Raw genomic sequence first — 115,343 nt, 5'->3', positions numbered from 1 at the left:
CGGCCATCGTCGCGCCGGCATCGGCGATCGGCGATGCCGCGCTGGAAGATGCGGCGCAAACGCTCGACGTGCCGCTTCGTTTTGTCGATGCAGACGGCGACGTCGACGGCGAGACACCGACCGATGCGGCCGCGCTGCTCGGCCGCGCGTTGCGTGTCGTGCACACGCTGCGGGCCACGACGAACGGCGTCGCATGCGCGGTCGCGTCGCATCCGGTCGATCCCGCCACGCTCGGCCGTGCACGCGGCCGCCTGACGGTGCTCGGGCTCGGCCCGGGCGGCGCCGCGTGGCTCACGCCGGCCGCGCGCGCCGCGCTCGCGGAAGCGACCGACATCCTCGGCTACACCACCTACGTGAACATGGCCGGCCCGTTCCGCGACGACCAGCGCGTGCACGGCACCGACAATCGCGAGGAAATGCAGCGCGCGCGCCATGCGTTCGAACTGGCGGCCGAGGGCCGGCGCGTCGCGGTCGTGTCTTCCGGCGACCCGGGCGTGTTCGCGATGGCCGCGGCCGTGCTCGAGGCGCTCGACGAAGCGCGCGACCCGCACTGGGCCGCGGTCGACCTGCGCGTGGAGCCCGGCATCTCGGCGTCGCTCGCCACGGCCGCGCAGGCCGGCGCGCCGCTCGGTCACGATTTCTGCGCGATCTCGCTGTCGGACAACCTGAAGCCGTGGGACGTGATCGAGACGCGCCTGCGGCATGCGGCGCAAGCCGATCTGGTGATGGCGTTCTACAACCCGATCTCGCGTGCGCGGCCGTGGCAGCTCGATCGTGCGCTCGATGTCGTGCGCGCGCATCGCACGGCCGATACGGTGGTCGTGCTGGGCCGCGACATCGGCCGGCCAGGCGCGACGCTCGCGACGACGACGCTCGGCGCACTACGCAGCGAGCAGGTCGACATGCGCACGATGGTGATCGTCGGCTCGTCGACGACGCGGCGCTTCGCGATCGGCACGGGTCGCGAGTGGGTCTATACGCCGCGCTGGTATCGCTGACCCCGGTTAGCGTGTCGGCCTGACGCCGTGTGCGCCGGCGAGCGCCGTGCCGGCTGCGCCGCCGGTTCGCCAGAACCGGTACACGAGCACGCCGACGATGGCCTGCGCGACGACCACGAACGCGACGCAGCCGGCCCATCCCCACCGATGCCAGCCGGGCACCGGCAGGATCGAGCCGAGGCTGCCGCCGAAGTAATAACAGGACAGGTAGATGCCGATCGCCGTCGAGCGCGCGCTCGCCGCCGCCTGCGAAATGAACGTGTTGGCCGACGCCTGTTCGACGAACACGGCGGTCGAGCTGAGCGCGAGGCCGGCCAGGATCACCGGCACGTGGTCGGACAGCGTGAGCAGCGCCCCGCCGATCGCGAGCGCGGCCGCGGCCAGCCCCGGTGCGCGCGGGCCGCGATGCCGCGCGAGGCGTCCTGCCAGCGGCGTCACGACCACCGCCACCAGGAACACCGCATAGATCGCACCGATCCCGACCGTGCCGAAGCCGAACGGCGCGCGGGCCAGGCGCAGGCCGACGAACGTGAACGTCGCGACCTGCGACGCGAGCACGCACGCGCCGATCGCGAACGACGCGAGCAGCGGGCCGCGCGTGACGATGCGCCAGGACGGGCCCGCATCGGCCGGCGCATCGTGTTGGACGCGCCGCGCGATCGTGCCGGACGCCGGCAGGCTCGCGTAGATCGCGACGCCCGTGACGAGACACAGCGCCGCGACGACGTCGAGCGCATGCCGCCAGCCCCACATCGACGTCATCAGGTTGGTCGCGAAGCGGCCGGCGAACCCGCCGAGCGTCGTGCCGGCGACGAATAGCGCGCTGATCTCGGCTGACGTGCCGCGATCGAAGCGCTCGGCGATATAGGCGATCGACAGCGCGAAGACGAACGGCATGACGAGTCCGGCTGCAAAGCGCGCGCCGAGAAACGACGCGAAACTTGACGCGTGCGCGGACCACACGACCGGCAGCGCGACGGCCACCGCCGCGAGCGAGATCGCGACGCGCCGCTCGATGCGCGCGGCCAGCACGCCGACGAACGGCGCGATAATGGCGACGGCCGTCGTGGTGGCGCTCACGCCCTGCCCCGCGCGCTCCGCGCTGACGCCGAAGGCGGCCGCGAGTTCGTGCAGGATGCCCTGCGTCGAATACAGGTTGAGAAACGCGGCGAAGCCGCAGAGAAAGAACGCGATGCGCGTGGTCCTGTCGTTCATCGGAGCTGCCTGGTCGTCGATGCCGACAGTCTGACGAGCGCGCCGCGTGCACGCCAATACCGTTTTCATCGCCATTGATACCGGAACGACAACAATGCTCGACCTGCGCCGCCTCCGCTATTTCGTGGTCGTCGCCGACGAACTGCACTTCGGCCGCGCGGCGTTGCGCCTGCGGGTCGCGCAGCCGCCGCTCACGCGCCATATCGCCGCGCTGGAAAGCGAGCTGGGCGTCCGGCTGTTCGAGCGTTCGACGCGCGCGGTGCGGCTGACGCCGGAAGGTGCCGCGTTCCTCGAACAGGCGCGCAACGTCGTCAGCGCGGCCGCCGAGGCCGAGGCGAGCGCGCGCAAGATCGCGCAAGGCATCGCCGGGCGAATCGTGATCGGCTATGCGAGTGCCATTCCGATGTCCGATACGTTCCCGGACGTCATCCGCGCTGCGGGCCGGACGATGCCCGACGTCGAGCTCGCGTTCCGCGAGGCTGCAACCGCGAGCCAGCGCCGGCAGATCGCGGAAGGCACGATGGACATCGGCTTCGGCTGGGCATGGGACCGCGCGCCCGATACGCCGGTTGCGTCGCTCGTCGTGTCGCGTGAACCGCTCGTGGCTGCCGTGCCGGCCGGGAATCCGCTCGCGGGCCGCGCGAGCGTCGACGTCGCGGCGCTTGCAGACGAAACCTTCGTGATCTTTCCGCAGGATTACGGCTCGGCATTGGCCGCGGCGCTGGACGACCTGTGTGCACGGGCCGGATTCGCGCCACGCATCGGCGCGACCGCGGCACAGATCACGACGCTCGTGTCACTCGTGGCCGCCGAACGCGGCATCGCGATCGTGCCGGGTTTCACCGCGACGCTGCAGCGTCCGGGCGTCGTGTACGTGCCGCTCGCCGGCACGCGCGCGGTCGAGCAGATCGTGTCGTGGAACGAGCCGTTTGCGTCGGCGTGCGTCGAACGCTTCGTCGCACTCGCGCGCTCGCTTGTGCAACCCGCATCCGCATGATGCGAGTCAAGCGACCCGGATCGCGCTTCCCCGTGGTTTCGGTGTTCTGGCCGCGGGACACCCTCTTCCACACCGATCACGTTCGCCAGAACGGTTGATCGCCCTCACCGAATACCGCTCAGGTATCGCCGAAATGACGCGCGCCATACAACCGTCGTGACGCGCGTCCCGAATGCCGGCGCGGTCGCCGGCGAATTCGATGAGGGCTGCTCGATACTTCAGTGCACCTCGATGGTGTAAAGCGCTCGCGCGTCGGCCAGTCCCCCGTCATTCGTGGCCGTGACGCCGAACGTGTACTTCCCGGTTTTCTTCGGCATACCGACAATCCCGCCCGTATCCTGATTGAACTGCAGACCCGGGGGCAATCCCCCGCTGGTCACCGTGAAACGGACGGTCGCAGGCGTATTCGTCGTGATTTTCGCTGCGTAGAGCGTGCCTTGCGCGGCGACCGGCAAGACTGCGGGGCCCAGTTGCGGTGTCGGTGCCGATACGGCCTGCGGAGCGCCGATCGGGTCGCCTCCGGCAGTCACCTGCCGCAACGACCAACGTTGACCGGGGGTGATGGCCTCCAGGCTCCAGAAGGTCGTCTGATCGCGAAGCGTGGCCCGCTGCTTTTCGGTGAACGCGCCGAGATTCCTGGCGGTTTCCCACTGCTTGATCTTGTCGAGAATCGTCGACGTCAGCATTGCCACCGTGCCCCGGAAGCCCAGGCCGGCGTTGAGCGCCGCGCCGCGTGCGAGCATGGTTTCGATCCCGGTCAAGGAGAAGTCCGTGATATCGAACCATCCAAGCATGCCCGGCAGGTAGTTGGCCTGGTAGAAGACGTTGTTTCGGTACAGCTGATCCATGTCCGGGTTGCTCCAGCTCGCCCGGGTCAGCATATCCCACGCATTCGAGGTCATCCGGCTCGTCTCGCTGATGTATCCATCGTGCCCGGTCTGGGCAGCGTAGGTGCCGTTTATCAACCGGGCAATGCCAAAGCTGCCCCAGCCGGAATCGCTGGCGGATTCCACCCCGTCGAAGGAGTGGGACCGGATGCCGACGTCGTTCCTGATGGTACCCAGCCGGGTGGCGATCTCGTCGATGATGCCGAGGCCGCCGGTGGCCCCGCCATACGAATTCACGATCACCCTCGCAACGGACGTGCCGCGCGCGGCTTCGGCGGGGAAGGAGCCCCACTGGCCTCGGGTCAGTCCACTGACTGTCCATTCACCGACGCCCCGTTGGGCATCGTTGTACGAGATGAACTCGTTGCCGATACGCAGCATCTTCTCGTTGATCCCGTCCCGCACCGGCACGAATCCGCCCAGGTAGAGCATCGTGCTCGTCATGTTCAACTGCCGGGACAAAGGCGCTTGACCGCCCAAGGCCAAACGCGGGTCCGCGGGCGGTGAAACGTAGGAATCGATGGAGGTGGGCCCGCTGACGCTGATGAAGTCCGACATGGTATGAACGCCGACGCGGACACCGTGCTCCTTTGCCGTTTCCACAAGCTTTTCAGCCCCGTTGTCGCTGCCGCCGAAGGTGGAGTCGAACTGATAATGCCCGGTGGATTTCCAGGGGCCGCGATCGTGCAGGGGCGCGTAGAGGTAGTTGATTCCCGCGCTGCTGGCCAATCGGGCTGCCTTGCCGACACTGCCGGTGTCGAGATCGTCCAGCACGAAAGACGACTGGCTGCTGGCCTGCGCCACTTTCTGCCACTGGCCATTCTGGGTCGGATACGGGAGGTTTTCACCCGAAGCGATGAACGACAATACGGTCGTCACGAGCTCCGGTGCGCTGCCGTATAGCGCAATCTTCGATCCGATGACCGAGCCTGCGCGGTCGAGCGGGCCGAGCGGAATCGGATAGCTATTGGGGTTGAGCCGATCGCGCCGGCGCGTATAGTCGAACGTAAAGGCTCGCAGCACGGCCCCCCATGACGTCTTTGCCGCCACGCTCCACGGTTCCATCGACGCCACGTACAGATTGTACGGATTGGAGATGACGTCGTTTTCCCAGCCGTATTGCGGATACTCCTTGGGCCACGCGCCTTCGGTGCGGTCGTTGAGCGGCTTCAGGCCAATGGCGAATTCGTTGTCTCGTACCACGCCCACGGCTTCGCCGACGGTCTGGTTGATCGCGACAGGCAACGGTCCCCACAGCAGCGTCTGAACGTCGCTGTCGGGTTCGATCGACACACGGGTGACTTCAAAGGTGGCGTAGCCGTTCTTCTGCAGGACGCGGACATCGACCTCGAATCGGAGACCCGTTTCATTCACGAAGGATAGCGTGTTGTCAGCGGCGGACCATCGGACGCCAGCAGGTATCACCAGTATGCCGTTGATCACGAGCCTGATGAGCGGGACGGATTTCCCGGGCGAGATGTAGTCACGGCCGCTGCGCGAATCGATGAGTTCGACGATGGCGCCGGTGGAGTCCATGCCGAGCGTCAAATAGCCGGCCGGAATGCGTAGAGTGCTTGTCATTTTTCGACTTTCCTGACGAGAATGGCGGGCGCGAGCGGCGCAGATGCATCAGCTCACCCTTCCTTCGCGTGCCGCGAGCCAATATTTAGAATATCGAATCGATTAACCTGGCGTACATGTATCCATGGCCGGTAGATACCCCGGACATTGGACGCAAGTGATCTGGCCGGCTGATTCGAGCGCTCCCGCCTGCCGTCGACGGCGGCCATCTTTCATCGCATCGTGAGCGAACTTCGCGCGAAAGCACGCTGCTCGAAGACAAAGTTATGCCGCGCATGCGTCGAAAGCGATTACACGTGATTACATGATCGAAGCGGCTATCAGGGGGGGCGTCGAGCGTGACATTTTCATTTCGAAAGCGACGGCAATTTTGTCCTGATCCACGCCCGATGCATGACGGAACGATGTCGAATCGGCAAGATCGTTACGTATCGAGAATCAAATAACAAAAAGAACAACTAACCATTCACTATTCGACGCGAATCCTCCAAGATGGGCACGCCGCCGGCCGGGCATGCCCGGTTGCCCGACCGGCGGCGATACGCGGGCCAGCGTATCCCTCTTCCACTTGGAGAACACAATGAACAACAATGTGTTGCCGCGTTTCATCCCGCGCGCGCTCGCCGCGGGTTGCCTTCTTGCAGTGGCGAGTGTGTCCCAGGGTGCAGGCGTCTATGCGCCTTATGTCGACGTGACGCTCTATCCGACGCCGCTCGTCGACCAGATCGGCGTCCGGCAAGGCATTCAGCAGTTCACGCTCGCGTTCGTGGTCGCGGGCAACGGCTGCGTGCCATCGTGGGGTGGCGTGCAGCCGATCGGCAACGGCGCGAGCGGCGGCCTGCTGACCGCGCTGTCGACGTCGATCGCGAGCTACCGCGCGAAAGGCGGCGAAGTCGCCGTGTCGTTCGGCGGCGCGAACGGCACGCCGCTGATGCAGGCGTGCTCGACGGTCCCCGCACTGGCGAGCGCGTACCAGACCGTGATCGACACGTACGGCCTCACGCACCTCGACTTCGATATCGAGGGCGTGTCGCAGCTGGACACGGCCGCGGTCGCGCGCAACTTCCAGGCGGTCACGCAGCTGCAGGCGAGCTATGCGGCGAAAGGCAAGCCGCTGCACGTCACGCTGACGCTGCCGACGATGCCGACCGGGCTCACGCAGGACGGCCTGAACATCGTCAACGCGGCGATCTCGAACCAGACCGTGTTCGATGCGGTGAACGTGATGGCGATGGACTACGGCCCCGCGAACCTCGACATGGGGGCGGCCGCGATCAGTGCCGCGCAGGCGCTGTACTCGCAGCTCGATACGGCCTTCAAGTCGGCCGGCCAGCCGAAAACCAATGCCCAGCTCTGGCAGATGGTCGGCGTCACGCCGATGATCGGCGTGAACGACGTGCAGGGCGAGACCTTCACGCTCGCGAATGCGCAGAGCGTGCTGAACGCGGCGGTCGCCAACGGCTACGGCTTCTTCGGCAACTGGTCGGTCGGCCGCGACCAGGCATGCCCGTCCGGCGGCACGTCTGCGTCGCCGACCTGTTCGGGCGTCGCGCAGCAGCCGTACGCGTTCGCGACGATCTTCAAGCAGCTCGACGGCAAGTGGGGCGCGGGCGTCACGCAGGATCCGAACTACGGTGGCGGCTCGGACGGCGGCACGCCGCAGCCGGGCGCGCCCTGGGCGGCCGGCCAGGTCTATACGGCCGGCGCGACGGTCACCTACCAGGGCACGACGTACCAGGCGCAATGGTGGACGCAGGGCGACGTGCCCGGCCAGGCCGCGGTGTGGAAGCCGGTCGGCGGCGGCACGGCCACGTGGTCGGCAACCACCGCGTATTCAGGGGGCACCTGCGTGATGTACCAGGGCGCGAAATACTGCGCGAAATGGTGGACGCAAGGCGACAACCCGAGTGCGGGCGGTGTGTGGGTGAAGTCGTGATGCCGCGTATCGGCCGTCGCTAGGCCCGCGCATCCGGGGCCGTTCACGGCGATCGCTGCCCGAGCGCCGGCGGACGGCCCGCTTGTTGACCTGCGTGTTGCCTGCTTAGCGGCCCGCTTTCCGGCCCGCCCTGCCCGCCGTCAGCCGCGCGCGTGCTCGGCCATCAGCTTGGCCTTCGTGTCGACCAGCAGCGCCGCATGCATCTCGCGATGCTGGCGGATCCGCTCGGTCGGCCCGACCACCGACAGCCCGTACCAGTCGCCGTCGAGCGTCAGCGCGACCGCGATCGCCGACAGCTCGGGCGCGCTCTCGCCGAGGTTCTCGGCCCAGCCGAGTTCGCGAAACCGCGCGGTTTGCGCGACGAGCGCGGGCAGGTCCGCCACCGTTGTGTCGGTGAAGCGCTCGAACGGCAGTTGCGCGCCGAGCGCCTGCTGCGCGTCGCCGTCGAGTTCCGCGAAGATTGCCTTGCCGATCGAATTCGCATGCAGCGGGCGCAGTTCACCCGGCGCGCGCGTATAGCGGATCGCCTGCTCCGATTCGACGACGTCGAGGTAGGTGACCGACCCGCCCTGGATCTTGCCGAGCACGGCCGTCTCGCGGCTCGCGTCGCGCAGCGCGACGAGATGCGGATGGACGATGTCGACGACCGGATCGGTCGCGTCGATCGCGGCGGCGATCGTCTGCAGGCGGCGCGTCGGGTAGTAGCCGCCGCGCTTGCGCACTTCATACAGGTAGCCGCGGCTCACGAGCGTGCGCGCCATCGCGAGGCAGCTCGACGGCGGCACATCGAGCAGGCGCGCGAGTTCGGTGAGCGGCAGCGGCCGCCGTTCGGCGGCGAACAGCTCGAACAGGTCGAGCGTGCGGGCAACGAGTTTGACGTCCATGACGAGCGCTTGAATCGGAACGGGAAACCGCGCGCCGGGCCGGCCGCCGGGTCGATACGGTCAGTACGACTTCGGCAGCCCGAGCACCTTCTCCGCGATGTAGCACAGGATCAGTTGCGGGCTCACGGGCGCGAGCCTCGGAATCATACACTCGCGCAGGTAGCGCTCGACATGGTATTCCTTCGCGTAGCCCATCCCGCCGTGTGTCGCGACCGCCGTCTGGCACGCCTGGAACGCGGCTTCCGCGCCGAGGTATTTCGCGGCGTTCGCCTCCGCGCCGCACGGCTGCCCCGCGTCGTAGCGCGTCGCGGCCTTCATCACCATCAGCCACGCGGCTTCTAGCTGCATCCACGCCTGCGCGAGCGGATGCTGGATCGACTGGTTCTGCCCGATCGGCCGGCCGAACACGACACGCTCGCACGCGTACTGCGTCGCGCGGCGCAGCGCGGCCTGGCCGAGCCCGATCGCCTCCGCGGCGATCAGGATCCGTTCCGGATTCAGCCCGTGCAGCAGGTAGCGGAAGCCGTCGCCTTCGTTGCCGATCAGGTCGCCCTCCGGCACGCGCAGGTTGTCGATGAACAGCATGTTCGAATCGACCGCCTTGCGGCCCATCTTCTCGATCTCGCGCACCTCGACGCGCGACCGGTCGAGATCGGTATAGAACAGGCTCAGCCCGTCGGTCGGCTTCGCGACCTGGTCGAGCGGTGTCGTGCGCGCGATGATCAGCATCTTGTTCGCCACCTGCGCGGTCGAGATCCAGATCTTGCGCCCGCTCAGCACGTAGTGGTCGCCGTCGCGGCGGGCCTGCGTGCTCAGGTGCGTGGTGTCGAGGCCCGCATCGGGTTCCGTCACCGCGAAGCACGCCTTGTCGCGCCCGGCGATCAGCGGCGGCAGGAAGCGCGCCTTCTGCGCGTCGTTGCCGAACACCTGCACCGGGTTCAGCCCGAAGATGTTCATGTGGACGGCCGACGCACCGGACAGGCCGGCGCCCGATGCGCTGATCGTGCGCATCATCAGCGCGGCCTCGGTCATCCCGAGCCCGGCGCCGCCATGGGCCGGGTCCATCGCGATGCCGAGCCAGCCGGCCTCGGCGAGCGCCGCGTGGAAATCGGTCGGAAACCCGCCCGCGCGATCGCGTTCGAGCCAGTAGTCGTCGCCGAAGCGTGCGCAGATTTTCTCGATCGCGCTTTCGATCGCGCGCTGGTCGTCGGTCAGGTCGAACTGCATGGATTGCTCTCCGGGAAAAGGCCGAGCGGCCGCGCCGCTCTGAAGAAAACGCCGGGCGGCGCCAGGGTTTCCGCTTGGCAGAACCTCCCCGTGCCGGATTGCCCCTCGGGGTGCCGGCACGAAGCGGCAGGACTGGCGCGCTCACAACGGAAACACGCCAACGATCACCGCGGCGAACACCATCAGCACCGTGGCGGCGAACAGGAACGGAATCGTGAATTTCTGGTGCTCGGCGAGCTCGACGCCGGTCAGGCCGACGATCAGGAACGTCGCGGGCGTGAGCGGGCTCACCGGGAAACCCGTCGTCATCTGGCCGAGCAGCGCGGCCTGCGCCATCTGGATCGGCGGCACGCCGAGCAGCTTCGCGCTTTCCGCGAGCACCGGCAGCACGCCGAAGTAGAACGAATCGGGGTCGAACAGCAGGCTGAGCGGCATCGACAGCAGCCCGAGCACGAACGGCATGTGGCGCGCATGCTCGACCGGCACGTGCGCGACCACCACTTCCGCCATCGCCTTCAGCATCCCGGTGCCGGACATGATCCCGGTGAACGCGCCGGCCGCGAGCAGCACGCTCGCCATCATCAGCGCGGCCTTTGCATGCGCGTCGATCCGCTCGCGCTGGGCCTGCACGTCCGGGTAGTTGATCACGAGCGCGGCGACCGTGCCGAGCATGAACATCACCATCGGGTCGACGATCCCCGACACGAGCGTGACGAGCACGACGAGCGTCAGCACGAGATTGACCCGGAAGCGGTCCGGCCGGCGCAACGCGCGCTCGGCATCGGTCAGCGCACGCGGCGCGATCGCGAGCGCCGCCGCGCCGGCACGATCGAGCCCGAGCCGTTTCGCCTCGCGCACGCCGAGCACGTACGCGGTGCCGAACACGAACACGAGCCCGACGATTTGCACCGGAATCATCGGCATGAAGATCGCGGAGCCGGGAATGTGCAGCGCCGCCGACGCCCGCAGCATCGGCCCGACCCACGGCAGGAAATTGACGCCGGCCGCCATCGACGCGACGCACGCGAGGATGCGGCGATCCATCCCGAGCCGCGTATAGAGCGGCATCATCGCGGGCAGCGTGACGAGAAACGTGACGGCGCCGGAGCCGTCGAGATGGATCAGCAGCGCGAGCAGCGCCGAACCCATCACGATGCGCGGCGGATGGCAGCCGATCACGCGCAGCACACCCGCGATGATCGGGTCGAGCATCCCGGCATCGGTGAGGATTCCGAAAAAAAGAATCGCAAAAACGAACATCCCGGCGATCGGGCCGATGTTCTGTACGCCGTGCACGATGAACTTGCCGGTCGCGAGCCCGAAACCGGCCGCGAGCGACGCGGCCACCGGCACGACGATCAGTGCGACGAGCGGCGACAGCCGCTTCGTGATGATCAGGCCGAACAGCGCGACGATGGCAATCGCGCCGATCCATGCAAGCATGATGCGTCTCCTCTTCAGCCGGTGCGCCCGTGCGTGGCCCGGCGTGGTGTTCGAATGGTCGTGCGGCTCGCATGGCCGTGCGGCGCCGTCGGGGGCGCGGCACGGCCGGCGGCCGCGATGCCGGTCAGTCCCGGCGTGGGTCGTAACCGCGGTCGTTGGTGTCGGCGTTGGCGTTGGCGTTGGCGTTGGTGTCGGCAAATACCTGCGCCGCGTGTTCGTTCAGCGCGGGCGGCGGCCGCCGGTAAGTGGCCGGCGTGCGGCCGAGCTTGATCGGCGACGCGATGCCGCGATGCCGGCCCAGCTCGACCTTCATCTCCCGATGCGCGACATGCGGATGGTCGAGCGCCGCATCGAGCCCGAGCACCGGCGCGCACGGCACGCCGCGGCGCATCAGCTGCTCGGCGAGCGCCGCGCCGTCGTGCGCGGCCAGCGCCGTTTCGAGCAGCGTGCGCAGCGCGGCGCGGTTCGCGCTGCGCGCGCGGTTGTCCGCGAAACGCGGATCGTCGAGCCAGTCGCGCGTGCCGAGCACGTCGCACAGCGCCGCGAACTGCCCGTTGTTGCCGACCGCGAGAAAGATGTCGACGCTCGCCGTCGGAAAGCTGTCGTACGGCGTGATGTTCGGATGCGCGTTGCCGGTGCGCACGGGCGCCTTGCCCGAATGGAAGAAGTTCGGCGTATGCGGATGCAGGATCGACAGCGCGCAGTCGAACAGCGTCGCTTCGACGAACTGGCCGCGGCCGCTCGCGTCGCGTTCGCGCAGTGCCATCAGCACGCCGAGCGCCGCGTTCAGCCCGGTGACGAGATCGACGATCGGCACGCCGACCCGCAGCGGTGCGCCGCCGGCTTCGCCATTGACGCTCATCAGCCCCGCGAGCGCCTGCACGGCCGCGTCGTAGCCGGGCAGCCCGCCGAGCGGGCCGTCCGCACCGAAGCCCGACACGCGGCAATGGACGAGGCGCGGAAACCGCGCATGCAGCGCGTCGAAACCGAGCCCCCAGCGCTCCATCGTGCCGATCCTGAAGTTCTCGACGATGGCATCCGCATGTTCGAGCAGGCCGAGCAGCCGCTCGCGGTCGGCCGGTTGCGTCAGGTCGAGCGCGATGCCGAGCTTGTTGCGGTTCACGCCGAGGAAGTACGACGCGGTATCGCCGTCGAATGGCGGCCCCCACGTGCGCGTTTCGTCGCCGGACGGCGGTTCGACCTTGATCACCTCCGCGCCGTGGTCGGCAAGGATCTGCGTGGCATACGGGCCGCCCAGCACCCGCGACAGATCGATGATGCGCAATCCCGCCAGCGCGCCCTGCTGCTCGTGTTCCGCCATGCGTCCCGCTCCTGGTTCCGGTTGATCGGACTGCCGGTTCCGGCAGGCCCGGCGCCTGCGGCGCGACCTTCCGGATTCGACGAATAATTCTTGTGCGTGAATTTATATTCACACTCAGGAATTATGTTGTCAACCCCGGCGGCACCCTGCGGCCGCGCGGAAGACGCCGCCGTGCGCAAGTGGGGGCGACACCGAGCACGGGCCGGTTGCGATGGCGCCCCGCCTTTCGCTAAGCTGGCGGGAAACCTTCATCTCAAAAAAATCAGGCGGATTATTCATGAAACGGATGCTGCTGGCGGCCTTCGTGCTGGCGTCGACGCTGGGTGTCGGACAGGCGCAAACCCAGACGTTCCATTTCGGCGAAGGGCAGACGCAGATGCCGGGGGGAGCGCAGCACCCCGCCGCGCCGAGCGCACGGCCCGCGCCCGCGCGCCGGCACGTGGCACCGCCGTCGCCTCACCATCGGCGTGCCGTTCACAAGCGCCGCCATTCGCGCCACGTGAAGCCGACGCGCAGCGGGATCTATACGCACACGTGACCCGGTGTCGGTCCCGTGACGCCGTCCACGGAACTGTCATGAACGGCCGGTAGGATCGTTGCGGCTGCCTGCAAGCCGTCGCGGCCTGCTGCCGGGCAATGCGCCGCCGGCGTGCACTTTCTCCACGATTCAGCACCTGTTTTGCCGAACATGAGTACCGGGCCGGACACTCTCGCCGTCATCAAGGAACGCGCCACGATCGTGTGTCGTCAGCGCAGCAGCGTGCTGCTGGTCGCCCGCACCGCGTCGCGCTGGTCGCTGCCGGGCGGCACGATCCGGCGCGGCGAGACGCCGCTCGACGCTGCACTGCGGGAGCTCGCCGAGGAAACGCGGCTGGAGGGGCTCGCACTCGACTACGCCGTGCAGTTCGGCGGGCTGACGAAGCTCCATCATGTGTTCGTGGCCGACGTGCCGGGGCACCTGACGCCGCGCGCGAGCAACGAGATCGCCCGCTGCAAGTGGTTCACCGTCGACCGGCTCGACACGCTTCGTGCGAGCGTGCCGACGCGCAAGATCATCGAGTTGCTGCGGCTCGATTGTTTTACTGCGATCGCGAACGGCCGGCTGCGCTGAAGTCGATCTTACCCGCGCCGGTCACGTGCGCAGGAACGGGCCGGCCTTGCGTTCGAGCAGCGTGACGAGCTCGGGCTGCATGTACGCGTAACGGTCGGGAATGTCGAGGCAGACGATCTTCTTGTGCCGCAGATGCGCACCGAATTGCGCTGCCAGCTTTGCCTTGTGCGCACGCTCCATCACGAACACGACGTCGGCCCAATCGAGCTGCTCGGCGCACAGGTGTGTGCCCGCATCGGGCGCGAGGCCCGCCGAATCGGTTTCGACACCCGGCCACGCGGCGAATACCGCTTCGGCCGTCAGGCTGCGCAGCCGGTTGCGGCTGCAGATGAAGCGTGCCCGCGTCATGTCGCTGCCGGGTTCACCCCTGCGGAATCGTGCCCGGCCGGACGTACGCGAGCATGTGCGACACGTAGTCGGCCTTGCCGAGTTCGACGCCATGGTGGCGCAGGATCGCGTAAGCGGTGATCGCGTGGAAATTGAACTGCGGCAGTGCCCAGTCGCGCGCGTATTGTTCGCCCGTCATGTCGAACGCGATCCCGTTCGGCATCTCGAGCGCGATCGGCAGCGCACCGCCGCCATCGAGCGCATCCGGCGCGAGTTCGCCGAGAAACGTGAGCGTGCCGGCGATGATCGCCTGCGCGTCGGCGAGCGAGCCGGGCTGCGCGTCCGCATTCCACCCCGCCTCGCGCAAGGCCAGCAGCGCAGCCGGCAACGGTTCGCCACGCAACCGGTGGACGGGCTCCATGGCCTGGAAGCACGAGAAGCGCACCTGGGCCGCGAGCGGATACATGTCGGGCGCCAGCTTCAACGTCATCGCCGCGTCGGGCGCGTCGCCCGCGGCCTGCCGGTGCGCAGCGGCCTTGTCGAGCCACGCGGTCTGTGCGCGCAGCATGTGGGTGAAGGTCGGGACAAGAAGTTGGGTCGGTGTCACGCGTGCGCTCCTGGGTTGGGTTGTCGTTTGCGCCACGATAGCAGCGTCGACGCAAACATGCATCCCGGCCCGGGTGACGAGCGCGATTCGATGCGGTTCCGGCGTTCCGGCGATCAGGCGATCAGGCGATCAGGCGATGTGACGTGTGGCGTGCGGGTGTTGTCCCAAGCACGACGATCACGACGCGCGGCCGTCGCGCCCCGGCCTCAAGGCTTGCCTTGCCGAGCCAGGAACCGGTCGAGCTGCGATGCAAACGTCTTGCCGTCGCGCGCGCTGAACGGCGCCGGCCCGCCCGTGTCGATGCCGGCGCTGCGCAACTGGTCCATCATCGCGCGTGTCGACAGGCGTTCCTCGATGTTCTCGCGGCTGAACCAGTTGCCGCGCGGGTCGAGCGCATGCGCGCCCTTGTCGAGGACGGCGGCGGCCAGCGGAATGTCGGCGGTGATCACGAGATCGCCGGCTTCCGCCAGCTCGACGATGCGCGCATCGGCCACGTCGAAACCGGCCGGCACCTGCACCGCCTTGATGAACGGCGACGGCGGCGTGCGCAGGAACTGGTTCGCGACCAGCGTCACGCAGATTTCGGCACGACGCGCGGCGCGAAACAGCATGTCCTTGATGACGGCGGGACACGCGTCGGCATCGACCAATACTTGCATGGCGGTTTTTTCCAGTAGGCAGAAGCGGCGATCATAGCGCACCGCCGGCCGGCGATCAGCCGGCGCGGCCCGTGCACAGCGCGTCGGCCGTCACCCACTGCGCGCCCCACGCGGCGGCCAGCCGCGCGCCCTGCCCGATCCGCACGGCCGCATCGTCGAAGTCGACGAACACGACGTGATCGGCCGCCGCGGGTTTCGCGGGCGTCTCGCGCGTGCGCCCGTCGGACAGCACCCACAGCCAGCGCTGCTTGCCGGGCTCGCGCCGCGCCGCGCGCGCGAGCAAGTGCGCGGCGGCCGCGATGCCGTCCGCGAGCGGCGTGCCACCGCCGCCGTCGACCGGTTCGAGCCAGCGCGCATTCCACCAGCGCGGCACGGCCGGGCCGAAACGCCGCACGGTGCCCTCGCCGCCGAAACAGATCAGCGCGGTTTCGACACGGTCGCGCGCGGCCTGGTCGAAATACGCGACGATCAGGCCCTTCGCCAATGCGAGCCGCTCGTGCGACAGCATCGACGACGAACAGTCGAGCACGAAGCAATGCAACGCATCCGGTGCGCCGGTTCGCTTCCGGAAGCGCAGATGGCCGTGATGCAGCGGATCGCCGCGCTTCGCGGCGAACGTCGCCGGCCACGCGACGGCCGTGCCGGTGCGCGCCGTGCCCGGCACGCGCCCGGCTGCGCCTTGCTGCCATCGAGGACCGCGAACGGCGTTCGCGGCGGCACCGGCTCGATGGCTCAGCGTTTTTTTAGCGGCAGCGGTACCACGCCTTTCACGTCGCGCAGCCCGGCCGGCTCGGGCCGCAGGTAACCCCAGTCGCCCTGCGCGACGGCGGTGTCGTTTCCGGTTGTGCCCGGTTGATCTTCCGGCTGCGGGCGCGTATCCGGCGGCGAACGATCGTCGCGTGCGCGGTCCGGCTGCGATGCGCCGGAAGACGGCGGCGCACCGACATGGCGCCGGTGCCGCAGCACGGCTTCGGCCACACGCGCCACGTGCGACACCGTCACCGCATCGGCCTCCTCCAGTGCGGCGAGTGCGCGCGCGGCGCGCAGCATCACGAGATCGGCACGCAACCCGTCGACGGCCGCGTCGATGCACAGCGCGCTGACATGCGCATGCACCGCATCGCCGAAATCGAGCGTCGCCAGCCGTGCGCGTGCCGCGTGAATCCGGTCGCCGAGTTCACGCTGCGCGGGGGCATGGCGTGCGCGGAACGCGTCCGGATCGAGATCGAATGCCAGCCGCGCCTTCACGATCCGCTCGCGCTGCGCGGCATCGAAACAGTTCTCCAGCTCGACCATCAGCCCGAAACGGTCGAGCAGCTGCGGACGCAGCTCGCCCTCCTCGGGATTCATCGTGCCGACGAGCACGAAGCGCGCATCATGCGCGTGCGACACGCCATCGCGTTCCACGATGTTCACACCGCTCGCGGCGACGTCCAGCAGCGTATCGACGAGCCCGTCGGCGAGCAGGTTCACTTCGTCGACATACAGTACGCCGAGGTGCGCCCTCGCGAGCAGGCCCGGCCGGAAGCGCACGCCGTTTTCGGCGAGTGCATGCGCGAGATCGAGCGTACCCGTCACCTGTTCGTCGCTCGCCGACAGCGGCAGCGTGACGAATTGCCCTTCGGGCAACAGCTCCGCGAGGCCGCGCGCCGCGGTCGATTTCGCGGTGCCGCGCGGGCCGCTCACGAGCACGCCGCCGAGCGACGGGTCGATCGCTGCGAGCAGCAGCGCCTGTTGCAATGCATCCTGCGCGACGAGCGCCGCAAACGGAAAAACCGCGCGGGCGCGGTGCGTCGTTGGATCGGTCATCGCCGTCCCCCTTCGTGGAGTTGTTCGCTTGCGAGCCAGACCGCTTCGATCCGTTCGCGATAGTCGCCCGGCTGCTGCCACAGGCCGCGCTGCATCGCTTCGACGAAGCGTTCGCAGATGCCGTGCAGCGCCTTCGGGTTGTGCCGTTCGAGGAAAGCGCGGGTGGCGTCGTCGAACAGGTACGCGTCGGCGACGAGCGCGTACTGGTGGTCGGATAGCACGCGCGCGGTCGCGTCATAGCCGTACAGGTAGTCGACGGTCGCGGCCAGTTCGGCCGCGCCCTTGTAACCGTGACGCTTCACGCCGTCGAGCCATTTCGGGTTGACGACGCGCGAGCGGATCACGCGCGCGATTTCCTCGCGCAGCGTGCGCATCTTCGGCGCGACCGGGTTCGCATGGTCGCCGTGGTAGATGCTCGGCTGCTGCCCCGACAGGTGCCGCACCGCCGCGGTCATCCCGCCCTGGAACTGGTAGTAGTCGTTCGAATCGAGGATGTCGTGCTCGCGGCTGTCCTGGTTCTGCACGACGACGTCGATCGTCGCGAGCCGCTCGCCGAACACGTCGGTCGCGAGCTCGCCCGCGCTGTTCTGCGCATACGCATGGCCGCCCCACTGGCGGTATGCCTCCGCGAGATCGGCGTCGGTCTGCCAGCGGCGCTGGTCGATCAGGTCCTGCAGGCCCGCGCCATAGCTGCCCGGCCGCGCGCCGAACACGCGCCAGCCGGCGCGGCGCCGCGCTTCGTCCGGTGCCACGCCCTGCGCGAGCCATTTCGTGCGTTCGCGCTCGATGCGTGCGCGGATCGGGTTCAGCTCCTCGGGCTCGTCGAGCGCGGCCACCGCCTGCACGGCCGCGTCGAACAGGTGCATCAGGTTAGGGAACGCGTCGCGGAAGAAGCCCGACACACGCAGCGTCACGTCGATGCGCGGCCGGTCGAAGATCTCGATCGGCAGGATCTCGAAGTCGGTTACCCGGTGGCTGCCGTGCGCCCATTTCGGTCGTACGCCGAGCAGCGCGAATGCCTGCGCGATGTCGTCGCCGCCCGTGCGCATCGTCGCCGTGCCCCAGACGGACAGGCCGATCGCGTGCGGATAGTCGCCGTGATCCTGCAGATGGCGCTCGATCAGCTGCTGCGCGGATTTCAGGCCGAGCGACCACGCGGCCTGCGTCGGCACCGCGCGCGTGTCCACCGAGTAGAAGTTACGGCCGGTCGGCAGCACGTCGGGGCGGCCGCGCGACGGCGAGCCGCTCGGCCCCGGCGGCACGAAGCGGCCGTCGAGCCCGCGCAAGAGCTGGCGCATTTCCTCGCCGCCGCACGCGTCGAGCGAGGGCAGCAGCGTCGCGCGGACGCGCTCGATCACCGCGAGCGTATGCGGCCAGTCGCCGGACGGTATCGCGTCGGCGCCAGTGTTGCCGCCATCGGCCGCACACAGCTCGTCCAGCCATTGCTGTGCGAGCCGTTCGAGCCGCTCGCGCGTATCGCCCGCATGGCGCCACGGCGATGCGTCGAGCGCCTGCAGGATCGCCGGGCGCGGGCCGACCCATGGCGCGGCCCAGTCGGCCGCGAGCGGATCGAAGTCGTCGCCGAGCGCGAGATCGCGCGCCAGCGCGCCGATCAGCCCCGCGCGTGCGCCCTTGCCGTCGCCGACCGGAAAGCGCGCGAGCGCGAGCAGCGTGTCGCGTCGCTGGCGATCGGCCGGCGACATGCCGAACACGTGCAGCCCGTCGCGAATCTGCGCTTCCTTCAGTTCGCACAGCCACGCGTCGACGCGCGTGAGCAGCGCATCCTCGTCGCCCGTGTCGCGCGGCGGCGACACGCTCAGTTCGTCATGCAGACGATGCTCGGCGATCGTCGCGAGGATCGTCTTGCGCAGTAGCTTCGCGCGCCGCGCGTCGACCATCAGCGCTTCGTAGTATTCGTCGACCTGCCGCTCGAGATCCTGCAGCGGGCCGTAGTTTTCCGCGCGCGTGAGCGGCGGCATCAGGTGATCGATGATCACGGCCTGCGCGCGGCGCTTCGCCTGGCTGCCCTCGCCCGGATCGTTGACGATGAACGGATACAGGTGCGGCAGCGGCCCGAGCGACAGGTCGGGCCAGCACGCGTCGGACAGCGCGACGCTCTTGCCCGGCAGCCATTCGAGGTTGCCGTGCTTGCCGAGGTGGATGACGGCGTCGATGCGATACGCATCGCGCAGCCAGAAATAGAACGCGAGATACGCGTGCGGCGGCACGAGATCCGCGTCATGGTAGCTCGCGTAGTCGTTCTCGCCGCGCGAGCGCGACGGCTGGATGCCGACGAACACGTTGCCCGCGCGCCAGCCGGCGATCGTGAAACGCCCTTGCCGCAGCGTCGGATCGGCTTCGGGCGGGCCCCAGCGTTCGTTCAGCGCGTCGCGCACAGCCGCCGGCAACCGCGCGAAATGCGCGACGTAGTCGGCCAGCGCGAAACTCTGGAACGCGGGGCGCAGCGCATGCACGGCCGCGTCGTTGGTCACGCCTTCGGTGAGTCGCGCGATCAGCGCGTCGCCGTCGGGCGGCAGGTCGGCCACCGCGTAGCCCGCGTCGCGCAGCGCCGCGAGCACGCGCAGCGCGGACGCCGGTGTGTCGAGCCCGACGCCGTTGCCGATTCGCCCTTCGCTTTGCGGATAGTTCGCGAGAATCAGCGCGACGCGCTTCTCGCCATTGTCGAGCGTGCGCAGCCGGCACCAGCCGCGCGCGAGCGCCGCGACGAACGCGATCCGCTCGGCGTCCGGCTGGTAGCGCACGACGTCGACCTCGGTGTGCGGGCACCGATACGCGAGCCCCTTGAAGCTCACCGCGCGCGTGACGATCCGGCCGTCGACTTCGGGAAGCGCGATGTGCATCGCGATGTCGCGCGCATGCAGGCCCTGGTTGTCGGCCACCCACGCGTCGCGATTGCCGCCGGACAGGATCACCTGCAGCACCGGCGCGTCGCCGGCGAGCACATCGTGTTCCGGGCTGTCGATCGAGCCGGCCGCGAACGCGGTCGTATTCAGCACGAGCGCGACGTCGTGCGTGTCGCAAAGCTGCGTGATGACTTCGCGGCTCACCGCATCCTTCAGCGACGTGACCGCGATCGGCAGCGGATTCAACCCTTCCCGCACGAGCGCATCGGCCAGCGCGTCGAACACGGCCGTGTTCGCGGCCTGCCAGTGCGCGCGATAGAACAGGATCGCGACGACGGGCGCGCCGGGCGTCCAGCGCGGCCGCCAGTCGTCGACGCTCGCGCGGTCGCGCGCCGGGTGATACAGCGCGGCGGCCGGCAGCGGGCGTGGCGGTTCGGGTTCCTCGCCGAACCCGAGTGTGTGGAATGCAATGCTGCGCAGCAGCGCCTCGGCATTGTGCACGCCGCCTTCACGCAGGTAGCGCCACCACAGCCGGCACAGGCCGGGCGCGACGGTGCTCTTCGCGACGAGGTTCGGGTCCTCCTGCAGGTCGCCAGAGAACATCGCGAGCTGCTGGGCGCGCTTCGACGCGAGCGACACGGCCTGCTCGATCCCGTACGGCCAGTAAGCCTCGCCGCCGAGATGATCGATCACGACCGACTTCGCGTGTTGCAACACGTCGTCGACGTAGAAATCGACCGACGCCGGCTGGCGCAGGAACGTGACGTTCGCGAGTCGCACGCTCGGGAAGCCGGCCGGCAGTTGCGGCACGACGCTTGCGAGCAGCGACAGCGTCGTGTCGGCCGAGCTCAGGATCACGATGTCGGCCGGTTGCTGGTCGATCCGGACAACACCCTGCGAATCGTCGACGAAGCCGCCCGGCGTGGTGCGCAGCAGATGCATCGTGCGTTACGCCTGTTGCGGCTCGGCCGCGCACGCGGCGTCGAACGCGCGTTGCAGCGCGGCCGCGTCGAGGTCTTCGCCGATCAGCACGAAGCGGCTCGCGCGCGTTTCGCCGTCCTGCCAGCGACGGTCGAAATAGCTGTCGAAGCGGCGGCCGACGCCCTGGATCACGAGCCGCATCGGCGCGCCCGGCAGCGCGGCGAAGCCTTTCGCGCGATAGATCGTGTGCGCTTCGACGACCCGCTGCAGCGCGGCGATCGTCGCTTCGCGCGTGCCGGCGTCGCCCGACACGACCACCGAGTCGAAATCGTCGTGATGGTGATCGTGATCGCCGTCGTCGGCCGAGCCGTGATGGTCGTGACGCAGGTGGATCGTTTCTTCCGATGCCGATTCGAGACCGAGCAGCATCGCGAGATCGAGCTCGCCGCGCGTCGCGCGCACGATCTTCACCTGCGGCGGGATCTCGTCACGAATCGCGGTTTCGATTTGCGCGAATTCCGCGTCGCCGACGAGATCGGCCTTGTTCACGATCACGAGATCGGCGGACGACAGTTGATCGGCGAACAGCTCGTGCAGCGGCGATTCGTGGTCGAGGTTCGGATCGGCGCGGCGCTGCGCGTCGACGGCCTGCGGGTTTTCCGCGAACTGGCCGCTGGCGGCAGCCGGCCCGTCGACGACGGTCACGACCGCGTCGACCGTGAAACTGTTGCGTATCGTCGGCCAGTTGAATGCCTGGACGAGCGGCTTCGGCAGCGCAAGCCCCGACGTCTCGATCAGCACGTGATCGATGTCCGCGCGGCGCTCGACGAGCGCTTCCATCACCGGATAGAACTCTTCCTGCACGGTGCAGCACAGGCAGCCGTTCGCGAGTTCGTAGAGCTGGCCCGACGCTTCGCCCTGCGCGCCGTCGGCCTCGTCGCAGCCGATGCCGCAGCCCTTGAGGATTTCGCCGTCGATGCCGAGTTCGCCGAATTCGTTGACGATCACCGCGATGCGGCGGCCTTCGGCGTGCTGCAGGATGTGGCGCATCAGCGTCGTCTTGCCGCTGCCGAGAAAGCCCGTGACGATCGTGACGGGAAGCTTGCGTAGGGTCATGGAATATCCAGGGTCGTAAGGAAGAGTCAGGCCGAGATCGTCACGTCGATCTCGTCGTAGCGTTTTAACCGGTAGATCAGGGCCGACACGAGCCAGCATGCGAGGAACAGGCCGATCACGACATAGCCGAGCACGCCGAAGTGCGACGCCACCATCGACGCGAAGTCCCACACCGGGCCCTGCAGCGACAGCTTGTCCGCGAGCAGCGCGAGCACCTCGATGCCACCGATCAGCGCGGCGACCAGCACCGACACGAAGGTGATCGTCATGTTGTAGTAGATCTTGCGGATCGGCCGCACGTACGCCCAGCGATACGCGCCCATCATCAGGATGCCGTCGGTCGTGTCGACGAGCGTCATGCCGGCGGTGAACAGCATCGGCAGCGCCATCACGGACCAGAACGACAGACCGCCCTGCACCTGCGCCGCCGAGATGCCGAACAGCGCGATCTCGGTCGCCGTGTCGAAGCCGAAGCCGAACAGGAACCCGACCGGATACAGGTGCCAGCTGCGCGACACCAGCCGGAACAGCGGACGGAACAGGCGCGCGAGCACGCCGCGCCGGTTCAGCAGCAGGTCGAGATCGGCGTCGACGATCGGCTCGCCGCGCCGCGCGGCGCGAAACGTCCGGTAGACGGAAACCAGGATCAGCAGGTTCGCGATCGCGAGCACCAGCAGGAAGAACGCCGACACGCTCGTGCTGATCACGCCGCCCCACGCTTTCAGGCTGTCGAAGCGCGCGAGCGACGCGGCCGTGAGCGTCACCACGACCGACATCACGATCACGACCGTCGAATGGCCGAGCGAGAAGAACAGGCCCGCGCCGAGCGGGCTGCGCCCCTCCTGCATCAGCTTGCGCGTGACGTTGTCGATGGCCGCGATGTGGTCGGCGTCGACCGCATGACGCAGCCCGAACACGTATGCGAGCAGCGCGGTGCCGAGCAGCACGGGCTGGCCGTGGAACGCGGCGAACGCCCAGATCCACGCGCCTGCGTTGAAGGCGATCAGCAGCGCATAGATCGCGACGATCTTGCCGCGCAGCCCGGACGGACTGTCGTTGAACAGGCGGAACAGCGAATCGAGCATGACGCTCCTTTGCGAACGGTCGACATGAAGAATGCCAACACGGCCGTCGCTGCGCGGCCCCGCGCGGTCCGGCCCTTCGTCGCACCGGGTCATGCGCATTCGCGCAGGCGGCCGGACGACGGGGATCGGGAAACGCTCGGGTGTCAGGCACGCTGCGGCCGTGGACGATGCGCCGCTTCCCCGCGGCGCTGAACCCCAACGTTTAGGCCGGTATCCGGGCTGACGAACACGCCGCTTCGCCTTCCCGGATACGCAGGGCATCCAGTGGCGGTCGTCCGCATGCGGGCGGCATGCGGCGAAGCGGCGCTGCATCGCGGCGGGCACGATGCGTTCGCTTACCGTTGCGGGGGCAGCACAGGTTGGCTCGACTGCGACGCAGGCAGGCTCCCTGTTTCCCGTTTAACTGCGCACGCCGGAGGGCGCGCGCGAGCACCAAAACGCGTGCGAGTGTAGGCGTCGGGGGCGGGAGCGTCAAGGCGATGCTGCCCGCCGAACGGCGTCTTGCATGGCCGCCGCGCCACGCCGGAGGCCGCTTCCGGCATCGGCGAAGCGGGTTCGCGCGGGCGAATCGCTGTGCTATCGTAGCGCCGCGTTCGGTGCTCGCATGCGCATTCCGTGCATGCAGTTAAACGGGAAACAGGAGGCGGATCACCGCCCGGCCTGTGCTGTCCCCGCAACGGTACGCCGCCCGCGCGACGCGCTTCCCCGCGCACGCGCCCATGCCGCCCACGATGCCACTGCCCTTCTAACCGGGCGGGAAGGCTGCGGCCTGGCAGGCGGCCAGCCCGGATACCGGCCGACGCAAGGGGCGAGCCCGATGCTCGCCGAACGCCCGATCCGCGGGGGACGGATGAGGTGCGCATTCCGCCCGCGTCCGCGCGGGCTTCGTTCGATCCGTCATGCGTGACCTGTCTGCTGGCCGCCGCCGTGCCGCCCGCCTGCCCTTTTCCACTGTTTCGACACGGTGCGCGCCGTGCCGCGCCCGATGAGCCGCGCCTGGCTCATCGGCGCCGGCCCCGGCGACGCCGACCTGCTGACGCTCAAGGCCGTCCACGCGATCGGCGCGGCCGACGTGCTGCTCGTCGACGATCTCGTGAACCCCGACGTGCTGCGCCATGCGCGTGCCGACGCGCACATCGAGCACGTCGGCAAGCGCGGCGGTCATGCATCGACGCCGCAGGAGGCGATCGTCGCGGCAATGCTCGCGCATCTGCGCGCGGGCCGCAGCGTCGCGCGGCTCAAGGGCGGCGATCCGTTCGTGTTCGGCCGCGGCGGCGAGGAGCTGGCCGCGCTCGGCGCGGCGGGATTTCAAGTCGAGGTCGTGAGCGGCGTCACGGCCGGCATCGCCGCGCCGGCCGCGCTCGGCATTCCGGTCACGCAGCGCGGCGACGCACAGGGCGTGATCTTCGTCACGGGCCACGGCGCGGGCGCCGACGAACCCGACTGGCGCGCGCTCGCCGCCACGCGCATGACGATCGTCATCTATATGGGGATCCGCCGGCTCGACACGATTGCAGCCGCGCTGCGCGAAGGCGGCCTGCCTGGCGACACGCCGTGCGCGGCGATCGAGAATGCGACGCGCCCCGAACAACGGCACGTGCTCGCGACGCTCGACACGCTCGTCGAACACGTCGGCGCGACCGGCATCGGTTCGCCGGCCATCGTCGTGATCGGCCGTGTCGCGGCGTTCGCCCACGATCCCGCGGTACGTGCCGCACTCGGCAGCGGCGCATGATGCGCGTCGCGCTCGGTGTCGGTTTCCGCGCGGGCGTGACGGCCGCGCAACTCGATGCCGCGATCCGCGCGGCGCTGAGGCTGTACCCGGCTGCCAAACCGGCGCTCGTCGCCACGCTCGCCGACAAGGCGCGTGCCCGCGCGCTGCGCACGCTGTGCGCGAGACGCGGCTGGCCGCTCGTCGCGTTCGACGCGGCACAACTCGCGAGCCGCCCCGAACTGGCCGCGAGCGGTCCGTCGGATGCCGCGCTCGCCCGCTTCGGCGTCGCGGGCGTGGCCGAGCCGTGCGCGCAGCTCGCGGCGCCGCACGGCCGGCTGCTGGGCCCCAAATCCATCCGGGACGGCGTGACGGTCGCAGTTGCCGGCCCGCTCTGAACCCTTTGTTTCGCTTTCTTTCGACAGGATCAATCCGATGAAAACCGACGCCGAATCCCATCAACGGATGACCGAACGCCGCCGCGCGGGCCACGAGAAGAAGCAGGCCGCCGCCACCAACGAAAAGGGCCTGCTGATCGTCAACACCGGCAACGGCAAGGGCAAGAGCACTGCCGCGTTCGGCATGGCCGTGCGCGTGCTTGGCCACGGCATGAAGCTCGGTGTCGTGCAGTTCATCAAGGGCGCGTTGCACACGTCCGAGCGCGACTTCCTCGGCGCGGTTGCCGAATGCGATTTCGTGACGATGGGCGACGGCTATACGTGGAACACGCAGAACCGCGACGCCGACATCGCGACCGCGCGCAAGGGCTGGGACGAGGCGCGCCGGATGATCGAAAGCGGCGACTACCGGATGGTGATCCTCGACGAACTGAACACGGTGCTGAAGTACGAATACCTGCCGCTCGACGAAGTGCTCGCGACGCTTGTCGCGCGTCCCGATTCGGTCCACGTCGTCGTGACCGGGCGGCATGCGCCCGATGCGCTGATCGATGCGGCCGACCTCGTCACCGAAATGCGGCTCGTCAAGCATCCGTACAAGGAGCAAGGCGTGAAGGCGCAGCGCGGCGTGGAGTTCTGAGCATGCCGGCCTGCCCCGCGCTGTTCGTCAGTGCGCCCGCGTCGGGCCAGGGCAAGACGTCGGTGACGGCCGGCCTCGCGCGGCTGCACCGCCGGCTCGGCCGCCGTGTGCGCGTGTTCAAGACCGGGCCCGACTTTCTCGATCCGATGCTGCTCGAACGCGCGAGCGGCGCCCCCGTGCATGCGCTCGACCTCGGGATGGTCGGCGAGGCCGGCTGCCGCGCGCTGCTTGCCGATGCCGCGCGCGAGGCCGACCTGATCCTGATCGAAGGCGTGATGGGGCTGTTCGACGGCACGCCGAGCAGTGCCGATCTCGCGGCGGCGTTCGGCGTGCCGGTCGTCGCAGTGATTTCCGCGAAGGCGATGGCGCAGACGTTCGCGGCGATCGCGTTCGGGCTCGCGCGGTTCCGGCCGGGGCTGCCGTTTCACGGCGTGCTGGCCAATCGCGTCGGCTCGGCCCGGCACGCGGAGCTGCTGCAACAGGCGCTGCCCGACGACCTGCGCTGGCTCGGGCATGTGCCGGCCGATGCGGGCATCGCGCTGCCGGAGCGGCATCTCGGCCTGCACCAGCCGGCCGATATCGACGATCTCGACGCCCGGCTCGATCGCGCGGCCGACGTGCTCGCGCAGACGGCGCTCGCTGAATTGCCGCCCGCCGTCGCGTTCGCGGAACCGGACGCCGCGGCGCCGCTGCCGCGTGCGCTCACCGGCAAGCGGATCGCGGTGGCGCGCGACGCGGCGTTCTCGTTCATCTATCCGGCGAATCTCGCGCTGCTCGACGCGCTCGGTGCGCAGTCGAGGTTCTTCTCGCCGCTCGCCGACGAACCGGTGCCGGACGATTGCGACGCGCTGTTCCTGCCGGGCGGCTATCCGGAACTGCATGCGGCGACGCTCGCGGCAAATACGGCAACCGCACGAACGATTCGTGCGCATGCGGCGGCCGGCCGGCCGATCGTCGCGGAATGCGGGGGGATGGTGTATCTCAGTGAATCGCTGACCGACGTGGACGGCGCGTCGACGCCGATGCTGGGGTTGCTGCCGGGCCACGCGACGATGCAGCGCCGGTTCGCGGCGCTCGGCATGCAGCAACTCGAAACGCGGCACGGCTCGATGCGCGGCCATACGTTCCACTACTCGCGGCTCGCGACGCCGCTCGATCCAGTCGCGCATGCGGCACGCCCCGACGGCGCGACCGGCAGCGGCGAGGCCGTCTATCGCCACGGCGCAATCGTCGCGACGTACATGCACATGTACTGGCCGTCGAATCCGGATGCGGTCGTGGCGCTTTTCAGCGGAGAAGCGTTCTAGATTGATCGGTGCAGCGATGATGAGCCGGTCGGCGATGATCGCCCTGCTCGACGGGCGCAGCTACAGGTGCCGTTCGATATCCATCCGCTGATGGAAGATTTGAATCACATCGATCGTGTCATCCGTTTCGCGATAGATTGGGTACATCTCGCATTCAGTCGCCGTGGCGACCTTGCCGATGTCCAGTCCGCGCCGCATGCGTTGCGTCCTTCGACATGTCAGGGCTTTTCGCGCCCCGGCGCTTCCGAACGCGAAGTGCGGATCACGGTGCCGTCGGGCGAGAAATGCGCATTGAACATCGCGTCGCCCGATACACCGCCCTCGGCCCAGTGCCAGCTCCACACCTCTTCATGGCTCAGCGCGTATTGCGCGATCTCGGTCGGCTTGCCGAGCAGTTGCCGCACGTCGTCCTTCGACATCCCGGGCACGACCTTCGCGATGTTCGCCGCCGTCAGCGCCTGCGTGATCGACACGAGCCGGCCGTCGGGCCCGAAATCGAGCATGTAGGTGCTCGTGCCGTACGGGCCGCGCGGATATTCGAACCGCTGCGAGCCGTCGTCGCCCTGCCTGACCATCTCGGGCTTGCCCGCCTGGCGGAGCACGTCTTCGGTCGTCGAGACGCCCGGCTGCAGATTACCGAACGCCATCGGATCGGGCTTGATCGCATTCACCGCGTCGGCCACCTTCTGGTCGTCGCACCCGGCCGCCAGAACGCCGACCGCACAAGCCGTCAGCACGGTCAGAAGCTGTTTTCGCATGTCATCCACACCTGTATTCATCGAGCCGATCCGGCGTCGCGCGCAGCGTAGCACGCGACCTGTTTCGTCGATGTCAAGGAGCGTCAAATTCACGCGCGTGCTGTCGCGTCCGGTTTCACGGACGCACACGCACACGTCGAACGGCGGCTGCGACGCCGCCGCGCCTCTGCGTCAAACCAGGAATGCCTCGGCCAGCTTGACCCAGTACGACGCGCCGGTGGGCAGCGCCGCGTCGTTGAAGTCGTAACCGGGGTTGTGCACCATGCAGCCACCCTCCCCGTCGCCGTTGCCGATGATCAGGTAGCAGCCCGGCCGCTTCTCGAGCAGGAACGCGAAATCCTCGCTGCCGGTGAGCGGCACCATCCCGTCGATCAGGTTCGCTTCGCCCACCCATTCGCGCGCAATACCGCGCGCCAACTCGGTCATTTCCGCATCGTTGACGAGCACCGGGTAGCGGCGCTGGTAGTCGATCGTCGCGGTCGCGCCGTACACGGCAGCCTGCGCATGCACGACTTCCTTGATGCGCGTCTCCAGCAGGTCGCGCACGTCGGGTTTCAGCGCGCGCACCGACAGGCGCATCTGCGCGCGATCGGGAATCACGTTCGGCGCCTCGCCCGCATGGATTGCGCCGACCGTGACGATCGCCATGTCGAGCGGAGACACGTTGCGCGACACGATCGTCTGCAGCGCCAGCACGATCTGCGCGCACACGACGACAGGATCGATCGCCTTGTGCGGCACCGCGCCGTGGCCGCCGCGGCCCTGCACATCGATGACGACGGTATCGGACGACGCCATGAACGGCCCCGGCAGGAAGCCGAATTTGCCGGTCGGGAAACCCGGCATGTTGTGCATCGCGAAGATCGCATCGCACGGGAACAGCTCGAACAGCCCTTCGTCGAGCATCTTCTTCGCGCCGCCGAGCCCTTCTTCCGCCGGCTGGAAAATCAGGTTCAGCGTGCCCGAGAAGCTGCGCTCGCGTGCGAGATGCTTCGCGGCCGCGAGCAGCATCGCCGTGTGGCCGTCGTGGCCGCACGCGTGCATCTTGCCGGCAATCCTGCTCTCGTACGGCAGGCCGGTCGCCTCGTGAATCGGCAGCGCATCCATGTCGGCGCGCAGGCCGAGGCGCTGCGTGCCGTTGCCGACCTTCAACTGCGCGACGACGCCCGTGCCGCCGAGCCCGCGATGCACCGTGTAGCCCCACGACTGCAGTTGCTCGGCGACGAGGTCGCTCGTCGCGAATTCCTCGAAACCGAGCTCGGGGTGGGCATGGATGCGGTGCCGGATCTCGATCATTTCATCGGCCAGGCCTGCTGGAATCACGCTGTGCGTCACGGTGTCGTCTCCTGTTTCTGCGGGGAATGTGCAGGCAAGGATAGTCGGTTCACCAGCAACCGGGCAGACGGAAAGTCGTCACGGTAGCAACTGATGGTTGCCGTATCGCGCACCGCACACGGGATAGGAAAACCGGCCATCCGGATGACTGCCGCACGCGGTCCAGGCACGTGAAACTGTGGGCTCCACATCGATTTGATGGGCACCGGGATTCGACGATGACCGTTCAAGCATCCGGAATAACGCCGATATATCAATGCGTTGTGGATTTTTGTTCACTTTTTGACGTGCGTACATTTTTTGTGTACGCTGATGAAGAAGTGAACAAGCAATCACCTCCGATGCCCGATAACGCCCCCCTTCCGATGTCGGAACAGCACGTGCTCGATGAAGCCTGCGCCGCGTTCGAACGCGCGACCCGGCGCTTCAGCGCGCGGCCCGTGCGCGTGCCGGCCGCATACACCGGGCAAGCCGACGCGATGATCCGCTTCGACGTTGCCGGGCACGTATTCGAGATGCCGGCCGCCGTGAGCCTGCGCGTCGAATCGCTGCCGGGTGCACTCGCGGCACTGCACCGCCGCGGCGGCACTACCGCGACGCCCGGCGAGCGTCCGCTGATGCTGATCACGCCCTATCTTTCGGCCGAACTGGCCGCCGGCCTGACCGACCAGGGCATCCCGTTTCTCGACACCGCGGGCAACGCATGCCTGATTCAGCCGGAGGCGACCGTGATGATCGCGGGCCGGCCGAAACCCGCACGCACACCGCGCCGGCAGGCATCGCGCGCAACGACGCCGAAGGGCTTGGCCGTGATGTTCGCCATCGCGACGCAGCCGGGCCTCGTCGCGCAGCCGTATCGGGCGATTGCGGCCGCGTCGGGTGTCGCGCTCGGCACGGTCAACCTCGCGATGGACGACCTGATCGCGCGCGGCCTCGTCGGGCAGCGCCGCAATGGCGAGCGCCTGATACCCGACTGGCCGCGCTTCGTGCAGGAATGGGTTGCGCTGTACCCGAGCCGCCTGCGCGCGAAACTGCCGAGCCGCCGCTATGCGAGCCTCGCGCCCGACTGGTGGCGCGGTTTCGATTTCACATCGTTCGATGCGCGGCTCGGCGGCGAACCGGCGGCCGACCTGCTGACGCACGATCTGAAGCCGGCCGCGATCACCGTCTATACGCACGGCGCGGCATCGAACCGCCTGCTGCTCCAGGCCCGCCTGCGCCCGGACGATCACGGCGACGTCGAAATCGTCGAAGCATTCTGGCCGCACTCGCCCGCGCTCGATTGGCACGAGCCGCACGTGCCGCTCGTACCGCCGCTCCTGATCTATGCGGATCTCGTCTCGTCCGGGGACAGCCGCAACCTTGCCGCCGCCGAACGGATCCATGACCGATACCTCGCCCACCCGCCCGCTTGAAGTCGACGCGCGCCGGCCGCTCGACCCGGCGGCAGTCGCGCTGCTGCAAGCGGTCAGCCGTGCCTGCGCGCGCCTCGACGCGGCCTTCGTCGTCGCCGGCGCAACCGCGCGCGACATCCTGATGTGGCACGTCCACGGCATCCGGCCGGTGCGCGCGACACGGGACGTCGACGTTGCGGTGTGTGTGGTGAGCTGGCCGTTTCACGCGCAGCTCGTCGATGCGCTCGTCGCGACCGGGCAATTCACGCGCGCGCCGAAACAGCAGCAGAAACTGCTGTTCGAGAGCGGTACGCACGGTTTTCGCACCGAGCTCGATCTCGTGCCGTTCGGGCCGCTCGAAACGCCGCCGGGCGAAATCGCGTGGCCGCCGGGCGGCGAATTCGTGCTGAACGTGCTCGGCTTCCAGGAAGCGGTGGATACCGCGCAGCCGGTGTCGATCGACGCGCGCACCGTCGTGCCGGTGGCCAGCCTGCCGGCGCTCGTGCTGCTGAAGCTGCTCGCCTGGAAGGACCGGCGCGCACGCCAGAACAGCGATGCGTACGACCTGCTGTTCCTGCTGCGGAATTTTCACGATGCAGGCAACCGCGAACGCATCTGGGATGCCGCCCCCGACCTGCTCGAACTGCATGCGTTCCAGTCCGGCCTGGCCGCCGCCGCGCTGCTCGCGCGAGACGCGAAACGGATCGCTTCACCGCAAACGCGCGATGCCATCCGCGCGCTGTTGTCCGACGCAGCGACCTATGCCGTGCTCGGCCAGGATCTGCTGGCACGCGCGTTCGCGCTGTTGCCCGGTGAATTCAGCGATGACGCCAACCGGTATCTCGACGCATTCCGCGACGCCTTTCTCGCCGATTCCCCCGCCCCCCACGCATGACGCGACGTGGTGGAGCGGCAGCGTCATCACTGCTTTCGAACCGCCGCGCTCAGGCCGCCCAGTCTTCGAGCGACAACCCGGCCACCCGGCCGAATTCCCGGCCGTTGTTCGTGACGAGCACCGCACCGGCCGCGATCGCATGCCCGGCGATCGACGCGTCGTTCGCGCCGATCGGCGTGCCGCGCGTGGAGAGATTGGCACGAATCGCGGCCGTTGCATCGACGGCCGCCGTATCCCACGACAGCACGCCATCGAGCCGCGAAACAAAGGCGGTCACGAGTTCCACATGCTTCGGCGACGCCTTCCTGCCGACTGCGCCGAACCGCATTTCGGCATAGGTAATGGCCGAGACGACAATCCGGTGCTGCGCATTGACGCACGATTGCAGCCGCGCCAGCACCACCGGCGGCCGCTCGCGCATGATGAACGAACAGATGTTCGTATCGAGCATGTAGAGCGTGGTCACTGGCCGGACTCCGTCGGCGCGGCATCCCCGCCGGAAAGGTCGAAGCGGCCTGGCTCGATCACGGCCGGGCGTTCGGCGAGGAAGTCGGCATCGGCCAGCGGTTCGCTCGCGAACGAGAGCCACGTGGGCCGCACCGGCCGCAGCAGCAGGGTGTCACCCTCGCGGCGGATCTCGAGTTCCGTCACCCCCTCGAACTCCATGTCCTTCGGGATGCGGATTGCCTGGTTACGGGCGTTCTTGAAAATGGAAACGGTGCGCATGAGCCACTCCATGGGAGTACGATGCGCCCATTCTAGGCATATGCCTGCATATGTCAACTTGAGGGGGCGCAAATCGGATGTTGCGCCCCACGCTGCCACGGGTGTTTTTGTCATGTTGCCGGCCTGTCGTCGATGAGGAGAGCGATCCATTCTTCACGACGCAGGCCGCGCAGTCCATATCCCGAACGGCCGATGCTGGCGCGGCACCGGACCGCGCGCAACGTCGCACCGACGCTGCGCACCCGCCCCGTCACGGCAGCCGGAAAGTGTCAAAGAACGTATCGCGCTCGATCACGGTGAGCGCCGCGCGCTTGTGCGGAAAGTCGAACTCCTTCAGCGTGTAGAAGCCAAGCCGGTGCATGTACGCGATGTGCCGCACGTGATCGACGCGCGGCTCGCCGACGAGCCGCTGCGTGCGCGGTTCGTCGACGAACATGTAGTGCAGCACCCCGCTCCACCATGCATGCAGCTTGCCGGCGCTCTGGAAACGCGAGTCGCCGATCAGCAGGTGCAGCCCGCGGTCGTAGTCGTGCGCATCGTAGAACGGCGCGAGACGGTCCTCCTTCGCCCAGTAGAACTCGAAATAGCCGAACGGCGTGTCGTCGAAATAACCGATCATCGGGTGCATGTGCGGATCGGCGAGCCGCTCGGCGAGATACGCCGCGTGCTCGTCGCGTGTGCCGCGCTGGTCCCAGAACTGCGCGACGCGATCGAGGTTCATCCAGCCGCTGAACAGGTCCGCGTGCGCGTCGATGTCGACGGTGCGCAGGCTGAACGTCATCCCGACCTGCGGCATGGTGCGTGCATAGATCTCGCCGGCCGGCGACGGCGGCCGTACCGGGTGCCGGTGCCCGTTCGTGATCGCATAGCGCAGCGGCATCCCGCCCGATGCGGGCGCCTTCAGCCACGGCCGCGGGTTCTGCCAGAACGTCGTGCGCGACACGGTCAGCCGCAGCGTGTCGCCCGCAACCTGCGCGCCGTCGATCACGCCCTCACGCACCGCGCGCGCGACGTACGACGCAACGGCCGCCGTATCGGCGCCGCCGAGCGGCACCGTGATTGTTGCCGCGTCGTATCGCGTGTCGGTGTTGAAGAGCGCGACGAACGCCGCGAGCAGGGCATCCGGCGAATCGTCGGGCCGCCAGGCGTCGAGCGTGCGCTCGGCGACTGCCATCGCCTGCCCGTGCGCGGCGCCGTCGAGCGCGGCGGCCACTTCACCTTCGACGGCGTCCGCGGCGCCGGCCGGTTTCGTCAGCGTGTCTTCCATCACAGTGCTCCCGCGTCGTGGCGATCGGCGAGAACGTGCAGCCCCCGCTCGAGCGCCGGAAACAGGCTGCGCTGGAAGTTGTTCCAGCGCAGTTCGAGAATCGTGTCGCCCGGTGCGATCGGCGTGTCGAGCACGTCGCAGATCACCTCGCCGGAATCGATGCCGTTGTCGACGTAGTGGAACGACGCGCCCGTCATCGTCACGGGCTCGACGGACGACGTCGCGCCGCTCGCCCAGTCGACCCGTTCGCCGCGCGCGCCGTGCAGCGCGTCGAGCGTCGCCCACGCGCCGCGCCGCTGGTACGGCGAACCGTCGGCGGTGATGCCCGGGTGGATGTTGGCGATGCGCCGATGAAAGCGCGCACCGGGCCGCACGAGTTCGTCGAGGATCACGAGCAGCCCGTCGAGCACGACGACGTCGGCTTCGAGTTCGAGCAGGCGCTCGAGCAGGCGGCGCTCGAACGCCTGTTTGCCGGCCACGCGCTCGCGCGCGTCGCGCGGCAGGCGCCGGTACGTCGACGGAATCGAGCAAAACAGTTCGTCGACCGGCCGGCCCTGCACCGCCAACCCTTCCGGCAGGATCCACGGGCGGCCCGGTGTGCGCGCAAAGCCGTAATCGGCCACTTTCGCGCGATCGGCCGGCGAACCGCCGTCGTCGTCGACGATCACGCCCCTGAGCGTGTAGCGCTCGCCGAGCGGCGAGTCGTTCAGGCGTTCGACGAGGAATTCGAGCGGCGCCTTCATGTAGCGCGTGCCGCCCTGATACGCGACCGGCTGCCCGGCACGATCGGCCGCGCCGTTGCGCAGCGACTGGATGTAGACGAGATTTTTCTTCGGCATGGATGCGTCGTGGAAGAGCGGACGAAGGCGCCGCAGCCGGCCCGCGCCGGCCACGAAGGCCGGCCGGCGGGCCGCGGCGCGCATCGTCACCAGTTGTATTTCGCGGTCGCGATCACCGTGCGGTCGGTGCCGAAAACGCAGACGTTCACCGACTGGCAGCCGCTGATGTAGTGGCGGTTGGCCAGGTTCGTCGCATTCACGGCGAAGCGCCAGTTACGCGTGTCGTAGTGCACACCCGCGTCGAACAGCGTGACGCTCGATACCGTCAGCGCGTTGTCGGACCCACCGGCCGACGCGCTCTGGTAGCGAATGCCGCCGCCGAGGCCAAGCCCCGCGAGCGCCCCCGTATGCCACGTCCAGTCGGCCCACAGCGATGCCATCTGGCGCGGACGCGGAATGTCGACCGGCCAGTTGTTCAGCGAGTTGTCGTTCGCCTTGATGACCTTCACGTCCTGGTAGACGTACGAAGCGATCATCGACAGGTTCGGCGTGACCTTGCCGGTCGCGCTCAGCTCGATCCCGCGCGAACGCACCTCGCCGGACTGTACCGACTTGGTGCCGCTGTCGTCCTGACTCGGCAGCGCTGGCGTAATCCCGTTGGTCTGGTTGATCTGGTAGATCGCCGCGTTCAGCATCAGGTTCTTGCCGGGCGGCTGCCAGCGCAGGCCGGCCTCGATCTGCTTGCCGCGCGTCGGCTGCGGCAACCCGCCGCCGAGCAGGTTCACGCCGATCAGCGGATTGAACGACGTCGCGTAGCTGATGTACGGCGACAGCCCGTAGTCGCCCTGGTACGTGAGGCCGACGCGGCCGGTGAACGCCGTGACGTCCGCCTTCGTCGACGTGCCGCCGGCGCGGTCGTCCTGGCGCATGTTGACCCAGTCCTCGCGGCCGCCGAGCGTCAGCGTCCAGCGGTTCCACTTGATCTGGTCCTGCGCGTACAGGCCGAAGGTGTTCATCGTCGTGTACGTGTTCGTGCGATACGTGGTGTTCGGATCGGAGAACACGGCCGTGGTCACGGGCGTGTAGACGGGGTTGTAAATGTTCAGCGTCGGCGCGGCAGCCATCCATTCGCTGTCGGTCGCGGTCTGGCGGTTGTACTGGAAGCCCAGCAGCAGCGTGTGCTGCAGCGGGCCCGTCGCGAAGCGGCCTTCCACGTTGTTGTCGATGTCGAAGCGGCTGTAATTCATCTGGAACACACCGGCCCAGCGGTTGACATTGGTCGTGCTGCCGTCGGCGAAGCCGGCGCCCCACACCGAACCGTTGTCGAGCGACAAGTGCATCAGCCGCACGTTCTGGCGGAACGTCCAGGCCGAAGTCAGGTTCTGCTCGAACTGGTAGCCGACCGACCACTGCTTCTTGCGGTAGTAGTTGAAGTTCGGATCGCCCTCGTACACGTCCTTGTTGATCTGCCCGTTCGGGTTCGGCAGCACCGTACCCTGCGCGGGCAGGAAGTTCGACGAGATGTCGCCCCAGTCCTGCAGGTAGGTCGCGGACAGCGTCAGCGACGTATCCGCGTTCGGGCGCCAGCGGAACGACGGCGCGAGCGCGACGCGCTGGTCGTTGTTCGGGCCGGTCAGCGCGTTGCCGTCGCGTGCGACGCCGACGAACCGGTACGCATACTTGCCGTCCGGGTCGAGCTTGTCGCCGACGTCGATCATGAACTGCTTGCGCGCATAGTTGCCGATCTGCACGCCGGCCTCGCGCACGCGCTCGCCGTCGGCGAGCTTGGTCTGCACGTCGATGATCGCGCCCGGGTCGCCCGCGCCGTACAGCACCGAGGTCGGCCCGCGCAGCACGCTGATGCTGTCGATCATGTACGGATCGACGCGCCAGCTCGCGAGGTTGATCGTGTTCGGCACCTGCAGCCCGTTCACGTACGCGGTCGGCGTGAAGCCGCGCAGCGCCGAGTACCAGTCGGAACGGTTGTCCGAGCCGTACGACGAGAAACCCGGTACGTAGCGCAGTGCCGCGTTCACGTCGGTCGCACCGGTCATCTCGATCTGCTGCGCGGTGACGACGTTGATCGTCTGCGGGATCTCGTTGATCGGCGTGTCGGTCTTCGTGCCGGTGCGGCTGCGCTTCGCGACGAGTCCGACCGTGCCGTCGCCTTCCGAGGCCGCGTTGACGTTGATCGTCGGCAGCGTGCCGGTCGACGCACTGGCCGCCGCACCGCCCTGCGCACTGCTGGCCGACGCCGCGGCGCCTGCGTTCACGGCCGGCGCCGTCTGGGCATACGCCTGCCCTGCCGCCGCACCGAACGCCACGCTCGCCGCGGCTGCGATCGCACGCAAACGCGTGCCTGTTGCCCACTCCATCTTTCTCTGCTCCACTTTTTTCATGCGGTCTCCGACCGCGCCTTTGTCAAAGAGCGAAAGCCATCCGGCTCGCGCTCACCCCGTTTTCTTGTCTTGCCCGGGCCGCGCCTTCGTCATGGGCGGGCGCGATCCCGTCTTCGAGCGACGCGCAGATTTCGTCCGCGCGGCGCGCCAGTACCGACAGCAGCGTGTCGGACAAACCGTGGCTGTCTTCGCAGCAGCCTTGCAGGTAGATGCGCGGCGCGAAGGTTTCGGGCGTCGCGAGCAGGTAGTCGCGCGTGACGTCGCCGCGCGTGAGCGCATCGCCCAGGTGCGGCGCGAGCCCTTCGAGCAGCGCCGAATGCGTGTCGCGGCGGTAGCCGGTCGCCAGCACGAGCGCGTCGAAGCGTTCGACGCGCGTGGCGCCGCTCATCCGGTCGCGCAGCGTCAGCTCGATGCGGCCGTCGGCGGTGCGTACCGCGGCCTCGATCGCGCTGTTCGCGAGTAATGCATGACGCGGCGTGCCGTCGATGCGCTGCAGGTACAGCATTTCGTAGATCTGTTCGATCAGCGGCCGGTCGACCACCGCGTAGTTCGTGTCGCGATAGCGTTCGAGCAGCGCGCGGCGTGCGTCGTGCGGTTGCGCATAGACGACATCGGTGAATTCGGGGCTGAAGATCTCGTTGACGAACGGGCTGTCGTCGGCCGGCTTCAGCGCGCCGGCACGCATCACGAGGCTCGCATCGACGTGCGGGAAACGGCGCGCGAGATCGATGAACACCTCGGCCGCGCTCTGCCCCGCACCGATCACCGCGACACGGCGGCGCTCGCCGTCCGGCGACGCGACGAGCCGGTCGATGTCGGTCAGGTACGACGACGAATGGATCACGCGGTCGCGGCCGAGCGCGGCGAACGCGTCCGGAATCGCAGGCGTGCCGCCGACGCCGACCGACAGCGCGCGCGTGACGCGCTGGCGCTCGTGGCCGGTGGCGTCGCGCGACAGCACGCGCAGCGCGTCGATCCGTGCACCGTCGCCACGCACGGGCTCGATGCCCAGCACGGTCTCGCTGTAGTGAACGCGATCGTCGAACGCGTCGGCGACCCAGCTCAGGTAATCGTGGAATTCGACGCGCGTCGGATAGAAATTCTTCAGGTTGACGAATTCGTTCAGGCGGCCGCGTTCGAACAGGTAGTTGATGAACGTATAGCGGCTTTTCGGATCGCGCATCGTGACGAGATCCTTCAGAAACGAGATCTGCATCCGGCAGTCATCGAGCAGCATCCCGCGATGCCAGCCGAATTCAGGCTGGCGCTCGACGAAGCAATGGGCAAACGTGCGCGCGCCGCTGCGCTCCGCGAGGCGTATCGCCAGCGCCAGATTCGACGGCCCGAAGCCGACGCCGATCAGGTCGAATACGGTTTCTCTCTGCATGTCTCAGCTCCCTTGTCGGTGAATCCGGCCCGTCAGACGTGACGGCCGGAGAAGAACGTCTCGCGCAGCGTGCGCATCCACAGCGGCTGCGCGTCGGCCAGCGCGAGACGGCGCTGCCGCGCGAAGCCATGCCGCGCGAGATGGTCGGCAACCCGCGCGTGGCCGGCCGGAACGGCACAGCCGACCGCTTCGGTACGCGGGTCGTCGAGAAACAGGTAATGAACGACGGACGGCAGCCAGCCCGCCACGCAATGCGGGCCGCGCCAGCGCGCTTCGCCGACCAGCATCCGCAACCCGCGGTCGTAGTCGCGCGCTGCGACGTGCGGCGCGAGCGCGTCTTCCTTCAGCCAGAACGCTTCGAAATACGCGAACGGTTCGCCGTCGAAGCAGCCGACCAGTGGCGTGACGTGCGGATCGGCATCGGGTGCGGCGCCTGGCGTACCGTCCGCGCCAGGCTGTGCGCCCGGCCAGCCGTCGCGCACACGCGGCTCGTCGAACCAGCGCGCGACGAGTTGGGCGTCCTCGGCCGGCTGCCAGCCGCGCAGCGTGAAGCGCACGCCAAGCGCCGGCAGGTCGCGCGCATAGACGTCGCCGCGCGGCGCCGGCGGCCGGCGCGGATGGCGGCGGCCGTCGGTGAACATGGGCAACGTCGCGCACGGCAGATGCGGGCCGACGAGCCACAGATCGGCCTGCTGTGCCCAGCCTTCGCGCATGCAACGGCCGGCGTCGGCGAGCACGCCGCTTGCGCGCAGCGCATCGAGCGCGACCGCGGGCCACGCGGCCGGGTCGAGCCGGATCGCCGCGTGGCGCGCGCTGTCCGAAAACGCCGCGGCCAACGCGGCCAGCAGCGCACGCCGCTGGTCGGCCGGCGCCGCGCGATGGTTGTACGCGACGAGGCGCAGTGCGCCGTCGTCGCCGAGTTGCGCGCGCAACAACTGCGCGCCGATGCCGTCGCCCTGCGCGACGCGGATCTCCACGCCGTCGCGCATGGCGAACAGGCCGTCCGCGAACGCGAGGCGGTACGTATCGAGCATCGTGAATCCGTCCGGACGCACTTCAGCCAGCATGGCGTTCCTCCTGTCCCGTTTCCGTGCGCGCATCGAGCCGCGCGCCGAGTGCCGCGAGCGTCGGCGACGCGAACAGGTCGGCGACCGTCAGCGCATGACCGGCCCGGCCGGCCGCGTCGATGAAGCGCACGACGTCGAACGAGGTCGCGCCCGCTTCGAACAGGTCGGCATCGGGCTCGGGCGCGGCCGTCGCGAACGTGTCGGACCACAGCGCCGCGAGCGCGGCAGCCGCATGCGGTACACGTGACGACGTTGCAGCGCGTGCGTTGCCTTCCACCTGCGCGTGCTGCGACGCCTGCGCAACGGCCCGCTTGTCGGGCGCCCCGAGCGCGGCTTCCGACGCGCCGGCGAAGCGCGCGACTTCGTCGTGGTAGACATCGACGAGCGCATCGACGAAGCCGCGCTCGAGCAGCTCGTCCGCATACGAGAACGCGGCGCTCACGCGGCCGTCCGGATGCTCGACGACGTCCAGCTCCAGCGTGAACACGACGCGGTGGCGCACATCGTCGAATCCGGCCAGCGACAGGCCGGCCCAGTCGCGCGCCGCGGCACCGGTCGGGCGCAGGTAGTTGAACATCACCTGGAACAGCGGATTGGCCTGCGCGGCACGCGGCGCGCGCAGCGCCGCGACGACGTCCGCGAACGGCACGTCGGCGTGCGCATAGGCCGCGAGCGCCGTGTCGCGCACGTGTGCGAGCACATCCGCACGACGCGCGGCCGGGTCGATCCGCGTGCGCACGACCACCGAATTGATGAAGAGGCCGAGCGCCTCGCGGGCGGCGTCACCCGTCAGCTCGCGCGTCGACGCGAGCACGCCGACCGGCTGGTCGGCCGCACCCGTCGCGCGGAGCAGCGCGGTGTTGAGCGCCGCGTGCAGCAGCATCGGCAGCGTCGCGTGCGCGGCCGATGCCGTGTCGCGTGCGGCACGGATCAGCGAAGCGTCGAATTCGAACGCGATGCGGGCCGCGCGCCATTGCGGCACGGCCGGCGCGTCCGCGCGTTGCGGCAGCACGCGCGCCGGCAGGTCGGCCAGCGCATCGCGCCAGTAGGCGACGCGGGACGGATGGCACGGCGCGGGGAGCACGAGCGGGACGGCCGGTTGGGTGGCCGGTTGCACGGCCTCTTTGGCCGGCACGTCACCGCCCTGCACGCGTACGACATAGCGCGCACGAACCGCATCGAGCCACAGCTCGATCGATTCGCCATCCGATACGATGTGATGGATCGTCACCGACAGCACGTGATCGTCCGCGCCGAGCCGCAGCACCCGCGCGCGCCACAGCGGCGCGTCGGCCGCGAGGTCGAACGGCGCGAGTGCATCCTCGTCGGTCAGCGCCGCAGCGCGGGCAAGCACATCGGTTTGCGCCGACAGGTCGATCACCGGCAGTTCGACGGAAACGTCTGCGTCGATCCGCTGGCCCGGCAGCGCACCGTCGCGTGCCACGAGCCGCGCGCGCAGCGCCGGATGCACGGCCGCGACCTCCGAGAAGGCCGCACGCAGCGCATCGACGTCGAGCGGGCCGCGCACCCGCAGCGCGACCGGAATGTTGTACGCGGCGCTGTCCGGCTGCGCGCGCCACAGGAACCACAGGCCGAGCTGCGCCGGCGACAGCGGCCACACGCCATGTGCGTCCGGCTTGGCCACCGCGACGCCCGGCGCCGCGGCACCGGCCTGCGCGGCGCGTGGCGCATCGGCCACCTGACGCGCGTACTGCGCGAGCACCGGCGCTTCGAACAGCGCGCGCACCGGCACGTCGCGGCCGAGCCGTTCGGCCACGCGCGTCGCGACGCGCACGGCGGCAAGCGAATGGCCGCCAAGATCGAAGAAGTGATCGCCCCGGCCCACGCGCTCGAGATTCAGTACGTCGCACCAGATCGCCGCGAGCGTGGCTTCGTCGCCGTCCTGCGGCGCTTCGTACGTGCGTTCGACGCGCACGGGTGCCGGCAGCCGCGCGCGATCGACCTTGCTGTTCGCGTTGCGCGGCAGCGCGTCGAGCACGATCAGCTGTGCGGGCACCATGTAATCGGGCAGCGTACGGCGCAGGTGCGCGTCGAGCGTCGCGGCTTCGACCGGCTGCGCGGCCGCCTGTGCGTCGGCGGTCAGCTCGACGTACGCGACGAGCTGCGCGAGTGCGCCCTGCCCGTGCACGACCGCGCATGCTTCGCGCACCGCGTCGTGCGCGGCAAGCTGTGCCTCGATCTCGCCGAGTTCGATGCGCAGCCCGCGCAGCTTCACCTGATGGTCGACGCGCCCGATGAAGTCGAACACGCCGTCCGCACGACGGCGCACGAGGTCGCCCGTGCGGTACAGCCGCGCGCCCGGCGCGCCGTACGGATCGGGCACGAACCGCTCGGCGGTCAGCGCCGGGCGGTCGAGATAGCCGCGCGCGACGCCGATCCCTTCGCCGCCCAGATACAGTTCGCCGATCACGCCGACCGGCAGCGGATGCAGCCGCTCGTCGAGCACATGCGCGGTGCGAGCGCCGACCAGCGTGCCGATCGGCAGGTACGCGGCGTCGCCGAGCTTCGCGAGATCGTCGCCTGGCCGGAACATCCACAGCGTCGGCGTGATGACGGTTTCGGTCGGGCCGTAGCCGTTGACCACGCGCACGTTCGGCAGCGCGCGGCGCAGCATCGCGAACGCCTCGCGCGACGTCGCTTCGCCGCCAACGGTCAGCGAACGCAGCGTCGGCGGCGCGCCGTGCGCGAGCGCCCATTCGGCGAGTTGCGCAGCGCAGCCGGGCGGCACGTAGGTCATCGTCACGCCGTCGCGGACCATCATCGCGCAGGTTTGCGCGGGCGGCCACAGCACGTCGGCCGTCACCGACACGGCGGCGCCCGACATGTATTGCGAAAACCAGCCTTCATGCGCGCCGTCGAAGTTGACCGACTGGAACAGCAGGAACACGTCCTGCTCGCCCGCGCCGTAGCGCTCGGCGATCGCCGCGCAATGCAGCGCGAACGACGCATGGTCGACGATCACGCCCTTCGGCTTGCCGGTCGAGCCCGACGTGTAGATCGCATAGGCCGCATGACCCGGCAGCACGTCCGGCAGCACGACGTGCGCCGCTTCGTCGAGTGCCTCGACTTCATCGGCGCGCCACACGCGCAGCGCCGGCAGATCCGGTAGCGACGCGGCGCTCGCGCCGTCGGTCAGCACGTGCGCGATATTCGCGTCGCCGACGATCTGCGCGAGCCGTTCGCGCGGATGAGCCGGATCAAGCGGCACGAACGCGGCGCCCGACTTCAGTACCGCGATCAGCGCGACGAGCAGGTCGACCGAGCGCTGCAGCGCGACGCCGACCCGCATTTCCGGCCGTACGCCGGCCGCCACCAGATGGCGCGCCAGGCGGGCCGCACGCGCGTCGACTTCGCCGCGAGTGAACGCACGATCGATGTCGGCAACACCGCGCGCGTCGGGCCGAGCTTGTGCATGCACGGCGATGCGCGCATGCACGGGGACGAACGGCTCGGCATCGGTCGCACCGGCCGGCGCGTTCCATGCAAGGAGCTGCGCCCGCTCGCCGACGGGCAGCCATTCGAGATCGCCAACCGGCATGTCGGGGCGCGCGAGCGCATCGGCGAGCAGCGTGACGAAACGCGCGGCCAGCCGTTCGATAGCGTCCGCATCGAACAGGTCGAGCGCGTAGATGAACGCAGCGTCGAACGTGCCGTCCGGCGTCGCTTCGACCGAAAGCGTCAGGTCGAATTTCGCGGAAGGCGTACCGGAGGGCAGCAACGCGGCCGACGCCGCACCGAGCGCCGGCAACGCGCGACGCTCGCCGTACGCGGCCATCACCTGGAACAGCGGATGGTGGCTCGCGCTGCGCGGCACGCCGAGCGCATCGACCACCTGTTCGAACGGCACGTCCTGGTGCATCTGCGCATCGACGAGTGCACGCTGCGTGCGCGCGACCAGCGACGAGAAATCGCCGTGCGCGGGCACGTCGACGTCGATCGCCAGCGTGTTGACGAAGAAACCGATCAGGCCGGCGACTTCCGCGCGTTCGCGGTTCGCGGCCGGCACGCCGACGCAGATCCGCGCATCGCCCGTCGCGCGCGCCAGCAGCGCATCGAGCGTGGCGAGCAGCACCGCGAACGGCGTCGCGCCCGATGCGGCCGCGAATGCGCGCAGTTGCGCACCGATGCGCGCGTCGAGCGAGAACACATGGCGGGCGCCGCGCGCACTGCGGTGTGCGGGTCGCGCTGCCGCACCCGGCAACGTCAGCACGCCGCGTTGCGGATCGAGCCGTTCGCGCCAGAACGCGAGCTGGCGTTCGCGTTCGCCGGCGTCGAGCCAGCGGCGCTGCCACAGCGCGTAGTCAGCGTACTGGATCGGCAGCGGCGCGAGCGGCACCGGCCGGTCGGACGCATACGTGCGATAGAACGCCGCGAGTTCCTCGAGCATCACGCCCGACGACCAGCCGTCCGACACGATGTGGTGCACGGTCAGCGCGAGCCAGTGATGCGTCGCATCGAAGCGCACCAGGTGGGCGCGGACGAGCGGCGCCGCGCCGAGATCGAACGGCTCGGCTTCATCGGCCGTCGCGACGGCTTGAGCGCGCGCCGTGCGCTGCGCGTCCGGCAGCGCCTCGAGACCGGTTTCGCGCCACGGACAGCGCATCGGCGCATGGATCGTTTGCGCGACGCCGTCCTGCGCTTCGTCGAAGGTCGTGCGCAGCGCCTCGTGGCGCGCGATCAGCGCATCGCACGCCAGGCGCAACGCGTGCGCGTCGAGCGGGCCCGTCAGTGCCAGGCGCTCGGTGATGTGATACGCATCGGGCGCATCGATCAGCCGCGCATGCAGCCACAGCCGCGTCTGTGCGAACGACGCCGGCACGCGGTCGCTGCGCGGCTTGCGCGGCGGGATCGGCAGCACGCGAAAATCGATGCCTGCCGCGCCGAGCTTGTCGATGAAAACGGCGCGCTGCGCATCGGGCAGTTGCGCGAAACGCGTCGCGAGCGCGAGCCAGTCGGGTTGAACCTTCGTCATCCGTCGTCCTTATTGGGTTTCCAGTTCGCCGAGCAGCGCGTCGATCGCGCTCGCCGCATCGGTCGCGCCGCGTGCCGCGCAGGCCGCGTCGATCGCTTGCGCGCAGCGCGCCAGCGTGCGCGTGTCGAACAGCGTGCGCAGCGGCAACGCGAGCCCCCAGTGCAGGTTCGCCTGCGCGTGGGCCTGCGTCGCGAGCAGCGAATGGCCGCCGAGCAGGAAGAAATCGCCGTCGCGACCGATCGCGTCCACGTGCAGCACGCGTTGCCAGATCTCGGCGAGCGTGCGTTCCGTGTCGGTCGCGAGTTCCACTTCGGCTGCCGTTTCGCGCACCGGCGCGGGCAGCGCATGGCGGTCGCACTTGCCGTTCGGCGTGACGGGCAACGCATCGAGTTCGATCAGCTGCGACGGCACCATGTAGGCCGGCAGTTGCGCGCGCAACGCGTCGAGCAGCGCCGCACGGTCGAGCGGGCCCGCGTCGCCGCGCGCGACATAGCCGATCAGCTGCTCGTCGCGCACGATCACGACCGCATCGTTCACGCCGGGCGCCGCGCGCAGCAGCGCCTCGATCTCGCCCGGCTCGATCCGCTGGCCGCGCAGCTTGACCTGCGTATCGACGCGGCCGAGGTAGTCGAGCGCACCGTCGGCACGCCGACGTGCGAGGTCGCCCGTGCGGTACATGCGCGCGCCCGGGACGAACGGATCGGGCACGAAACGCTCGGCGGTCAGCGCCGGACGGCCGAGATAGCCGCGCGCGAGGCCCGCGCCTGCGAGATACAGTTCGCCGGTCGCGCCGGCCGGCACCGGCTGCCACGCGGCATCGAGCACGTGCAGTTGCAGGTTCGCGATCGGATGACCGATCGGCACCGCGACCGCAAGCGCGTCGTCGGGGCCGCACGTCCAGTGCGACACGTCGATCGCGGCCTCGGTCGGCCCGTACAGGTTGACGAGCGTCGCGTTCGGCAGCAGCCGCGCCATTTTCGCGACGAGTTCAGGCGCGAGTGCCTCGCCGCTCGCGACGATCAGGCGCACGCTGTCGCATTGCGCAGCGGCCGCGAAATCGTCGAGATACGCGGCGAACGCGGCGAGCATCGACGGCACGAAGTGCAGCACCGTCACGCCGTGCGCATGGATCGCGGCCGCGAGACGCGCCGGATCGCGATGGTCGCCGGGCGCGGCGATCGCGAGCTTCGCGCCGATCGCCAGCGGCCACACGAATTCCCACACCGACACGTCGAAGCCGAATGGCGTCTTGTGCAGCACGACGTCGTCGCGCGTCAGCCGGTATGCGTGCTGCATCCACGCGATCCGGTTCGCGAGCGCGCCGTGCGTGTTGCCGGCGCCCTTCGGCTTGCCGGTCGAACCGGACGTGTAGATCAGGTAGGCAAGCTGTGCGTCGTCGATCTCGGCGGCCTCTCCGCCGTCGTCGTTGTCGATTTCATCGGCGAGCAGGTCGGCAACCGTCAGCAACTGTGTTGTTGCACCGTCGCCCAGCGCGGCCTCGACCTGCTCACGCAGATGGACCTGAGTGATCGCGACGGCCGGCCGCGCGTCGCGCAGCAGATACGCGATGCGCTCGGCCGGATAGTCGGGATCGACCGGCAGGTAGGCCGCACCGCTCTTCAGCACGCCGACCAGCGCCATCACCATGTCGAACGAACGCTCGACGCACAACGCGACCGGCGTATCGGGCCGCACGCCGCGGCGACGCAGCGCGGCCGCGATGCGCGACGTACCGACGTCGAGTTCGCGATAGGTCGCGCGATGCACGCCGCCGTGAACGTCCGTGTATTCGAGCGCGATCGCGTCGGGCGTCGCCCGCGCCGCATCGGCGAATTGCAGGTGCAGCGGCTGTTGTTGCGACACCGGCCATACATGCGCGGTGTCCTGCGCCAGCGCGTCGCGGGTGATGTCATCGGCGATCGACAGCGTTCCGAGCAGCGCATCCGGCGTGCGGGCCAGCGCGTCGAGCGCGCAGGCGAACGCGCGGTGCCAGGTTTCAACCTGCCGCGCATCGACGCGCGCGGTGTCGTAGCCGTAGTCGATCGTCAGCTCGGCACCGCTCTCGATCACGAGCGTCAGCGCGAAATCGGTGGCTTCGATGCTGCGCACGCCGCTCAACGCCAGCGCGCGCGGATCGGCGTCGCGCGCCGTGTCGTCGACCGGGTAGTTCTCGAACACGACCAGCGTGTCGAACAGTGCGCCGCCCGCACCGCGCGCCCAGCGCTGGATGTCGGCGAGCGGCGTATGCGCGTGCTCGGCGGCCGCCGCGTTGTCGCGTTGCAGCGCTTGCAGCCAGTCGGCCGCGCGTTGCTGCGGCGCCGGCGCGGTGATCACCGGCAGCGTGTTGATGAAGAGACCGAGCACCGAGTCGACGTCCGCGAGTGCGTCGGGACGGCCCGCGACGGTCGCGCCGAACGCGACGGCCGGCTGGTGCGTCATCCGCTGCAGCGCGAGCGCCCACGCGCCCTGCACCAGCGTGTTGACGGTCAGCTTCAGGGCGCGGGCCGCCTGCGCGACGCGCGTCATCGCGTCGGCATCGAGCGTCGCGCGCCACGTGAGCATCTCGGCATCCGCACGGTCGGCCGTGCGTTCCGCGATCAGCGTCGGGGCGTCGAGTCGTGCGAGGCGTTCGGTCCAGAAGCGTTCGTCGGCGCCGCGGTCGCGCGTGCCGAGCCACGCGATGAAGTCGCGATAACGCAATGCCGGGCGGCTCGCGAACGGCGACACGGCGTCCGGGTCGCGATAGTCGCGCAGGACGTCCGCGAGCAGGCGCGCGGTACTCCAGCCGTCGAGCAGCACGTGGTGACGCGTCCATACGACGCGCCATGCGTCGTCGTTCACGCGGATCAGCGTGAGCCGCATCAGCGGCGGCTCGCGCCAGTCGAAGCCGCGTGCACGATCGGCCGCGAGCCATGCGTCGAAATCGGCGTCGAGCGTGTCGCCGCGCGTGCGCCAGTCGAGTTGCTCGACCGGCATCCGGGCGTGGCGATGCACGCACTGCAGCGGCGCGGCTTCGTCCGGCATCACGCTCGTGCGCAGAATGTCGTGACGTGCGACGGACGCTTCGAACGCGGCTGCGAGCCGGTCGGCGTCGAGCGCGGCCGCGGTCGCGACGAGCTGGTTCACGTAGCTGGCATGCCCGGGGGCGAACAGCGCATGGAACAGGATGCCCTGCTGCATCGGCGACAGCGGATACACGTCGTCGATCGTGCGCCAGTCGAGCGGCGTGCGTTCGATCGCAGCCTGCGTGAGGCCGGCGGCCTGCGCGAGCGGGAAATCACCCGGCGTCGCACCGCCGCCGCGATGCGCAACGCGCGACGCGCACGCATCGACAAGCTCACGCAGCGCCGCCGCGAAGCGTTCGGCAAATGCGTTGATCGTCGCGCGCTCGAACTGCGGTGCACCGTAGACCCAGTGCACTTTCAGCGTGCGCGCGCCGTCGCGGTCCGTATCGAGGTACGCGTGGATCGCGAGCGCATTGCCGAGCGGGCCTTGAGGATCGCGCTCGACGCCGGTGCCACCAAAGCGCGGCACGAGCGTTGCATCGCGCGGCGCGTCGAACTGGCCAAGGTAGTTGAACGTGACACGCGGGCGCGGCACGGCGGCCAGCGCCGCGCGCGTCGCCGCATCGCCGTAGTGCGCGAGCACGCCGAAGCCGAGCCCCTTGTTCGGCACCGCGCGCAGCGTGTCCTTGACCGCGCCCAGCGTGTCGCGCGCGGTGGCCGCGACGGGCAGCGTCACCGGGTAATGGCTCGTCAGCCAGCCGATCGTGCGGCTCGCGTCGGCATCGTCGAACAGCGCCTCGCGGCCATGCCCTTCCAGTTCGACACGGCACGATGCGGCGCCGCTCACGCCGGCCAGCGCCAGTGCAAACGCGGCGCCCAGCACTTCGATCGTCTGCGTGCGATAGGCGGCATGCGCATCGGTCAACGCCGCCCGGGTCAATGCCGCGTCGATCGTCTGCACGACGACGGCGGCATCGGCGTTCGTCGCCGTTGCGTCGGGGTGATCGGGCACGACGTCGTCGCCCTGCGCCATGCCGGCCCAGTACGCCGCTTCGGCCGCGAACGGCGAAGCCGGTTCCGTCGCGGCACGCGCGAGCCTTGCGGCCCATGCGTCGGCGCGCAGGCCGGGCTGCGACAGGTGGACCGGCGTCCGTTCGCAGGCGGCGCGGTAGGCCGTGTCCAGGTCGTCGAGCAGGATGCGCCACGACACGCCGTCGACGATCGCATGGTGAATTGCCAGATAGAGCTGCGTCGAGCCGTCCGGCAAGCGTGCCGCGCATGCGCAGGCGAGCGGCCCGCGGCCGAGGTCGAGACGGCGCTGCAATGCGTCGAAGCGCGCGAGCGCGTCGGTTTCGTCGCGTGCGGCGACTTCGACGAACGGCAGCGCATCGTACGGCTTCGCGGCATCGCTGGCGTGCCACGTGCCGTCCGCGCCGCGCGCGAAGCGCTGGCGGAACGCGTCGTGATGCGTCAGCAATGCGTCGAACGCACGCGCGAATGCATCCGCGTCGAACGGCCCGCGCACGTCGAACGCCACCGACTGGTTCCAGTGGCCGCGATGCGGGATGTCGAGTGCGAAGAAGCGTTGTTGCGCGGGTGTCAGGACCTGCGCCGTCAGCGGTACGCTGGCAGCGGCCACGAAAGCAGGCTGCGTGGTGGCGGTTGCGGTGGCAGCCACGTCCTCCGTCTTCGCAATGCGCGCAAGCTCGGCCACCGTCGGGCCGTCGAACAACTGCTTCGGCGTGAAGCGCACGCCACGCTTGCGCGCACGTGCGATCACCTGCAACACGAGGATCGAATCGCCGCCGAGTTCGAAGAAGTTGTCGTCGCGGCCGACCTGCGGGGCTTTCAGCACGGCCTGCCAGACTTCGGCGAGCACCGTTTCGACCGCGCCCTGCGGCGCGTTGCCGGACGCAACCGCGACCGGCGCGGCCGCGAGTTCGCGCAACGCGGCGCGATCGATCTTGCCGTTCGCGGTCACCGGCAGGCGCGCGAGCGCGACGAACTGCGCGGGCACCATGTAGTCGGGCAGCTTCGCGGCGAGCGCCGTGCGCACGGCCGCCTCGTCGAAATTCGCGCCGTCGCGCATCACGACGAACGTCGCGAGCCGCAGGCGGCCGTCGTGTTCGATCGCGAGCGTTTCGGCCTGCGCAACCAGGCCGGCCGCACGCACTGCCGCACTCACCTCGCCCGGTTCGACGCGGTAGCCACGAATCTTCACCTGGTCGTCGATGCGGCCGAGGAACGCGAGACGGCCATCCGCGCGCAACCGGACGCGGTCGCCGGTACGATACAGCCGCGCGCCGGGCGCAAACGGATCGGGCACGAAGCGTTCGGCGGTCTGCGCCGGGCGCCCCAGGTAGCCGCGCGCGACGCCCGGCCCGCCCAGATACAGTTCGCCGGTCGCGCCGGCCGGCACGCACGCGCCGAACGCGTCGAGCACCAGCGCGCGCGCATTCGGCAGCGGCAGGCCGAGCGGCACGCCGCTCGCGGGATCGCGCGCATCGGTGGCGATCGACGCCGTGTCGCATGCAATCGCGCCGACCGTCGCTTCGGTCGGCCCGTAGTGGTTGATCACGCGGCAGGCCGGCGCAAGCGCGGCCAGGCGCGCGACGAGCGCCCACGTGAGCGTTTCGCCGCCCGTCACGAGCGCATGGCGCGGCAGCACGTCGGCCGGCACGCGTGCGTCGAGCAGCGCCTGCAGGTGGCTCGGCACGATCTTCAGCACGCCGACGTCGCGGCGGCGCATCTCGTCCGCGAACGCATCCGGGTCGAACGCGCACGCTGCCGGCAGCAGGTGCAGCGTGCGGCCCGCGCACAGCGCGCCGAACAACGTCGTGTGGCCGAGGTCGGCCGCGACGGTCGACACCATCGCGAACGACGCGTCCGGCGCGAACGCGAATTCGTCGAGCATCCCTTGCACGTAGTCGGCCAGCGCGCCGTGCGACACGACGACGCCCTTCGGCGTGCCGGTCGAGCCCGACGTATAGATCAGGTACGCACCCTGCTCCGGATGCGGTGCAATGCGCACGCCGGCCGCATGCGCGAGCGTCGCGTCCTGCGCGAGCGTCGCGTCCTGCGCGAGCGTATCGACGTCGAGCGGCTGTGCGTCGATGCCGGCCGGCCAGGCGGCGGTATCCGCGACGAGCGCCCAGCGCGCGCCGCAATCGGCTGCCGCCGCGGCCAGTCGCGCGGCCGGCTGGGCGGGATCGAGCAGCACGGCCAGCGCGCCGGCCTTCAGCGCGCCGAGCAGGCCGACGACGAAACGCGCCGTGCGTTCGATGCAGACGATGACGGACGCTTCGGCGCCCACGCCTCGCCCGGACAGCGCGCGTGCGATGCGGTTCGATGCGTCGTCCAGTTCGCCGAACGTCAGCGACGTCGACGCATCGGCGAGCGCGACGCGATGCGGATACGCGGCCGCCTGCCGCGCGAACGCGGCGACGATGTCGGCATGTTCGACCTGCAGCGCCCGGCCGTCGCGCGGCTGACGCGAAGCGGCCGACGCGTGGCACGGCAGTACGGCCGTCGTCTGGTGCGGATCGCGTGCGGCCGCACCGACGAGCGCCGCGTAGCTGTCGAGCCACGCGTGCGCGGTGTCCGCATCGATACAGTCGGTCGCATAGGCCGCGACCAGTTCGATGCCATGCGCATCGTCGGTGAAGTCCACGGCGAAGTCGAAGCGCGCGGCGAGATCGGGGCCCGGCGTTGCAACTGCCGTCGCGCCCGGCAGCACGCTGTCGTGCCGCGCGTCGAACTGCTGCGCGAATTTCACACGCAGCCATTCGGCGCCGCGCTTGACCGGCGGCTTCACCGCGTCGACGACGCGCTCGAACGGCACGTCCTGGTGGGCGACCGCGTCGAGCGCCGCCGTGCGCGCCGCATCGACGAGCGCGCGGAACGGCAGCGTGGGCGCCACCCGCACCCGCAGCGCGACCGTATTCAGGAACAGGCCCAGCAGTGCACGCGTTTCGGGGCGCTGACGGTGCGCGACCGGCACCGCGACCACGACATCCGTTGCGCCGGTCAGGCGCGACAGCCACGCGTCGAGCGCGGCCAGCAGCACCGTGAAGACGGTTGCCTGCGCATCGCGCGCGAGTTGCCGCACGTCGGCCGCGACTGCATCGGGCAGCCGCACCGACACGCGCGCGCCTTGCAGCGTGCGTGCGGCGCCCGGCTGGCGGTCGACCGGCAGCGCGAGCGGGCCCGGCACGTCGCGCAACGCGCCGCGCCAGTAATCGAGCTGACGTTCGCCCTCGCCACCGGCCAGCATGTCGCGTTGCCAGTCCGCATAGTCGGCGTACTGGATCGGCAGGTCGGGCAGCGACGGTGCGCCGCCTTCCGCATACGCACGATAGGCCGCCGACAGTTCGTCGAACGCGCAACGCGAGCTCCAGCCGTCGGTGATCGCGTGATGGGCGGTCAGCAGCAGGCGGTGACGGTCGCCGGCGAGTGCGACCAGCGTCGCGCGCAGCAGCGGGCCGCGCGCGAGGTCGAACGGTTCGGCCGCATCGCGCTCGGCGAGACGCGCGGCTTGCGCGTCGCGGGCGGCGGGCGGCTGGTCGCGCAAGTCGACGTCGACGATCGACACCGGCAGATGCGCATGAATCCGCTGCATCACGACGCCGTCGTCGTTGTCGACGAGCGTCGTGCGCCACGCTTCGTGGCGGCCGATCACATGATCGAGCGCGCGTTGCAGCGCGTCGCGATCGAGCGTGCCGTCGATCGTCCAGTGTGCGGCGATGTGATACGCGGCGCTCGCGTCACGTGTTTGCGCGAGCACCCAGAAACGTTGCTGTGCGAGCGATGCGGCGCGATCGACGTGCGGCGCGCACGCTGCGGCTGCATCGGCCGAATCAGCCGTCATACGGCGTGCGGTAATCGCGGCCAGCGGTTCGCCGGTTTCGCGTTCCGCACGATCGACCGCCTCGGCCAGTTCGGCGAGCGCCGGATCGGCAAACAGCGTATCGAGCCGCAGGTTCACGCGTACCGCGGCACGGATCGCGGCCTGCAACTGCATCGCGGCGAGCGAATCGGCGCCCAGCGCGAAGAAGCGGTCGTCGCGCGACGGTACGACATCGAGGCCGAGCAGCGTCTGCCAGAGGCCGGCGAGCTGCTGTTCGGTCGGCGTGCGCGGTGCGTCGCCGCCACCTTGCGCCGTGTCGCGCGCGGCGGCAATCTTCTCGAGCAGCGCGGCACGGTCGATCTTGCCGTTCAGCGTATACGGCAGCGCATCGCAACGCACGAACCGGTGCGGCTGCCAGGCGGCCGGCAGTTGCGCGGCCACGTGCGCCTTGAGCGCCGCATCGTCGGCCGCCGCGCGCAGTGCGACGCATGCGATCAGGCGCGTCGGCCCGTTGCCGGTTTCGGCGACCACGGCCGCGTCGGCCACGGCCGGATGCGAGCGCAGGCACGCGGCGATTTCAGCAGGCTCCACACGCACGCCGCGCACCTGGACCTGGTCGTCGAGGCGGCCGAGATAGTCGAATGCGCCGTCGTCGCGCAGCCGCGCGAGGTCGCCGGTGCGGTACACGCGCGCACCAGGGTCGCCATCGGCATCGGGAATGAAGCGTTCGGCCGTCAACGCCGGGCGGCCGTGATAGCCGCGCGCGACGCAAACGCCGCCAAGCAGCAATTCGCCCACGCCATCTGCCTCGTCGCCATCGACACGCGCGACGCGCGGGCCGATCACGCGACCGATCGGCAACGACGCATACGCATCGTCGGCGGCCAGCGCGGGCGTCTCGCCCGGTTCGACCGGCCACAGCATCGGCGAAATGACGGCCTCGGTCGGCCCGTAACCGTTGATCAGGCGTACCGACGGGAACGTGCGGCGCACGAATTCGAACGCCTGCTGCGGCAGCGCTTCGCCGCCGAACGCGAGCACGCGCAATGCCGGCGGCACGCCGTCGCGCGCGGCCACCGTGGCGAATTCGCGCAGGTACGCGGGCGGGAACGCGGCCACGTTGACCGATTCACGCACCATCAGCGCATGCGCGGCATCCGGCGCGAACGGCTGCGGCGGCGCCACGACGATGCTCGCACCGGTCGCGAGCGGCGCGAGCCAGCATTCGTGCGCGGCGTCGAAATTGACCGACGCGAAATGCAGCAGGCGGTCGCCGCCCTCGATCGGCAGCGCGGCCGCGAGCGCGTCGCAGTGCGCGGCGAGCGGCCCGTGTTCGACGACGACCGCCTTCGGCGTGCCGGTCGAACCCGACGTATAGATCATGTAGGCGGCCGAACGCGGGTGAACGGGCAGCGCTTCGTCATCCGCGGCGAATGCCTGGCCATCCGCCGCTTCGGCTGCCGCGTCGAACGCGTGTTCGAACGGCGCGCCGAGCGCCGCGCGGCCGGCCGCGTCGACGATCCCGTGCCGCAGTTGGGCATCCTGGACGATCCAGTCGAGGCGCGCGGCCGGATGGCGCGGATCGAGCGGCACGAACACGCCGCCCGCCTTCAGCACGGCCAGCAGCGCGACGAACAGTTCGCAAGAACGCTCGATGCACACGCCCACCCGCACTTCCGCGCCGACGCCGGCCGCGCGCAGTTGCCGGGCCAGCTGCGACGCCCGCGCGTCGAGCGCGCCGCGCGACAGGCGCAAGTCGTTCTGGAAAGGTGCCGCGATTGCGGGTGCGTCGGGCGCGATGCGCGCCAGTTCGCGGATTCGGTGATGCAGCGCAGTCGGGAAACTCGTCATGTGCGTGAAGTCCTTCGGTCCGGCCGCTTCGGCCAAGTCTCGGGGCCGCTTGGGGCGGCTTCACTGGTGTGACGAACGGCGCGGCCGATTTTTTACCGTTTTGCGCTCAAAGTCTGTGCGAACGCTTTTTTCGAACACGCCGTTAAATATTTGCGCGGCCCGTTCGTCTATCAGGGAGGAAAGCCGGAACGGGGCCCGCACCTCGCCCGCCGCTTTCGCGCCAGTTTTGCCGTTTCCGCGTTTTCGCCCGCCTTCCCTTTACCGACGTTGCCGATGACAGCTGCCCACGAGCCTTCTTCCCCGCCGTCCCTCGACGCCTCCCCCGCCCGCCCCGCGGCGCGGCTGATCCTCGCGCTGCTGCGCGAAAGCCGCGCGTCGCTCGCGCTGGCGCTCACTGCGTGCGTGCTGAACGGCGTCGCGAGCGTGCTGCTCGTCGCGACGCTGAACCGCGCGCTGTCGCAGCCGGGTGCCGGCGACACGTCGCTCGCATGGCGGTTCGCGCTGTGCGCGGTGATCGCGCTCGTCACGCGGATCGTGTCGGGCACGCTGTTCGCGCGCCTGTCGCAGGACACGATGGCGCGGCTGCGCGTGCATCTCGCGCGGCGCGTCGGCGCGGCCGAACTGCGCGACATCGAGCGGATCGGCGCAGCACCCGTGCAGTCGGTGCTGACCGACGACGCGACCAACGTGTCGATGCTGTTCTTCGCGCTGCCGAACCTGGTCATGCACGGCTCGATCGTGTTCGGCTGCCTCGGCTATCTCGCGTGGCTGTCGTGGCCGGTGTGCCTGCTGGCGCTGGCCGCGATCGTCGCCGGCTCGCTCGGCTATCACACCGGCGATCGCCGTGCGATCGCGTCGCTCGAAGCGGCCGGCCAGGCACAGGACCGGCTGTTCGGCTATCTCGGCTCGCTGTTTTCCGGCGCGAAGGAGCTGAAGCTGCACGATGAACGCGCACGCCAGTTCGTCGACGGCCAGCTCGGTGCCGCGATCGGCGAAGTGCGCGACCACCGCCGCCGCGCGTTCAGCGCGTACGCGGTCGGCGTCGGCTGGATCATCTTCCTGTTCTATGCGTTCCTCGGCGTCGCGTCGTTCTGGCCGCAGCTCGGCGTGCATGCCGATCCGGCCACGGCCGCCGGCTACGTCGTCGTGTTCCTGTTCATGCTCGTGCCGCTCGACGGACTGCTGAACAACCTGCCGACCGTCAACGCGGCACGCGTATCACTGACGCGGATCGAAGGCGTGATGGCCGAATTCGGCGCGCTGCGCACGGTGCCGCCCGCGGCCGACGCACCCGACGTGCCGCCGGCCGGCGCCGTCACGCTGCGCGGCGTCACGCATGCGTACTTCCACGAGCGCGACGAACGGATGTTCAGCGTCGGGCCGATCGACCTGACGATCAAGCCGGGCGAGCTCGTGTTCATCGTCGGCGGCAACGGCAGCGGCAAGACGACGCTCGCGAAGGTGCTGACGGGACTCTACGAGCCGGAGGAAGGCACGATCGAGGTCGACGGCCGCCCGATCGGCTGGCGCGAGCGAGCAGCGTATCGGCAGCGCTTCAGCGCGGTGTTCAACGATTTCCACCTGTTCGATGCGCTGCTCGGCATCGTCGATCCTGACGATCCGTCCCGCGCGCAGGCCGATGCGCGCGCGAACGCGCTCGTCGCGAAGCTCGCACTCGACCACAAGGTAAAGGTGGTGGACGGCGCGTTCTCGACCCGCGCGCTGTCGACCGGGCAGCGCAAGCGGCTCGCCCTCGTCGTCGCGTACCTGGAGGACCGGCCGTTCTACCTGTTCGACGAATGGGCGGCCGACCAGGATCCGTCGTTCAAGGCCGTGTTCTACGAACAACTGCTGCCCGAGCTGCGTGCGCGCGGCAAGGCCGTGATCGTGATTACGCACGACGACCGCTACTTCGACCTCGCCGACCGCTTGTTGAAGCTCGACAACGGGCGCATCGTCAGCGATACGACGCCGGCACGGTCACGCGCGCAGGATGGCGTCGACGCGCTGAGCGCGTAATACGGCAGTCGATGGAAAAAATCGCCGACGCGCTGCAACGGCAGTGCGTCGGCGATTTTCGTTTCGGAAGGACATGTTTCGGGCGCGTTGCGCGATCGTGGATAGGCCCCGGCGATTCACCGCGAGCCAGGCCGACCGCAACGCCGTGCCCGTCGAAGCCGAAGCCGAAGCGGCATCATCCGCCGCTCGACCGCGGCACGCTCAACGCACGGCCGGCAGCTTCAGCATCGTGTCGGTCATCACGTCGGCCAGTTTCAGCGCCGACATCGGCCCGCCGAACCCCCAGATATTGCGTTCGATGAGCGCGATCCGGTGTTCCCTCATCGCAGGCACGAAGCGCCACACCGGCGAATCGAGTTTCGATGACAGCGGCACGTCCATGCCTGACGCGGTCACGAACAGCACGGCCAGCTCGCGCTGCCTGAGCAAATCGGCCGACGTCACGTACAGCGTGCCTTCCCGCGTCGGCTTCTGCGGCCACGGCTCGAGCCCGAGCGCCCGCGCGAGGCCCGCCGACGTGCTGTTGCCCGTGTAGGCCCAGTAGCGGTCGGGCAAGCCGAGATCCTGCAGCAGCGCGACGCGCTCGCCGTTTCTGCCCGCGGCCGCGAGCCGCGCCGCATTGCGCGCGATGCCCGCATCGAGTTGCGCATCGACCGCCTGCGCGCGTGCATCGCGCCCCGTGACCGCACCGATCGTCCGGAAGATCTGCCGCATCCAGTCGAGCTGCGTGACCGGCACGCCGCCGTCCGATACGTTCGGGCTGAACTGGAACAGGATGGTCGGCGCGATCCGGTCGAGCGCGTCGAAAATCGGCGCATGACGGAAACCGACGCCGATGATCAGGTCGGGCTTGACCGCCGCAATCGCCTCGAGGCCCGGCTCCTGGCGCGAACCGATGTCGGTCACGCTGGCGAGCCGGTCGCTTTGATAGCCGAGCCAGCCCGGATAGAACGCCGTATCGGCCATCCCGACCGGCACGAGGTCGAGCGCGATCACGCTTTCCGCGAACATGAAGTCGAGCGCGACCACGCGCTGCGGCCGCACCGGCATCGTCGCGCTCGCCTGCGACACGACGGGATTGCCGGCCAGCGACACCGCACCCGGCGCACGCACGCCCTGCGCGCGATGCGCATCGAGGGTCGCGGCAACGGCGCCGGACGATGCGGATAGCGCGCCGCAGCACGCAGCGCCGAGCGCCGCGAGGGCGCCGAGTGCGTGCCGGCGGCCGGCATCCGTCACCGGATCGCGTCCTGCTCGGCCAGCGCCGCGTCGTCCATCGTCAGTAGCAGGGGGCAGCTTCCACACAGTTGCGTTTCTCCAGGAATTTCATAGCGCAGGCAGCACACGCGGCGCGCGCGGAACGGCGTCGGCAGCAGCGCCGAGCGCGGCACGGCATCGCGTACGGGCATCCGCAACGGATTCGGTTCGCACGCAAAACACGTCGCGCCGAACAGCCAGCCCGCGTCGCGCACCGGATCGGCCACGCATGGCAGCGCACGATACGTATCGAGCAGATAGTCGAGCAGGTTGCCCGCGTTGCTCCACAGCACGCGCGGCGTGACGCGCCCCATCGCCGCGAGCAGGTCGATCACCTCACCGAGATGCGCGACGAGCCCCGCATAGCGGGGCGCAGGATCGTCGCAGGGTTCGCCGAGCGCATCGTGCGTGAAGTACAGCGCGGCGGGCATTCCGTCGTCGAGCGCGACGAACGTGCGCTCGGGCGACATGTCGAGCGGCCGGCCGAGCGTCAGCGCGGCGACGACGCCGGCCGGCGCCGCGCGGCCGAAATAGTATTTGCTCCATTGCGACATCAGCGCGCGCGCATGCTGCGACGGATCGCCGCCGTAATGGCGAACCATCGCGTCGAGCACGATGTCGCGATGCGCGGGCAACGCGCTGACCGGCACGATGATGCGGCCCGACGCATGCGCGTCGTCGGGCATGCCGAGCCAGACGACGTCGAGGTGTTCGGCGAACGGTTCCGGCGCGAACGCCGAGAAACGCGTGGCGCGCGCGCCGTCGGGCAACGACGTCATCGCCCCGCGCGCCGGGCGCGGCGCCCCTCGAGAATCAGCAGCCCGAGCAGGTACGGCGCGCCGATCAGCGCGGTCAGCACGCCGGCCGGCACTTCGCGCGGCGCGACGACCGTGCGCGCCGCGAGATCCGCCACACCGAGAATCAGCGCGCCGCACGCGGCCGCGAGCCACAGCCGCGTACGGTGCCGGCGCGCGCCGAGCATCGTCGCGACGTGCGGCGCCATCAACCCGATGAAGCCGACCGGCCCGACCGCCGCGACGGCCGCGCACGCGGCGAGCGTCGCGATCGTCAGCGCGAGCGGCCGCAGCGCGGCCACCGGCAGGCCGAGTGCGGCCGCCTGGTCGTCGCCGAGCGCGAGCATGTCGAGCGGTTTCGCGAGCCACGCGAACACGGGCACCGCGAGCACGCACCACGGCAACAGCATCGACACCTCGCCCCAGCTCCGCCCGTAAGTCCCGCCGACGAGCCACACGACGAAGCGCGCGGGCTGCACGCTTTCCTGCGTGATCAGCCATTGCGCGAGCGTGGTCCACAGCGCGCCGATCACGATGCCCGTCAGCGCCACGGCGAGCGGCGCGTAACGATGCCGGTGATTCAGCGCGAGCGTGATCGCGAGCGACAGCCCGCCGCCGATCAGCGCGGCGGCCGCGAGCGTCACGTGGCCCATCAACGGCCACGTCGACAACGCGAACAGCGTGACGAGCCCCGCACCCTGCGTGACGCCGAGCACTTCGGGACCCGCGAGCGGATTGCGCACGACGCTTTGCATCGCGACGCCGCTGACCGCCAGCAGCGCGCCCGCGAGGAGCGCGCACAGCAGCCGCGGCATGCGCAGGTCGATCAGCATCCGCGCGAGCGCATCGTGGCCGGACAGCGCGGCGGACCAGCGTGAGATCGACAGCCACTCGGGGCCGGCCGACACGCCTACAAAAACGACGAGCACGCCGATCACGACGAACAGCGCCGTGCGCAGCGGCCAGCCGAGCCGTTCGAGCCAGCCGACGAGCCGCGTCGAGCCGCCGCCCGCCGTGCGTTCGGCATCCGCGTGCAGCACGCCCGACCATGCGGCACCGCGCCGGATCATCGCAAGCATCAGCGGCGTGCCGACCAGCGCGATCGCGACGCCGGTCGACAGCGTTGCGTCGAGACCCGACGCGAGCACCGCGCTGTCGGTGAGGAGGACGAGCGCCCCGCCCGTGAGTGCCGACAACGGCACCAGCGCGCCGAGCCGCGCCGCGCGCGCGCCGCGCACCTGGCGCAGCAGGTTCGGCGCGACGAGGCCGACATACGACAGCGGGCCCGCGATACTGACGGCCACGCTCGTGAACGCGACCGCGACGATCGTCGCGGCGAGCCGCGTCGCGTCGACGCGCACGCCAGCCGCGGCCGCCGCGTCGTCGCCGAGTGTGAGCGGATTCAGCGGCCGGATCACGAACGGCAATGCGATCAGCGGCACGACGAGCCAGCGCGCGGCAAGCGCGAGGCCCGTCGCGCCCGGCTGGTACAGGCTGCCGTTGGTCCACAGCGCGGCGCCCGCGATGTTCTGCTCGAAGAAGGCGAGCACGAGCGTCGACATCGCGGCGAACAGCAGCATGCACACGCTGCCCGCGAGCACGAGGCGCAGCGGCGTTGCACGCCAGCCGCCGGCCGCGACGATCGCGCAGGCGGCAGCGGCCAGCCCGCACACGAACAGCAGCGGCACCGATGCGACGCCGGCCAGCGCCGGTACGAGCATCGCCGCGAGCAGGCCGAGCTGGGCGCCGCCCGTCACGCCGAGCAAATCAGGCGACGCGAGCGGATTGCGCGTGAGCGACTGAAACAGCGCGCCCGCGATGCCGAGGCACCCGCCCGCGACGAGCGCAGCCGCGACGCGCGGCAGGTTGAGGTCGAACAGGAACACGTGCGCAAGCGCAGCGGCATCGCTGCCAGGCACGGCGTCCCACCACACCCGCAGATCGGGGGCGACGCGCAGCACCGCGAGCGCCGCGATCAACGCGACGAGACCGATCGCGATCGTACCGGCCCGGCCCGACGCCGTGCCCTTCCCCGCCGCTGCGAGGCGCTTGCGCATCGCGAACGTGGTCATACGGCGAGATCCCGGTCGAAAACGCCGGCCGCCTGCGGCGCGCCGTCGGTCGTCGGCCCGTAGGCCGGCACGCACATCGGTGCGCCCGTCTGCGGATGCGCGAGCTTCAGCATCTCGACGCCGAACGCCGCGCGCAGCCGCGCCGGATCGAGCATCGCGTCGGGCGTGCCCTGCGCGACCAGACGGCCCGCACGCATCAGCACGATCTCGTCGCTGTACGCGGCCGCCTGGTTCAGGTCGTGCAGCACCCAGACGATCGTCAGCCCGCGCGTGCGGTTCAGCGTGCGCAGCGCATCGAGGATGTCGAGCTGGTGATGGATGTCGAGATAGGTCGTCGGCTCGTCGAGCAGCACGATCGGCGCCTGCTGCGCGAGCGCCATCGCGATCCACGCGCGCTGACGCTCGCCGCCCGACAGTGCGCCGACGTCGCGATCAGCATCGTCGGCGAGGCCGCTCGTCTCGAGCGCCTCGTCGATCGCCGCATGGTCGGCGCGTGACAGGCCGCGCAGGAAGCCGCCGTACGCATAACGCCCGTACGCGACGAGCTCGCGCACCGTGAGGCCCGACGGAATCTGGTTGAACTGCGCGAGCATCGTCAGCTCGCGCGCGAGCGCGCGACGGCGAAACGCTGCGAGCGGCTGCCCGTTCACTTCGACATGGCCGGCACGCGCGGGCTGCAGGCCCGCGAGCGTGCGCAGCAGCGTGCTCTTGCCGCAGCCGTTCGGTCCGCACAGCGCGGTTACGCGGCCGGCCGCGATCGACAGGTCAAGCCCGTCGATCACGACATGGTCGCGATATCCTACCGACAGCCCGCGCGCGGCAAGCGCGGCGGTACTACGCGTCATCAATCCTCCGTTCGGTCGCGCGGGACCGTGTAACTCTGCGCCATCGCGACGACCACTTTGCGCGGCCCCTCGAACGGGTCGCGCGCATGCGCGGTCAGCATGTTGTCGAGCATCAGCACGTCACCCGTGCGCCACGGGAACACGATGCGCTGCTGGTCGAGCACGCCGCGGATTTCCGCGAGTGCGTCGGCCTCGAGCGGTTCGCCGTCGCCGTAATACACGTTGCGCGGCACGTTCTTGAGCCCGACCGCGTCGACCAGCGCTTCCTGCATGTCGTCGTCGAGCGCCGACAGGTGAAACAGGTTCGCCTGGTTGAACCACACACGGTCGCCGGTGCGCGGATGGCGCGCAACGGCCTGGCAGCGTTCGCGGGTGCGCAGCAGCAGCTCGCCGTCGTCGTCGGTGCGCCATGTGCATTCGATGCCGCGCGCCGCGCACATCCGTTCGACCTCGGCCGGCTCGTCGGTGCCGAACGACTGCTGCCACGGCAGGTCGAGCCCCTGCCCGAAATTGCGCACGTACAGCAGCTCGCGCTTCTCGAAGCGCGCAACGAGCGCCGGGTCGAGCGCACGGTAGACGGCGCGGCTGTCCGCGATCGGCGTCGCGCCGCCCTTCGGTGCCGCGAGCGCGCAGTGGAACCAGATCCGCAGCGGCCATTCGCGCGTGTACGACTGCTCGTTATGCAGCGGAATCGCGCGGTGCGGCGGGTATTCGGTTGACGTGTAGACGGCGCCTTCGACCTGGCTGCGCGGCGTCGATGCGTATTCATAGCCGATCAGCGGATCGCCGAACGACGCCGCGAACTGCTGGAACGCATCGATCGACGGCACGTGAAAACCCGTGAACAGCACGCCGCCCGCCCGTTCGAGCGTGTCGGCCACGATCTCGCGCGCCAGCGGCGCGACGTCGTCGATCGACATCCCGTCGCTGCCACGCGGCGACACGACGGTGGGCAGCCCCGGCTCGATACGCAGGTCGTCGAGCGTCGGCAACGAAAGCTGGGTCATGCAACGTCCTCTTCAGGTGGCGCGCCGCACACGCGGCGCAGCGGGTCACGACGCGCGCGATGCGCGCTCGCCGTCCATTGCGCGGCGCAGGCTCGCGGGGCGCATGTCGGTCCAGACGGACTCGATGTGCGCGAGACAGTCGGCTTTCGGGCCGCTCACGCCGACCTCGCGCCAGCCGGCCGGCACGGGCCGGAACGTCGGCCAGATCGAATACTGTTCTTCGTCGTTGATGACGACCGTATAGACGAGGTCGTCGGTGTCGGCGGAAGGCGTCGTGGCTTGCGTCATGATCGGAAATCGCTGAGGCGGTTGAAGGTGGCAAAGCGGGTGGCAAATCGGATTGCAAAGCGGCGGTTTCGGCCGCTCCTGTCTGATAGACGATTGGCCGGCGCGGTTTTTTACCCGCGCTTACCGGCGCCGCGCGCGGCCGCCCAGGAACACCGGGCACGCGACGCCTCGATGGCATGCATCGAGGCATTCCGCGCAGTGGCGCTCCGCATCGCGCACCATGAAATGCACGAGCGTCTGCGACACGTTCAGCGCGCGCGCCGCGGTCTGCAGCGTCTCCTCGCGCAGCCGCACCATCTCGAATGCCGCGCGGCTGCGCGCCGGCAGGTCGTCGAGCGCGGCCCATACGCGCCGCAGCGTATCGCGCGTCAGCAGCGCGGCTTCCGGTGTCGGCTCGGGCGACGGTACGTCGATGCCGTCGTCCTCTTCCGTGTGATAGACGTTCTCGAGATTTTGCCGGCGGCACGCGTCGATCGACGCATTGCGCACCATCCGCGTCACGTATGCGACCGGCTGGCGCACCGCATCCTGGTTCGGGAATTCGACGAGCTTCACGAACACGTCGTGTACGACGTCCTCGGCACGGCTCGCGCAGCCGACGAAGCCGCGCGCCACATTGACGAGCATCGCGCGATGCGAGATCAGCACGTCGAGCAACGCGCCCTGCGCACGGGGCTCCGCGGCGCGGCGCGCACGCGGCGGCCGGTCCGGATGACTGCCGAAGAACGGGTTCGCCGCTGTCGCCGCCGGTCGGTCGAGCACTTCCGCCATCGCCATCGATCTGCTCCGTCTAATTCCGAGATAGCGCAATTTAACGTAAACGCAAATCATTCTCAATCCGATTACGCGATGACCCTTTCGGCTGTCAGGATTTGTCTGAATAATTGGTGAAATCGTTGCCAGGGCGGATGGGACGCGAGCCGGTGGGCCCGGTACGGGGTTATCGGTCACTCCGGACGGCGTGACCGGCTTGCGACACGCCGACACGATCTTTCACGCGCCTGACGAAACGCCTGCACCTGTCATTTGCGGTAGCAACTTCTTACCACGTGAAATTTTGGGGGCTCGTACGATCGGGGTGCTGTTTCCACGGGAGAAAACCATGAAATCCATCGTGTTATCCGCTGTCATGGTTGGCGCGCTGTCGAGCGTGATGCTGACCGGGTGCGTTGCCTATCCTGCCGGCCCGGCTCAAGTCACGATCGGCTGGCATGGCGATCGTTACTGGGACGGCAATCGCTACTGGGAGCGCCGCGACTGGGAAGCGCAGCATCCGCGCGGAAATGACGACCGCCGCGACGACCATCGGGACGACCGACGCGACGATCAGCGGCCGCAGTGGTAAGGCCCGCCCTCTTCCCGTGATTCACTGTTCAACGACAAGGACTTCAACATGAAAACGCTACTGAAATCGCTCGCCGTCGCGGCGCTTGCCGCTGCCGTGCTCGTGCCGGCCATCGCCGAAGCGCATCCGCACCGCGTGTGTCACTTCGACCATCACCATCACAAGATGTGCCGCTGGGTGCGGTAAACGAAACAAGGCGCCGGAGAACCGGCGCCTTGTTTCATCGCTTCACCTGCGTGCGGCCACGCTAGTTAGCGTGCGGCCGGCAACCGCGGCAGGCATCGCGCGAACTGCGCCGGGCTGACGGGCATGCGGCACACGCTTCGCTGTATCGCTGCGTCCGGCTTCGCCGCCAGCATCCGTGACACCGCCTTCTGCGGCGCCGCCCGCACCCGCAACGCGTCGGCGCCCGGGCTCGCCGGCCGCAACGCGCGCAGGGTCGCCGCATCGATGTGCACTTGCCAGAACTGCGGCCTGTAGTCGGGATCGCCGTCGCGATAGCCCTGCCCCGTGATGGTCTGCCCGTCGGGGCTCACGCCGATCACGTTGGCCAGGTTCAGCGTGCCGACCGACAGGCCGGCCCCTTCGAGCAACGCAACGAGGCTGCGCATGCCGCTTTGCGGCGTCCACACGAAGACGCGCTCGACACCGGTCTGTCCGTTGCTCGATGTGCCGATGACGACCCGCCCGTCCGTGCTGATCGATAACGCGTAGCTGCTGTCGTCGCCGTCGAGAAAACCGAGCCGCTGGATGCTGTCGCCGCCGTTCGTCCACAGCACGGCCTCCGAGTCGACCCGTTGTCCATCCGGCGTGACCACCAGGGTGCCGAGCGAACCGGCGATCGTCCGTTCGTCTTCGGTCACGCCACTGGCCAGATCCATTCTGGCCACGCCCGCGTTGATCGTCGGCAACAACCGTTCGCCGAATCGTTCGGTCCACAGGAGCGCGCGCGTGCCATACACGCCGTCGACATTGCCGGCCAACCCGGTCGCCGCATTCCCGGACGAAGTCATCGACAGGAGCTGCACGATATAGTCGCCGCCCGGCGGCAACTCGCGGAAACCCCTCGGCTGGTCCCACATGAATCGTGCATTCCGGCCGCCTTTCGCCGTGAAGCTGCCCGTCATCCTCGTGCCGGCGAGGTTCGCGACTTCGACCGATGCGCCCCGGCCCGCCGTATCCGGAACGAGTTTCTGTGTGCGACCGTCGCCGGGCCATCGCACCGCCCATCGATCGAGGTTGCTGCTTTCCGCCTGGCGCGCGCTGATCGAGCCGCCGATCACCTGCCCGTCGGCCGACACCGTCTGTGCCAGCGAGTCATAGGCGTTCGCCGGCGCGGCCAGCCGCTGCCAGCCCGTCGCGGTCGACCACGAGAATGCCATCGAGTTACCGGGCTGCGCTTCGCTCCAGTAGGAGCCGATGATCGTCTTGCCGTCCGCGCTGACGGCCTTGCCGTTGTACCGCATGTCGCGCGGCCCGCCCAGGTCGCCGATCACGGTCAGCGAATAGCCGCCGGCCGACACCGTCTGTGCGTGAGCCGCGCCTGCCATCGAAGCAACGCACAGTGTCGCTGCCATGGTGCCCTTCAGAATCATCTCCGTCTCCCCCGAAAAAGACGCTCGGCCGTCGGCCTGCCTTGCACGGCAAATTCCCGCTCAGGCCGCGCTCGCATGCGTCAGTAGATAAACAATCGAATCGTCGCCGTACCGTTGAACGGACCGATCTTCGGCGGACCGAACGCCTTCAGCACGGCATCAAGCGTCACGCTCTGGTAGTTCACACTTCCCGGCATCTGGGCGAGCACGAACTGTTCGTTAAACGCAATCGCCTTGCCGTTTCGGTCCTCGATGCCGATGCCGAAATTACTCTTCGGATCCGGCACGAGCAGCCCGTTCTGCACCGTCTGCGAAGTCTCGAAGTAGCCGTCCACGCGCACCGGCACGTTGCATTGCTTGGTCAGCGCGAGACTGAACGACTTGCGCGGCACCGCTGGCGAGAAACCGTTGCCCGTCGCCTGAACCTGGCCGAACTTCACGATGCCGGGCTCCGGCGTGACCTTCACGTCGACCATGCAGGGGGTCGGCTTGAGATTCTGGAGACCGCTCAGTTTGTAGCGGAAGCTTCCCTTGCTGTTCAGCCCGCGCTCGCCGTCGAACTGAAATACCGCATAGATATCCGAGGGTGGTCTCGTCCATGCCCCCCGCTTGCGAATGACCACCTGATACGTAATGCTGATGGGCCATTTCGGACACATTCCGGCATCGACCTGCCGGTCGTTCAGCTCGCAGATTTTCACGGAGCGGTGCGTGTCGATGCCGTCCCCCGGCTGGCTGCTGCGTCCGTAGTAGTCGGTGCCCTCGAAGCGAATGCCGACTTCGAGCCCCCACGCGGCAGGATTCTGTTTCTCCGGGTTCGCGTAGAAATAGATCTGTTCGGGGAAATTCTGCAACCCGCCGATATCCTTGTAGCAATAGCCCGTTGTCGTGCGCGGCGGCGACACCCAGATCACGTAACCATCCGGCGCGTCGGTCGGATACGACGCGACATTGCCGATCGCCTCGGTCAGCGACAGGCCGCCGCTGTTCGCAATACATTTCAGTGCCCACGCCGGCTGCGCGAACACGACGAACAGCGCGAGCACACACCACCTGAGCCAGGCCGGCATGCGCAACGCGATCCCATTTCGTCGCGCCCCGCTCATTTCTTCACGCTCTTGCAAGCACCGGCCTCACACGCATACTCGACCGCCACCTGGCCGCCGTAATCGTCGACGTGCGTGACGAACAGCGTCGACGGCATCGCGGCCTTGAACGGCACGTCGGCCGTGCTCATCGGACTGACCATCACCGGCTCCAGCGGCACGTGCGTCTTCTGCGCGCCCGATGCCACGTCGACGATCGTGATGTGATACGGCGTCGGATTGTCGAACACGAGCTTGTGTGCGGCCGCATCGACACGCAACGTCATCGGCAGCGTCCAGTCCTCGTCGCGCGCGGGCTGCACGGCCTTCGGCCGGTAGAACAGCTTCATCTGCGTATGCAGCGCGATCTGCAGCGTGTTCGGCGTATCGGTCTTCGGCGGCACTTCGCCGATGTTCAGGTAGAACACCGATTCGCGATCGGCCGGCAGCTCGGTGCCCGGCAGCTTCGCGATCCGCAGCACGTTGCGCTCGTTCGCCTCGACGCGCTGCAGCGGCGGCACGACCATCAGCGGCGACGTGATCTTGTTGCCCTTCGCGTCCTCGAGCCACGACTGCACGAGATACGGGTACGTCGTGCTCTTGTTGGTGATCGTGACGACCGCAGCCTGTTCGCCTTCGTTGAAGATCACGCGCGTACGATCGGGCACGATCGCCGCGTGCGCGGCGCCTGCGAACAGCGCGCCGGCGGTCGCGAGCACGCACCATGCGCGCCGCGGAAAGGAAAGGGAGAAGGAATTTTTCATCGCTGGATCCGTGAATTCATCGTTCGACCCGTGCGGCCGCTGCGTGCGACTCGCCGGGCGTCTGGCACGTCACCGGGATCGGCGTGCCTTCGAGTTGGAGCTGGTTCGGCAGCGTGTCGATCGTGCACAGCGTGCGTTCGCCCGCACGCACCGCCAGCATGGATTTCGGTTGAACCTGGGTCAGGAACGCCGCGCCGCCCTCGCCGACGATGCCGAGTTCCTTGCCGTTCGCCATGTCCTGCACCGACGCACCGAACGGCAGCGGCTTGCCGGCCGGGTCGGTCAGCGTCAGGTACAGGTTGCTGCCGCGCGCGGCGGAGAACTTCACGAAGCCGATCGCGCCGTCGGTCAGCACCATGCGCTGGATCGGGTTCGACACCTGCACTTCGAGCGGCAGCTTCTCGACGTTGACGGTCGCGTCGTAGACGTTGTACGGCGAGATGCCGTCGAGCACCGCATAACCGCGCGAGTCGGTATGCGAGAGCGTGCCGGACAGCGGCACATCGGGCACGCCGTCGGTCGATACCAGCAGCCGCGTGTCGCCCGCATTGCCGTTCGAGTGCGCCGAGACGCCGTATTGCGTCGCGACGAACGAGCCGTCGACTTCGAGCGACGCGGCCGCATACGCATTGGCGAGCGTCGACGCCTGCGCGGTCAGCTGATACGCCGACGAGCGCTGCCGGTAGCTCGCGTTCGCCGACGCACGTCCGTCGGTCGCGCCCGCGTTGACCTGGTAGGTGCGGCCATCCGGATCGTCGTAGATGTAGCCCGCGTTCACGCTGGTACTGCCGCTGCCCGTCGTCAGGTTCGACGTGACGGTGTGGCGGCCGCCGATCGGCAACGTCGCGGTGACCGAGACCTGGTTGCCGCTCGCACCGGCGCTCTGCGTGCGGAAGGCCGACACGCTCACGTTCAGGTTGCGCAGCGTGCCGATCGAGAACGCCCGCGTCAGCGTGAGGCCGACGCGCTGCTCGTTCGCACGTTGCCAGTAGGTCGTCTGGTCGTAGGAAAAATAGGTCGACGTGTCGCCGAAGCGCTTCGACAGCGTCGCCGAATAGCGCTGCTTGCTGTTGGCGAGGCCGTACGCGGTCGGGTCGCCCGAGAACTGCGCGAAGTTCGTGTATTCGCGCTCGGAGAAGCGATAGCCGAAGAAACGCACGTCGGCATCGAGCCCGTCGAAGTGCTTCGAATAGTTGATGCGGTACGAGTTGCCGTTGCGCGTCGCTCCGTTCCACCACAGCTTCGCCCGCGCATGCGTGACGTCGGCCGACAGCGCACCGAACGCGCCGAAATCGCGGCCCACGCCGAGCGCGATCGACGTATAGCCCGACGCGGCGATGAAACCGCCATACGCGGTGACGTCGAACGGCAGGCCGTAGGCGATTTCACCGAATCCGAAGAACGGCGTGATGCCGGCGCCGCCAAAGAGCCGCGGCTTGCCGACGGCGGCCTTGTAGCGCAATTGCCCGGCGCGCGCGAGGAACGGCACGGCGGCCGTCGTCACCTGGAAGCGCTGCACGCTGCCGTCCTCTTCCTCGACTGCAACGTCGAGCGTGCCCTGCACGCTCGTGTTGATGTTCTGCAGTGCGAAGGCGCCCGGCGACACGCGCGTCACGTACAGCACGCGGCCTGCCTGGGACACGGTCACGGTTGCGTTGGTGCGCGCGACGCCCGAGATCAGCGGCGCATAGCCGCGCAGCGAAGGCGGCAGCATGCGGTCGTCGCTGCGGATCGACGCACCCGTCAGCGCGAACGTGTCGAAAATGTCGGAGGTCAGGTAGTCGTCGCCGAACGTCACCGTCGACTGGATCGACGGCAGCGCACGAAATGCGTAAAGCCGGCTGAAGCGGAACGTGCGGTCCGCGTAGGCCGTATTGCCCACGTTCGATTGCGCCTGGTAGTCGCCGCGAAAGCGCCATGCATCCCAGTTCGCGCCAACCGTCCCGTAGGCCTGGATCGAATTCGTCTGGCTACCGCCCGTGCCGAAGTTGCGGTTCGTGTTCGCGATCACGCGATAGTCGAGCATCGCGCCCGGAATCCCTTCTGACCACCGCGACGGCGGCAGGTAGGTCGTATCGGTGAACTCGAGCGCAGCTTGCGGAATCGTGACCTTGAGCCGCCCGTCGCTTTTCAGGTAGCGCACGGTCGCCCCCTCGATCGCGCCGAGGTCGACGCAACGTCCGCCCTGGAAGCGCGGCAGGTCCTTCAGGAGCGACGGCTTCAACCCGAACTGCGCGACGAGTTCCGGACGCAGGCACGGTTTGCCTGCCCCCGACGCGTCGACGGCGATGAACTCGATCGCCTGCAGCCCGTAGAACAGGTCGTTGACCTGTACGTCGAGCATGTACTCGCCCGGAAGCGTGAAGTCCGCCTGCGAGAACTGCGACAGGTCGACATTGTTCGAGCCGTCGATGTTCAGGAACGACGAATTGAATTCCGTCGCATGGCTCTGGCTGCCGACAACCAGCACGGAGACGCAAAGGAAGGAATGTCTGATTCGCACGCGGCGCTACCGGAAGTCCAACGAGGGGGAAAAAGAGGAAAAACGAACGAGGAAGGGTGCGCGCACCCTTCCCCGGTACGGCGGCTTACTGGTAGCGGACCGTGAAGTTCGCCACGCCTTCGGCGGTACCCGGCGTCACGCCTGCTGCGGTCGCTTCGTACATTGCTGCGAAGCGCGCGACGTTCGTGCCGTTTTGCAGCACGGTCGGTGCCTTCTGCTCGGCGCCGTTGTCGAGGTATTCGCCCGATGCTGCCTGCAGGCGGATGCCGACGTTGGTCGCCGAACCGATCGTCGCGAGCAGCTTCGGCTGGCCCGCGCTCGACGTGCCCGTGAACGTGAAGTACGCGTTCTGTGCGACGCTCGTGTCGCAGTCGGTCAGCTTGATGTCGAAGTTGGTCGGCGTGGACTTGTCGCCAGCCTGCTTGAACACGTTGGTCGGCACCTTGCCGAGGTTGACGGTCTGGTTGACCGAGCCCGAATCGATGCCGCATGCGCCCGCGACGATCTCGCCCGTGAAGTTGATCGTGCCGGTGCCCGCTGCGAAGGCCGAGGTCGACAGGGCCGCGAGTGCGACAGCGGTCAGGATGGATTTTTTCATGACGTTTCCCGTAAGGACTGCAAATGGAATAGATGACGTGGCGGACACAAACGGCAGCGTGTGGTTGGCTCCCGTCCGTCACGAGGCGGCATTATCGAGATAATCGTGAAAGTTTTCTGTAAATCATTGTCAAATGCATCTGACAATGTCCGATTCAGCCCTCTAAATCCACATTCTTTCCTGTCGATTTTCAATCACGTCATTTTTATCCGCAGTCCTTTTTTATTTTCCGGAAGCAATTGAAGATTAAAGATATTTTCGACAGATAGTCGCCACCGCCCCGCTCATCCTTGCTGGCATTGACTCCCGCAAGATCCGCCCGAAAAAGGACAAAACATTGTCCAGCGCCGCCATCGTTGCCATTCGACAACGCCAATATCAAATCATTTTCAACAAACAGGAAATTAACCCGCGATTCAATCAATTCAATTTTTTCGCGCAAACGATTGCGACCCGAATACAAACGTTTTACTGCGACACTTTGCCGCCCTCATTATTTCCGATATATGGTTAATTCGATTGTCAATTCCGAATCGTAAATCGCACGCATGAGCGGTCGCCGGAACCCGACATCCGGACCGCATCGCATGGGAGAAAGAAGGAAAAATGACCCGCACACGTTTGCGCGGAATTGCGACACGAGCGGTCGCAAGACGACAGCTGTTCCGGAACGCGCACGTGCGCGTTGCTGCAGGATGAAAAACGTCCTGGCCGGCCTGTCAGTGGGAAAAGATATCGCTGGAACAGCGGTATGGATCGAGGGAAGCGGCGGCAGCACGCCGAAGCGTACCGCCGCCGTCATGCCGCCCGACGCGCTGCTGCGTCAGGCGACGGGCACTACGCGGAAGCCGCGACCTCCGCCGACGCCGACGCCGGCGACCAGCCGCCGCCGAGCGCGCGATACAGCGTGATCGCATTCGCGAGCCTGAGCTGCTTGAGCCGGATCAGCTCCTGCCCCGACTCGTACGTGCTGCGCTGCGCGTCGAGCAGTTCGAGATACGTCGCGACGCCGCCCGCGTAGCGGCGTTCCGCGAGCTTCAACCGCGCGCCGTCCGCCGCATACACGTCCTGCTGCGCGGCGAGCTGGCGATCGATCCAGTCGCGCGCGGCGAATGCGTCGGCCACTTCACGGAACGCGGTTTGCACCGTCTTCTCGTAATCGGCTACCGCGATGTGCTTGCGCGCGTTCGCGACGTCGAGGTTCGCGCGGTTGCGTCCGCCCGCGAAGATCGGCAACGTGATGCGCGGCGCGAACGTCCACACGCTGGTGCCGCCGGTAAACAGGCTCGAGAACGCATCGCTCACCGAGCCGTAGTCGCTCGTCAGCGTGATGCGCGGGAAGAACGCCGCGCGCGCGGCGCCGATCTGCGCGTTGGCGGCCTTGAGCCGCGCCTCCGCCTGCCGGATGTCCGGCCGCCGTTCGAGCAGCGCACTCGGTGCGCCGGGCGCCACGGGCGCGATCGACAGCGTGTCGAGCGCGGTCGTGTCGCCGGGCACGTTGCGCGCGAAGTCGCCCGCGAGCAACTGCAGCGCCCGCACGGACTGCGCATGCTCGCGCTGCAGCGCGGCCTGCGACGCGCGCGCGGATGCCACCAGCATCTCGGCCGAGCGCAGCTCGATCGCGTCGCTCGTGCCGGCCGCATAACGGCGCTGCGTGAGCGCGGCCATGCGTTCGCGCGCATCCAGCGTGCGCTGCGCCAGCGCGAGCTGCTCGTGCAGCGAGCGCTCCGAGACGTACGCGCCCGCCACGTCGGCGATCACGCCGATGCGAACCGTGCGTTGCGCGTCGGCCGTCGCGAAATACTCGGCGAGCGCCGCGTCGGACAGGCTGCGCACGCGGCCGAACAGGTCGAGCTCGTATGCACTGACGCCGACGCCCGCACGATACAGCCCGCTGATCGCACTTTCGCGCACGACCGGGTCGTACTGGCGCGCACGGTCATAGCCCAGATTCGCATCGACCGACGGCATCCGATCCGCACGCTGCACGCCGTACAGCGCGCGCGCTTCCTCGAGCCGGCCGGCCGCGACCCGCAGGTCGCGGTTGTTCTCGAGCGCCGCGTCGATCCACGCCTGCAGCGCCGCATCGGTAAAGTACGTGCGCCAGTCGTCGAGCAACGCGGCATCGGCGGGCGTTGTCGAGGCCGCCGCCGGCGCGGCACTGCCATCGACCGGCGCATAGGTCGCCGGCACGGGCGCCGCCGGCCGCTCGTAACGCGGTGCGAGCGTGCAGCCGGCCAGCGCGAGCGCGGCGGCCAGCGCAACCTGAACCCGCCGCGCGGCGCGTGCATTCAGCGCAAACATCATTGAGAACCCTCCATCGTCGCCGGCTGCGTCCCGCCGCGCCGGCGCGGGCCGACGTCGAACAGGCGGCCGACGATCACGAAAAACAGCGGGACGAGGAACACTGCGAGCACGGTCGCCGTGATCACGCCGCCCAGCACGCCGGTGCCGATCGCCATCTGCGCGCCGGACGCGGCGCCCGACGCGAACGCGAGCGGCAGCACACCGACGCCGAACGCGAGCGACGTCATCACGATCGGCCGCAACCGCAGGCGCGCGGCCTCGAGCGCCGCGTCGACGAGCGACATGCGCTGCGCGACCAGGTCCTTCGCGACTTCGACGATCAGGATCGCGTTCTTCGCGGAAAGCCCGATCGTCGCGATCAGCCCCACCTTGAAGTAGATGTCGTTCGGCATCATCCGCAGCGTGACGCCAAGCACCGCGCCGATCACGCCGAGCGGCACGACCAGCATTACCGCGAACGGAATCGACCAGCTCTCGTAGAGCGCCGCGAGCGCGAGGAACACGACGAGCACCGACAGCGCGAACAGCATCGGCGCCTGCGCGCCCGACAGCCGCTCCTCGAACGACTGCCCCGACCACGAGTAGCCGATGCCGGCCGGCAGCTTCGCGGCGAGTTGCTCGATCGCGGTCATCGCCTCGCCGCTACTGTGGCCTGCCGCGGCCGAGCCGTTGATCGTGAACGACGGATAGCCGTTGTAGCGCGTGAGCTGCGGCGGCCCCATCGTCCAGTGCAGCGTCGTGAACGCCGCGAGCGGCACCATCTCGCCGCGCGCGTTGCGCACGCGCAGCTTCTTCACGTCGTCCGGATCGAGCCGGTGCAGCCCGTCGGCCTGCACGACCACACGCCGCACCTGCGTGCCGTGCATGAAGTCACCGATATAGTCGGAGCCGAACATCACCGCGAGCGTTGTGTTGATCTCGTCCATCGACACGCCGAGCGCCGACGCCTTCGCGCGATCGATATCGAGCTTCAGCTGCGGCGCGTCCTGCGTGCCGGCGAACATCAGGTCGGTCAACGCCGGATCCTTGTGGCCCGCCCCGAGCAGCTGCTCGCGCGCGGCGCTGAACGTCGCGTAATCGAGCCCGCCGCGGTTCTGCAGCCGGAAGTCGAAACCGCTCGACGAACCGAGATCGGGCAGCGCCGGCGAGTTCATCGCGAACACCGTCGTGTTCGGCGTGCCCGTGAAGCGCTCGTTGATACGCGCGACGATCGACTGCACGTGATCGCGCTCGGCCTTGCGGTCCTTCCAGTTCTTCAGCGTGACGAAGATCATCCCGCCGTTCGGCCCTTCGCCGTACAGGTTGAAGCCGCCGAGCGCGAACGTGTACGCAGCCGGTTCGTCCTTGCGGATATACGACTCGACCTCGCGTACGCTCTGCATCGTTTCCGCGAGCGGCGTGCCTTGCGGCCGGATCACCATCACCATGAAGTTGCCCTGGTCCTCGTCCGGCAGGAACGCGGTCGGCAGTTGCGTGAGCATCAGCGCCGCAGCCGCGGTCAGCGCGCCGTACACGACGAGCCAGCGCACCGGCTTCTTCAGCATCTTGCCGACACGCGTCGCATAGCGCTGGGTCGAACGCGCGACGAAGCGGTTGAACCAGCCGAAGAAGCCGCGCTTCTCGTGGTGATCGCCGGACACGGGCTTGAGCAGCGTCGCGCACAGTGCGGGTGTGAGCGACAGCGCGAGGAAGGCCGAGAAGCCGATCGACACCGCGAGCGACAGCGCGAACTGCCGGTAGATGTTGCCCACCGCGCCGCCGAAGAATGCCATCGGCACGAACACCGACGTCAGCACCACGGTGATCCCGACGATCGCGCCGCTGATCTGCTTCATCGCCTTGACGGTCGCGTCGTAGGGCCCAAGGCCCTCCTCGACCATCAGCCGCTCGACGTTCTCGACCACGACGATCGCATCGTCGACGAGGATGCCGATCGCGAGCACCATCCCGAACATCGTCAGCACGTTGATCGAGAAGCCGGCCGCATACATCACGCCGAACGTGCCCGCGAGCGCGACCGGCACGACGAGCGTCGGGATCAGCGTCGCGCGCAGGTTCTGCATGAACAGGAACATCACGAGGAACACGAGCACGCCGGCCTCGATCAGCGTCGTGACGACCTTGTTCATCGACACGCGCACGAACGACGACGTCTCGTACGGGATCTGGTACTTCACGCCCGGCGGGAAATACGCGGACAGCTCGTCCATCGTCGCGCGCACGCGCTTCTCGGTGGACACCGCGTTCGAGCCCGGCGCGAGCTTGATGCCCATCCCGGTCGCGACCTTGCCGTTCACGTACGACGGGTAGTTGTAGTCGTTGCCGCCGAACTCGATGCGTGCGACGTCGCGCAGAGTCAGCGCGGAGCCGTCGGCCTGCGTGCGCAGCGCGATCGCGCCGAAGTCGGCCGGCGTCTTCAGCGGCGCATCGGCGAACACGGTCGCCGCGATCGGCGCGCTGGCCGGCACCGCGGTGCGGCCGATGTCGCCGATCGTCACGCGTGCATTGTGCGCACGCACCGCCGACGCGATATCCGACGCGGTGAGGCCGTGCCCGGCCATCTTCACCGGGTCGGGCCAGATCCGCATCGCGTACTCGGCGCCCCAGAACTGCACCTTGCCGACACCCTCGACGCGGCGCAGCGCCTGCACGACGTTCGCCGACGCATATTCGCCGAGCTGCACGTCGGTCATCCGCCCGTCTTCCGACGTAAGCGACACGACGAGCTGGATGTTGTCGGCGGCCTTCTCGACCTGGATGCCGTCGCGCCGCACCGGTTCCGGCAGCCGCGCATCGACCGTTTTCAGCCGGTTCTGCACTTCGACGGCCGCGAGATCGGCGTTCACGCCCTGCTTGAACGTCAGGTACAGCGACGCCATCCCGGCGCTGCTGGTGGCCGATGTGTACATCAGCCCCGGCGCGCCGTTCATTTCGCGCTCGATCAGCGCGGTCACCGATTCCTCGACGACCTGCGCGGACGCGCCCGGGTACGTCGCATAGATGCTGACGACGGGCGGCGCGATGTCCGGGTACTGCGCAACGGGCAGCGCGCGGATCGCGAATGCGCCGCCCAGCATGAAGAAGATTGCAATCACCCACGCGAAGACGGGGCGATCGATGAAGAAACGTGCCATGGTGGTGTGGTGTTAACCGGTCAGGTTTGACGGGCGGCCGCCTGCGAAGCGGCCGCTGCCGGCGCCGCTTTCGACGGCGGCGCCTTCTCGACGGGCTTGACGGCCGTATCGGGCGCGAACTGCGCGGCGTCGTCGACGATCACGCGCTCGCCACCCGCGAGGCCGCGCGTGATGCGCCAGTCATGGCCGCTCATCTGGTCGGCTGCGACTTCGACGTCCTTGACCTTGCCGTTCGTGCCGACGACGCGTACCGACGTGCGGTCGGCCGTGCGCAGCAGCGCGTCGCGCGGCACCAGGATCGCCCGCTGGTCGACCGCCGTATCGAGCGCGATCCGTACATACGCGCCCGGCAGCAGCTCGCGCTCCGGATTCGGGAACAGCGCGCGCATCGCGACGGTGTCGGTGGTCGGATCGACCGCGAGATCGCTGAACAACAGCTTGCCCTTCAGCGGATACGCGGTGCCGTCGGCGCGCAGCAGCGTCACCGAAATGTCGTGCTGCGCAATGCCCGTCGCGCGCCCGCTCTTCACCGCGCGGCGCAGCGCGTCGACGTCGGCGGCCGGCTGCGAGAAGTTCACGTAGATCGGATCGAGCTGCTCGACGGTCGTGAGCGGCGTCGCCTGGTCCTGGCCGACGAGCGCGCCTTCGGTCACGAGTGCGCGTCGCGCACGGCCCGCGATCGGCGCGGTGACGGTCGCATAGTCGAGCTGCAACTGCGCCCGTGCGAGTTCCGCCTTCGCGGACGCCACGTCGGCCTTCGCCTGCGTGTCGCCGGCAACGGCCTCGGTGTGGTCGCGCTCGCTCACCGCGCGATCGCGCACGAGATCCTCGTAACGGCGGCGCTTGTCGCTCGCCGCGAGTGCGGCGGCCTGCGCCTTCGCGAGCGCGCCCTGCGCGGCGTCGCGCGCGGCCCTCAGCGGCGCGGGATCGATGCGGAACAGCACCGCGCCCTGCTTCACTTCCTGGCCTTCCTCGTAGGTGCGTGCGGTCACGATGCCCGCGACCCGTGCACGCACTTCCGCCTGCCGGTATGCGTCGAGCCGGCCCGGCAATTCGACGGTCATCGGCACGGCCGTCGGGCGCACCGTCACGACCGTCGCCTGTTTCGCGGCCTCCGGCGCGGTGTCCTTGTCGCCCTTTCCACATCCGGCTAGGGCCAGCACGGCCGCCAGCGCGAACGGCGCCAGCCCATGGCGCAACAGGGAGCGATTGTTATTCATGTGTGACCTCGGATCGATCGCCGCCGATAAAATGCGGCAGCTCAGGGTGGCCGATTATAATCAGTCACGACTGATTAAATACACACCGCTTCAATCTGACCGTCACACTGTCTCAATAAAACGACAGCGAACTGTAAGGAACATCAGGACATGGCCCGCAAGACCCGCGAAGAATCGCTCGCCATCAAGCACCGGATCCTCGACGCCGCCGAGCTCGTGCTGCTCGAGAAAGGCGTCGCGCAAACCGCGATGGCGGATCTCGCCGAGGCCGCCGGGATGTCGCGGGGCGCCGTCTACGGCCACTACCGCAACAAGATGGAAGTGTGTCTCGCGATGTGCGATCGCGCGTTCGCACACACGTCGGAAGGCTTCGACGCAGGCGAAGGCCTGCCGCCGCTCGCCACGCTGCGGCGCGCCGCCTCGCACTATCTGCAGGAATGCGGCGAGCCGGGCCCGATGCAGCGCGTGCTCGTGATCCTCTATACCAAGTGCGAGCAGAGCGAGGAAAACGGCGCGCTGCAGCGGCGCCGCATGCTGCTCGAATTGCAGATGCTGCGGATCACGAAGGCGCTGCTGCGCCGCGCGATCGCGGCCGGCGAACTCGCCGCCGATCTCGACGTGCACCTGGCCGCCGTCTATCTCGTGTCCCTGCTCGAAGGCGTGTTCGCGTCGATGATCTGGACCAACCGGCTGCGCGGCAACCTGTGGAACGACGCCGAGGCCATGCTCGACGCCGGCTTCGACACCGTGCGCATGTCCACCGCGTTGCGCAATCGCGCGCACAAATTGCCTGACTGATGGAAATTGTCGTAATAAATGCTGATTTAACCCGATTTACCGCACTGCGAAACGAATGAGCTGACCCCCTTTAAAATTTTTAACGTTTTGCGGAACATCGGTAGACTGACGCTGTCATCTTTCTTTAGCGTCTTCGTGATAACCGGGTTCGACCCGCTATGCACGCCGCCGTTCGAAGCGGGCCCGCCCCGCGCGTTGGGTCGAACGGAAACGACACAGGCCCCTGGCGGGGCCTGTTTTGTTGCACGCCCGCCGCCCGCCCCGTCGCTGCCCGACGGATGCCGCCGGTGGCCCCTGCCCACACCCCTTTGAACCGCTTTCCTGGATGTGGACACCTTGGTCAAGCCTGCCGCTACTCCTGATGCTTTCGCGCCCGGCCGCGCGCAGCGTGTCGTGCGCGCGCTCGTGCCGGCCGCCGTGCTCGGCGCCCTCGCCGCACTCGGCCTCGCCGCGCTGCCGGCCGTGTCGCAACTGCCGGGCGCTGTCGATTCGGGCACGGCCGCGCTGCCGCAGCGCGTACTGTCCGACACGCCGTTTCCCACCGCGCAGCATTTCGTGACGAGCGAGCTCGCCCGCACGATCGGCGAGCGCAACGATGCCGGCGAACGCAACGACCGCAGCCAGCAGCCGGGCCTGTTCGCACCGCTCAGCGCGCACCGCAACGACATGCTCGGCTATGCGAACCTGTTCCAGTTCGCGGCCCCTGAAAGCCAGCACGGGATGCGCGCGGGCGACATCGAGCTCACGCTGTCCGATACGCTGAACCGACTCGACGTGCCGCCCGAGGTGCGCATCCAGCTCGGCGATCTCGTCAGCGGCAAGGTCACGATGCGTGCGAGCGCGCAGCGCGGCGACTACTACCGCGTCGCGTTCGATACGAACGACGGCACGCCGCGCCTCACCGCGCTCGAACTGCGCGTCGCCGGCCGCACGTTCGGCGCGATCTGGTTCCGCGCGCCGGGCGCCGAGCACGGCGCGTACTATGCGCTCGACGGCTCGCCGCTCGAAGCCGCCGCCTTCACGATGCCAGTCAAGTGGACGCGCATCAGCTCGTTCTTCGGCGAGCGCATCCATCCGCTGTCGCAGGCGATGGCGTTCCACACGGGCGTCGATCTCGCCGCGCCGACCGGCACGCCCGTCGACGCTGCGGCCGATGGTGTGGTGTCGTTCGTCGGCACCGATCCAGGCGGCTACGGCCGCTATGTGATCGTCGATCACGCCGACGGTTACTCGACCTACTACGCGCACCTGTCCGCGTTCGCGCATGGCCTGAAGACGGGCGAAACCGTGAAGCAGGGCCAGCGCATCGGTTCGGTCGGGATGACCGGCGCCGCGACGGGCCCGCACCTGCACTTCGAGGTGCGCGTCGCGAACAATCCGGTCGACCCGCTCGTCACGCTCGCGAGCGCGCAAACGGCGCTGTCCGACATGCAGCTCACCGCCTTCCGCCAGGAAGCGGCGCAATGGCGCTTCCGTTTCGCGTCGATCAATACGGCGCCGTTCGCGTTCGCGCAGAACGACGGGCCGCTGTGGGGCGATTTCGCGACCGACACCTCGACGCTGCGCGCGGTCTTCAATACGCATTACTCGGCGTCGTGACGAAACGGTTGCGCGCCGTCGCTCGACGAGCAGCGGCGCGCGGCCGGCCCGCCACCGTCCTCGCCCTTTGATGACCGCCGGGCCCGACCTGCCCGCGGGCTATCCGCTGCACACATTCACCGGCACTTCCTCGCGAACCCGTCGAAACGGCCGCGGCATGCCGCTATCGCGCGGGTTCCGTGTACTCGGCCGCCGCTTGCGCGGCGCGTTGCGCGCGCGGACGGCGCGACAGCAGCCAGCGTGCCGCGCCGTCGAGCGACGTACACAGCACCAGATAGATCAGCGCGACGAACAGGAAGATCGGCGCCGGATACACCATCAGCCGGTTGTTCACCTGCGTCGCAACGAACGACAGTTCCGGCACGCCGACGATATAGGCGAGCGACGTGTCCTTCACGAGCGCGACCCACTGGTTCACGAACGACGGCGTCATGATCCGGATCGCCTGCGGCAGCAGCACGTAGCGCACCGTCTGCCAGCGCGTCAGCCCGAGCGACAGCCCGGCCTGCCATTGCCCGTCGCCCGCCGCGACGATGCCCGCATGCACCGCGTGCGCGAGATATGCGCCGCCGATCAGCGCGAGCGCGCACACGACCGTCGCGAGCCCCGGCACGTCCATGTGCAGCAGCATGGGCATCAGGAAGTAGGTCCAGAAAATCAGCATCAGCACGGGAATCGCGCGGAAGAAGCCGATGAACGCGAGCAGCAGCACGCGCGCAGGGCCGCGCGCGAGCGCCATGGCGACGCCAAGCGCGATGCCGAGCACGGCCGATGCGAGCGCCGACGCGATCGCGAGCAGCAGCGACAGCGCGGCGCCGCCGAGCGGCCCTTCCGGGAATGCGCCGACGAGCAGGTACGGCAGGTTCGAAAGCAGCAGCGAGAAGTCCATCGTCAGCGGCCCGCCCCGAGCCGGTCGCGCCACTGCGTCGCGGCATACGCGCCCGCTTCGATCGCGGCCACCGCCGCGACGTACAGCAGGGTCGCGACGCCGAATGCGGCGAAGGTCTTGAAGGTCTCGGTCTCGACCTGCCGCGATGCATACGACAACTCGGCCACGCCGATCGCCATCGCGAGCGACGAGTTCTTCACGAGATTCATGTATTGGCCGAACAGTGGCGGCAAAGCGATGCGCACGGCCTGCGGCAGCACCACGTAGCGCAGCGACTGCATCGGCGTGAGGCCGAGCGCGGCCGCCGCATCGTGCTGCGCGCGCCGCACGCCGCGCAAGCCGGCTTCGCATTCCTCGGCGACGAACGCGGCCGTATACGCGCTCAGCCCGACCCAGCCCGCGACGAATTCGAACGACGGCCACGCGAGCGTGAACGGACCCATGCTGAACGCATGGCGCGCGTTCAGCCACGCGACCCAGGTTTCAGGCAGCAGCGACGCGACGCCGAAATACCAGAACAGCAACTGCACGAGCAGCGGCGTGTTGCGGAACGTGACGACGTACGCGGCCGCCACTGCGCGCGGCGCCGTGCCGCGCGCATGCCGCATGACCGCGAGCAGCAGCCCGCCGGCGGTCGCGGCGACGGCCGACGCGGCCGCGAGACCGAGCGTCAGCAGGAAGCCCTGCCAGAGCCAGGACAGATATTTGGGAGCCAACCCGAGCATGTCGTGTTACGGGCGCGAAGCGCGCGATCGGAAGAAAACGAAAAGCGCCGCGACGCCGGTGTTCCGGCGCGAACGCGGCGCGCGTGCGGCTTTTACCTGATTCAGGTCTTGTCGCCGATCCGGAAGATGCGCGTGAGCGGCGTCTTCGTCGTCGGGCCAAACCATGCGTCGTAGATCTGCACGGCGCGGCCGTTCGCCTCGAGCCCCTTCAGCGTGTCGTTGACGAAGCCGAGCAGGCGCGTCTCGCCTTTCGGCACGCCGACGCCCATGTAGTCGTTCGAGATCGTGAACGCCGGGATCTCGTAGTTCTGCTTGTCGGGCACGTTCGCGAGCAGACCGATCAGCTTCGGGCCGTCCTGCGTGATCGCCTGCACGTTGCCGGCGCGCAGCGCGGCGAACGCGAACGGCGTGTCGTCATACGCGACGATCGTCGCCTTCGGGAATTTCTCGCGCAGCGTGATCTCGTTGGTCGTGCCCTTGTCGGCACCGACGCGCAGCCCGCTCAGCTGGTCGGCCGATTTCAGCACGCCCTTCTTCGCGAGAAACTGCTGGCCCGACGAGAAATACGGAATGCTGAAGTCGACCTGCTTCGCGCGCTCGTCGGTGATCGTGAAGTTGGCGAGCACGAGGTCGACCTTGCCGGACGTCAGGAACGGAATGCGGTTCGCGGGGTTGGTCGGCTGGAGTTGCAGCTTCACGCCGAGCTTGTCGGCGAGTGCCTTTGCATAGTCGACGTCGAGGCCGACGATGTGATTGCTTTTGCCGTCGACATAGCCGAACGGCGGGTTGCTGTCGAACGTCGCGACGCGCAGCACGCCGGCCTTCTTGATGTCGTCGAGACGGTCCGCATGTGCGACGGTGCCTGCGGTAATGAGCGCAGCTCCGACGAGCCACGTAGCGAGAGTGTGGATTTTCATGAGCACGACCTGATTTGTTATGAAGGCCGCCGCGGATCGCGCGGCGGCCCGGTTCGAAGAACATCGCGACGGAGTGTGTCGTCGCGAAGCCGCTAACGTATCAGCGCGTGCTGTGAATCAGAACCAACAAATGGTGCTTTGCTCAGCGGGTTTCGTGATGAGCCACGCGGGCCGCCGGCGCGGCATGGCGCTGCGCGCTGCCCGCCGCGCCCGGCTTCGGGCGCATCACCCGGCGAGCGACGTCGCCGCCTCGTCGATCAGCGCGGCAACCGCCACCGGCTTCGACGCGAGCGATGCATGGCTCGCATCGAGCGTGATGACCTTGCGCGCGTCCATACGCGCCGACATCCGTTGCTGGTTTTCCGGCGCGATCATCCGGTCCTCGCTCGAGATCTGGTACCACGATGGTTTCACGCGCCACGCGGGCGCGTGGATGGTATCTGCGAACGTGCTCGCCACCGGCGCCTTCTGCGTGACGGCCATCACGAGCGCTTCGTCCGACGAAAGGTCCTGGCAGAAACTCTCGTGGAATTTGTCGGGCTTGATCCACAGATAGCCGTCGCTGTCGGGAGCGAGGTTCGGCGCCGCCGCCGGCAGGTGTTCCTGCGTGATCCCGCCGGGGCTTTCGCCGGCGTCGGGGGCAAATGCGGCAATGAACACGAGGCCGGCGACATTCGGCAGGTTGCCGGCCTCGCTGATCACTGCGCCGCCATACGAATGGCCGACCAGCAGCACGGGGCCCGACTGCTGCGCGACCATCCTGCGCGTGCGTTCGGCGTCGTCGGCGAGCGAAGTCAGCGGCAATTCGACCGCATGCAGCGACGCATGGCCTTTGCGCGCGAGTTCGACGATCACTTTTGCCCAGTGCGCGGCGCCGCCCCAGAAGCCGTGCACGAGCACGATCGCGGGTTTGCTCATCATGACTCTCCTTGACGTGGCATGTCATCGAACCGTCACCGGCCCGGCCGATCCGGACCGTCGCGCGGACATGCAGCAACCAGCATAGGCGAGCGGCCACGCGCGACCAACCCCGCCGGGGCCGGCGTGAGACGCAACACACCAAAAAAAAGACGCCCGCTGCAAGCAGCGGGCGCGAATCCCAGTCAAGGAGGTGTCACACGAACTACGGGCTCAGATTAAGGAATTCGCCCGTCATGGACAACGAATCGATTTCAATATCGATATGACGGGACACGCTCACGCAGGCACTTCCCGGGTCGAGCAATGGATGCCGCCGCCGCCCGACGCGATGCCGAGGATGTCGACCTGCACGATCGCGCGACTTCCCGCATACGGCCGGATCGCCGCGACCGCGGCGGCATCGGCCGCTGCATCGTTGAACTTCGGCATGACGATCGCACCGTTGCACGTGTAGAAGTTGATGTAGCCGGCCGCGAAGTTCGTCATTTGCCGGTCGTTCAGGCTCGTGCCGGCCGACTTGCCGAAATTGACCGGCGGCACCAGTTCGACGATCTTCAGCGGCCGGCCGTTCGCATCGGTCTGGCCGGCCAGGCGTTGCCGGTTGGCGTCCGTCAACGCGCGTTCGCCGGTCGAATTCGACGCGTCGTAGCAGCACGCGACCACGCCGGGCGCGAGAAAGCGCGCGTAAAAATCGACGTGACCATTCGTGATGTCGCTTTCGCCGGCCGGCGTCGCCGCACCGCCCGCGCCACCGACGCCGCTACCGCGCGGATAGGTTGCCGTACCCGGCAGCCAGATGATCTTCCGCACGCCGAGCGTGCGCTGCAGTTCGGCCAGCACGGTATCCCGGGCCGTCGGCAGCAGCGTCGCATTGGCGATCACGCCGTTCGGGATGTCGAACAATTGCGGATTCCGGTTCACGTGCAGCACGGACGATTCGGTGAGGATCGCCGTCCCGTCGCCGTCGAATTCGATTGCGCCGCCTTCGAGCGTCAACGTGCTGCGGACCAGGTTCGCGCCTTTGGTCTGCGCCATCCAGCCCGCCACCCGGCTGTCCTGGCTGAACGCCTGGAAGAACTTGCCCGCTTTCGACCGGTTGCTCGCGGCCAGGATCGCCGGCGGAATCGTCCCCGCACTCTGGCCGGCGCCATCGGTGTTCGCGTTGCCCCAGCCGTTGAAGTTGAAGCCGATCGCGTTCAGCGCATTGCCGTTCGCCGTGTCCCTGACGAACACGCAACCCGTGTCGCGCACCCAGAAATCGTTGAAGCCGTCGGCGAGCGGCACGAGGGTGATCCCGCCCGTGCCTGCGGCGCGTGCCGCATAGCGCGCATGCAGGTCGGGATTCGCCACGCTTGCGTTCGCGAGCAGCACGCGGGCCGCGTCCAGGTCGACCGGCAGCACCAGCATGTTGACCGGTTCGGTTGCGCCGATTGCCTTCGCGACGTCCATCAGGTCGGCCCGCACGCGGTCGATGCCGGCATCCGTGCTCTGTGACGTGACCGGCGCCCAGATACCGTCCACGCCGGACGCGAAGGTCATGTAGGTCAACGCGTGCGGCGCATCTTCGGCCGGCAGCCGGTACACGGCCTGCCGTGCCGACGGCGTCGGGCGCGACGCGCCTCCCGGGTCGGATGCACCGCCACCGCCGTCGCCGCCACCGCATGCAGCCAGGCTGCCCAGCAGCGGCATGCCGAGCCAGGCCGCCGAATAGCGGATGAATCCGCGTCGGCCGGCATCCGCCATAAGCGGCTCGCGCTTGTTCGTGCTCGCGTGAGTACCTTTCTTCGTCATGTATTCAACTCCGTTGCGCAACCCGTGCGCGCGTGCGCATCGGCGTCCGTCCTCCGAGACGGATTTCGCGCGGTTTATCAGTAGTCCGTAAAGACTGGAAAATGCAGGCAGCATGCGGACCGGTCGCGGGGACCGGCCGGTCGCCGCGTTCAGGCCGGTTGCTGTTGCGTCGTGCAGTGGATGCCGCCGCCACCCGCGGCGATGCCGTCGATGTTCAATTGAATGACTTCACGGCCGGGAAACAGGTCGACGAGCGTGTCGCGCGTATTGCGGTCGGCACGGCTGTCGCCGAATTGCGGCGCAATCACCGCGCGATTGCACACGTAGAAGTTGATATAGCCGGCCGCGAACTCCGCGTTCTCGTAGGTGCGCCGGACGGTCTTCGGCCCCTGCAGCACGACGACCTTCAACGGGCGCCCCTTCGCATCGGTGGATTTCCGCAGGATCTCCAGATGCTGCCGCGTCACCGCGTGATCGTACGACGACGGATCGGTATCGAGCCCCGCCACCACGACACCCGGGCTCGTGAAGCGCGCGTAGAAGTCGGTATGCCCGTCGGTGATGTCCTTGCCTGCGATGCCCGGCAACCAGATGATCTTCTTCAGCCCCAGCAACCGGCTCAGTTCCGCCTCGCACTGGGCGTGGCTGACGCCCGGATTGCGGTTCGGATTGAGCACGCAGCTGCGCGTGATGATCGCCGTGCCCTCGCCGTCCACCTCGATGCCGCCGCCTTCCAGCACGAGCTTCGTGTCGATCAGCCGCGCACCGGCGCGCTCCGCCACGAACGGCGCGACTTCCGCGTCCTGGTCGTGTTCCTGCTTGTTGCCCCAGCCGTTGAAATTGAAGCTCACGCCGCCGAGCTGGCCCGACGCGCTCTTCACGAACACGGGCCCGGTGTCTCGCATCCACAGGTCGTCGACCGGATGCTGGACGAGTTCGACCGACGAGCCGCACAGGCGCGACGCGACCGCGTAATCCTCTTCCCGCACCAGCATCTTGAGCGGCTCGTGCGCGGCGATGGCCTTCGCGACCGCGGCGAGATGCTCGCGCACCACGGGCAACAGCCGCGCGCCCCAGATGTCCTCGCTCGGGCCGAACGCCATCCAGGTCGCCGTGTGCGGCGCGCCTTCGTCCGGCATGTGCCAGGTGGCGCCCTGCTGCGCGTGCGCGGCGCGGCCGAACAACCCGCCCATCGCGCTGGCGGCCAGCGCCGCGCCCGAGACGGACAGGCCGCGTTTCAACAGTTGACGTCGTGTGGTCATGGCATTCCTCTTTCGCTTGCCGGTTACTTCGATTGTTTCGGTGCTGGCCGTCACGGGCGCGCCGTCTTGAAGCCGAGCCAGGTCCGGCCTTCGAGACGCATCGTGGCCGGCGATTCGGCGATCGGCGTGAACAGCGTACGCCGCGTCGACTCGTCCGGATAGATGGCCGGATCGCGCACCAGCGCCGGATCCATCAGCTTCAGCGCACCCAGGTTCGCGTTCGCGTAGCGCGTCGAATTCGAGATCTTCGCGATCACGTCCGGACGCAGGATGTAGTTGATGAACGCATGCGCGTTGTCCGGATGTTTCGCGGATGCCGGAATGACCATCGCGTCGAACCACATCAGAGTGCCGATCCGCGGAATGTCGTACACGACGTCGCGTTTCGGATCACGCGCCTTCGCCTTCTGCGCGGCCAGGTTGATCGCGCCGGAAAAGCCGACCGTCACGCACAGCTCCCCGTCGATCAACTCGTTGGCATCGGACGAACCCACGAACTCGCGGATGAACGGCCGGATCTTCATCAGCATCGCCTGCGCGGCTGCATAGTCCTGCGTGGACGGATGCATCGGATCGCGGCCGATGTAGCGCAGCGCCAGCGGCAGCACGGTGCTCGCGGAGTCCTGCAGGCCCAGCCCGCACTTCGCGGCCACGCGCGCCGCGATCTCCGGCTTGAACAGCAGGTCGAGGCTGTCGGCCGGCATGTCCTTGCCGAGGATCGCGCGCACCCTGGCGCGGTCGTAGCCGACGCCCACGGTGCCCCACATGTACGGCACGCCGTACTGGTTGCCGGGATCGGATTGCGCCATCTGCTTCAGCAGCGACGGATCGAGATACTTCAGGTTCGGCAGCCGGTTCTTGTCGAGCTTGCGAAACACGCCCGCCTGGATCTGCTTGGCCATGAAGTCGTTGGTCGGCCACACGAGGTCGTAGCCGCTGTTGCCGGTCAGCAGCTTCGACTGCAGTGTCTCGTCACTGTCGTACGCGTCGTAGCGCACCTTGATGCCGGTTTCCTTCTCGAAGCCGGCCAGCGTATCCGGCGCGAAGTAATTGCTCCAGTTGTACAGGTTCAGCACCTTCTCGTCGTCGGCGCGGGCCGTTCCGGCCAATACGCACAGCGCGAGGCCCGGCACCGCGAAGCGCAACCATCCGTTCCGTTTCATCGGGCCTTCCTCATCGATAGCAGGACGATACACCGTCGCTGGTCAGCAACGTGCGATACATCTCCGGGCGGCGATCGCGGAAAAAGCCCCACGATTGCCGGTCGGCGCGGATCGCATCGAGATCGAACGTGTGCACGAGTACCGCTTCGTCGGTGCGGTTCGCCTCGACCTGCTTCTCCCCGGTGTGATCCGCGATGAAGCTCGACCCGTAGAACACGCCCGTGAGCGCCTGCTGCTGCGGATTGCCGTTGCCGAAGCCGACTTCGCGGCCGATCCGGTTGGCCGCCACCACCGGCACCATGTTGGCGCCCGCGTGGCCCTGCATCGTGCGCTGCCAGTGCCCGGCCGAATCGAACTCGCTGCTGAACGGCTCCGAGCCGATGATGGTCGGAAAGCACAGGATCTCGGCGCCCATCAACGCGAGGCTGCGCGCCGTCTCCGGGTACCACTGGTCCCAGCAGATGCCGATGCCGATCCGGCCGAAGCGCGTATCCCACACCTTGAAGCCGGTATCGCCCGGCGTGAAATAGAACTTCTCCGTATAGCCCGGCCCGTCCGGGATATGCGTCTTGCGATAGACGCCGAGCACGCGCCCGTCCGCGTCCGCCACGGCGATCGAGTTGTACGCGGCATTGCCCGCACGCTCGAAGAAGCCGATCGGCAGCACGACGCCGAGTTCGCCGGCCAGCGCCGCGAAACGGGCGATCTGCGCGTTGCCTTCGAACGGCTGCGCGAGTTCGAGGTGGCGCACGTTCTGGTCGAGGCAGAAGTACGGCATCGCGAACAGCTCCGGGCACAGCACGAGATTCGCGCCCTGCGCGGCGGCCGCGCGGATCAGGCGCTCCGCGGTGGCCATGTTGTCTTCGAGATTCCAGCTGCCCGACGCCATCTGGACGGCGGCGACGGTAATGTGTTTGGACGGCATTGCGATTGCTCCTCGGTGGAACCGGAAACCGCTGACGGGACGTCGCTCAGTTCGCGACGGACGGCTGCTGCTGCGTCGAACAGTGGATGCTGCCGCCGCCGATCGACAGCGTCGGGATCGGCAGCATCTCCACATTGCGCCCGGGGAACGCGCGACCGAATACCTCGCGCGCGGCCTGATCCTGCTCGACGCCGAACGCGGACACGATCACCGCGCCGTTCACCAGAATGTAGTTCGCATAGCAATCGCAGTAGCGCTCGGAGCCGAAGCGTTCGCTGACGATCGGCGACGGCAGGTCGAGCAGCTCGAAACGGCGCCCCGCCGCATCGGTCGCGAGTTCCAGCGCGCGACGGTTTTCCCGCATCACATGAAAATAGTCGCCCTGCTCCGGCAGCGCGGTCTGGCACAGCATCCGGCCGGGTGCGATGAACGACGCGATGCCGTCCACGTGCCCGTTCGTCTCCACTTCGTCGGGATTGCCCGGCAGCCACACGATCTTCTCGACGCCCAGCATGCGGCGCAGCTCCGCCTCGATCTCCGCGCGGCTGAGGTGCGGATTGCGATTGGGATGCAGCAGGCAACTCTCGGTGGTGACCAGCGTGCCCTGTCCGTCGACATAAAACGAGCCGCCCTCCAGCACCATGTGCGAATTGAAGATCTCCGCACCGGCCGCGCGCGCGATATCCTGTCCGGCCTGCTGGCAGCCGTCGTACGGCTGGTACTTCTCACCCCAGCAGTTGAAGCGGAACACGGCCGCGCCCAGCCCGCGCTGTTCGCTCGTGAGGAAGATCGGCCCGCAATCGCGCAGCCAGTTGTCCTCGGCCGCGACCGGCAGCACGTCCACGCTCGCGCCAACCCGCTCGCGCGCGGCATCGGCCTGGCTGTGATGCACGGCCACCACGCAGCGCTGGTAGCGGGCGATCGTCCGCGCGACCAGCGCGAATTCGCGGCACACCTGCGCGTAATGGCTCCCCCACAGCTCCTCGCGATTGTCGAGAACCGGCCATCCGAGCCACGTGGCATCCATGGATTCCCATTCGGCGGGCATCCGGTAACCGCGCTGGCGAGCATCAAAGCGACCCATCGTTCAACCTCCGTTGTGATTGATGGCCGATTGTGCGTCAGGTTAAACTTGATGAATATTGATATTTTTTGGCTTCATTGATCAATTAACCTCATACCTCGATGCAACGTGTTCCGTCCCTGAAGCTCCTGATCGGCTTTGAAGCCGCGGCCCGGCTGGGTAATTTCTCGCGCGCGGCCGACGAGCTCCACCTGTCGCAATCGGCGGTCAGCCATCAGATCCAGCAGCTCGAAGCGCAACTCGGGCAACCGCTGTTCCGCCGGCGCGGCCGCGGCGTCGAGCTGACCATCGCCGGCGAGGTCCTGCAGCGCAGCGTGCAGCGCGCGATGGACACGTTGCGCGGCGGGCTCGACCGCATCGCGACCTACCTGAACTCGGGGCTCGTCGTGCTCGTGTGTCCCGCGCCGTTGCTGCACGGCTGGCTGCAGCCGCGCCTCGAGCAGTTGCAGCAGGTCCTGCCCGACCTGTGCCCGCTGCTGTCGACCGACGAAACCGCGCGCTACGTCGACGAGATCGACGTCGACATGACGATCGGCATGCGGCCGATGCTGCAGCCCGGCCTGCTCGATATCCCGTTCATGCGGGACGAATGGGTGACGGTGTGCGCGACCCCGCTGGCGGAGCAACTCGACCGCGTGACGCGCGACGAGCATCCGCAGCATGCGGGGCTCATCTGCCTCGAAGCCAGCCTGACCGACGAGCGCCTGGCGACGGTGTTCCGCGAGCGGCTGTCGGCGTTCCGGATGCATGCGATCTACGACGACCAGCGGCTCGTGCTGGACGCCGTGCTGCGCGGCCGCGGCATCGCCTGCCTGCCGCGCCTCGTTGCGCAGGCGAGCATCGACCAGCGCGCGCTTACCGTGCTCGCCGACTACCCGCGATTGCCCGGCACCACGTGGTGGCTGTCACGCATGGAAGGCCCGTCGCGCTCGCCGATCGTCGAGCGGATGTTCGAATGGCTGGTCGAGCAAGGCAGCTTGTCGAGCGCATCCGCCCCGGCGCGCGACCCTGCGCCGCCTCCCCCCGCGTAATCGCACGCCGCAAAAAAAACGTCCCGCCGGCTGGCGGGACGTTCGTCAAGATGCAAATGCACGCAATGCGCACCATATGCGCAATGTGCAGCCGATCACGGCTCGTGACGCAGATACCCTTCCTTGCTCGGATCGCGCATCTGCCACGACACGAGCAGCGAGATCGCGCACAGCACGGTCACGTACCAGTAGAAGGTTTCCTCGCTGCCGATCGACTTGAACCACAGCGCGACGTACTCGGCCGAGCCGCCGAAGATCGCGTTCGCGACCGCATACGACAGGCCGACACCCATCGCACGCACTTCCGGCGGGAACATCTCGGCCTTGATCAGCCCGCTGATCGACGTGTAGAAGCTGACGATCGCGAGCGCGACCGTGATCAGCACGAACGCGGCCACCGGGCTCGTCACGTCCTTCAGCGCATGCATCAGCGGCACCGTGCCGATCACCGCGAACGCGCCGAACAGGATCATCGACGTGCGGCGGCCGATCTTGTCGGACAGCGCGCCGAACACCGGCTGCATCAGCATGTAGACGAGCAGCGCGACGGTCATCACGTTGCTGGCCGTCTTCGCATGCATGCCGGCCGTGTTCACGAGGTACTTCTGCATGTACGTCGTGAACGTGTAGAAGATCAGCGAGCCGCCGGCGGTGAAGCCGACCACCGTGAAGAACGCCCCCTTGTGCTGCCACACGCCGCGGATCGTGCCGGCATTTTTCTTGTCGCGCGATGTGGACGTCGACGTCTCGTCGAGCGACTTGCGCAGGTACAGCGAGATCAGCGCGGCCGCCGCGCCGACCACGAACGGAATGCGCCAGCCCCACGCCTTCAGTTCGTCGGCCGACAGCGTCTGCTGCAGGATCACGAGCACGAGCAGCGCGCACAGCTGGCCGCCGATCAGCGTCACGTACTGGAACGACGCGAAGAAGCCGCGGCGGCCCTTCAGCGCCACCTCGCTCATGTAGGTCGCGCTCGTGCCGTACTCGCCGCCCACCGACAGCCCCTGGAACAGCCGCGCGACCAGCAGCAGCGCCGGCGCGAGCGCGCCGATCTGCGCATAGGTCGGCAGCACCGCGATCACGAGCGAGCCGCCGCACATCATCAGCACCGAGATCATCATCGCGTTGCGCCGGCCGTGGCGGTCGGCGATGCGGCCGAACAGCCAGCCGCCGATCGGACGCATCAGGAAGCCCGCCGCGAACACGCCCGCCGTGTTCAGCAGCTGCGTCGTCGTGTTGCCGCTCGGGAAAAACGCCGGCGCGAAGTACAGCGCGCAGAACGAGTAGATGTAGAAGTCGAACCACTCGACGAGGTTGCCCGACGAGGCGCCGACAATGGCGAACACGCGCCGCCGGGTGTCATGCGCGGACAGCGCAGCTTGGTCGGTCTGGACGTCCATGGATTGGTCTGTTCCTTATAGTGCTTTCTGGGCGAGACGGCCGGGGCCGCCGCGTGCGATCGAACGTGGCACCGGTTCCGGCGCACGGCGCTACGGGATTTTAGCGAAATGTAAAGTAACAGGCTCTCCGGGTTCGTCCGGATGTAGAAAATTTTTCTCCTGCCACGTGTTCGTCATATGAAAACGCCAGCCCGCAGGCTGGCGTCCGATGCAAACTTTCCGCAGGCGACGTTCAGATGCGCACCTCCGGCGGTACGTAGCGGCACTCGTAGCGCTTGCGCACGGTGCCGGCCTCGTCGACGCTTTCCAGGAACACGTCGAATTGCCAGAGCCGCGCCATGTGCTTGAGCACCTCGTCGCTGTCGTTCGACAGGTGGCGGTTGTCGGTCATGAAGTGGCGCAGCGTGAGACTGCGGTCGCCGCGCGTGTTCACCGCCCACACCTGGATGTTCGGCTCGCGGTGATGGATGTCGTACTGCCTCGACAGTGCCTGTCGCACGTACTGGTAGCCCGAATCGTCGTGGATCGCCGACACCTCGAGCGAATCGCGCATGTCGTCGTCGAGCACCGAGAAGAGCCGCATGTCGCGGATCAGGCTCGGCGACAGGTACTGCGCGATGAAGCTCTCGTCCTTGAAGTTGCGCATCGCGTAGTGCATCGCCGGCAGCCACGGGGTGCCCGCGATCTCCGGAAACCACTTGTAGTCTTCCTCCGTCGGCGCTTCGCAGATCCGCCGGATGTCGCTCATCATCGAAAACCCGAGCGCATACGGGTTGATCCCGCTGTAGTACGGCTTCGTGACGGGCGGCTGGTAGACCACGTTGCTGTGCGAATGCAGGAACTCCATCATGAAGCTGTCTTCCAGCTTCCCTTGGTTGTACAGCGTATTCAGCAGCGTGTAGTGCCAGAATGTCGCCCAGCCTTCGTTCATCACCTGCGTCTGCCGCTGCGGATAGAAATACTGGCCGATCTTGCGCACGATGCGGATCACTTCCCGCTCCCACGGTTCGAGCAGCGGCGCATTCTTTTCCGCGAAATACAGCAGGTTCTCCTGCGGCTCGGGCGGATAGCGGTCTTCCTGTTCTTCCATCAGCTCGGGCTTCTTGCCCGGCAGCGTGCGCCACAGTTCGTTCACCTGCGACTGCAGGTACGCCTCGCGTTCGCGCCGCAGCGCGGACTCCTTCGACAGCGAAGGCTTCTGCGGCCGCTTGTAGCGGTCGACGCCGTAGTTCATCAGTGCATGGCACGAATCGAGCAGTTCCTCGACGCGATCGAGGCCGTAGCGCTCCTCGCATTCCGCGACGTAGTTCTTCGCGTACACGAGATAGTCGATGATCGCGTGCGCGTCGGTCCACAGCCGGAACAGGTAGTTGCCCTTGAAGAACGAGTTGTGCCCGTACGCCGCGTGCGCGATGACGAGCGCCTGCATCGTCATCGTGTTCTCTTCCATCAGATACGCGATGCACGGGTTCGAGTTGATGACGATTTCGTACGCGAGCCCCATCTGGCCGCGGCGGTAGCTCTTCTCGGTCGACAGGAAGTGCTTGCCGAACGACCAGTGACGGTAGTTCACGGGCATCCCGACCGACGCATACGCGTCCATCATCTGCTCGGCGCTGATCAGTTCGAGCTGGATCGGGTAGATGTCGAGCTCGTATTGTTCGGCAACCTGCGAGATGTGCGTGTCGTATTCCTCGAGCAGTTCGAACGTCCAGTCGGACGGGCACGGCAACGGCTTGCGTTCGGCAACGTTCATACGCGCTTCCTTTTGCCCTGGACCGGGCAAGTCGGCGGCCGGCGGCGGCGGTTCGGCCTGCCCGCGTTGCTGCGATGCGGCAGAGCCGGCCGTGTCGTCACCGGAAGGGCGCGGCGCATAGCCGCGCGACTCGTTGTGCAGATGGCGGGTCGTCATGACATTTCCACCTGCTTTTCGAACAATTCGCGAAACACCGGGTAAATGTCGGCGGCCGACTCCGCTTTTTTCATCGCGAGATGCGGCTGCGACAGGGCCAGTTGCGCGTATTCCAGCCACAGGTTCTGCTCTTCCGGCGCGACCTGGATATACGCGAAGTAACGCGTCTTCGTGAGGATATCCTCTTCCAGGATTTTGCGACACTTCGGCGAATCGTCGGTCCAGTTGTCGCCGTCGGACGCCTGCGCACCGTAGATGTTCCACTCGGTCGGCGAGTAGCGCTCGTTCATCACCTTGCGCATCAGCTCGAGCGCACTCGACACCACCGTGCCGCCGCTTTCGGTCGAATGGAAGAAGGTGTCCTCGTCGACTTCCTCGGCACGCGTGTGGTGACGGATGAACACCACCTCGATGCGCTCGTAGTTACGCTTGAGGAACAGGTAAAGCAGGATGAAGAAGCGCTTCGACAGATCCTTGCGCTGCTCGTCCATCGAGCCCGACACGTCCATCAGGCAGAACATCACGGCCTGGCTCGAAGGTTGCGGCTGCTTCACGCGGTTGATGTAGCGCAGGTCGAACGGATCGATGAACGGAATCCGCCAGATGCGCCCCTTCAGGTGATGGATCTCGGCCTCGAGCACCGCGATCTCCGCGCGCCGGTCTTCCGGATCGCTCTTCATCGCGTCGAGCTGCGCCTCGAGCTCGCGCAGCTCGTTGACGAGCGGCGAGCCGAGCGCGATGCGACGCCCGAGTGCGCTGCGCAGCGAACGCACGACATCGATGTTGTTCGGCGTGCCTTCCGCCGACCAGCCCGCGCGCACGTTCTTCCAGCTCGGCACCGTCAGCAGGTGCGTCTTCACGAGGCGCGGCAGTTCGAGATCGTCGAAGAAATACTGCATGAACTCGTCGCGCGACAATTCGAACACGAAGTCGTCCTGCCCTTCGCCCTCGTTGCTCGCCTGACTGCCACCGCCGCCCGAGCCGCCCTGCGGGCGCGGGATCTTGTCGCCGCGCACGTAGTCCTCGTTGCCGGGGTGCACGTATTCGCGACGCCCGCCCGGCCCGTGCCGGAAATTCGGCTCGGCGATGTCCTTGCGCGGGATCGTGATGCTCTGCGTGCTCTGGATATCCTTGATGCTACGATCGCGCACCGCGTCCGACACGGCACGACGAATGTAGTTCTTGACGCGACGCAGAAAGCGTTCGCGGTTGGCGATACTCTTGTTCTTGCCGGCCAGCCTGCGGTCGATGATTTGATGAAGCACTGCCGGTCTCCCGCTCGAAAGTCGATATGCCGGGACGCTCGCCGCACATGCCGTCTCCCGTCAAGCGGGCGGCGTCTCTGAAGTTGCCCGTACGGACTCGCCGTACGGGCGCGGTACCACGCGCGTCATGACGACTTGCGCACGCGCAGGTACCAGTCGCAAAGCAGCCTCACCTGCTTCGGCGTATAGCCCTTCGCGACCATCCGGTTCACAAAGTCCTCATGCTTGCGCTGCTCCTCCGCCGAACCCTTTGCGTTGAACGAAATCACCGGCAACAGTTCCTCGGTATTCGAGAACATCTTCTTCTCGATCACGACGCGCAACTTCTCGTAGCTCGTCCACACGGGGTTCTTGCCGGCATTCGCCGCCCGTGCACGCAACACGAAGTTCACGATCTCGTTGCGGTAATCCTTCGGATTACTGATGCCGGCCGGCTTCTCGATCTTCTCCAGCTCCGCGTTCAGCGCGGCGCGGTCGAAGCTCTCGCCCGTATCGTGATCGCGGAATTCCTGGTCCTGGATCCAGAAGTCCGCATACGTGACGTAGCGGTCGAAGATGTTCTGGCCGTACTCCGAATACGACTCGAGGTAGGCCGTCTGGATCTCCTTGCCGATGAATTCCGCGTAGCGCGACGCGAGCACGTCCTTCACGAAGGACAGGTACTTCTGCTCGGTTTCCGGCGGGAACTGCTCGCGTTCGATCTGCTGTTCGAGCACGTACATCAGGTGCACGGGGTTGGCCGCGACCTCGCTCGAATCGAAGTTGAACACGCGCGACAGGATCTTGAACGCGAAGCGTGTCGACACGCCCGTCATCCCTTCGTCCACGCCCGCGTAGTCGCGGTATTCCTGGTACGACTTCGCCTTTGGATCGGTGTCCTTGAGATTTTCGCCGTCATACACCTGCATCTTCGAGAACAGGCTCGAATTCTCCGGCTCGTGCAGGCGCGACAGCACCGAGAACTGCGACATCATCTTCAGCGTGCCCGGTGCGCAGACGGCCTCGGCCAGCGACGAGTTGCGGATCAGCTTCTCGTAGATCTTGGTCTCTTCCGAGACGCGCAGGCAGTACGGCACCTTCACGACAAAGATCCGGTCGAGCAGTGCCTCGTTGTTGCGGTTGTTGCGGAACGCCTTCCACTCCGACTCGTTCGAGTGCGCGAGGATGATCCCGTCGAACGGAATCGCGCCGAAGCCCTCGGTGCCCTTGAAGTTGCCTTCCTGCGTGGCGGTGAGCAGCGGGTGCAACACCTTGATCGGCGCCTTGAACATTTCGACGAATTCGAGCAGGCCCTGGTTCGCGAGGCACAGGCCACCCGAGTAGCTGTACGCGTCGGCGTCGTCCTGCGCATACTGTTCGAGCTTGCGGATATCGACCTTGCCGACCAGCGACGAGATGTCCTGATTGTTCTCGTCACCCGGCTCCGTCTTCGCGATGCCGACCTGCCGCAAGATCGACGGATAGCGACGCACCACGCGGAACTGGCGGATGTCGCCGTTGTATTCGTGCAGGCGCTTGACGGCCCACGGACTCAGGATGTTTTTCAGGTAGCGGCGCGGAATGCCGTACTGTTCCTCGAGGATCGGGCCGTCTTCGTCGTAGTCGAACAGCCCGAGCGGCGATTCGTTGACGGGCGAACCCTTCAGCGAATAGAACGGCACGCGCTCCATCAGTTGCTTCAGACGCTCGGCGATCGACGACTTGCCGCCGCCCACCGGGCCAAGCAGATAGAGGATCTGCTTCTTCTCTTCGAGCCCTTGCGCAGCGTGACGGAAGTATGCGACCACCTGCTCGATCACTTCCTCCATTCCGTAGAACTCACGGAATGCGGGATAGACCTTGATGACCTTGTTCGCAAAGATCCGCGACAGGCGCGGGTCGTTGCGGGTATCGATGTGTTCAGGTTCCCCGATTGCTGCCAGCATGCGTTCACCAGCCGTCGCGTACGCGGATGGATCGTTCTTGCAGAGCGCGAGATACTCCTCCAGCGAGAGCTCTTCCTCTCGCGTTTTTTCGAAGCGGTTCGCGAAGCTGCTGTAAATATCCATGCTACCTCCCTCGCCTGAGTCTGAAGACGTGCCTGCCTTCGTACGACTGCGCAGAAGCAAGCTCGTTCGAATTCATCCTAAACCCTTTCTTATTTTTTTTCACGAACTCTTCGTATGAAGTTCGTCATTCTCGGCAACACCGCTTGGACAACGCATTTCGTCGTTTTACAATCGATCTCCCGAGCCGCAGAAACTGCATCCGTCGCGTCTCGTCGAACAACGGAACGTCTTGTGCGTTGGACACATCCGACGTCGCCACTTCCCCCTTCATCCCTATACGTTCGAGCCGCTGTTTACGACGACACGTTGCGTGCGCCGTTACAAATTTTTTTCGCAGTGCCCTTACGGAGATACCCGTACAACGGATGCGGGAACTTCACACGCACCTATACGCGCATCCGTCGATGCAGGTCGCTCGACGCACGCGACAATGCGTGATCGTCATTCGTGCACATCGCCTGTCACATTTTTCCAGCGCAGAAACGACGACGCCCGCATGTCGCGGGCGTCGTTCTCAACCAAATGGGGATAGATGCGCGGCACGCGCGAATCAGAAGGTTTCCCAGTCGTCCGCGCCGGTGGTAGCCGCAGCCTGCGCGGGCGCAGCAGAGGCAGCGACGGGCTTGCGCACCGGTGCCACCGTGGCGGCGCGCTTCGGCGGTGCATCGCGATCGTCGCGCACGGCAGCCTGGACGGGCGCGGCAACCGCTGCCGTGGGCGCACGCGGCGCGTGACGCACCGCAAGCTGAGCCGCGGCACCCGCGCGTGACGTGTCGTCGTCGAGCTGGAATACCGCTGCTGTTTCACGCAGGCGCCCGGCCTGTTCGTCGAGCGACTGCGCGGCGGCCGCGGCTTCCTCGACGAGCGCCGCGTTCTGCTGCGTGACCTCGTCCATCTGCGCGACCGCGCGCGCCACCTGGTCGATCCCGCCGCTCTGCTCCTCGGACGCCGCCGCGATCTCGCCCATGATGTCCGTCACGCGCTGCACCGCGCCGATCACGTCGCTCATCGTGCGCCCCGCTTCATCGACCAGCGTGGAACCCGACCGGATGCGCTCCACCGACGCGTCGATCAGCACCTTGATCTCCTTGGCTGCGGTCGACGAACGCTGGGCCAGGCTGCGTACCTCGCCCGCGACGACCGCGAAACCGCGGCCTTCCTCGCCTGCCCGTGCGGCTTCGACTGCTGCATTCAGCGCAAGAATGTTGGTCTGGAACGCGATTCCCTCAATGATCGCGATGATGTCCGCGATCTTCGCCGAGCTGTCGTTGATCTCGCCCATCGTGCCGACCACCTGGCCGACCACCGTATTGCCCTTGTTTGCAATCTCCGACGCATTCGCGGCCAGCGAACTGGCCTGGCGTGCATTGTCCGCGTTCTGTTTCACGGTGCCGGTCAGCTGTTCCATGCTCGATGCGGTTTCCTGCAGCGCCGCGGCCTGCTCCTCGGTGCGCGACGACAGGTCGATGTTGCCGGCCGCAATCTGGCGCGCCGCGGTCGCAATCGACTCGCTGCCGCCGCGCACGGTGCGCACCGTGTCGACGAGCCCGCGCTGCATCTTGCCGAGGCCCTCGAGAAGCTGGCCCATCTCGTCATGCCGGTCCACGACGATCGGCCGGCGCAGGTCGCCGGCAGCGATTGCGTCAAAATGCGAGAGCGCGTCGGCAATCGGGCGGCCGATCGCGCGACTCAGCGTCAGCCACGACACCACCGCGGCGCCGAAGCCGGCCACCAGCGTGACGATCGCGAGCACGCGCAGCGTGTCGTACACCGATTCCGCGTGGTCGAAGCCGGTTTGCGCGTCACTGAACTGGAAGTTGCGCAGCGCCTCGCTCGACGTCGCGAGGTCGTTGTAGCGCGCCTGGAGCTGCTTGGCACCGTCGCCGATCCGGTCGGCCTGATTCGCCCCGATCACGCTCGCAAACGCGTCGCACTCGTGCTGCAACGCCTGCCGCTTCGCGGCGACGTCCTGTGCGAGCCGGTCTTCCTCCGGGCCGCGCGGCAACGCGAGGTACTTCTGCCACCACGCGTCGGACTGCGCCCGCATCGCGCGGCTTCGCTCCACGGCCGCCGCCGCGTCGGGCGTGGCGGCCAGGAGTGCCGCACGGTCGAGCGCCAGGCGTTCGCGCGCAGCGTAGATTTCGGCGACCGAGACGTCGACCGCGCTTGGCATCTGGTTCGTGAAGATATCACGCGTCGTGTCGTTCGCACGCGTCATGCCGTACAAGCCGAGCACGCCGACCACACCCAGGAGCACCGCCAGAAACGCCATCGTGAGACCGATGCGCGCACGAATCGTCAGGTTTTTGAACACCATCATCCTTCCTGTGTTGCGTCGTGATGGACGGGACGGGCCCGTCGCTTCGAAGCATTGCTTCGCTCGATACATTTACGACAGTGCACCGCACAACTTGATGGTGTTTCCGCTATTTTTTCGAATTATTCGTCTGTTTATTACAAACAGCTAAATGAAAATGCGTGTTTCGGCGTGTGCTGGAGGCAAGGCGATGGAAGGCCCTCCGCGGCCGGCCGTCGTTTGCGACGAACCGGCTGCGATGCGTGATCAGGCCCTATCCGGCCAGTTCGGCAAGCGTTGGAATCGACGGTTGCGCGCCCGCTCGCGTGACCGACAGTGCCGCTGCGCGTTGCGCGAAGCGGATCGCCGTATCGACGTCCGCGCCGGCTGCGAGCCGCGCGGAAAAACCGCCGATGAAGGTATCGCCGGCCGCCGTCGTGTCGACGGCCTGCACGGCTGGCGCCGGATAATGCCGCGCGGCGCCATCGGCCGTCAGCGCAAGCACACCGCGCGCACCCAGCGTAACCAGCACGTTGCGTGCGCCGCCTGCCTGCAGCGCGCGCGCTGCCGCTTCCGCCTCCGCCGGGTCGCGCACCGGCAGCGCGGTCAGCGCGGCTGCCTCGACCTCGTTCGGGATCAGGTAATCGACGAGCGGCAGCCAGCCGTCCGGCAGCGGCGCGACGGCCGGGGCCGGATTGAGCACCACCGTGCGGCCGAGCCTGCGCCCGGCCGACAGCGCCGCGAACACCGCGTCCGGCGGCGTCTCGAGCTGGCAGATCACGACATCGGCCGACGCCAGTGCGGCCTCGTGCCGTGCAACCGCATCGGTCGTGACCTCACCGTTGCCGCCCGCGACGATCACGATCGCGTTCTGGCTCGCATCGTCGACGACGATCAGCGCGACGCCGGTCGACGCCGACGCACTCGTCGCGAGCCCCGCGCAGTCGATCCCCTCGGCTTCCAGGCCCGTGCGCAGTGCCGCGCCGTGCGCATCCGCGCCGACGCAGCCAATCATCGCGACCTGCGCGCCGAGCCGAGCGGCCGCGACGGCCTGGTTGCCGCCCTTACCGCCCGCCGCCTGCGCGAACGCGTGTCCCGCCAGCGTTTCGCCGGGCAGCGGCAGACGCGGCGCACGCACGACGAGATCCATGTTGAGGCTGCCGACCACCGTCACGCGGCCGGAGCCCGGTGCAGGCGCCGTCATGCGCGACCGCCGGAGGCCGGCGGCTCGCGGTAGACCGCCGTCGATTCACGCAGCACGAGACGCGGCGACACGACGCGCCGCCGGCTCGGCACGGCCGTCGAACCGCCACCGATCCGCTCGATCAAGGTCTGCGCGGCCATTTCGCCGAGCGCACGCACCGACTGGCCGACCGTCGACAGTGCCGGATACGTGTAGCGGGAGAATTCGATGTCGTCGAATCCGATGATCGAACAGTCGTCGGGCACGCGCATGCCGCGCTCGGCCGCCGCGCGCAGCGCGCCGACACCCATCAGGTCGTTGCCCGCGAAGATCGCGCTTGGCCGCACCGTTTCGAACAGCCGCGACGCCGCGTGATAACCGCCGAGGCACGAGAAGTCGCTTTCCGCGATCGCGCCCGGCACGATGTCGACGCCGCGCTCGGCCATCGCTCGGATGAAGCCGTGCACGCGCATCGCGCTGACCGCCGTGTCGGTCGGCCCGGTGATGCAGCCGATCTTCGCGTGCCCGAGCTCGAGCAGATGGCGCGTCGCCAGGTACGCGCCGCGCTCGTGGTCGATCTGCACGAGGTCGGCCGCGAGCCCCTCGATGTTGCGATCGACGACGACGAGCGGCGCATGGATGTCCGCGAGCGTCTGCGCGAGCACCGCATCCTCGCCGGCGGACGCGACGATCAGCCCGTCGATGCGCTTTTCCTGCAGCACGCGCAGGTAACTGCGCTGCTTCACGGGATCATCGTCCGAGTTGCAGAAGAACACGCAATAGCCATTGGCCGCGCACTGATCCTCGATGCCGCGCGCAAGCTCCGCGAAGTACGGATTCGTGCTGTTCGGCACGACGAGGCCGATGGTCGCCGTCGCACGCGCCTTCAGCGAGCGTGCCACGGCCGACGGCACGTAATTCAGCTCGCGGATTGCGCCCTCGACCTTCGCACGCACATCCGCGGACACCGGCCGCGAATTGTTCACCACGTGCGAGACGGTCGTAAACGACACGCCCGCCATGGCCGCCACATCCTTGATCGTCGCCATTTCCCGTTTCTCTCTGGTCTGTTCTGTCTGTCTTTCTACCGCACGCGCGAGCGCCGGCTGCGATACGTATCGAGCACGACCGCCACCACGATCACCGCGCCGGTGATGATCCGTTTCGTCGGCTCGTTCGCGCCGATCTGCGCCAGCCCCGCGGCCAGCACGGAGATGATCAACACGCCAAAGAACGTGCTGATCACCGAGCCGCGCCCGCCCATCAGGCTCGTGCCGCCGATCACGACGGCGGCGATCACCTGCAGTTCGAGGCCGACGCCCGCGTTCGGGTCGGCCGCCTCGAGCCGCGAAATCTGGAACAGCGACGCAAGCCCCGCGAACGCGCCCATCAATGCGAATACGAGAATTTTATACGGCCTCGGGTTAACCCCCGCAAGTCGGACCGCTTCTTCGTTCGTGCCGATCCCGACGAGATAGCGTCCGAACACGGTGCGCGTCAGCACGAACTGGGCCGCGATCATCACCGCGACCGCGATCAGGAATGCCGGCGAGATGCCGAGCGCGATCGGGTTCGACAGGAAATCGAACGCGTCGCCGATATAGGCCGTGCGCGAATTCGTCAGCTGGTACGCGAGGCCGCGCGCGGCCTCCAGCACGCCGAGCGACACGATGAACGACGGGATCCTCCAGCCGACCGTGACCGCGCCCGTCAGCGCGCCCGTGGCGGTCGCGACCGCGATGCCGATCAGCGCGGCCGGCAGCGGCCCCCACTGCCATTTCAATGCGGCGACGCTGACCATCGACGCGGCGAGCGCGAGCACCGAACCGACCGACAGGTCGATCCCGGCGATGATCAGCACGAAGGTCATCCCGACCGACATCACGACGAGATCGGGAATCTGGTTCGCGATCGTGCTGAACGTATCGTAGGTCAGGAAATGCGAGCTCAGCACCGAAAACAGCGCGATCATCGCGGCAAGCGCACCGGCGAGCCCGAGATAGTTCGACAGGCCGAGCCGCGTGCCGGACAGCATGCGCGCACGGCGCCCCGTCACGTCCTGCTGCGCGCCTGCATCGGTCGGGGATACGGGAGGCTGGGTCATTGCTGTCGTCCTGTCGTCGAAGTGCCCGGAGCGGCGCCTGGCGCCTGCCCCGCGGCCGGATGCTGCGCGCCGCCCGGCAGCGTCTCGCGGCCGAAGCCGGCGAACGCCGCGGCCAGCAGCGCATCCTGGGTCCAGTTGCCGCGCTCGAACACGGCGGTCATGCGGCCGGCCGACATCACGCCGATCCGGTCGCAGATCAGCATCAGCTCGCGCAGGTCGCTCGACACGACGACGAGCGCGCGGCCTTCACGCGCGAGCGCACCCATCAAAGTGTAGATCTCGAACTTCGCGCCAACGTCGATCCCGCGCGTCGGTTCGTCGAACAACAGTACGCCCATGTCGCGCGCGAGCCAGCGGCCGATCACGACCTTCTGCTGGTTGCCGCCCGACAGCTCGCCGACCGTCTGCGCCGCGCCGTGCGTGCGGATCCGCAGCGCGTCGATCTGCTGCTCGGCGAGCGCCGTTTCACGCGCGCGGTCGACGATGCCGCCGCGCGCGAGCCGGTCGAGCTGGCCGAGCGACACGTTCGCGGTGATCGACTGCGTGAGCAACAGCCCTTCGCCCTTGCGATCCTCGGTGATCAGCGCAATGCCGTGCTTCACCGCCTCGACGGGCGAACCGATCCGTACCGGCTTCGGCGGCTGGCCGATCGCGATCGTCCCCGCATCCGGCGCATCCGCGCCGTAGATCAGCCGCAGCAATTCGGTGCGCCCCGCGCCGATCAGCCCGGAGATGCCGAAAATCTCGCCCGCGCCCACTTCGAGCGACACGTCCCGCACGGCCCCGCCGCGCGAGAGGCCCGACACGACGAGCCGCGGCGCGCCGATACGACGCTCGCCGAGATCGATCTGCTCGCCGATCTCGCGCCCGACCATCAGCGTGACGAGCCCGTCCGACGTCGTCGCCGCCATGTCGCCCGCGTGAACGAGCCGGCCGTCGCGCAGCACCGCAACGCGCTCGGCGACCCGCGCGAGTTCCTCGAGCCGGTGCGAGATGTAGACGATCGCGACCCCGCGCGCCTTCAGCCGATCGATCTGCTCGAACAGCAGCTCGACTTCACGCGCCGTCAGCATCGCGGTCGGTTCGTCGAGAATCAGTACGCGGCAGTCGCCGATCAGGTTGCGCGCGATCTCGACCATCTGCTGGTGGCCGATGCCGAGCGCGCCCACCGGCGTATCGGGATCGACCGTGTCGAGCCCGACCTGCGCCATCGCGACCCGCGCGTCCTCACGCAGCCGCGCGCGATCGATGATCCCGAAGCGCCGCGGCAGGCGGTTCAGGAACAGGTTTTCGGCGACGGTCAGCGTCGGCAGCAGGTTCAGCTCCTGCATCACCATGCGCACGCCGAGCGCCTCGGCCTGCGTGCGACTGGCCGGTGCATACGCGTGGCCGCCCAGCTGCATCGTGCCGGCGGTCGGCTCGACGAGCCCGCCGATGATCTTCGACAGCGTGCTCTTGCCCGCGCCGTTCTCGCCCGTCAGCGCGAGCGCCTGGCCCGCCGCCAGCGTCAGCGTGACGTCGGCGAGCACGGGCTCGGCATAGGTCTTGCCAATGCCGGATACGGACAGCACGGGGGTGGCTGAACGGGAGGGTTGGAAGGTCGGGTCCATCGCGATCCTGGTTGCGGCCGCGCGCACGCGGCGCGCGGGTGTGACGCTCACAAGTGCATGTGCATGCAGTGGCCGTGATCGCGCTCACCCCGGGATAACGGCCGCCGCGCCAAATTCTTGAGGACGGCGGCCGCATCGCGGCTGCGTCACTTCGTCACGAGATCCACCGGCGTCTCGACCACGCCCGACATGTCGGCCTGCTTGCGATGCTCGGCGATCGCCTTGAGCGCCGTGTCGATGCCGAACACGGCCTGCTTCGCCGCGTACTGATCGGCGGTCGCGAGCACGCGGCCGTCCTTCAGCATCGGCTTGATCGCGTTGATGTTGTCGTATCCGACCACGAGCACCTTGCCCTGCTTGCCGGCCGCGCGCACGGCCGACACGGCGCCGATCGCCATGTTGTCGTTGCCGCACAGCAGCGCCTTCAGGTTCGGGTATTCGTTGAGCATCGCGGCAGCGACCGCATTGCCCTTGTCGATCTCCCATTCGCCGGACTGCACCGACACGACCTTCATCCCGCCCGCCTTCATCGCGTCCTGGAAGCCGGCCGTGCGCTGCTGCGCATTGGTCGTCGTCGACACGCCTTCGACGATGCCGACCTGGTCGCCCGCCTTCAGCCGCTTCGCAAGGTAATCGCCGATCTTGCGTGCGCCCTTGCGGTTGTCCGGGCCGACGAACGGCACGTTCAGGTTCTTCGACTTCAGCACGTCAGGATCGAGCCGGTTGTCGATGTTCACGACGATGATGCCGGCGTCGACCGCCTTCTTCACGACCGGCACGAGCGCCTTCGAATCGGCCGGCGCGAGCACGATCGCGTCGACCTTCGACACGATCATCTGCTCGACGATGCGGATCTGGTTCGCGGTGTCGGTCTCGTCCTTGATGCCGTTGGTGATCAGGTCGAACTGGCTCGCGTTGTGTTTCTGGTATTCCTTCGCGCCCGTTTCCATCGTCAGGAAGAACTCGTTGGCGAGCGACTTCATCACGAGCGCAACCTTCGGCTTGGCTGCGGATTGCGCGTGGACGGCCGGTGCGGCGGCGACCGCGACGGCTGCAAGCGCGGCGGTCAGGAAGCGACGGCGAAAGAGAACATTCATACACATCTCCTGGCGACTGGCCCCAAGGGCCGGACGATTGTTTGGCTGTTGTTTTAATGTGAGCAAACGTTTGCGCCACACTACCCGGGCAATGGCCATCGATGCTGCTGTCGGTACCACGGAATGGAAGCGAGGCAGACGGCCGACTGCCTGACGCGTGCTGTCGTTTACGCGTCGCCGCCGGCGAGAAGCCGGCGGAGTGAGGGCTATGCTGTACCGATTCGCGTCGGCGCGCAACCTGTCTGAACAATATTTAAGGGTTTATTCGGAGCGCGCGTCACGCCGGGTCCTGCGGCGCCGGCTCGTCTTCATCGGCTGACGGCGGCTCGCCGAATCGGTTCGCATGCGGCGTGCCGGCAATGAAGCCGTTCATCACGAACAACGCGAGCGCGCCGGCGATCGGAACGAACAGCAACAGCATCCACCATCCGGACTTGTCGATGTCGTGCAGCCGCTTCACACCGACCGCAATCGATGACCATCCCGCGACGACAGCGATGACGACGAGAACCAGTATCGCCAGCAACGGCAGATCGTCATCCGGCGAGCCGCGCGAACCGGCATCGAAAAACGCGCTGAGCAAAGCGGAAACCAGCGCGTAGATCCACCACGGCAGGCGCCCGATCCGGCCTTCGAAGGAAAAGAGAAACCATTTCAGATTCATTGTTTACCTCTTCGTCACGCGTGTTGCGTGCTGCGCGCCATGTCGCCGAGTGTGTCGGAACAGGCGTTCCGCGTGCATGGTTTCGTGAATGCGAACGGGCTGTGGGTAACGCGCTCCGCACTTCGTTCCGGCGTTGCGCATGGTGTCGTTGATGCGGGCCTGCCGGTCAGGATGGCGGCCCAAGGGCCGCCTCGACACCTGTCAGCCTGCATTCACGCGCATTGAATCACATCTGAGGAGAAACGGGTCGTCCGGTATGGCGGATGGCAGAACCCGAAACGAGGCGCTCGAGCGTGCCGCGTCGATTTCGTGCTGGCAGGCGAGCGCATGTCGCGCGCCGTATGTGGTGATGAATCGGACTGGAAACCGCGACTGCGGCCGGTGATTCGGTGATTCGGTGATTCGATGATTCGATGATTCGGACAACCAAGGCGGCGGCAGATCGCCTGCCGCTGCCCGATGCACGACAACACGCGCAGGTACGTTGCGTCATCCGCAGTGATGGCGCGGATGACGCACGACGCGCCGTCGTCAAACGGCTTCGCGCAACATCCCCGCGATTTCCGCTTCGTTCAGGTGCGGCGCAAACATCTCGATCAGCCGGTACGCATACGCGCGCAGGAACGCGCCCTTGCGCAGCCCGACCCGCGTCGTGCTCGCCTCGAAAAGGTGCTGCGTATCGAGCGCGACGAGCCCGGTGTCGCGCTGCGGATCGTAGGCCATCGCAGCGACCACGCCGATCCCCATCCCCAGCTCGACGTAGGTCTTGATCACGTCCGCGTCGATCGCGGTCAGCACGACATCGGGCACGGCGCCCGCCTGCGTGAACGCCTGGTCGATGTGCGAGCGGCCCGTGAAGTCCTGGTCGTACGTGATGATCGGGTACTCGGCGATTTCCTCGAGCGTCAGGTTCTCGCGGCCGACGAGCGGATGGCCCTTCGGTACGACGACCGTGTGGTGCCACGAATAGCACGGGAACGTGACGATGTCCGGATAGCGGTCGAGCGCTTCGGTCGAGATGCCGAGATCGGCCTCTCCGTTCAGGATCATCTGCGCGATCTGCTGCGGGCTGCCCTGGCGCAGCGCGAGATGCACCTTCGGGAACACGTCGGTGAACTGACGGATCACCTTCGGCAGCGCGTAGCGCGCTTGCGTGTGCGTCGTCGCGACGACGAGGTGGCCGCTGTCCTGGTCGGCGAACTGGCGCGCGACGCGGCGCAGGTTCTCGGCATCGAGCAGCATCCGCTCGATCAGCTGGTGCACGGCCTTGCCGGGCTCCGTGAGCCCCGTCAGCCGCTTGCCGCGCCGGATGAAGATGTCGACGCCCAGCTCATCTTCGAGATCCTTGATCTGCTTCGACACGCCCGACTGCGACGTGTACAGCACGTTCGCGACTTCCGTCAGGTTCATGTTCTGGCGCACCGCTTCGCGCACGAACCGCAATTGCTGAAAATTCATGGGTATGCCTCTTAGGCTGTCGTTGTTTGATTGTCTGATCGGAGCGCGTTCCGCCCCCTGCCCTGCATTCTGTCGTCAACGCGCGGGAAACACACGCACCGCGCGCGGCACCGCCGTCGCACCATCGCCGACCTGCAGCGACAGCGCACGCCATGCGTCGCGATCGAGTTCCGCCTCGAGCGCGCCGCCTGCGCGCGCCTCGAGCTCCACCCGCACCGAACCACCGAGCGGAATCACGCGGCGCACGTCCACCGCGATACCGTCGCGGTGCCCTTCGCCCGCCGGCCACAGCTGCAGGTCGTGCGGCCGCACGTAGGCGTTCGCAGGGCCCGCGAAATCGGCGTCGACCTCGATCGGTGCAGCCGCGCCCTCGGCGACGAAGCCGCGCCCGGCGACCGTGCCCGGCAGCCGGTTCGCCGCGCCGAGAAACTCGTACACGAACGCGCTCTGCGGATGATCGTAGACGTCCTGCGGGCTGCCGACCTGCTCGACGTGGCCGCGGTTCAGCACGACGATGCGGTCCGCGACTTCCAGCGCCTCCTCCTGGTCGTGCGTGACGAAGATCGTCGAGATGTGCAGGTCGTCGTGCAGGCGACGCAGCCAGCCGCGCAGCTCCTTGCGGACCTTCGCGTCGAGCGCGCCGAACGGTTCGTCGAGCAGCAGCACCTTCGGCTCGACCGCGAGCGCGCGGGCGAGCGCGATGCGCTGGCGCTGGCCGCCCGACAGCTCGGACGGATAACGCTGCGCGAGCCAGTCGAGCTGCACGAGCTTCAGCAGCTCGTGCACCTTGTCGCGGATCGCGCTTTCCGACGGCCGCTCGCGGCGCGGCTTCACGCGCAGCCCGAACGCGACGTTCTCGAATACCGTCATGTGGCGAAACAATGCGTAGTGCTGGAACACGAACCCGACCTGGCGATCGCGCGCGCCGACCGACGCGACGTCGAGCCCCTGCAGCACGACCTGGCCGGCATCCGCGTGCTCGAGGCCCGCGATCACGCGCAGCAGCGTGGTCTTGCCGCAGCCGGACGGCCCGAGCAGCGCGACCAGTTCGCCGGGCGGGAAGTCGAGCGACACGTTGTCGAGCGCCGTGAAATCGCCGAAGCGCTTCTGAAGGTTACGGACGGTGATACCCATTCTGGTTGCCTCTTTACGATTTCGACGAAACGGCGGCGACGGGGCCGGCATGTGCGGGAACGGTGTCGCGCGCGCCGGCCAGCTCGGCGGCGAGATGGCGCTCGGCGAGCAGCTTCAGCGCGAGCGTGACGAGCGCGAGCAGCGCCAGTACCGACGCCACGGCGAAGGCCGCCGCGAAGTTGTATTCGTTGTACAGGATCTCGACGTGCAGCGGCATCGTGTCGGTCACGCCGCGGATGTGGCCCGACACGACCGACACCGCGCCGAACTCGCCCATCGCGCGCGCGTTGCACAGGATCACGCCGTACAGCAGGCCCCACCTCACGTTCGGCAGCGTCACGCGGCGGAAGATCTGCCAGCCCGATGCGCCGAGCACGCGCGCGGCCTCTTCCTCGTCGGTGCCCTGCGCCTGCATCAGCGGAATCAGCTCGCGCGCGACGAACGGGAACGTGACGAAGATCGTCGCGAGCACGATGCCAGGCACGGCGAAGATGATCTGTACGTCGTGATCCTGCAGCCACGGACCGAACCAGCCCTGTGCGCCGAACAGCAGCACGTATACGAGGCCCGAGATCACCGGCGACACGGAGAACGGCAGGTCGATCAGCGTCGTCAGCAGCGCCTTGCCGCGGAATTCGAATTTCGCGATCGCCCACGATGCGCATACGCCGAACACGAGGTTCAGCGGCACGGCGATCGCGGCGACGGTCAGCGTCAGCTTGATCGCCGACCACGCATCGGGATCGGCCAGCGATTCGAGATAGAAGCCGACGCCTTTTCTCAACGCCTCGACGAACACCGCGGCAAGCGGCACGACGAGGAAGAACGCAAGGAACGCCAGCGCGATGCCCGTGAGCAGCCAGCGCACGACGCGCGACTCGCTGACGGGGTCGAGCCGCTTCGCGGCGCGCCCTTGCGCGGCCGAAGACGGGGTTTTCAGCACGACGGTGGCCTCCTGGCTCATTGCTGGCCTCCTGCTGCGACGGCGATGACGGTGGCGGGCGCGGGACCGCTCGCGCCCTTGCTCGTGCGGCGCTGCAGATACCACTGCAGCGTGTTGATCAGCAACAGCATCAGGAACGACACCACGAGCATCACGACCGCCAGCGCGGTCGCGCCCGCGTAGTCGTACTGCTCGAGCTTCGTGATGATGAGCAGCGACGTGATCTCGGATTTCATCGGCACGTTGCCGGCGATGAAGATCACCGATCCGTATTCGCCGAGCGCGCGCGCGAACGCGAGCGCGAAACCGGTGAGGAGCGCCGGCAGCACGGCCGGCAGCACGACGCGGCGGAACGTCAGCCAGCGCGACGCGCCGAGGCATGCGGCGGCCTCTTCCTGCTCGCGCTCGAAATCCTCGAGCACCGGCTGCACCGTGCGCACGACGAACGGCAGCCCGATGAAGGTGAGCGCGACCAGCACGCCAGCCGGCGTGAACGCGATCTTGATACCGAGCGGCGCGAGATACTGGCCGACCCAGCCGTTGGTCGCGTAGACGGCCGCGAGCGAAATGCCGGCGACCGAGGTCGGCAGCGCGAACGGCAGGTCGACGATCGCATCGACGAGGCGCTTGAACGGGAACGTGTAGCGCACGAGCACCCACGCGACGAGGAAGCCGAACACGGCGTTGATCAGCGCGCCGCCGAGCGCGGACGTGAACGTCAGCCGGTACGACGCGAGCACGCGCGGCGACGTGACGGCGGTGACGAACTGGTCCCACGACAGCGTCGCGGTCTTCAGGAACGTGGCAGCGAGCGGTATCAGCACCACGAGGCTCAAATAGGCCACCGTGATGCCTAGCGTCACGCCGAAACCGGGCAGCGCGCTCGGCTTGCGAAAGGTGTACGTCGTCATCGGATGCTCTTGCTGGGTCGATGCTGCTCATGGGTCCGACGCAAACGCCGGCGCGATGCATTGCGCCGGCGGCCCGTCGAGGGTGCGGCGCGCTATCGTGGCGCGCCGCTGTCGTTATGGCGTTACTGCGGCTTGTAGATCGAATCGAACACGCCGCCGTCCGCGAAATGCGTCTTCTGCGCATTCGTCCAGCCGCCGAAGGTATCGTCGACCGTGTACAGCTTCAGCTTCGGGAACTGCTTCGTCAGTTCCGCCGGCACGTTCTTCGAACGCGGCCGGTAGTAGTTGCGCGCCGCGATCTCCTGGCCCTGCGGGCTGTACAGGAAGTTCAGGTACGCCTCGGCCAGCTTGCGCGTGCCCTTCTTGTCGACCACCTTGTCGACCACCGCGACGGGCGGCTCGGCCAGGATGCTCACCGACGGCACGACGATCTCGAACTTGTCGGTGCCGAATTCCTTGACCGACAGGAACGCCTCGTTTTCCCATGCGATCAGCACGTCGCCGATCCCGCGCTGCACGAAGCTCGTCGTCGCACCGCGCGCGCCGGAATCGAGCACGCCGGCGTTCTTGTAGAGCTTCGTGACGAAGTCCTTCGCCGTCTGCTCGTTGCCGCCCGGCTTGTGCTGCGCGTACGCCCATGCAGCCAGGTAGTTCCAGCGCGCGCCGCCGGACGTCTTCGGGTTCGGCGTGACGATCGAGATGCCCGGCTTGGTCAGGTCGTCCCAGTCCTTGATCCCCTTCGGATTACCCTTGCGCACCAGGAACACGATCGTCGACGTGTACGGCGACGCGTTGTCGGGCAGGCGCTTCTGCCAGTCCTTGTTGACGAGCCCCTTGTTCGCGAGCGCGTCGATGTCGTACGCCAGCGCCAGCGTGACGACGTCGGCCTGCAGGCCGTCGAGCACCGAGCGCGCCTGCGCGCCTGACCCGCCGTGCGACTGCTTGAAGTTGACGGTCTCGCCCGTCTTCGCCTTCCACTCCTTGCCAAACGCCTGGTTGAAATCCTGATACAGCTCGCGCGTCGGGTCGTACGACACGTTCAGGAAGGTCGTATCGGCCTGGGCGTGCGTCGCGACGCCCAGCGCCGCCGCCGCGCCCAGCGCGAGTGTTGCGATCAGGCGGCCCACTCCGCCCACCAGCCCCGTATTGCGCTTGCCCATCCTTGGTTCTCCAGTGTTGTCGGTATTGCGATGTCGGGCCAGTCTAACGAACGGGTTACATGATTAAAAATAATCGTTCCTCATTTTTTAATACCCAAAAGTGCTAACGCATACGGGATGGACGGTTGCGGCAGATGAACCGCCGTCCGGACGTCGTGAAATCGCGCCGGAACCGGCGTGATCGCGACGAACCTCACGTAACACTTGAAATTCGCGAACTACTGTATAAAAATACAGCTCACTGTCTATCCATACAGTTGAGCCATGACCAAACTGACCGCCCGCCAGCAGCAAGTGTTCGACTTGATCCGTCGCGCGATCGAGCGCTCCGGATTCCCGCCCACCCGTGCCGAGATCGCGGCCGAACTGGGCTTCAGCTCGCCGAATGCGGCCGAGGAGCACCTGCGCGCACTGGCGCGCAAGGGCGTGATCGAGCTGGCCGCCGGCGCGTCGCGCGGCATCCGCCTGCTCGGCCTCGAAGATTCCCCGCATCAGTTCACGCTGCCGCACGCCGGCCTGATGCAGCTGTCGCTGCCGCTCGTCGGCCGCGTGGCAGCCGGTAGCCCGATCCTCGCGCAGGAGCACATCTCGCAGCATTACGCGTGCGATCCCGCGCTGTTCTCCAGCAAGCCCGACTACCTGCTGAAAGTGCGCGGCCTGTCGATGCGCGACGCCGGCATTCTCGACGGCGACCTCCTCGCCGTGCAGAAGCGCACGGAAGCGAAGGACGGCCAGATCATCGTCGCGCGTCTCGGCGACGACGTCACGGTCAAGCGCCTGATGCGCCGGCCGGGCGGTCTCGAGCTGATCGCGGAGAACCCGGATTACGAAAACATCTTCGTCAAGGCCGGCAGCGCGGAATTCGCGCTGGAAGGCATCGCCGTCGGGCTGATCCGCTCGGGCGAACTCTGACATTCCGTCTCGCTGAGGAGAACATCATGGAACGCCTTGCCCGTCTGCTGCCTTTCCGTCAATTCGGTCGCCTGCGCCACCTGCGCGGCCGCACGCCCTGCGCTCCGCTGTCCGCGGCGGCGCCTGTGCAAGAAGAAGTCGCAGTCGAACGGCAGGCGTCCCTGCTGCCGTCGGCGCTCCCCGCTTTCGCGCGGGTATCGCTGAACGCCGGCCTGAATCACGCGGAACCCGCGCGCCGTGCGCCGGTGCGCGTCTATCACGGCCGTTCGCGCCTGATCATGGTCGGCACGATCGATGCCGTGTGCCGGATGATCGATCACTGCATCGCAGAGGAACGATCGGCCACGCCAGGCGGTCTCTGATTGCGGAACATCCCCGCATCGGAGGCAACGTGACAGGATCTTCGGGCCGCGCATGGCGGCTCAAGCCCCTGCTGATCGTCGTGGTGGCCGTCGCCGTCATTGCGGCGATCGGCTATGCCTACGCGTCGCCGTACGTCGCGCTCGGCCGCCTGAAATCGGCGATCGATGCGCGCGATGCACAGGCCATCAGTGAATATGTCGATTTTCCGTCGCTGCGCATCAGCCTGAAGCAGCAGGTCACGGAAGAGTTGATGCGCCGGATCGACGCGGTGAAGAAGAACAATCCGTTCGCGGTGATTGGTGCACTGATCGGGTCTGCCCTGATCGGCCCGCTGGTCGATGCGTACGCGACCCCGGAGGGCGTGGCCGCGCTGATGAGCGGGTTGCCACCGCGTGGCAATCCGGGTGAACGCCCGCCCGACTGGTCGAATCAGCCGCAAGGCAATGCGCCTGCAGACACGCCGGCCGCACCGCAGGCCAATCCGGCACCGGCAAGCGCCGTCGCTCCGGGCAACAGCGCGGCGGCTGCGTCATCGCCGGCACCCACCTCTACCGCACCGGCCAGTGCGAACGATGCAACGCATGCGCCGCATCAGCAGCAAACCAGCGCGGGCTACCGGAATATCGATGAATTCGTCGTGACCTACCAGCGCAGTGCCGACGGCACGCGCTACGCGGCGATATTCCACCGCTTCGGGCTGTTCTCGTGGAAATTGTCCGCGATCGACCTGCACGCGTAGCAGGCCGCGCGGTACCCGCGCCGCTGATGCGGCACGGCGCCTGACCGGCGCGCATCGCCGGTCAGGCCGTCATCGAATCATTCGATCATTTGCCATTCGCCGTGGCGGCTTCCCGCTCACGCGCGATTTCTTCCTTCTGCTCCTGTGCCGACGAACACGCCACCAGGATGCTGCAGTTGACGCGATCGAGCAGTTGCGTGTTGCCTGAGCCCATCCACCATCTCGACAGCCCGCTGCGGCACCGGTGGCCGACGACGACGAGGTCGACCTTCAGCTCCGTCGCGAGATTCGCGATTTCGTCGATCGGATAGCCGAACGCGAAATGGCCTTCGGCCTGCACGCCGCGCTCGCGCAGCCAGTTCACCCCTTCCTGCAGGATTTCACGCGCGGTTTCCTCGAACCGGCCGCACGCGACGTCGGTCAGCAGGCCTGCGCTCTGCGCGATGCTCGAGCGCATGTCGACGACCGACAGCAAATGCGTCTCGGCCTTCAGGTCCATCGCGAGATTGGCGCCGCAGCGCAGTGCCTTGCGCCCTTCGAGCGTGCCGTCGTAACACAGCAGAATCTTGTTGTAGCTAGCCATGAAACCTCCCTATCGCAACAACGAGCCTACGCATTCATCATGGTGCGCCGCAATTCAGGACGCAAGGGATGGAAAACGCTGATTCGCCTCGCTCGGCGCGTGCGCGATGATGCGGTGCACGATCGGTGCGCGCATGCATCGCACCGTGCAGGCATGCCCTGAAGAGACGCAGCCGATGCACTAGAATGGCCCGTTCGTACTCCAGCGGGCCAGCAGGCGCCGGCGTCGTGCGCTTCGGTCATGCCCGTGTGACACGCAATCGTCCGATCGGTTCGCCAGCCGGCTACGCATCCGGCAGCGGAACGCTTCCGCGCCCGCTTACAACGACAACATGCCCATGTCCGTTGCACCGATCGATTTCCGGAACGTCGAAAAGCGCTTTGGCGACAAGCTCGTCGTCAACGGCCTGTCCTTCACCGTACAGGCCGGCGAATGCTACGGCCTGCTCGGGCCCAACGGCGCCGGCAAGACCACCACGCTGAAAATGCTGCTCGGCCTCACACATCCCGATGCAGGCACTATTTCGCTCTGCGGCGAACCGGTTCCATCGCGTGCGCGACATGCGCGCCAGCGCGTCGGGGTCGTCCCGCAGTTCGACAATCTCGACCCCGACTTCAGCGTGCGCGAGAACCTGCTCGTCTTCAGCCGCTATTTCGGCATGTCGGCGCAGGCTGCGCGCGCGCTCGTGAAGCCGCTGCTCGAATTCGCGAAGCTCGAGAACAAGGCCGATGCGAAGGTCGGCGAGCTGTCGGGCGGCATGAAGCGCCGCCTCACGCTCGCCCGTGCGCTCGTCAACGATCCCGATGTACTGGTGCTCGACGAGCCGACGACCGGGCTCGACCCGCAAGCGCGTCACCTCATGTGGGAGCGGCTGCGCTCGCTGCTTGCTCGAGGCAAGACGATCCTGATCACCACGCACTTCATGGAAGAAGCCGAGCGCCTGTGCGACCGCCTGTGCGTGATCGAGGAAGGCCGCAAGATCGCCGAAGGTGCACCGCACGCGCTGATCCAATCGGAGATCGGCTGCGACGTGATCGAGATCTACGGGCCCGATCCGGCCACGCTGCGCGACGAGCTGGCGGCGTTCGCAAAACACACCGAGATCAGCGGCGAGACGCTGTTCTGCTACGTGAGCGATCCGGAACCGCTCAGCGCGCGACTCAAGGGTCGCACGGGGTTGCGCTATCTGCATCGCCCGGCCAATCTGGAAGATGTGTTCCTGCGGCTCACGGGCCGCGAAATGCAGGACTGATCGATCATGGACGTGCGCAACTATTCCGCCACCGCACCGTCGGCACCGCCGCGCGTGTCACGCTTCGCGATCGCGATGCCCGCGAACGCGACCAACTGGATCGCCGTCTGGCGGCGCAACTATCTCGTCTGGCGCAAGCTCGCGCTCGCGTCGCTGTTCGGCAATCTTGCCGATCCGATGATCTATCTGTTCGGCTTGGGATTCGGGCTCGGCCTGATGCTCGGCCATGTCGACGGCGTGTCGTATATCGCGTTCCTCGCGGCCGGCACGGTCGGGTCGAGCGTGATGATGTCCGCGAGCTTCGAGTCGATGTATTCGGGTTTCTCGCGGATGCACGTGCAGCGCACGTGGGAAGCGATCATGCATACGCCGCTCGCGCTCGGCGACATCGTGCTCGGCGAGATCGTCTGGGGGGCCAGCAAGGCGATGCTGTCGGGGGCCGCGATCATGCTCGTCGCGGGGGCGCTCGGCTATGCGCAGTTTCCGTCGATGCTCGCGGCGCTGCCCGTGATCGCGCTCGCAGGCCTCGCGTTTGCGAGCATCGCGATGATCGTCACGGCGCTCGCGCCGTCCTACGATTTCTTCATGTTTTATCAGACGCTCGTGCTGACACCGATGCTGCTGC

The 115,343-nt window shown here is 67.8% G+C and carries 89 protein-coding genes and 2 riboswitches (2 of these 91 running past the window's edge); of the genes, 22 read left to right on the top strand and 67 right to left on the bottom strand.

Going from position 1 to position 115,343, the window contains the following annotated elements; translation table 11 throughout:
• Positions 1 to 998, top strand: the 3' portion of a protein-coding gene (cobJ, locus tag HAV18_RS33075; RefSeq protein WP_166964361.1) for a precorrin-3B C(17)-methyltransferase. The gene continues 724 nt to the left of window position 1, outside the view; 998 of the gene's 1,722 nt are visible here — the last part of the coding sequence; its start codon lies off the left edge, out of view; the stop codon is at positions 996 to 998.
• A gap of 6 nt (positions 999 to 1,004) precedes the next feature.
• Here cobJ and HAV18_RS33070 read toward each other — a convergent pair whose 3' ends face one another.
• Positions 1,005 to 2,213 (bottom strand): MFS transporter, encoded by a 1,209-nt coding sequence (locus HAV18_RS33070; RefSeq protein ID WP_166964359.1) that lies wholly within the window; start codon positions 2,211 to 2,213, stop codon positions 1,005 to 1,007.
• Positions 2,214 to 2,307: 94 nt separating this feature from the next.
• Between HAV18_RS33070 and HAV18_RS33065 the strand changes: the two genes are divergently transcribed.
• Complete coding sequence (locus HAV18_RS33065; protein WP_166964357.1) at positions 2,308 to 3,210, top strand: LysR substrate-binding domain-containing protein; 903 nt, start codon at positions 2,308 to 2,310, stop codon at positions 3,208 to 3,210.
• 218 nt (positions 3,211 to 3,428) lie between these two features.
• Here the strand turns inward: HAV18_RS33065 and HAV18_RS33060 are convergent, their stop codons facing one another.
• Positions 3,429 to 5,678, bottom strand: a complete 2,250-nt coding sequence (locus HAV18_RS33060) for an Ig domain-containing protein (protein ID WP_166964356.1) — start codon at positions 5,676 to 5,678, stop codon at positions 3,429 to 3,431.
• Positions 5,679 to 6,258: 580 nt separating this feature from the next.
• Here HAV18_RS33060 and HAV18_RS33055 point away from each other — a divergent pair.
• On the top strand, positions 6,259 to 7,614 hold the full coding sequence (locus HAV18_RS33055) for a chitinase (protein WP_166964354.1): 1,356 nt from the start codon (positions 6,259 to 6,261) through the stop codon (positions 7,612 to 7,614).
• Between the two features lie 140 nt (positions 7,615 to 7,754).
• Here HAV18_RS33055 and HAV18_RS33050 read toward each other — a convergent pair whose 3' ends face one another.
• From HAV18_RS33050 to HAV18_RS33035, 4 genes are all read right to left on the bottom strand, one after another.
• The gene (locus tag HAV18_RS33050; RefSeq protein WP_166964352.1) at positions 7,755 to 8,498 is read right to left on the bottom strand and encodes an IclR family transcriptional regulator; all 744 of its coding nucleotides are present in this window, start codon (positions 8,496 to 8,498) and stop codon (positions 7,755 to 7,757) included.
• A gap of 60 nt (positions 8,499 to 8,558) precedes the next feature.
• On the bottom strand, positions 8,559 to 9,725 hold the full coding sequence (locus HAV18_RS33045) for an acyl-CoA dehydrogenase family protein (RefSeq protein WP_166964350.1): 1,167 nt from the start codon (positions 9,723 to 9,725) through the stop codon (positions 8,559 to 8,561).
• A gap of 141 nt (positions 9,726 to 9,866) precedes the next feature.
• Entirely contained in the window at positions 9,867 to 11,168 is a 1,302-nt protein-coding gene (locus tag HAV18_RS33040) for a CitMHS family transporter (RefSeq protein ID WP_166964348.1), read from the bottom strand.
• 124 nt (positions 11,169 to 11,292) lie between these two features.
• The gene (locus HAV18_RS33035; protein ID WP_166964347.1) at positions 11,293 to 12,489 is read right to left on the bottom strand and encodes a CaiB/BaiF CoA-transferase family protein; all 1,197 of its coding nucleotides are present in this window, start codon (positions 12,487 to 12,489) and stop codon (positions 11,293 to 11,295) included.
• Between the two features lie 277 nt (positions 12,490 to 12,766).
• Between HAV18_RS33035 and HAV18_RS33030 the strand changes: the two genes are divergently transcribed.
• Together HAV18_RS33030 and HAV18_RS33025 are read left to right on the top strand one after the other, a co-directional pair.
• Positions 12,767 to 13,027: a hypothetical protein gene (locus tag HAV18_RS33030; protein ID WP_166964345.1), complete on the top strand. Its 261-nt coding sequence runs from the start codon at positions 12,767 to 12,769 to the stop codon at positions 13,025 to 13,027.
• A gap of 150 nt (positions 13,028 to 13,177) precedes the next feature.
• Positions 13,178 to 13,600 carry an NUDIX hydrolase gene (locus tag HAV18_RS33025; protein ID WP_166964343.1) on the top strand — a complete coding sequence of 141 codons (423 nt, stop codon included), beginning with the start codon at positions 13,178 to 13,180 and terminating at the stop codon, positions 13,598 to 13,600.
• 21 nt (positions 13,601 to 13,621) lie between these two features.
• Here the strand turns inward: HAV18_RS33025 and HAV18_RS33020 are convergent, their stop codons facing one another.
• The 8 genes from HAV18_RS33020 to HAV18_RS32985 form a co-directional block, all read right to left on the bottom strand.
• Positions 13,622 to 13,948 (bottom strand): low molecular weight protein tyrosine phosphatase family protein, encoded by a 327-nt coding sequence (locus HAV18_RS33020; protein WP_166964341.1) that lies wholly within the window; start codon positions 13,946 to 13,948, stop codon positions 13,622 to 13,624.
• Between the two features lie 13 nt (positions 13,949 to 13,961).
• Positions 13,962 to 14,534 carry a DUF1993 domain-containing protein gene (locus HAV18_RS33015; protein ID WP_166964339.1) on the bottom strand — a complete coding sequence of 191 codons (573 nt, stop codon included), beginning with the start codon at positions 14,532 to 14,534 and terminating at the stop codon, positions 13,962 to 13,964.
• 206 nt (positions 14,535 to 14,740) lie between these two features.
• Positions 14,741 to 15,193 (bottom strand): YaiI/YqxD family protein, encoded by a 453-nt coding sequence (locus HAV18_RS33010; RefSeq protein WP_166964337.1) that lies wholly within the window; start codon positions 15,191 to 15,193, stop codon positions 14,741 to 14,743.
• A 55-nt stretch (positions 15,194 to 15,248) separates the two neighbouring features.
• A complete protein-coding gene (locus HAV18_RS33005; protein WP_166964335.1) occupies positions 15,249 to 15,857 on the bottom strand; it encodes a magnesium chelatase in 609 nt (202 codons plus the stop codon).
• Positions 15,858 to 15,925: 68 nt separating this feature from the next.
• Positions 15,926 to 17,002, bottom strand: a complete 1,077-nt coding sequence (locus tag HAV18_RS33000; RefSeq protein WP_166964333.1) for an ATP-binding protein — start codon at positions 17,000 to 17,002, stop codon at positions 15,926 to 15,928.
• Positions 16,999 to 20,808 (bottom strand): cobaltochelatase subunit CobN, encoded by a 3,810-nt coding sequence (gene cobN / locus HAV18_RS32995; RefSeq protein ID WP_166964331.1) that lies wholly within the window; start codon positions 20,806 to 20,808, stop codon positions 16,999 to 17,001. The genes HAV18_RS33000 and cobN overlap by 4 nt, the downstream gene beginning before the upstream one ends.
• Positions 20,809 to 20,814: 6 nt before the next feature.
• On the bottom strand, positions 20,815 to 21,903 hold the full coding sequence (gene cobW / locus HAV18_RS32990) for a cobalamin biosynthesis protein CobW (RefSeq protein WP_166964329.1): 1,089 nt from the start codon (positions 21,901 to 21,903) through the stop codon (positions 20,815 to 20,817).
• A 26-nt stretch (positions 21,904 to 21,929) separates the two neighbouring features.
• Entirely contained in the window at positions 21,930 to 22,988 is a 1,059-nt protein-coding gene (locus HAV18_RS32985; RefSeq protein WP_166964327.1) for a HoxN/HupN/NixA family nickel/cobalt transporter, read from the bottom strand.
• A 187-nt stretch (positions 22,989 to 23,175) separates the two neighbouring features.
• Positions 23,176 to 23,440: riboswitch (cobalamin riboswitch) on the bottom strand.
• A 125-nt stretch (positions 23,441 to 23,565) separates the two neighbouring features.
• A riboswitch (cobalamin riboswitch) is annotated at positions 23,566 to 23,804 on the top strand.
• A 169-nt stretch (positions 23,805 to 23,973) separates the two neighbouring features.
• Here HAV18_RS32985 and cobA point away from each other — a divergent pair.
• Genes cobA through HAV18_RS32965 form a run of 4 tightly spaced genes read left to right on the top strand, consistent with a single transcriptional unit; the run spans position 23,974 to position 27,044 of the window.
• The gene (gene cobA, locus HAV18_RS32980) at positions 23,974 to 24,723 is read left to right on the top strand and encodes a uroporphyrinogen-III C-methyltransferase (RefSeq protein WP_166964325.1); all 750 of its coding nucleotides are present in this window, start codon (positions 23,974 to 23,976) and stop codon (positions 24,721 to 24,723) included.
• Entirely contained in the window at positions 24,720 to 25,097 is a 378-nt protein-coding gene (locus tag HAV18_RS32975; RefSeq protein WP_166964323.1) for a cobalamin biosynthesis protein, read from the top strand. Before cobA ends, HAV18_RS32975 begins: the two co-directional genes overlap by 4 nt.
• A 37-nt stretch (positions 25,098 to 25,134) precedes the next feature.
• Complete coding sequence (cobO, locus tag HAV18_RS32970) at positions 25,135 to 25,737, top strand: cob(I)yrinic acid a,c-diamide adenosyltransferase (RefSeq protein ID WP_166964321.1); 603 nt, start codon at positions 25,135 to 25,137, stop codon at positions 25,735 to 25,737.
• Positions 25,738 to 25,739: 2 nt separating this feature from the next.
• Entirely contained in the window at positions 25,740 to 27,044 is a 1,305-nt protein-coding gene (locus HAV18_RS32965; protein ID WP_166964319.1) for a cobyrinate a,c-diamide synthase, read from the top strand.
• A gap of 60 nt (positions 27,045 to 27,104) precedes the next feature.
• Here HAV18_RS32965 and HAV18_RS39740 read toward each other — a convergent pair whose 3' ends face one another.
• The 3 genes from HAV18_RS39740 to HAV18_RS32950 all read right to left on the bottom strand — a co-directional run bounded on the left by HAV18_RS39740 (position 27,105) and on the right by HAV18_RS32950 (position 29,137).
• A complete protein-coding gene (locus HAV18_RS39740) occupies positions 27,105 to 27,242 on the bottom strand; it encodes a hypothetical protein (RefSeq protein ID WP_208102208.1) in 138 nt (45 codons plus the stop codon).
• A 20-nt stretch (positions 27,243 to 27,262) separates the two neighbouring features.
• The gene (gene bamE, locus HAV18_RS32955) at positions 27,263 to 27,802 is read right to left on the bottom strand and encodes an outer membrane protein assembly factor BamE (RefSeq protein WP_048244354.1); all 540 of its coding nucleotides are present in this window, start codon (positions 27,800 to 27,802) and stop codon (positions 27,263 to 27,265) included.
• Between the two features lie 171 nt (positions 27,803 to 27,973).
• Positions 27,974 to 29,137: a M20 aminoacylase family protein gene (locus HAV18_RS32950; RefSeq protein WP_166964317.1), complete on the bottom strand. Its 1,164-nt coding sequence runs from the start codon at positions 29,135 to 29,137 to the stop codon at positions 27,974 to 27,976.
• Positions 29,138 to 29,478: 341 nt separating this feature from the next.
• On the opposite strand from HAV18_RS32950, the gene HAV18_RS32945 reads away from it, so the two are divergent.
• Positions 29,479 to 30,552 carry a type IV toxin-antitoxin system AbiEi family antitoxin gene (locus HAV18_RS32945; protein WP_166964315.1) on the top strand — a complete coding sequence of 358 codons (1,074 nt, stop codon included), beginning with the start codon at positions 29,479 to 29,481 and terminating at the stop codon, positions 30,550 to 30,552.
• Positions 30,521 to 31,426 carry a nucleotidyl transferase AbiEii/AbiGii toxin family protein gene (locus HAV18_RS32940; RefSeq protein ID WP_166964313.1) on the top strand — a complete coding sequence of 302 codons (906 nt, stop codon included), beginning with the start codon at positions 30,521 to 30,523 and terminating at the stop codon, positions 31,424 to 31,426. Before HAV18_RS32945 ends, HAV18_RS32940 begins: the two co-directional genes overlap by 32 nt.
• Before the next feature lie 49 nt (positions 31,427 to 31,475).
• On the opposite strand, the gene HAV18_RS32935 is transcribed toward HAV18_RS32940, so the two are convergent.
• From HAV18_RS32935 to HAV18_RS32895, 9 genes are all read right to left on the bottom strand, one after another.
• A complete protein-coding gene (locus HAV18_RS32935) occupies positions 31,476 to 31,892 on the bottom strand; it encodes a PIN domain-containing protein (protein ID WP_166964311.1) in 417 nt (138 codons plus the stop codon).
• On the bottom strand, positions 31,889 to 32,152 hold the full coding sequence (gene vapB, locus HAV18_RS32930) for a type II toxin-antitoxin system VapB family antitoxin (RefSeq protein WP_166964309.1): 264 nt from the start codon (positions 32,150 to 32,152) through the stop codon (positions 31,889 to 31,891). The genes HAV18_RS32935 and vapB overlap by 4 nt, the downstream gene beginning before the upstream one ends.
• 250 nt (positions 32,153 to 32,402) lie before the next feature.
• Positions 32,403 to 33,419, bottom strand: a complete 1,017-nt coding sequence (locus HAV18_RS32925) for a GNAT family N-acetyltransferase (protein ID WP_166964307.1) — start codon at positions 33,417 to 33,419, stop codon at positions 32,403 to 32,405.
• Entirely contained in the window at positions 33,419 to 34,258 is an 840-nt protein-coding gene (locus tag HAV18_RS32920; protein WP_166964305.1) for a formyltransferase family protein, read from the bottom strand. The genes HAV18_RS32925 and HAV18_RS32920 overlap by 1 nt, the downstream gene beginning before the upstream one ends.
• An 86-nt stretch (positions 34,259 to 34,344) precedes the next feature.
• A complete protein-coding gene (locus tag HAV18_RS32915) occupies positions 34,345 to 36,597 on the bottom strand; it encodes a TonB-dependent siderophore receptor (protein ID WP_166964303.1) in 2,253 nt (750 codons plus the stop codon).
• Positions 36,598 to 36,619: 22 nt separating this feature from the next.
• A complete protein-coding gene (locus HAV18_RS32910; protein ID WP_166964301.1) occupies positions 36,620 to 37,984 on the bottom strand; it encodes a lysine N(6)-hydroxylase/L-ornithine N(5)-oxygenase family protein in 1,365 nt (454 codons plus the stop codon).
• Between the two features lie 32 nt (positions 37,985 to 38,016).
• Entirely contained in the window at positions 38,017 to 39,051 is a 1,035-nt protein-coding gene (locus HAV18_RS32905) for a GNAT family N-acetyltransferase (RefSeq protein WP_166964299.1), read from the bottom strand.
• The gene (locus tag HAV18_RS32900; protein ID WP_166964297.1) at positions 39,041 to 44,044 is read right to left on the bottom strand and encodes a non-ribosomal peptide synthetase; all 5,004 of its coding nucleotides are present in this window, start codon (positions 44,042 to 44,044) and stop codon (positions 39,041 to 39,043) included. The genes HAV18_RS32905 and HAV18_RS32900 overlap by 11 nt, the downstream gene beginning before the upstream one ends.
• A gap of 9 nt (positions 44,045 to 44,053) precedes the next feature.
• On the bottom strand, positions 44,054 to 53,746 hold the full coding sequence (locus tag HAV18_RS32895) for a non-ribosomal peptide synthetase (RefSeq protein WP_166964295.1): 9,693 nt from the start codon (positions 53,744 to 53,746) through the stop codon (positions 44,054 to 44,056).
• A 273-nt stretch (positions 53,747 to 54,019) separates the two neighbouring features.
• Here HAV18_RS32895 and HAV18_RS32890 point away from each other — a divergent pair, with 273 nt between their 5' ends.
• Positions 54,020 to 55,765, top strand: a complete 1,746-nt coding sequence (locus HAV18_RS32890) for a cyclic peptide export ABC transporter (protein WP_166964293.1) — start codon at positions 54,020 to 54,022, stop codon at positions 55,763 to 55,765.
• Positions 55,766 to 55,966: 201 nt separating this feature from the next.
• Here HAV18_RS32890 and HAV18_RS32885 read toward each other — a convergent pair whose 3' ends face one another.
• From HAV18_RS32885 to HAV18_RS32855, 7 genes are all read right to left on the bottom strand, one after another.
• Positions 55,967 to 57,004, bottom strand: a complete 1,038-nt coding sequence (locus tag HAV18_RS32885) for an iron-siderophore ABC transporter substrate-binding protein (RefSeq protein ID WP_166964291.1) — start codon at positions 57,002 to 57,004, stop codon at positions 55,967 to 55,969.
• Positions 57,001 to 57,801, bottom strand: a complete 801-nt coding sequence (gene fhuF / locus HAV18_RS32880; RefSeq protein WP_166964289.1) for a siderophore-iron reductase FhuF — start codon at positions 57,799 to 57,801, stop codon at positions 57,001 to 57,003. The genes HAV18_RS32885 and fhuF overlap by 4 nt, the downstream gene beginning before the upstream one ends.
• Positions 57,798 to 59,888 carry a Fe(3+)-hydroxamate ABC transporter permease FhuB gene (gene fhuB / locus HAV18_RS32875; RefSeq protein ID WP_166964287.1) on the bottom strand — a complete coding sequence of 697 codons (2,091 nt, stop codon included), beginning with the start codon at positions 59,886 to 59,888 and terminating at the stop codon, positions 57,798 to 57,800. Before fhuB ends, fhuF begins: the two co-directional genes overlap by 4 nt.
• Entirely contained in the window at positions 59,885 to 60,733 is an 849-nt protein-coding gene (locus HAV18_RS32870; protein WP_166964285.1) for an ABC transporter ATP-binding protein, read from the bottom strand. The genes fhuB and HAV18_RS32870 overlap by 4 nt, the downstream gene beginning before the upstream one ends.
• Positions 60,733 to 61,740 (bottom strand): TauD/TfdA family dioxygenase, encoded by a 1,008-nt coding sequence (locus HAV18_RS32865; protein WP_166964283.1) that lies wholly within the window; start codon positions 61,738 to 61,740, stop codon positions 60,733 to 60,735. The genes HAV18_RS32870 and HAV18_RS32865 overlap by 1 nt, the downstream gene beginning before the upstream one ends.
• Positions 61,741 to 61,785: 45 nt before the next feature.
• Entirely contained in the window at positions 61,786 to 62,028 is a 243-nt protein-coding gene (locus HAV18_RS32860; protein WP_166964281.1) for an MbtH family NRPS accessory protein, read from the bottom strand.
• A 120-nt stretch (positions 62,029 to 62,148) separates the two neighbouring features.
• Positions 62,149 to 62,805, bottom strand: coding sequence for an RNA polymerase factor sigma-70 (locus HAV18_RS32855; RefSeq protein WP_166964273.1), 657 nt, complete (start codon positions 62,803 to 62,805; stop codon positions 62,149 to 62,151).
• A gap of 325 nt (positions 62,806 to 63,130) precedes the next feature.
• On the opposite strand from HAV18_RS32855, the gene HAV18_RS32850 reads away from it, so the two are divergent.
• Both HAV18_RS32850 and HAV18_RS32845 read left to right on the top strand, forming a co-directional pair.
• Entirely contained in the window at positions 63,131 to 63,373 is a 243-nt protein-coding gene (locus tag HAV18_RS32850) for a hypothetical protein (protein ID WP_166964271.1), read from the top strand.
• A gap of 48 nt (positions 63,374 to 63,421) precedes the next feature.
• On the top strand, positions 63,422 to 63,559 hold the full coding sequence (locus HAV18_RS32845; protein ID WP_166964269.1) for an HHHH-motif protein: 138 nt from the start codon (positions 63,422 to 63,424) through the stop codon (positions 63,557 to 63,559).
• Positions 63,560 to 63,624: 65 nt separating this feature from the next.
• Here HAV18_RS32845 and HAV18_RS32840 read toward each other — a convergent pair whose 3' ends face one another.
• The 8 genes from HAV18_RS32840 to HAV18_RS32805 all read right to left on the bottom strand — a co-directional run bounded on the left by HAV18_RS32840 (position 63,625) and on the right by HAV18_RS32805 (position 76,579).
• Positions 63,625 to 64,950, bottom strand: a complete 1,326-nt coding sequence (locus HAV18_RS32840) for a calcium-binding protein (RefSeq protein WP_243771811.1) — start codon at positions 64,948 to 64,950, stop codon at positions 63,625 to 63,627.
• Between the two features lie 98 nt (positions 64,951 to 65,048).
• Positions 65,049 to 66,074: a fimbrial protein gene (locus HAV18_RS32835; RefSeq protein WP_166964265.1), complete on the bottom strand. Its 1,026-nt coding sequence runs from the start codon at positions 66,072 to 66,074 to the stop codon at positions 65,049 to 65,051.
• On the bottom strand, positions 66,071 to 66,817 hold the full coding sequence (locus tag HAV18_RS32830; protein WP_166964263.1) for a molecular chaperone: 747 nt from the start codon (positions 66,815 to 66,817) through the stop codon (positions 66,071 to 66,073). Before HAV18_RS32830 ends, HAV18_RS32835 begins: the two co-directional genes overlap by 4 nt.
• A 16-nt stretch (positions 66,818 to 66,833) precedes the next feature.
• Entirely contained in the window at positions 66,834 to 69,287 is a 2,454-nt protein-coding gene (locus tag HAV18_RS32825) for a fimbria/pilus outer membrane usher protein (RefSeq protein WP_166964398.1), read from the bottom strand.
• Between the two features lie 118 nt (positions 69,288 to 69,405).
• Positions 69,406 to 69,918, bottom strand: a complete 513-nt coding sequence (locus tag HAV18_RS32820; RefSeq protein WP_027787455.1) for a fimbrial protein — start codon at positions 69,916 to 69,918, stop codon at positions 69,406 to 69,408.
• Between the two features lie 837 nt (positions 69,919 to 70,755).
• The gene (locus HAV18_RS32815) at positions 70,756 to 72,222 is read right to left on the bottom strand and encodes an efflux transporter outer membrane subunit (RefSeq protein WP_166964396.1); all 1,467 of its coding nucleotides are present in this window, start codon (positions 72,220 to 72,222) and stop codon (positions 70,756 to 70,758) included.
• Positions 72,222 to 75,359 carry a multidrug efflux RND transporter permease subunit gene (locus tag HAV18_RS32810; RefSeq protein WP_166964261.1) on the bottom strand — a complete coding sequence of 1,046 codons (3,138 nt, stop codon included), beginning with the start codon at positions 75,357 to 75,359 and terminating at the stop codon, positions 72,222 to 72,224. The genes HAV18_RS32815 and HAV18_RS32810 overlap by 1 nt, the downstream gene beginning before the upstream one ends.
• A gap of 20 nt (positions 75,360 to 75,379) precedes the next feature.
• Positions 75,380 to 76,579, bottom strand: a complete 1,200-nt coding sequence (locus tag HAV18_RS32805) for a MexX/AxyX family multidrug efflux RND transporter periplasmic adaptor subunit (RefSeq protein ID WP_166964259.1) — start codon at positions 76,577 to 76,579, stop codon at positions 75,380 to 75,382.
• A 150-nt stretch (positions 76,580 to 76,729) separates the two neighbouring features.
• On the opposite strand from HAV18_RS32805, the gene HAV18_RS32800 reads away from it, so the two are divergent.
• Together HAV18_RS32800 and HAV18_RS32795 are read left to right on the top strand one after the other, a co-directional pair.
• A complete protein-coding gene (locus tag HAV18_RS32800; RefSeq protein WP_166964257.1) occupies positions 76,730 to 77,377 on the top strand; it encodes a TetR family transcriptional regulator in 648 nt (215 codons plus the stop codon).
• Between the two features lie 336 nt (positions 77,378 to 77,713).
• A complete protein-coding gene (locus HAV18_RS32795) occupies positions 77,714 to 78,976 on the top strand; it encodes a M23 family metallopeptidase (protein ID WP_166964255.1) in 1,263 nt (420 codons plus the stop codon).
• A 163-nt stretch (positions 78,977 to 79,139) separates the two neighbouring features.
• Here the strand turns inward: HAV18_RS32795 and HAV18_RS32790 are convergent, their stop codons facing one another.
• The 9 genes from HAV18_RS32790 to HAV18_RS32750 form a co-directional block, all read right to left on the bottom strand.
• Entirely contained in the window at positions 79,140 to 79,865 is a 726-nt protein-coding gene (locus HAV18_RS32790) for an amino acid ABC transporter permease (RefSeq protein WP_166964253.1), read from the bottom strand.
• A gap of 2 nt (positions 79,866 to 79,867) precedes the next feature.
• Positions 79,868 to 80,590 carry an amino acid ABC transporter permease gene (locus tag HAV18_RS32785; RefSeq protein ID WP_166964251.1) on the bottom strand — a complete coding sequence of 241 codons (723 nt, stop codon included), beginning with the start codon at positions 80,588 to 80,590 and terminating at the stop codon, positions 79,868 to 79,870.
• A 101-nt stretch (positions 80,591 to 80,691) separates the two neighbouring features.
• The gene (locus HAV18_RS32780; protein ID WP_166964249.1) at positions 80,692 to 81,507 is read right to left on the bottom strand and encodes an ABC transporter substrate-binding protein; all 816 of its coding nucleotides are present in this window, start codon (positions 81,505 to 81,507) and stop codon (positions 80,692 to 80,694) included.
• A gap of 225 nt (positions 81,508 to 81,732) precedes the next feature.
• Entirely contained in the window at positions 81,733 to 82,428 is a 696-nt protein-coding gene (locus HAV18_RS32775) for an alpha/beta hydrolase (RefSeq protein WP_166964247.1), read from the bottom strand.
• A 276-nt stretch (positions 82,429 to 82,704) separates the two neighbouring features.
• Positions 82,705 to 84,219: an agmatine/peptidylarginine deiminase gene (locus HAV18_RS32770; protein ID WP_166964245.1), complete on the bottom strand. Its 1,515-nt coding sequence runs from the start codon at positions 84,217 to 84,219 to the stop codon at positions 82,705 to 82,707.
• A gap of 149 nt (positions 84,220 to 84,368) precedes the next feature.
• Positions 84,369 to 85,481 (bottom strand): agmatine/peptidylarginine deiminase, encoded by a 1,113-nt coding sequence (locus HAV18_RS32765; RefSeq protein WP_166964243.1) that lies wholly within the window; start codon positions 85,479 to 85,481, stop codon positions 84,369 to 84,371.
• Positions 85,482 to 85,531: 50 nt separating this feature from the next.
• Positions 85,532 to 86,644 carry a polyamine ABC transporter substrate-binding protein gene (locus tag HAV18_RS32760; RefSeq protein WP_166964241.1) on the bottom strand — a complete coding sequence of 371 codons (1,113 nt, stop codon included), beginning with the start codon at positions 86,642 to 86,644 and terminating at the stop codon, positions 85,532 to 85,534.
• 10 nt (positions 86,645 to 86,654) lie between these two features.
• Complete coding sequence (gene aguB, locus HAV18_RS32755; RefSeq protein ID WP_166964239.1) at positions 86,655 to 87,569, bottom strand: N-carbamoylputrescine amidase; 915 nt, start codon at positions 87,567 to 87,569, stop codon at positions 86,655 to 86,657.
• A gap of 46 nt (positions 87,570 to 87,615) precedes the next feature.
• Positions 87,616 to 88,653: an agmatine/peptidylarginine deiminase gene (locus HAV18_RS32750; RefSeq protein WP_166964237.1), complete on the bottom strand. Its 1,038-nt coding sequence runs from the start codon at positions 88,651 to 88,653 to the stop codon at positions 87,616 to 87,618.
• 101 nt (positions 88,654 to 88,754) lie between these two features.
• Here HAV18_RS32750 and HAV18_RS32745 point away from each other — a divergent pair, with 101 nt between their 5' ends.
• The gene (locus HAV18_RS32745) at positions 88,755 to 89,684 is read left to right on the top strand and encodes a LysR family transcriptional regulator (protein ID WP_166964235.1); all 930 of its coding nucleotides are present in this window, start codon (positions 88,755 to 88,757) and stop codon (positions 89,682 to 89,684) included.
• Positions 89,685 to 89,779: 95 nt separating this feature from the next.
• On the opposite strand, the gene HAV18_RS32740 is transcribed toward HAV18_RS32745, so the two are convergent.
• The 16 genes from HAV18_RS32740 to HAV18_RS32665 all read right to left on the bottom strand — a co-directional run bounded on the left by HAV18_RS32740 (position 89,780) and on the right by HAV18_RS32665 (position 110,869).
• The gene (locus HAV18_RS32740) at positions 89,780 to 91,084 is read right to left on the bottom strand and encodes an MFS family transporter (RefSeq protein WP_166964233.1); all 1,305 of its coding nucleotides are present in this window, start codon (positions 91,082 to 91,084) and stop codon (positions 89,780 to 89,782) included.
• Positions 91,085 to 91,316: 232 nt separating this feature from the next.
• Positions 91,317 to 92,996 (bottom strand): SpoVR family protein, encoded by a 1,680-nt coding sequence (locus HAV18_RS32735; protein ID WP_166964231.1) that lies wholly within the window; start codon positions 92,994 to 92,996, stop codon positions 91,317 to 91,319.
• Positions 92,993 to 94,261, bottom strand: coding sequence for a YeaH/YhbH family protein (locus HAV18_RS32730; protein WP_166964229.1), 1,269 nt, complete (start codon positions 94,259 to 94,261; stop codon positions 92,993 to 92,995). The genes HAV18_RS32735 and HAV18_RS32730 overlap by 4 nt, the downstream gene beginning before the upstream one ends.
• A 125-nt stretch (positions 94,262 to 94,386) precedes the next feature.
• The gene (locus tag HAV18_RS32725) at positions 94,387 to 96,309 is read right to left on the bottom strand and encodes a PrkA family serine protein kinase (RefSeq protein ID WP_166964227.1); all 1,923 of its coding nucleotides are present in this window, start codon (positions 96,307 to 96,309) and stop codon (positions 94,387 to 94,389) included.
• Positions 96,310 to 96,859: 550 nt separating this feature from the next.
• Positions 96,860 to 98,626: a methyl-accepting chemotaxis protein gene (locus tag HAV18_RS32720; RefSeq protein ID WP_166964225.1), complete on the bottom strand. Its 1,767-nt coding sequence runs from the start codon at positions 98,624 to 98,626 to the stop codon at positions 96,860 to 96,862.
• Between the two features lie 253 nt (positions 98,627 to 98,879).
• Positions 98,880 to 99,809, bottom strand: coding sequence for a ribokinase (gene rbsK / locus HAV18_RS32715; protein ID WP_166964223.1), 930 nt, complete (start codon positions 99,807 to 99,809; stop codon positions 98,880 to 98,882).
• Positions 99,806 to 100,837, bottom strand: coding sequence for a LacI family DNA-binding transcriptional regulator (locus HAV18_RS32710; RefSeq protein ID WP_166964221.1), 1,032 nt, complete (start codon positions 100,835 to 100,837; stop codon positions 99,806 to 99,808). The genes rbsK and HAV18_RS32710 overlap by 4 nt, the downstream gene beginning before the upstream one ends.
• 35 nt (positions 100,838 to 100,872) lie before the next feature.
• Positions 100,873 to 101,892, bottom strand: a complete 1,020-nt coding sequence (locus HAV18_RS32705) for an ABC transporter permease (RefSeq protein ID WP_166964219.1) — start codon at positions 101,890 to 101,892, stop codon at positions 100,873 to 100,875.
• The gene (locus HAV18_RS32700) at positions 101,889 to 103,502 is read right to left on the bottom strand and encodes a sugar ABC transporter ATP-binding protein (protein ID WP_166964217.1); all 1,614 of its coding nucleotides are present in this window, start codon (positions 103,500 to 103,502) and stop codon (positions 101,889 to 101,891) included. The genes HAV18_RS32705 and HAV18_RS32700 overlap by 4 nt, the downstream gene beginning before the upstream one ends.
• Positions 103,503 to 103,648: 146 nt before the next feature.
• Entirely contained in the window at positions 103,649 to 104,599 is a 951-nt protein-coding gene (locus HAV18_RS32695; protein WP_166964215.1) for a sugar ABC transporter substrate-binding protein, read from the bottom strand.
• A gap of 277 nt (positions 104,600 to 104,876) precedes the next feature.
• Positions 104,877 to 105,263 carry a DUF805 domain-containing protein gene (locus HAV18_RS32690; protein WP_166964213.1) on the bottom strand — a complete coding sequence of 129 codons (387 nt, stop codon included), beginning with the start codon at positions 105,261 to 105,263 and terminating at the stop codon, positions 104,877 to 104,879.
• 531 nt (positions 105,264 to 105,794) lie between these two features.
• Positions 105,795 to 106,721: a CysB family HTH-type transcriptional regulator gene (locus HAV18_RS32685; protein ID WP_011351897.1), complete on the bottom strand. Its 927-nt coding sequence runs from the start codon at positions 106,719 to 106,721 to the stop codon at positions 105,795 to 105,797.
• Between the two features lie 75 nt (positions 106,722 to 106,796).
• On the bottom strand, positions 106,797 to 107,855 hold the full coding sequence (locus HAV18_RS32680) for a sulfate/molybdate ABC transporter ATP-binding protein (RefSeq protein ID WP_027787478.1): 1,059 nt from the start codon (positions 107,853 to 107,855) through the stop codon (positions 106,797 to 106,799).
• Positions 107,856 to 107,868: 13 nt separating this feature from the next.
• Positions 107,869 to 108,819, bottom strand: a complete 951-nt coding sequence (cysW, locus tag HAV18_RS32675) for a sulfate ABC transporter permease subunit CysW (protein WP_166964211.1) — start codon at positions 108,817 to 108,819, stop codon at positions 107,869 to 107,871.
• On the bottom strand, positions 108,816 to 109,709 hold the full coding sequence (gene cysT / locus HAV18_RS32670; RefSeq protein WP_166964209.1) for a sulfate ABC transporter permease subunit CysT: 894 nt from the start codon (positions 109,707 to 109,709) through the stop codon (positions 108,816 to 108,818). The genes cysW and cysT overlap by 4 nt, the downstream gene beginning before the upstream one ends.
• A gap of 122 nt (positions 109,710 to 109,831) precedes the next feature.
• Positions 109,832 to 110,869, bottom strand: coding sequence for a sulfate ABC transporter substrate-binding protein (locus tag HAV18_RS32665; RefSeq protein ID WP_021157012.1), 1,038 nt, complete (start codon positions 110,867 to 110,869; stop codon positions 109,832 to 109,834).
• A 264-nt stretch (positions 110,870 to 111,133) separates the two neighbouring features.
• Here HAV18_RS32665 and lexA point away from each other — a divergent pair, with 264 nt between their 5' ends.
• The 3 genes from lexA to HAV18_RS32650 are packed head-to-tail and all read left to right on the top strand — an operon-like array spanning position 111,134 to position 112,883.
• The gene (gene lexA / locus HAV18_RS32660; protein WP_047900600.1) at positions 111,134 to 111,781 is read left to right on the top strand and encodes a transcriptional repressor LexA; all 648 of its coding nucleotides are present in this window, start codon (positions 111,134 to 111,136) and stop codon (positions 111,779 to 111,781) included.
• Positions 111,782 to 111,807: 26 nt separating this feature from the next.
• Positions 111,808 to 112,143 (top strand): hypothetical protein, encoded by a 336-nt coding sequence (locus tag HAV18_RS32655; RefSeq protein WP_011351892.1) that lies wholly within the window; start codon positions 111,808 to 111,810, stop codon positions 112,141 to 112,143.
• 29 nt (positions 112,144 to 112,172) lie between these two features.
• A complete protein-coding gene (locus HAV18_RS32650; protein WP_166964394.1) occupies positions 112,173 to 112,883 on the top strand; it encodes a DUF2939 domain-containing protein in 711 nt (236 codons plus the stop codon).
• Between the two features lie 85 nt (positions 112,884 to 112,968).
• Here the strand turns inward: HAV18_RS32650 and HAV18_RS32645 are convergent, their stop codons facing one another.
• The gene (locus tag HAV18_RS32645; RefSeq protein ID WP_166964207.1) at positions 112,969 to 113,466 is read right to left on the bottom strand and encodes a universal stress protein; all 498 of its coding nucleotides are present in this window, start codon (positions 113,464 to 113,466) and stop codon (positions 112,969 to 112,971) included.
• 337 nt (positions 113,467 to 113,803) lie between these two features.
• On the opposite strand from HAV18_RS32645, the gene nodI reads away from it, so the two are divergent.
• Entirely contained in the window at positions 113,804 to 114,718 is a 915-nt protein-coding gene (gene nodI / locus HAV18_RS32640; RefSeq protein ID WP_166964205.1) for a nodulation factor ABC transporter ATP-binding protein NodI, read from the top strand.
• A 6-nt stretch (positions 114,719 to 114,724) separates the two neighbouring features.
• On the top strand, positions 114,725 to 115,343 hold the 5' portion of the coding sequence (locus HAV18_RS32635) for an ABC transporter permease (protein WP_166964203.1). It continues 215 nt past the right edge of the window; the window shows 619 of its 834 coding nt (coding positions 1–619); it begins with the start codon at positions 114,725 to 114,727; its stop codon lies beyond the right edge, outside the window.

Source organism: Burkholderia sp. D-99 (assembly GCF_011605345.1).
Lineage (GTDB): Bacteria > Pseudomonadota > Gammaproteobacteria > Burkholderiales > Burkholderiaceae > Burkholderia.
Note: the sequence above shows the minus strand (reverse complement) of the source record. Positions and strands in the feature narration are given on the sequence as shown.

Coding starts and splice junctions, on each gene's coding strand:
- HAV18_RS33070 (WP_166964359.1), bottom strand. CDS start 2,213: ATGAACGACAGGACCACGCGCATCGCGTTCTTTCTCTGCGGCTTCGCC.
- HAV18_RS33065 (WP_166964357.1), top strand. CDS start 2,308: ATGCTCGACCTGCGCCGCCTCCGCTATTTCGTGGTCGTCGCCGACGAA.
- HAV18_RS33060 (WP_166964356.1), bottom strand. CDS start 5,678: ATGACAAGCACTCTACGCATTCCGGCCGGCTATTTGACGCTCGGCATG.
- HAV18_RS33055 (WP_166964354.1), top strand. CDS start 6,259: ATGAACAACAATGTGTTGCCGCGTTTCATCCCGCGCGCGCTCGCCGCG.
- HAV18_RS33050 (WP_166964352.1), bottom strand. CDS start 8,498: ATGGACGTCAAACTCGTTGCCCGCACGCTCGACCTGTTCGAGCTGTTC.
- HAV18_RS33045 (WP_166964350.1), bottom strand. CDS start 9,725: ATGCAGTTCGACCTGACCGACGACCAGCGCGCGATCGAAAGCGCGATC.
- HAV18_RS33040 (WP_166964348.1), bottom strand. CDS start 11,168: ATGCTTGCATGGATCGGCGCGATTGCCATCGTCGCGCTGTTCGGCCTG.
- HAV18_RS33035 (WP_166964347.1), bottom strand. CDS start 12,489: ATGGCGGAACACGAGCAGCAGGGCGCGCTGGCGGGATTGCGCATCATC.
- HAV18_RS33030 (WP_166964345.1), top strand. CDS start 12,767: ATGAAACGGATGCTGCTGGCGGCCTTCGTGCTGGCGTCGACGCTGGGT.
- HAV18_RS33025 (WP_166964343.1), top strand. CDS start 13,178: ATGAGTACCGGGCCGGACACTCTCGCCGTCATCAAGGAACGCGCCACG.
- HAV18_RS33020 (WP_166964341.1), bottom strand. CDS start 13,948: ATGACGCGGGCACGCTTCATCTGCAGCCGCAACCGGCTGCGCAGCCTG.
- HAV18_RS33010 (WP_166964337.1), bottom strand. CDS start 15,193: ATGCAAGTATTGGTCGATGCCGACGCGTGTCCCGCCGTCATCAAGGAC.
- HAV18_RS33000 (WP_166964333.1), bottom strand. CDS start 17,002: ATGACCGATCCAACGACGCACCGCGCCCGCGCGGTTTTTCCGTTTGCG.
- cobN (WP_166964331.1), bottom strand. CDS start 20,808: ATGCATCTGCTGCGCACCACGCCGGGCGGCTTCGTCGACGATTCGCAG.
- cobW (WP_166964329.1), bottom strand. CDS start 21,903: ATGACCCTACGCAAGCTTCCCGTCACGATCGTCACGGGCTTTCTCGGC.
- HAV18_RS32985 (WP_166964327.1), bottom strand. CDS start 22,988: ATGCTCGATTCGCTGTTCCGCCTGTTCAACGACAGTCCGTCCGGGCTG.
- cobA (WP_166964325.1), top strand. CDS start 23,974: ATGAGCCGCGCCTGGCTCATCGGCGCCGGCCCCGGCGACGCCGACCTG.
- HAV18_RS32975 (WP_166964323.1), top strand. CDS start 24,720: ATGATGCGCGTCGCGCTCGGTGTCGGTTTCCGCGCGGGCGTGACGGCC.
- cobO (WP_166964321.1), top strand. CDS start 25,135: ATGAAAACCGACGCCGAATCCCATCAACGGATGACCGAACGCCGCCGC.
- HAV18_RS32965 (WP_166964319.1), top strand. CDS start 25,740: ATGCCGGCCTGCCCCGCGCTGTTCGTCAGTGCGCCCGCGTCGGGCCAG.
- HAV18_RS39740 (WP_208102208.1), bottom strand. CDS start 27,242: ATGCGGCGCGGACTGGACATCGGCAAGGTCGCCACGGCGACTGAATGC.
- bamE (WP_048244354.1), bottom strand. CDS start 27,802: ATGCGAAAACAGCTTCTGACCGTGCTGACGGCTTGTGCGGTCGGCGTT.
- HAV18_RS32945 (WP_166964315.1), top strand. CDS start 29,479: ATGCCCGATAACGCCCCCCTTCCGATGTCGGAACAGCACGTGCTCGAT.
- HAV18_RS32940 (WP_166964313.1), top strand. CDS start 30,521: ATGACCGATACCTCGCCCACCCGCCCGCTTGAAGTCGACGCGCGCCGG.
- vapB (WP_166964309.1), bottom strand. CDS start 32,152: ATGCGCACCGTTTCCATTTTCAAGAACGCCCGTAACCAGGCAATCCGC.
- HAV18_RS32925 (WP_166964307.1), bottom strand. CDS start 33,419: ATGGAAGACACGCTGACGAAACCGGCCGGCGCCGCGGACGCCGTCGAA.
- HAV18_RS32920 (WP_166964305.1), bottom strand. CDS start 34,258: ATGCCGAAGAAAAATCTCGTCTACATCCAGTCGCTGCGCAACGGCGCG.
- HAV18_RS32915 (WP_166964303.1), bottom strand. CDS start 36,597: ATGAAAAAAGTGGAGCAGAGAAAGATGGAGTGGGCAACAGGCACGCGT.
- HAV18_RS32910 (WP_166964301.1), bottom strand. CDS start 37,984: ATGCAGAGAGAAACCGTATTCGACCTGATCGGCGTCGGCTTCGGGCCG.
- HAV18_RS32905 (WP_166964299.1), bottom strand. CDS start 39,051: ATGCTGGCTGAAGTGCGTCCGGACGGATTCACGATGCTCGATACGTAC.
- HAV18_RS32900 (WP_166964297.1), bottom strand. CDS start 44,044: ATGACGAAGGTTCAACCCGACTGGCTCGCGCTCGCGACGCGTTTCGCG.
- HAV18_RS32895 (WP_166964295.1), bottom strand. CDS start 53,746: ATGACGAGTTTCCCGACTGCGCTGCATCACCGAATCCGCGAACTGGCG.
- HAV18_RS32890 (WP_166964293.1), top strand. CDS start 54,020: ATGACAGCTGCCCACGAGCCTTCTTCCCCGCCGTCCCTCGACGCCTCC.
- fhuF (WP_166964289.1), bottom strand. CDS start 57,801: ATGACGTCGTTGCCCGACGGCGCGCGCGCCACGCGTTTCTCGGCGTTC.
- fhuB (WP_166964287.1), bottom strand. CDS start 59,888: ATGACCACGTTCGCGATGCGCAAGCGCCTCGCAGCGGCGGGGAAGGGC.
- HAV18_RS32870 (WP_166964285.1), bottom strand. CDS start 60,733: ATGACGCGTAGTACCGCCGCGCTTGCCGCGCGCGGGCTGTCGGTAGGA.
- HAV18_RS32865 (WP_166964283.1), bottom strand. CDS start 61,740: ATGACCCAGCTTTCGTTGCCGACGCTCGACGACCTGCGTATCGAGCCG.
- HAV18_RS32860 (WP_166964281.1), bottom strand. CDS start 62,028: ATGACGCAAGCCACGACGCCTTCCGCCGACACCGACGACCTCGTCTAT.
- HAV18_RS32855 (WP_166964273.1), bottom strand. CDS start 62,805: ATGGCGATGGCGGAAGTGCTCGACCGACCGGCGGCGACAGCGGCGAAC.
- HAV18_RS32850 (WP_166964271.1), top strand. CDS start 63,131: ATGAAATCCATCGTGTTATCCGCTGTCATGGTTGGCGCGCTGTCGAGC.
- HAV18_RS32845 (WP_166964269.1), top strand. CDS start 63,422: ATGAAAACGCTACTGAAATCGCTCGCCGTCGCGGCGCTTGCCGCTGCC.
- HAV18_RS32840 (WP_243771811.1), bottom strand. CDS start 64,950: ATGGCAGCGACACTGTGCGTTGCTTCGATGGCAGGCGCGGCTCACGCA.
- HAV18_RS32835 (WP_166964265.1), bottom strand. CDS start 66,074: ATGAGCGGGGCGCGACGAAATGGGATCGCGTTGCGCATGCCGGCCTGG.
- HAV18_RS32830 (WP_166964263.1), bottom strand. CDS start 66,817: ATGAAAAATTCCTTCTCCCTTTCCTTTCCGCGGCGCGCATGGTGCGTG.
- HAV18_RS32820 (WP_027787455.1), bottom strand. CDS start 69,918: ATGAAAAAATCCATCCTGACCGCTGTCGCACTCGCGGCCCTGTCGACC.
- HAV18_RS32815 (WP_166964396.1), bottom strand. CDS start 72,222: ATGTTTGCGCTGAATGCACGCGCCGCGCGGCGGGTTCAGGTTGCGCTG.
- HAV18_RS32810 (WP_166964261.1), bottom strand. CDS start 75,359: ATGGCACGTTTCTTCATCGATCGCCCCGTCTTCGCGTGGGTGATTGCA.
- HAV18_RS32805 (WP_166964259.1), bottom strand. CDS start 76,579: ATGAATAACAATCGCTCCCTGTTGCGCCATGGGCTGGCGCCGTTCGCG.
- HAV18_RS32800 (WP_166964257.1), top strand. CDS start 76,730: ATGGCCCGCAAGACCCGCGAAGAATCGCTCGCCATCAAGCACCGGATC.
- HAV18_RS32790 (WP_166964253.1), bottom strand. CDS start 79,865: ATGGACTTCTCGCTGCTGCTTTCGAACCTGCCGTACCTGCTCGTCGGC.
- HAV18_RS32785 (WP_166964251.1), bottom strand. CDS start 80,590: ATGCTCGGGTTGGCTCCCAAATATCTGTCCTGGCTCTGGCAGGGCTTC.
- HAV18_RS32780 (WP_166964249.1), bottom strand. CDS start 81,507: ATGAAAATCCACACTCTCGCTACGTGGCTCGTCGGAGCTGCGCTCATT.
- HAV18_RS32775 (WP_166964247.1), bottom strand. CDS start 82,428: ATGATGAGCAAACCCGCGATCGTGCTCGTGCACGGCTTCTGGGGCGGC.
- HAV18_RS32770 (WP_166964245.1), bottom strand. CDS start 84,219: ATGACGAAGAAAGGTACTCACGCGAGCACGAACAAGCGCGAGCCGCTT.
- HAV18_RS32765 (WP_166964243.1), bottom strand. CDS start 85,481: ATGACCACACGACGTCAACTGTTGAAACGCGGCCTGTCCGTCTCGGGC.
- HAV18_RS32760 (WP_166964241.1), bottom strand. CDS start 86,644: ATGAAACGGAACGGATGGTTGCGCTTCGCGGTGCCGGGCCTCGCGCTG.
- aguB (WP_166964239.1), bottom strand. CDS start 87,569: ATGCCGTCCAAACACATTACCGTCGCCGCCGTCCAGATGGCGTCGGGC.
- HAV18_RS32750 (WP_166964237.1), bottom strand. CDS start 88,653: ATGGGTCGCTTTGATGCTCGCCAGCGCGGTTACCGGATGCCCGCCGAA.
- HAV18_RS32745 (WP_166964235.1), top strand. CDS start 88,755: ATGCAACGTGTTCCGTCCCTGAAGCTCCTGATCGGCTTTGAAGCCGCG.
- HAV18_RS32740 (WP_166964233.1), bottom strand. CDS start 91,084: ATGGACGTCCAGACCGACCAAGCTGCGCTGTCCGCGCATGACACCCGG.
- HAV18_RS32735 (WP_166964231.1), bottom strand. CDS start 92,996: ATGACGACCCGCCATCTGCACAACGAGTCGCGCGGCTATGCGCCGCGC.
- HAV18_RS32725 (WP_166964227.1), bottom strand. CDS start 96,309: ATGGATATTTACAGCAGCTTCGCGAACCGCTTCGAAAAAACGCGAGAG.
- HAV18_RS32720 (WP_166964225.1), bottom strand. CDS start 98,626: ATGGTGTTCAAAAACCTGACGATTCGTGCGCGCATCGGTCTCACGATG.
- rbsK (WP_166964223.1), bottom strand. CDS start 99,809: ATGACGGCGCCTGCACCGGGCTCCGGCCGCGTGACGGTGGTCGGCAGC.
- HAV18_RS32710 (WP_166964221.1), bottom strand. CDS start 100,837: ATGGCGACGATCAAGGATGTGGCGGCCATGGCGGGCGTGTCGTTTACG.
- HAV18_RS32705 (WP_166964219.1), bottom strand. CDS start 101,892: ATGACCCAGCCTCCCGTATCCCCGACCGATGCAGGCGCGCAGCAGGAC.
- HAV18_RS32700 (WP_166964217.1), bottom strand. CDS start 103,502: ATGGACCCGACCTTCCAACCCTCCCGTTCAGCCACCCCCGTGCTGTCC.
- HAV18_RS32695 (WP_166964215.1), bottom strand. CDS start 104,599: ATGAATGTTCTCTTTCGCCGTCGCTTCCTGACCGCCGCGCTTGCAGCC.
- HAV18_RS32690 (WP_166964213.1), bottom strand. CDS start 105,263: ATGAATCTGAAATGGTTTCTCTTTTCCTTCGAAGGCCGGATCGGGCGC.
- HAV18_RS32685 (WP_011351897.1), bottom strand. CDS start 106,721: ATGAATTTTCAGCAATTGCGGTTCGTGCGCGAAGCGGTGCGCCAGAAC.
- HAV18_RS32680 (WP_027787478.1), bottom strand. CDS start 107,855: ATGGGTATCACCGTCCGTAACCTTCAGAAGCGCTTCGGCGATTTCACG.
- cysW (WP_166964211.1), bottom strand. CDS start 108,819: ATGAGCCAGGAGGCCACCGTCGTGCTGAAAACCCCGTCTTCGGCCGCG.
- cysT (WP_166964209.1), bottom strand. CDS start 109,709: ATGACGACGTACACCTTTCGCAAGCCGAGCGCGCTGCCCGGTTTCGGC.
- HAV18_RS32665 (WP_021157012.1), bottom strand. CDS start 110,869: ATGGGCAAGCGCAATACGGGGCTGGTGGGCGGAGTGGGCCGCCTGATC.
- lexA (WP_047900600.1), top strand. CDS start 111,134: ATGACCAAACTGACCGCCCGCCAGCAGCAAGTGTTCGACTTGATCCGT.
- HAV18_RS32655 (WP_011351892.1), top strand. CDS start 111,808: ATGGAACGCCTTGCCCGTCTGCTGCCTTTCCGTCAATTCGGTCGCCTG.
- HAV18_RS32645 (WP_166964207.1), bottom strand. CDS start 113,466: ATGGCTAGCTACAACAAGATTCTGCTGTGTTACGACGGCACGCTCGAA.
- nodI (WP_166964205.1), top strand. CDS start 113,804: ATGTCCGTTGCACCGATCGATTTCCGGAACGTCGAAAAGCGCTTTGGC.